The organism is Algibacter lectus, from assembly GCF_900112395.1.
Taxonomy (GTDB): Bacteria; Bacteroidota; Bacteroidia; order Flavobacteriales; family Flavobacteriaceae; genus Algibacter; species Algibacter lectus.
Genome location: NZ_FOLN01000002.1, coordinates 115,344 through 230,686, shown reverse-complemented (window position 1 = coordinate 230,686; position 115,343 = coordinate 115,344). Strand labels below are relative to the sequence as shown.

Below are 115,343 nucleotides of genomic sequence, written 5' to 3'. Positions count from 1 at the left end.
TCAAGAAATTAGTCATTACAAACGCCTACAAAATGTTGAAGGCGTCGTTGATCAATATCTATACAATGCATCGCATTTAAAAGAAAAACTAGGCACTGTTTTTTTACAAATGCATAGTAATTTCACTCCTAAAGATTTTGATAAAGTGGTTGCTTTTGCTAAAAACTGGCCTAAAAACATTCCTTTAGCGATGGAATTTAGGCATAGCGATTGGTATAACGACAAAGTGATTGCGGATGCCTTGTATCAACTTTTAGAAGACTTTAATATTTCTAATGTTATTGTAGATACCGCTGGGCGTCGCGATTTAATGCACATGCGATTAACTAATTCTACAGCTTTTGTGCGCTATGTTGGAGCTAATCATCCTTCGGATTATGAACGATTAGACGATTGGATTGAGCGTTTAAAACTTTGGAAAGAACAAGGTGTTAAAGAAGTCGATTTTTTCATTCATCAAAACATTGAAGAAGAATCGCCTTTGCTTTCAGCATATTTTATAAAACAGGTTAACGAAAAGTTAGGATATGCTTTAAATATTCCGAATGAAGAAAAACAGCAATCCTTATTTTAAGTTAATAATAAAAACACATACTAGAATAAGTAAGAGTAATTAAAATGGTTGTTTTAATGCTGATTTTTAGAGTACCTTTATTTTATAAAAAGAACTAAAAATTAAAGATATAAAATATGAGATTTCATACTAGAAAATGGGTTAAACCCGAAGATTTAAATGCCAACGGTACATTGTTTGGCGGTCGTTTATTAGAGTGGATCGACGAGGAAGCTGCTATTTATTCTATTATTCAATTAGAGAACCAAAAAGTGGTAACAAAATTTATGAGTGAAATTGATTTTAAATCGTCGGCAAAGCAAGGTGATATTGTAGAAATTGGTATCGACGTTGTAAAATTTGGAAGGGCTTCATTGGTGTTAGGAGCAGAGGTTAGAAATAAAATGACGCGAGAAACTATTATAACAATTTCAAACATTGTAATGGTTAATATTGGGCCTGATGGTAAAGCATTACCACATGGTAAAACAGAAATTGAATATGTAGCCGATAGGTTATAAAATCTAGCCTTAATATTCTTTTAAAAATTATAATCATTTTTAAGATTTCATTGCATTAAATTCAAATTATATCGGTTCCGTTGGTGATTTTATAAAAATAAAGTAACTAAGGACTATAAAGTTTTGAAATACTGTAATAAACTCTAAATTTGTTACTCTTATAGCTTTAAAGCTATTTTAATACAAAAATTTAAATTTTTTATGAGTAGTACATTATTTGACAAAGTGTGGGATTCGCATGTTGTGCGAAACATTGCAGATGGACCAGATGTGTTTTATATAGACCGTCACTTAATTCACGAAGTTACAAGTCCTGTAGCTTTTGTAGGTTTAAAAAGTAGAGGCTTAAGTGTATTGTACCCAGACCGTACATTTGCTGTTGCCGATCACAATACACCAACAATTAATCAGCATTTACCTGTTGAAGATCCGTTATCTGCTAATCAGTTAAAAACTTTAGAAGATAATGCTAATCAATACGGTATTAGTCACTGGGGATTAGGTCACCAAAATAATGGTATTGTTCACGTTGTAGGACCAGAAAACGGTATTACACTTCCAGGAGCAACTATTGTTTGTGGAGATTCTCATACATCTACTCACGGTGCTTTTGGAGCTATTGCCTTTGGTATTGGTACTTCAGAAGTAGAAATGGTGCTTACTACACAATGTATAATGCAACCAAAACCTAAAAAAATGCGTATTAGCATTAATGGGCCACTCAGTAAAGGTGTTACGCCTAAAGATGTTGGTTTATACATTATTTCTCAATTAACAACTTCTGGTGCTACTGGATATTTTGTTGAGTATGCTGGGGATGTTTTTGAAAACATGACTATGGAAGGTCGTATGACGGTTTGTAACTTATCTATCGAGATGGGTGCACGTGGTGGTATGATTGCTCCAGATGAAAAAACATTTGAATATATTAAAGGTCGTGCCATGACTCCAAAAGGAGCCGATTGGGATAAAGCAATGACCTATTGGAAAACTTTAAAAACTGATGAAGATGCTACTTTCGATAAAGAATTAGTATTTAATGCAGCAGATATTGAGCCAATGATTACCTACGGAACAAATCCGGGAATGGGTATGGGAATTTCTAAAAATATACCATCTGCAGAATCTGTAGAAGGAGGAAAGTCTACTTATGATAAGTCTTTAGCTTATATGGGTTATGCAGAAAATGAATCTATGATCGGTAAGAAAATCGATTACGTATTTATTGGAAGTTGTACTAACGGACGTATTGAAGATTTCCGTGCATTTGCTTCTATTGTAAAAGGACGCAAAAAAGCAGATAATGTTACGGCATGGTTAGTACCAGGTTCTCACATTGTTGAAGCTAAAATTAAAGAAGAAGGTTTACTAGATATTTTTGAAACAGCTGGTTTTGTATTAAGAGAGCCAGGATGTTCTGCTTGTTTAGCAATGAATGATGATAAAGTTCCTGCTGGGAAATATGCGGTAAGTACATCAAACAGAAACTTTGAAGGTCGTCAAGGACCAGGATCTAGAACATTGTTAGCGAGCCCGTTAGTTGCAGCAGCTGCAGCAGTTACAGGCGTAGTTACAGACCCTAGAGATTTACTATAAGTTGGCAGTGTATAGTCAACAGTTGTTAAGTTAATAAACTGAACAATATGTTGATTTTATAAAAGAATAAAAAAATAATCGTCAGTTTATGGCAGCTTGCTGTCCACTGAATACTGGCAAACTGAATATTAAAAAAATGGCATACGATAAATTTACAACATTAACGAGTAGCGTAGTACCGTTACCAATAGAGAATGTAGATACTGATCAAATTATACCAGCTCGTTTTTTAAAAGCGACCACTCGTGACGGTTTTGGAGATAATTTATTCCGTGACTGGAGATATAATGGTGATAATACACCAAAAGAAGATTTTATATTAAATAACCCAATTTACACAGGAAAAATTTTATTAGGAGGAAAGAACTTTGGTTCTGGTTCTTCTCGTGAGCACGCTGCTTGGGCGGTTTACGATTATGGTTTTCGTTGTGTAGTATCTAGTTTCTTTGCAGATATCTTTAAAAATAACTGTTTAAATATTGGAGTATTACCTGTGCAAATTAGCCCAGAATTTTCTAATGAAATTTTTGAAGCTGTTTATGCAGATCCAAAAACGGAAGTTGAAATTGATTTAAAAGCACAAACTATTACATTACTTTCTTCTGGAACGAAAGAAAGTTTTGATATTAATGGTTATAAGAAAGACAATATGTTAAATGGTTTTGATGATATCGACTATTTACAAAACATGAAAAGCGAGATAGAGGCATTTACTGAATCTCGTCCTTTCTAGAAAATGGAAGTAAAAAGAATTGAAATAATGGATACGACATTGCGCGATGGTGAACAAACCTCGAGCGTGTCGTTTTCTGCTTCTGAAAAGCTCACTATAGCTAAACTTTTATTAGAAGAACTAAAAGTAGACCGTATTGAAATTGCCTCGGCACGTGTGTCGCAAGGTGAACTTCAGGCGGTTAAGGATGTTACAGCTTGGGCTAAGGAAAGCAACTATTTAAATGCTGTTGAAGTTTTAACTTTTGTTGATAAAGGGATCTCTATTAATTGGATGCTAGAAGCAGGAGCAAAGGTTCAAAACTTATTAACTAAAGGTTCGTTAAACCATTTAACACATCAGCTTAAAAAAACTCCAAATCAGCACTTTATAGAAATTAAAGAAAATATTATTCAAGCCACAGAACACGGTATTGAAACTAATATTTATTTAGAAGATTGGAGTAATGGTATGCGAAACTCTAAAGCTTATGTTTTTGAATTTTTAGAGTTTTTATCAACACAACCTGTAAAGCGCGTTATGCTTCCTGATACTTTAGGCGTATTAACACCAGAGGAATCTTTTAATTTTGTAAAAGAAATTAAAGATAAATACCCGAGTTTACATTTTGATTTTCACGCACATAACGATTACGATTTAGGTGTTGCCAATGTTATGGCTGGTTTAAAAGCCGGAGCAGATGGTTTGCATTTAACAATTAATGGTATGGGTGAGCGTGCAGGAAATGCGCCAATGGCTAGTACTGTTGCTGTTATTAACGATTTTATGCCCGATGTAGAAATTGGTGTAAATGAGAATTTTTTATATACCATTAGTAAGTTGATTGAAACCTTTTCTGGTTTTATGATTCCTGCTAATAAGCCTGTTGTTGGGGCTAATGTATTTACGCAAACTGCCGGAATACATGCAGATGGTGACAATAAAAACAATTTATATTTCAGTGATTTAATGCCTGAACGTTTTGGGAGAACCCGAAAATATGCCTTAGGGAAATCGTCTGGAAAGGCCAACATACAGAAGAATTTACAAGAATTAGGACTTCAGCTTGATGGTGAAGATCTTAAAAAAGTAACCCAACGTATTATTGAGTTGGGCGATAAAAAACAAGTAGTTACCAAGGAGGATTTACCTTATATTATTTCGGATGTTTTAGACAGAAGTTATGAGGAAAAAGTGAAAGTGAACGCATATGTGCTAACGCATGCTATGGGCTTAAAACCTACAACTACGGTTTCACTTACTATAAACGACGAAGTTTTTGAAGAAAGCGCTCATGGCGATGGCCAATTTGATGCGTTTATGAATGCTATTAAAAGTGTTTTTAAACAGAAACAATTAAAGTTACCTAAATTAGTGGATTATGCAGTACGTATACCACCTGGAAGTAACTCGGATGCACTTTGTGAAACCATTATTACATGGAAAAGTGCTGAAAAAGAATTTAAAACACGTGGTTTAGATTCCGATCAAACAGTTTCGGCAATTAAGGCTACTGAAAAGATGATGAATATAGTGGTGAGCTAAATGAGTTTATTGTAAACTGAAACTGTTAACGCTATACAGAAACATTGTAGACAGACCCGCGTTAAGGATTGAACGGTTTGTTTGAGCTCGCCGACGGTAGGAGGAAGTGAGTAGTGAAAGTCCGACTTTTTGCGATGCTGACAAGTGTACTTCAAAACTTATTTTGGTACTACACTTCACAGGGATGAGCAAAAAGAAACGCCAAAAAAATAAATAGAATTTAAAGTTTAAAATTAATAAAGATGAAATTTAATATTGCAGTTTTAGCAGGTGACGGTATTGGACCTGAAGTAATGGAGCAAGCACAAAAAGTTAGTGAAGCGGTTGCGCAAAAATTTGGACATGAAATAACTTGGAAGCCAGCATTAACAGGTGCTGCTGCTATTGATGCGGTTGGAGAACCTTACCCAGACAGTACGCACCAAGTTTGTTTGGCTTCGGATGCTGTTTTATTTGGAGCTATTGGTTTGCCTCGTTTTGATAATGATCCTTCGGCAAAAGTACGTCCAGAAAATGGTTTACTTCAAATGCGTAAGCAATTGGGCTTATTTGCTAATTTAAGACCAACGTTTACGTTTCCGTCTTTATTAGATAAATCACCTTTAAAACAAGAGCGTATTGAAGGAACAGATTTAGTGTTTTTACGTGAGTTAACTGGTGGAATCTATTTTGGAGAAAAAGGTAGAAGAGATGGTGGTGAAACGGCTTTTGATAACTGTGTTTATACACGTGTTGAAGTACAACGTTTGGCTAAAAAAGGTTTTGAATTAGCAATGACACGTTCTAAAAGATTATGTTGTGTTGATAAAGCTAACGTTATGGAGACATCTCGTTTGTGGAGAGAAACTGTTCAGGCTATGGAAAAAGATTATCCTGAAGTTGAAGTAAGTTACGAGTTGGTTGATGCAGTTGCTATGCGTTTAGTACAATGGCCAAATAGCTACGATGTTTTAATTACTGAAAACTTATTTGGTGATATTTTAACGGATGAGGCCTCAGTTATTTCTGGATCTATGGGATTAATGCCATCGGCATCTATGGGATCTGATATTGCTTTATTCGAACCTATTCACGGATCTTACCCACAGGCAACTGGATTAAATATTGCGAACCCAATGGCCATGGTTTTATCGGCAGCCATGATGTTTGAAATTGCCTTTAACTTACCAGAAGAAGGAAAAGTTATTAGAGATGCTGTAAACAAAGCGTTAGCTGAAGGTATTGTTACTGAAGATTTAGCCGATGGCGGAAAAGCTTACGGTACTAAAGAAGTTGGTGACTTTTTAGCTGCAAATATCTAGAGAGTTAATACCTCAATTATATAAAAAAAACCTGTTAAGAAATTTCTTAACAGGTTTTTTTTATATAATTATTTTAGGTTTTAAATATGTATCGCATATTTATTTTGGAACATCCAATCTTTATAATTTATTTTTAATATTTATAGATCGACTATATTCCTTGTAATTATAATCTATAATTATAGAGTCTATCTTTTTATCGTAATCATGGATGTATTCCTTTTTAGGTAAACTAATTTTACCCTTATACTTTTCTTGAGCTGCTATTTTATTAATGGCATATTTCTCTAAAAAATCTGGGTAAACCATATAGACAACCTTGGTTTGAATATTTTCAATTAGAACAAATTGATTTTCGAAAAGAAAGTATTCACTTGTTAAATTATTGCTTTTCGCGTTAGCAACAGAAATTAAGTCTCTCTCATTATAGCCATCTATACTTTTAGTAACATAAAATGAACCTAAATTTTTAAATGCACCTACAAAGATGTTTTCTGGTTTAAAAACACTTCTTCTTATTTTATATTTATTATACTTTCCAACAGAAACTTGGCTTGGTACAATTTCATATTTTTTTACTGACTTTAAGGTTCTTCGCGCTATTCTTAATCGATTGTTAACATCTGTGATTTCTTTTTTAACGGCAGGTGTAAGTTTTGATTCTTTATTTAGGTTAGCTATTCGTGTGCTATCAGCTTTGGCTTTGTTAGTAAATGCTAAAGCTTTTTTATAGAAAGTTGTTAAACGTTTAGTTGTTGGTTTTTCACCTACAGTTGTATAAACAACACTAATTATTTCAAAAGTATAAGGAGAACCGCCTTCTTTTTGAGTCATTAAAGTGTTTAACTCTTCGTTAAATAAAAAATCTACACCTTGTGCTTTTACCTGAAAACACAATATATAGGCTAAACCTACAAAGCAAATTGTTTTTATATTTAAATGTTTATTCATTCATCTTTAAATTTATAAAGTGTCTATAGTGTTGACTATAGCGTAAAATGCAAAGATATAAAATTGGGGGTGATAGAGAAGTAATCCTTATATAAAGTATTATAGAAATGAGAATTAGTAAGAAATTTATATTGTTTCTAACTTAATTTAATAACTTATTGGTTTTTAAAGTGATGACAGGTTATTTACTTGAATGATGTAATATGGAAATATGGAGAAGTTGCTGTGAGAAACTCGAAAATATTAGTCATGATAAACTAGTAAATGTTTTGCTTTTTAATATTAAATTCTAACTAAAAGCTTTTCAAAATAATAAATCCGTAATTGTAATATTAATTTGCCTTAAAATTTTGTGAAAAAAAAAGTGCTAATGGTATTAATTTTTTATTTTTAAAGATTATGTATCTAACTCTTTCCTTATGAAAAAAATAATACTTGTAACTTTATCATTAATAATGTGCTTGGCTTCTACAAGCAACTACGCTCAATCTAAACGGAAAAAGAATAAAAAAGATAAAAGTGAAATATCTAAACCTCCTGAAAAGAAAAAAGAGGGAAAAATAAAACCCTACAACGAGGTAATTACTAAAAGTGCCATTTCAGATGATGGTTTATTTAAAACACACCAAGTTGGAGAATCGTATTTTTTTGAAATTCCTATGGAACACTTAGGGAAAGATATGCTTCTAGTAAGTAGAATTTCGAAATTGCCAACCAATATGGGCGATGGCTATGTTAATGCGGGAACTAAAACCAATTCGCGTTTAGTAACATGGGAGCGCTTTCAAAATAAAATACTGATTAAAGAGAAATCTTATAGTTCGGTAGCTAATGAAGAGTTACCAATTAGCATTTCGGTTAAATCTAATAATTACGAACCTACATTATTTGCTTTTGACATTAGTGCGTTTAGCAAAGATTCTACAGCAATAGTTGTAGATGTTACTAAGTTTTATACTAGTGATGTTAAAGCCATAAGTGGTTTACCGTCTTATATGCGTAGTGAATATAAGGTAAAAAATTTAGACGCTTCTAGAAGTTTTATAAACAGTGTTAAGAGTTTTCCCGAGAATATTGAAGTGGTACAAGATATGACTTACAATGCATCTGCACCACCATCTTTTAGAAGTGGTGAGTCTATAAGCTTACAAATGAATCAATCTATGATTTTGTTACCAGAAAAACCTATGCAATCTCGTTTTTCAGATGACCGCGTGGGTTGGTTTACTCTAGATCACGTAGACTATGGCAGTGAAGCATTAAAGTCTGATACTAAAACTTTTATTCGTAAATGGCGTATGGAACCTAAAGATCCAGAAGCTTATGATCGTGGTGAATTAGTAGAACCTATTAAACCTATTGTGTATTATTTAGATCCGGCTACACCAGAAAACTTGCGTAAATATATTAAAGAAGGCGTAGAGCTGTGGCAAGGTCCTTTTGAGAAAGCTGGTTTTAAAAATGCCATCATAGCTAAAGATCCGCCAAGTAAAGAAGAAGATCCAGATTTTAGTCCAGAAGATATTCGTTATTCTGTAATACGTTATGTAGCGAGCACAACTAGAAACGCTATGGGACCAAGCGTATCGGACCCGAGGACAGGAGAAATTATTGAAAGTGACATTATTTGGTATCATAACCATTTACGATCGTATAGAAATCGATATTTAATTGAAACGGGCGCGGCTAATCCTGCGGCTAGAACTTTAAATACACCGAAAGAAGATATTGGTGAAATGATGAAAATGGTAATAGCTCACGAAGTAGGGCACACTTTAGGTTTACCGCATAATATGAGTGCAAGTAAAGCTTATGATGTTGAAAGCTATAGAAATGGAGATTTTACACAAAAGAACGGCATTGCTTCTACTATTATGGACTATGCGCGTTATAATTATATTGCCCAACCTGGTGATGAAAATATTAGATTTATTAGAAAATTAGGAGCTTATGATGATTATGCTATTAACTGGGGATACCGTGTTATTCCAGAGGCCAATACTCCAGAGGCAGAACTAATAACTCTAGATGGTTGGATTCTTGAAAAAGCTGGTGACCCAAAATATATCTTCGGAAAACAAAGAAGCCGTTTTGACCCTACATCACAAACAGAAGATATAGGAAACGATGCTATAAAAGCGAGTACTTATGCGCTTAAAAACTTAAAATATGTTTCTATTCATTTACCAGAATGGACTAGTGATGTTACTAATGATTACGATGATTTAGAGGAGTTATATGATGAGTTATTTGGAGCGTGGCGTCGTTATATCAGTCATGTATTAACCAATGTTGGAGGTGTACATGAGAATTTAATTAACCCGAACCAGTCTGGTATTCCGTTTGAAGCTGTACCTAAAGAAACTCAAAAAGCATCCGTACAATGGTTACATGAAAATGCATTTACAACACCGAGTTGGTTAGTTCAAAAAGAACTTTTAAGCCGAACAGATTATGAAGGTTACACAGCGCGTTTAGGTAAATACCAAAGTAGTTTTTTAAATAAATTATTGAGTCACGAGATTTTAGAACGTTTAATTGATCATGAAACTATAGACGCAAACAATTATTCTGCTTTAGAGTTACTACAAGATGTTCGTAAAGGACTTTGGATAGAAGCTAACGCGACAAAAAATGTAGATATCTATCGTCGTAATTTACAACGTGCATATATTGAGCGTATGGCTTTTTTAATGACAGAACCGTCAGATGTTAGAGCTTTGGCAAGAGGAGAATTATCTGTGTTAAAAAAGATTGTTATTAACGCATCTTATCGTTCTACTGACACTACAACAAAATACCACTATAAAGATTGTTTAGAGCGTATTAATACTATTTTAGATCCTAAGTAGGAGCGATGCTTTAATAAGCTTAACATTATTAAAAGAAAAAAGCGTGAATTCTAAACTAGAATTCACGCTTTTTTTATGCTTGTTTAAAATGTATATTAACTATTTTTTAATCATTAGCTTTTCAGAAGCGCCATCGGTGCCTTGCACAAAGTACATACCTTCGCTTAAGTCTCCAACATACACTGTAGTTTCAATGGTTGCTGTTGCATTGAATGATTTTACAGTTTGTCCTAATTGATTAATAATTTTAAATTGACCTCCTAAACTAGATTTAATTTTCACTTGGCTAGAACTAGGGTTTGGATACATTGAAAAATTAGATTTATTATCAGTAATCTCCGTTGTTCCTAGAGTAGATACGGTAATACATGTAGATTCTACTGAACAGCCTAAAACAGAAACCCATACTTTGTAATCTCCAGGTTCCGTAGCTGTAAAACTTTGACCTGTTTCACCATCTAAATATTCATCGCCTTCACCAGTACAAGCAAACCATTGGTATGATGCATTAGATTGTGTTGCTGTTATTACTCCCGCATTTAATGTTGCCTCATTATTAATTTCAGAGCCTACGGTTACTTCAATCACAGATCTATCACTTTCACAACCATTAATTGTTTTTGATATATAGTATTGATTTCCATTTATGACTAAGTCTGTTTCTGCTAGAGGAGTTTCTGTAGTAGCATCAACATAAATTTTTATATTATCTTCAGAGAAAAGCAATGATAAGTCTGCAATAGTACCTCCGTGGCAAACATATGCTCCTAGGTAGATATCCATCGTGCCGTCAAAACATTGAGTTGGAACCCATCCTGTTAGTGGAGGAGTTAACCCCGCAGGAACACTCGTGTTTTCAAATCCTGTATTTTCAATGTCCATAGCGAATAAAACCCATTTTGTGCCGTCAAAACCAACTGCAAGAGGAAAATTGTCTAAATTAGATATATAAACGTTTTTACCATTTAGAATATCTGTTTTAGTGAAACCAGTACTCAATTCAGCACAATCTCCTGTTAAACCAACAGTAATAATATCAACACTAGGGGCATCGGTATTAGTAACTTCAATATCGTCGCTAACAGCATTTGTACATCCATTAGCATTGGTTAACGTATATGTTATAGTATGAATTCCAACACCAGCGGCAGCTGGGTCAAAAGAATAAGTCATTCCATTACCATCGTCAGTAATACCAGTACCAGAATACACACCTCCAGTAGCTGTTCCACCACCTAAATCAGCTTGAATGCCAGCATCCAAACATAGGTCTTCAGGAGCTGTAAAGGTTACTGTTGGTAAAGTATTTATTGTAACAGAAGCAGTTTCTGATCCATCACATAAACCAGAAGTGCTATAAGTTACAGTATAGGCTCCAGGCGTGGAAGCTGATACATCAATAGAACCTGTAGTAGCATTTAATGATAATCCTCCTGAAGATGTAAAAGTACCTCCAGATACTCCAGTGATTGTAGGAGTAGGGTCAGAACTATCAGCACAATAAGCAGTAGCGCTATAACTAAAAGAAGCGTCTTCACGTGGCGTGGTTGTAATTGTTACACTACCGCATGAGCCTGCAGTAGCGCAGCCACCTTCTCCTCTAACATAATAGGTTGTACTTGGTGGGGTTGGTGTTACAATAATGCTTGAGCCTGTTGTTGTACCAACTAATGTGCCTCCACAAGAACCTGTATAGACATACCATGTTGTGGCATCATTTAAATCACCAGAAATATTTAGTAAAGCACTATTTCCATCACAAATAGTTCCCGGAGCATAACTAATGGTGGGTATATCTGGCTCTGTACAAGGCACTGTAACGTTAAATGTAGCTGAAGATACAGGAAAAGGCACATCATTATCAAACTCCCAATTTGAAAGATCCATTATAGAAGCTAGAATTGTAGCTTTATCACCTGTGTGCAATGATGTAGGCATATAACGTGCGTTATCAAATTCTGGTTGTGCACCTCCATTTGGAAAAAGACCTAAAGCGTCTGTACCATTAGTTAAACCGTTTGGCAAAAGTGAGTTTGAGCTACTAGTTGAAGTACTCCACGCATTTCCGGGAGATCCCATTACACCGCTATTTGCATTAATACCAGCCACGAAATCAGTCGCTGTAGGTATTCCTGTAGATTGATAAATAAAAAGATTATCACCTGCAGCTCCCAACATATTTCCATTAATTGGACTGTAAGCGCCTATACTTAAAAGTGAGGCTGTTCCGGAACCTGAAGAAGTAAAACTTAAGATATTTGTATCAATAGAAATTTCTTCTCCTGCTAAAAAATCTGATGTAGCTGTAAATTCAATCGAGGATTCAATAGCATCTAAAGAACTTCCGTTCCATGCTTCATCAGTTATTATAAATTTAGTTGAATTAGCTATTGGTACTAAAAGAACAAAGGAGAGTGTTTCATCATCTATATTGATACGTGTAAAAGCTATATCACCTTCAGTTAACACAGTTTGAGAAAACACAGGCAAACTTGTAAGTGACAGAGCAAAAAATAACAATGTTATTTTTAAAAACTTTAATGTGTAATTGTTTTTCATATTTTAAAGATTTGTGTTGATTTAATTAGCTGCGTGATGGGTATATGCCTTGAAGACAAATTATATAATTAATACCCAAATAAGGAGTTCTAATATCAAAAGGCTGTTGGTTTCCGTTATTAAGAATATTAACATTTCCTTCGACGTTAACATTTCCATTTGATAAGTTCGCATCAGGAGTATCACTACTATATATTTTGTTAGCTCCTCCAATACTAGGAATTGCTAGACTATTATTTGTAGGATCATCTGAGTTTGCTTCTTCCGCAACGGCAGGCGTAGTTGAAACACCGGATGTTTGGGTAAATGTAGCGGTATGATTGTGAGAAGGCATATTTGAAACAGTTAAAGTAATATTTTCTCTTCCTCCTTTAGATCCTTCTCTATAAGTAGACAATCCAGGACCATTACCAGGTCCCATAGCAACTCTACCACGCAAATCTGGTAAGCCAAAAGTAGTTCTGCCATCTCCGCCGTACGTAGTTCCTAAAATTGAGAATAATGCATCGTTTTGTGATATTGGTAATAACTGTCCTTGACAAAGTGCCCAACCTCGGGGAGCAAAATTACCTGCAAACATTTTTACTTCCCCAAGAAAAGTTTCCTGTTGGGCTAAACTGTTAAATGTAGATAGTAAGCAGATTAGGAATAATCCGGTAATTTTAATTTTTAATTTCATCATTTAAATTTGGTTATGGTTAATAAGCGACAAACATAGCGAAACAGATTGCGTTAAATCGTTTAAATTTGTACTTAATCGTGTTTATACGTAGATACACCTATTTAAAAGTGTATTTCGTCGATGAAAATATGTTTGTGTCGATTTTTGATAAAAAGATTATTTATATTGCAGGGAAAGGTTTTAACTAATAATAAAGGAAGCATTTATAGACTACTTATTAAAAACAATAAACTCTGCGAAAACAGAAATGAAGTTCAATTAAATTTAAAGCAGTAAATTTGTTTTCTACCGAAAAATAACTAACCCCCAAAACTTAAAAATGAGTGAACATATTGACGACTTATTACGAGAAAATCAACGCCTAAAGGCACGTCTCGAAAAACTAGATTCTAAAAAAAAACGATCTAATAAGCGCGGTATTTTTAAGTTTGTTGGTACTCTAATTGCTGGTAAAAATCTTAAAAAGAGTATTTATAATTCTATTAACGAATTTAATCAGCAACATAAAATATCAATAGAAACCACATCTAACCTTGTAGCGAGTTTAATTAGGCGTATTACCCGAATTGGCGTTATTGGCTTATTGTTGGCTATTTTGCCAACAACTTTAATGTTTTACCAAAACAATTTATTAAAAATTCAGAATAGTAAAATAGAAACTCAAACACATTTAGCTGAGGCGTCTCGTCGTTCTACTCAAATGTTTATTATGGGCGAGGTTCTAAGTGATGTAAATAGCGAATTAAAAAATAGCAGTTCTTCTAGGCTTTCTAATACTTTGGCAGGACGAATTATTGGCTTAAGCCGCGCCATGAAACCGTATAGATACATGGTAGGCGATAAGCTTATTGATGAGCCTATTAGTCCAGAGCGTGGACAGTTACTTATTTCGTTGTGTAAAAGTAAAATTTCGTCATCGTTTTTTGTAGATGAAATTTTACAGGAAAGTGATTTTACTAAATCGGAATTAATGAATGCTAAGTTAAGAGGCGCTACTTTAAGGGATATTAATTTGAATGAAGCCAACTTATCTGGATCTGATTTAATGAATGTTGATTTACAAAATGCCAGCTTAAAAAACACCAATTTATCGCATGTAGATATGGACGATGTAAATTTAATTAATGCCAATTTAGAAGGTGCTAACTTAACAGGAGCCTTTTTAATTAGAGCAAATTTAAAAGGAGCAAACCTAACCAATGTGGTTTTAGATAGCGTAAAAGTAGATCGCGCCGATTGGTTATTACATATAAGAGATAAGCTTAAAATTAGAGGTGCAGCAGAACTGTTTGAAACCTATAAAATTGATAGCGTTTTTTATTATCAAGCTTCTAAGCTTAAAAAACCAATGATTTTAAGACGATAAAAAGGTGTATCTCTATTAAAAAACAAGTTGTTTTTTAAGTAATTATAGACTAACAACTAGTTTTTGTCCTATTCTTAAGAGGCTCGTTTTTCTTATGGAATTCGTTTTACAAAGTCTAGATACAGAAATTCTATATTTATCAGAAATACCAGATAGTGTTTCACCACTCCTAACCACGTGTATTTTTTTTCTGTTATCTTCTTTATGGCTAGCCTCTGCTAAAGATTTAGTGGTTAGAAGTTCTAATTCAGTTTGTCGTTTAGAACCATGATATTGAGCCGTTACCCATTTTTTAGTCACCCATAAATTTTCGTTTCTAACGGCGTTACTTTCCGAGAAATCGAATAAATATTCTGGGTTTATGTAATTGCCTTTATAACTTGTAATTAAATGTAAATGGCTCCCTCTTGCATTTCCTGATTTACCACCAATACCTATAATATCTCCGGCAGAAACGGTATCATTGGCTTTTACTTGATATTCCGATAAATGGGCATAACCTGTTTCTAAGCCATTATAATGACGTACAATTACAATACGTCCATGTCCAGAGCTATATCTTGCAAACCTCACAATACCATCAAACATAGTGCGAACAGAATCTCCGGTAACTAAATCAATATCTATACCTTGGTGGGCACGACCTCTGCGCCAACCATAACGCGATGTAATGACTTTTTTACCATCGATAGGTGAGGTGTAGGTACTATCTGAAAATGTAATTTCGAAAGGTTGAATTTTAATGTCATTTCTATAAGGATCGAAATTGATACTATCCCATTTTTCTGAAGTAATTGTGGCTTCAAATCGTTTTTTTTGTAACTGATTATTTAGTCTGTATTCCTTGTAAACGTTGGCTAAAGAGTCTAGTTTTTGTTTTATTTCGGTTTTATTTTGAGCGGTTAAAGATTGAAAAACACCAAGTAAGTATATGAGAGAAATAACTTTTTTCATGAAATAATAATAACTTTTAAAACGCTATTAAATTTTTTAAAATCTAATAGCGTTTTTTTACTTTTTTTAAGTGAAATTACTGGTTACGCAGCAATATATAGTTTATAAAATATAGTCTTTGTTAGTCTAAGCTTTAAAACTGCCATGACTTGGCAACTCAAAAATTTCTAAATCGAAATAGGGTAGAGCTGCTATAAGATGATCGAAAATATCCGACATAATATACTCGTAGTTTTCCCAACGTTTATCGCTACTAAAAGCGTAAATTTCTAATGGAATACCTTGAGTAGTTGGTGCCAATTGGCGAGCCATAATCATCATATCTTTATTTACCGCAGAGTGCTGCTTTAAATAAGTGTCTATATATTTTCTAAAAACACCTAAATTACTAAGGTTACGTCCGTTTAATAGTAGGTTTTTATCAACGTTATTCGCGTTGTTGTAAGTTTTGATATCTGCTTGTCTGCCTTCTAAATAAGACGTTATTAAATGGATACCTTTTAGTTTTTCAACATCAGCATCGGTTAAATATTTAACACCAGTTTGCTTAATATAAAGCGCTCGTTTAATACGTCTCCCTTCAGAATTCGTCATCCCACGCCAGTTTTTAAACGAATCGGAAATTAAAGCATAAGTTGGTATCGTAGTTATCGTTTTATCAAAGTTTTGCACTTTTACAGTGGCTAAATTAATTTCGATAACATCACCATCGGCTCCGTATTTTTCAAAAGTAATCCAATCGCCAATGCGCACCATATCGTTAATAGATACTTGAATACTAGCAACAAAGCCCATAATAGTATCTTTAAAAACAAGTATAATTACTGCAGAAATAGCGCCTAAACCGGTAACAAATTTTATAAATTCAATACCTGTTAAAATGGCAATAGCCGACATTATACCACCTAGCCAAGAGAAAATCATGAAAACCTGTATGTAACTATCAATAGGTTTGTCTTTAAAACGTGGTAAGGTTTTTAGGTAGTCTTTTAAAGCATTAAGTGAGCTTCTAACAATCCAAAGGATTAAAATAATGGCAAAAACTTCTAAGCCACGCTCAAAAACATCTTCAAAAGTTGGAAAATCTCCAAATACTTCAGGCACAAATCTAATAGCCACAAGTAGCGGAATGATGTGCGCTATATTGCGAGGCACCTTATTGGCAACCAATAAATCGTCAAAATTAGATTTAGATACCGAAGCAAACTGAGCAAAGGTTTTTACTAGTATTTTTCGTGTTACATAATCTATAATAAACACGGCTATTAATAGCGCAATTAATAGCGCAAGCATATTTAGATACTTGGCAGAGTTTTCGGTAAAACCACTTAAAATTAAATAGTCATAAAGTTTATGTTTTAAACCACTCATTAAACCGTTGGTTTTAAAAGTTTACTTTCAACATAAAAAGTTCCAAAAGGAATAACAGAAGCTACAAGCACAATTAAAAATGTTTTGCTAGTCCATTTCATGTCACTTTTAATTAAAAAAGCTAAAATAATGTAGACAATAAAAAGCATTCCGTGAGGCATTCCTAAAAGTTTTACGTATTCAGGATTACCGGAGATGTATTTAATTGGAGTAGCAATAAATAATAAAAGAAGATAAGATACACCTTCTAAAAAGGCTACAATTCTGAAAATATTTAATAATGAAAACATACTGTAAATTTTCAGCAAAAATAAGGTTCTAAAGTTGTAATCCCTTCATAATAATCGTTAAAAATAAGATAAATAGAAGGTGAAATTCGTTAAAGCAAAACCCTATTAAAGCGCACTAAAAATAAGAATGCCATAAAGCGCAAAACGGATAAATCTAAGCGAACCAAAAAGCATGACATTTTTAAACGGAAATTCGATAATTCCGGCTGCCAAACAAGCAATAGAAAAGGGTAGAGGCAATACAGCTCCAACCATAATTAAAAAGCCACCCCATTTTTTTGAGTTTTTAAGTTGCTTTTCCATTTTTACTTCAATGTAATTATGTACCGATGGAATTTTAGTAATAGTACGTCCCATCCAATAAGAGACTAAACCGCCACCGTAAGATAAAACAGCTAAAACACCTAAATAAAACCACGGACTATACATTTTACCTGCCCAGGCAATAAAAATTTCTGGTGGTACCAAGCCTAAAAGTGTTTCTGAAACAAAAAAGAAACTTAAAACACCGTAAGCCGGAAGTATTTCTGTTAAATGCGTTAGTGTTTTGTTGATATCAAAAAAATGATTCACCACATATACCAAAATAACAATACCAATAATATACGGTAAAGCCTTCTTTACTGCTTGCCAAACAAAGCTGTAAAACCCTGTGTAAGAGTAGTATTGATGTAAAAGCTTGAATTTAGATTTCTTCGCTTTTGATTTTGGATCCGGTTTCATTTTTGATAAAATTTTGGGCTAGCAAATATAAGATTATTTTTTTAGTCGTAGACTAAAGCTAAACGTTACATAACAGTACTTTAACATTTATAATTTCAACAATTATGCCAATAATGATGAGAAAAACGGATGAAATGTGTTAAATAATTAATAAGCGTACAAAAACCGATAATTAATTGGTTCGTAAGATAATATGTCGGTATTTTGCATTTCATAAATTATATCGATACCTTAACCAAGGAAATTAAATAAATTTAGCTTGAATAGAACTTTATTTGTCATCTTATTAATGCTTAGCTTTATATTTAGCTATGGTCAACCTCAAAATGAAACAAAAAAGGTGGGCGATAGCATAAGTGTATTGATAGATTTGGCTCGTAAAGAAAATTTTGGATCTAACTTCGAAAAAGCGTTAGAGTACTCTATTATTGCTGTAAAATTAGCAAACATTTCTAATACAACAGAAAAGCAAGCTCGGGCTTATAATAGTTTGGCAACTACATATCAAATGCTAAATGATGATGAAAGTGCTGAAAAATACTTTTTACTAACCCTTAAATTTGGTCGAGAATTAGAAAGCGATTACATTATTGCTTCGGCCTTAAACGGTTTAGGAAGCGTTTATTCTAAAGATGAAAGCACCTTAGATAAATCTATTAAACATTATAACGAGGCCTTTGTTTATGCTGAAAAACATGGTAACCCTGATAATATTGCTGCTTGGCATTTAAACATGGCGGGTTTGTTTTTAGATTTTAACAAAACTGACGACGCCTTACCTTATTTAGAGTCTGCTACTAAAACCTTAACTGATAATGATATTGACGATCCTGTTTATATAGCAACATTATATTACTTAGAAGGACTTTATAATAAACAGAAACTGGAATTTGATACCGCTAACACGTATTTAGAAAAAGTTATTCAAATTGCTAAAAAAGAAGATTTATATCCTGAATTGATAGATAGCTACAATTTACAATATGAAATATTTGAAGCCCAAAACAATTATACGGCGGCAATAGAGGCGTTAAAAAATAAGCAGTTTTATAAGGATTTAAGTTTTAACACCGAAAAACGATTAAAATTAGAAGATCTAAATGCGCAGTTTAAATTTAGTGAATATCAAAAAGAAATTACACAGGCGCAATTAGAAACCGAAACTTCTAATTCTAGAAATAATATTATTACGGCTATTGTAGTTTCATTTGTTTTATTTTTTCTGTTAATGCTTTTTCTTGTGCATTCTTTTAAAGATAAACAAAGACGAAAAGATCTTGAAGCTGTACGATCTAAAACCGAACATTTAACGAATTTAAAATCGGAATTACTGAGTAATATAAGTCATGAGTTACGTACACCTTTATACGGTGTTATGGGGATAACTTCAATGTTAGCCGATGATAAAACTTTAGGTGTAGAACACAAGAACTTAATTAATTCCTTACAGTTTTCTGGGAATAGATTACACGAATTGGTTAATAAAATATTACGAATTACCGAAATTGAATCGGATAGGGTAGCGGAGAAAAAAACAATTATTAATCTACAAGTTTTAATAAGCGACCTTATAAATTCACTTAATTATTCTGCTAAAGAAAAAGATAATGAGTTGGTTTTAAATATGCCGGCTGCTATAGATAATTTGTATTATTTAGACAGCTTAAAACTTACCGAAATTTTAGATAACTTAATTTCTAATGCTATAAAATTCACAAATCAAGGAAGAATAGATGTTAGCGTAGCCCTTGTAAATACAGATAGTGATATCGACTATTTAGAATTTAAAGTTGAAGATACTGGTATTGGTATTGCTAATGAAAACCATACGTTAATATTCGAAAATTTTAAACAAGCCATAGAAGAAAATACATCGTTTGGTTCTGGTCTTGGTTTATCTATTGTGAAAAGCCATGTAGAAACCTTAGGCGGCAAAATCAAATTAGATAGCGCACTTGGTTTGGGTAGTGTATTTTCGTTTGTAATTCCTTGTGAAATTGCTACGCCGGATGTTATTGCTAAAAGTACTTTACATAATAGAAAGAAGCCATTAAAGGTTTTAGTTGTAGAAGACAATAAAATAAACCAAATGATTACCAATAAACTTATTGTTTCTATTGGGCACATTTGCACTATATCACATAATGGATTAGAAGCTGTAGAACGCTGTAAAACGGACGATTTCGATTTAATACTTATGGATATCAATATGCCTTTAATGAATGGTTTTGAAGCCTCTAAAACTATAAAATCTTTTAAACCAGATTGTAATATTGTTGCGTTAACGGCTTTAGAAATTAGTGAAGTTAAGGAACAATGCATGGCCGTTGGCATGAATGGTATTGTTAATAAACCTATTGGTAAAGCTCAACTTAAAGATATTATACAAATGAATGTGGCTTAACAGGATTTCGTTATTCGTGTTTTCTATATTTTATGTGTAGTTTGAAAGATACTAGAGTATGGTTTAAAACATTCTATTTTACATAATATTAATTATAGTACAAATATATTATATGCTTGAAACGGCGAATAGAACTGTTTCTGTTCTATTTTACATAAATGCGGATATAGTGCCTTTAGGTCTATATCGTCAGCATTTATGTAACAGCTGTTTTACGTGATGATGTTTGTTAAAATTCGTAAGCTATAATTTTATACTATTGTATCTATAATTAGCCGTTATGTAAAATAGCCGCTACCAAGAGCTCGATTTATTAAAATAACAAATATCAGCGAATAATTATCCAAAGCTCGCCAAATCTAAAATTTCAGAAAATGCGCTTCCTTTCTAAAATCACATAGATTAATCCACCAAGAACAAATGAATCTATAAAATACGCATGTGTTAATTGAAAAACCTCTAAATACGTAAAAACAGTAATAATAGAGCTTAGTATCCAACTTATTAATGCTGGAAATTCCCATTTATTTATATCTTCTAGATTATACTTCTGCTTTTTAATCCAAAAGAAATGAATAAAATATATTGAAGATATTGATGGTGCTAGAATTCCTAAGAATTCAAGAAAATCAAAAAGATAGGTAGCAAAACCTAGCAATGCCAATATAGTTCCGAATAAACTAGATGCAATAGCTACCTTTTTGAACGTCCAATTTTTGTTGATTGTAGAAAACGTTAGGCTTGCGGAATATAAATTAGTAGCATTGGTGCTCCAAGTCGCTATAAACAATAATAAAAACGCAGGAATTACCAAGTTGTATTGTTCCATTATTTTAATAATATCGACTTCACCTGTTTGAATAGATGGTACAGCACTAAGCATATAGGCCAAAGGTGTACCAATGGTTAAACCCAATACTGAAAATAAACTTTGTTTATCTGTTTTTATAAATCTAGAAAAATCTGCCATTAATACAGGAAATAAAACCGCAGCACCTATTAAAATAGATATTGCTTCAAAAAGAGTCATTGAATTTTCTTTTGGAACATAGTCGAAAAGTTGCGATAGACTTTCTAAATCTGCAACAGAGCGGTAAAAAACATACCCTAAAAACGCTGTTAAAATTGGAATAGAAAAATTGGCAAGCTTTTCAATACTACGTAAGCCATAAACTGTTGTAATGGTTATAAATAGACTAGTTACGATAATGATAAGCGCCTTTGATACAACAAAGTTAAAAGTACTAATTGAAGTATCATAAATGGCAATTGCCAATAACTCTATGGCTACTGCAAACCAACCAATTAATGTAACACCGAAAATAAAATTGACAATTTTAGCTCCATATTCTCCAAAACTAAAATGTAGAATCATGTAAGTTGATAACCTAGATCGATTACCAATTAATGTGGTTGCCATACACATTATAGTTAACACAAATGTAGAAACACCAAATGCTATAAGCGCTTGCTTAAGGCCTAGATTGAGTGCAATTTCTGAACCTAAAAATAGTGTAGAAACTGATAATCCTGTACTCGCAATAATGAAACCAACAACCCAACCTGATACAAAGTCTTTTGGTTGAACTTTTGTGGTTGCGTATTGATTATTATTATCTTCCATTTAATTTTTTAAAAGATTAAGAGTATATGGTTTTAAATCTGGATGACAAACTACGCCATTATCAAATATCTGAATATCATCTAAAAAAACACTCACATTAGTTACCACACCATCAAAATGAGATTTTGCAACTTGCCCTAATGGCGGCATATCCATTGGACTTGTATGTCCAAAACCAAAATCAGCGCCTCCCCAAATACGTTCATCTTCCGCTACATCTCCACTTAATGTAGTTACTTTAGGATTCAAACCTAGCATATTATGAGATATTTTATACATATTTGGATCATTAAAAGAGCCTAAGTATGTTTTAAATTTTTCTGCTGCTTCCTTCTCCCCTTTTACATCAACAATCTCACTATGCTTCATAACAAATTCTAAGGGGCTTCCTTGTTCTCCGTTCTGTAAAAAGTCAAAAACAATAGTACCGTTCATACTTCCTATTTTAGGAACAATGTTTACAAAACCTGGAGCTGTTCCAAATTTTGGTTTAGAATAATCGCCATCATCAATATCAAAAGCATAATTTAAATCAATGTCATAGGACACATTAGTCCCATTTTTACTTGTAATTTTAACGGTGTTACAAGCTAATACTTTTTCTCGCGTTTTAGTAAGTAATTGTTTTAATGATTGAATATCAAAACCTGTAAATATGCGATCCAATGATTCTATAGAGCTATTTCCAATAATTAAATAGCGTAGTTTTTTGTTATCTCGCATGGCAGTTTCCCAAATGTCGGAATACAATAGCACCATAGAATTTGCTTCAATCCAAACATCGGCTTTACATAAAGCAGCTGTTAAAGCTTCTGAAGGCCAATAAGGCATTCCTGCCTGACTTTCTTGTTCTGCTCTTGGTACCAATATAATCATTGGTATTCCTCCGGCTACAGAAGTAGCTGCCGCGAAGGCATCTACAATAGCTCTATCAGACGGTAAATCTGCTGTAATAGCGACTGTTTCTCCGGGTTTTACTTGAAACATATCTTCTATTAATATTTTGGATACTCTTGCTATTTTTGATTGTAAATTTTCTATCATGATTTTTGTAAAAACAGAGGGAATAATGCATTCCCCCTTACTAATTCAACATAATTAATATTGTATAAAATAATATACTTAGCGGTTTTATTTCTTAGTTTAAAACCTCAAAGAAATTGCTGTTCCAATAGATAATGGTCTTCCTCTCCACGCCACATCATCCGGACTACCAACAAATTCTCCTGGTGAAAATTCTTGGTAATACTGCTTATCTGTTAAGTTTTTGCCCCAAATATCAAGCTTCCAGTTTTTATAAGAAAACCCTATTCTGGCATCTAATAAAGAATAAGCATCTGTTGTGTGCTTTGCTAAATTACTTTCATGATAGTATGTTTTTCCTGTTGTATCAAGGTTTATAAATCCATTAAACTTGACGCTATCGGTAATGTTAAATGAAGATTCTAAACCTATCCCAAAGGTACTTACAGGGACAAACGGTGTTTTGTTGCCATTATAATTTGAGTTGTCTGTTGTAGTTCCATCTGTTCCTCCAGTAGTTCCACCTTCCACAATTTCGGCATCAGAAGATCCAAAACTTGCAAAAACATCTAAGTAGTTTGTTAAGCGCGCACGCGTTTCGAACTCGAACCCAAAAACTTTGGTTTCATCATAATTATAGACTCCAGCAATAAAAGTATTTAGGTCTAAAATATATTGTTGCTGATTGGTTAATTTGGAAGAAAACACAGAGCCATTAAAGATTAAACGATCATTCCATGTGGTTGTTTTGAATCCAAATTCGTAGTTGTCTGATGTTTCATCGTCAAATTCTCTATTAAATAAATCGGTAAGGTCTGCATTGTAACCGCCATTTCTATAACCTCTACCATAATTTGCGTATAACAATACCTTTTTTGAAGCTTGGTAAGACAATGATACTTTAGGTTGAAATTCATTATTGTCTCTTTCAGAACTAGTAACAAATAAATCGTCTACTTGACTAAATTTATCTATGTCGTATCTAAAACCGGCAGAAATAGTAAACTTATCTGTAATTTTATAATCTCCAAATCCAAATAAGGCTACGGTATTCGTTTCATTAACGTAATCTGCAGTATCGTATGCATCCGGACCACCAAAATCAACTCCAGTAGTTCCGTTTTGATAGACATCTTTTTTAATATTCTGATAAAAACCACCTAAACTCCAATCGAATTTAGTGTCGGTATTTGTATTGCTTAACCTTAATTCCTGATTAAATGTTTTCGTAGTAATTTCTTCCCCTTGTGTTAATCCATCAAGTTCTAAAAAATCTAAATCGCCAATTGTAGAGCGGTCTACTTTATTAAAAGAGGTAATACTTTGCAGGTTTGCTCCTTTTAGATTGTAATCCATCTTAATATTTCCATAATTATTTTTCATATCAGAACGTCCTAAAACATCTGATACAATAACATTATCTCCTTCCGAAGGATTTGGATTAAGAACACCTCCTGTAAATTCTCCATCTGTACCAATTGGATTTACCGAATAATAAGTGGCACCGCCATCTATATTAAAATGTTGAAAGGTTGCTCCTATTGTAAAATTATTTGTAACCCTTGCTTTTATTTGACCTCTGATATTAAAATCTTCAGAGAAATCTACTTTTTTATCTAGGAATTCATTGGTTAATAGGCCATCAAAATTTTTGTATTGTGTAGAAAAACGATAGAAGACTTTATCTTCTTTAATAGCTCCCGAAGACACAAATTGTGCTTGGAGATTCCCACCATTACCAACGCCAAATTTAACGCGATTAGACATTTTATTTGTTGGCTCTTTTGTATAAATATTTATGGCGCCACCAATAGCGTTTTTTCCATATAATGCTCCTTGAGGTCCTTTAACGACTTCTACTAAAGCTAAATCGTACAACTCCTGACTTAACAAACTTGGATCTGGAATAGTTACACCATCTATAACAAAAGCTAAAGGTGCATCGCCTCCCCTAACCTGAGGAATTCCTCTCACTGTTATAAAGTTTAAACCTACCGCTTGTGCCGAATTAAATTTTAAATTGGGTACCAAAGCCGAAAATGAACTCACATCTGTAATACCTGCACTCTCAATACCTTCACTATTTAAAGCTGTTACAGATTCCGCTGTAGTTTGAATGTTTTCTGTACGTTTTCTAGATTTACCAATAACGCCGGAGAACCCTTGAATTGTCACCTCATTTAAAGATTCTAAAGATTCAATTAAGATAATATCTATTATACTTTTTCCATCCACTTTAACCTCTTGATTTTCAAATCCAAGAAATGAGAATTCCAAAATAGTATTGTTTGATGTTGTGCTAATTTGGAAGTTTCCATTGAAGTCTGAAATAACCCCTTTAGAAGTCCCTTTTACAATCACATTGGCTCCTGCTATCGGCTCTCCATTATTATCTGTCACATTACCTGATACGGTAATTTGCGAAAAGGATAACGTTGTTATCAAAAGAAATAACAATAATATAGTCTGTTTCATTTTATAAATTATTAGTTAAAAGCATTGTTTCGTTTCCATAAAAGTAATTTTCAAATATTAATTATTATTAATTTTAATTATTAAAAATATTTTTAATAATTTCAAAGAATAAATAGGAATTTATGAAAACGAGCCAATCATCACTAGTTTTAACCTCAGAATACTTCAAAATAATGCTTGATAAGGTTCATGAAACCTTTATGAATAAGCATCAACTGGTTAAACTTCCTAAAGCATTACAATTATACGGTTATGGTGCTTATAATGATACAAAACCGAACCTGAAGCAAGATTTTGAAGATATTGGATCGGAGTTTATTAACGGAAAATACCTCTATGATAAATCAAGGCAGTTTGAAAAAGGTAAGCTCTTAATTAAGCTTAACCAATATTACAAAGACATTATTTTACTTTATTTAGGTTATGAAGATTTTAAACTTTTTTTGGATGCGCATAAAACATCTGATATTGAATATGAAAAGCAATATGATTTAGTTTATAAGGATACCGAGGATATCACCTATTACTACGTTAACTACTATTTTGGTGAAGACGACACTATATTAAAAGGCCAAACCATCATATCTAATAACTGGAAAACCATTCAACATATTTTTATATATCCTTTAGATGATGGTACTTTTAGAGAACATTATAGTAATGGAAGTATAAAACGTCAGGGAGATACCATTACCATAAAAACCAATACACTTTCTGGAGAAAGGTATATTGATGGTGCCAGCGAGATTTATTATATAGGTCATAAATCACCTTCACACCTAAATTATCTTATAGGTACGTATTGTACTTTCGATATTTTCACTAATTCTGTTGCAGGACGTTCCATTCTTGAAAAATGTGAAAGCAAACAGATTATGGAATTAGAATCTAAATCGGCGTTTATTCCGCCATATATTGCTTTAGAAATTAGAAACAAGCGCATTGTTAATAATAGTATTGTTGCCAGAAACGCCTTAGAATTATCAAGTAAAAGCCCATACGCCTCTTTGTATGGCAAATTGGCTGGAACTTATGACTTAACTTTTAATTTTGACACTGGTTTTAAAGAGACTTTAAAGTTTAAAATTTTACCAACAAATTATCAGATTATTACTTTAACCGAAAATGTATACATTGAAAAAGACCGTTTTGAATTAATTAATAAAGGCTCTGTGATAAATTTCCGGTTTGGTTTTTCGGGTATTATAGCGCTGGAGCGTGTAAATATCTATATTAAAACCTATTTTTTGAAAGATGCAAGTGGTGCACAAGAAGGTGTTTTTAGTGGTATTGATAATGAAAACAGACTAATAAATGGAACTTTGGTTGTAAACTATACACAGAATTAAGTTATTCCATACGAGTTTCATTAACATCGTCGAGAAACATTTGTCAAGAAAAAAATAAAGAAAATGATATAATGTTAAAAACCCCTCACCTTAATAATACAATCTAAAATCAAGTAGTTTACAAAGTTTGTAATGTCTTTGATGTAATTCTTCCACAACATCTAGCATGTTATCATCTTCGTTAAATAGGTTAAAGAATGCAATATCCAGACTTGAGCTAGTAATTCCATTAGAGGCATTACCGTACCCTGAAATACCTCTTGCTCCAGTGATATCTATAAAGTATTGAGCTTCTTCTTCGTCTAAATCTAAAACTTTTGCGTTGGAAAAATGTAAAATCTTTCCATCTAATCGTCCTTCAAAAATTTCTGCAATTTCTTGTAAACTATAGTAATAGTCGTTTAAACAAATACTATTTGCTTCACCTGTAATAACCAAGTAAATTATTTCGTAGTCTTTAAAATTATGATCACCTAAAACCAAGGCGTTTAAGTTGTCTTCTAATCCTTCAATGGTGTCGCAAGTATTATAAATACTAGCTACACCATATTGCGTGGTTAATTGATCTAATTTTTTTTGAGCTTCAGTAACGGTATCGACTTCTACATCTTCAACCGCTTCTAAACAGTAAATGAAATAATCGGTATCTATTAATTGTTCTTGGGGTAATTGTTGTCTTTTTTCTAACAAATCTCAGAATTTATGAAGGTATTTAAAACACAAAATTAATATAAATCTTTTACTCTTTTTATTATAAAATTAAAATACCCTATTGTAGAATTTCTACAATAGGGTATCAATTTTGTAACGATTACTTTAAATTTAATAATTTAAAAAGCAGGTTCAGGTCTACCTTTCAAACGTTTTTCAATTTTTTTCTTCTTTTCAGTTAAGCGCTTCATGATATCCATTACGCTAGTATCTTTAGACTTCTTGTAAATTTCGTTTAAGGCGAGTATTAAACGCTTTGCTTCTCGCGATGCAACTACTCTGTCACTTGTAGACATGTTACTCATTTTCGCGTTTTCAAACTCAATTGCTTCGTTAATCAATTCCATAGTTTTGCATTTTGTTTATTTCTATATAAATATAATTAAACAAAAGATACATTAAGGATATATACAATTGATTATAATTATTTTAATATTGATTTAAGTTATAATAGAAATAAAATTTCATATTAAATGAGCGTTTTCAATGCTCAAAAATGTTTTTTTTACTAATTAATAGCGCAGGCTTTTCTTTTATAAGCCTCTTCCCTATTATAATTTTATTACTTTTTCAACAATACCTTGTATTCTAAAATCCGTAGTTAGAATTATAGGTTGATGTTTCGAATTTGTAGAATGTGGTTTTAATACAATAGTATCTCCATTATCTATAAACTCTTTTACGGTAGCATCATCATCAATTAAAGCAACCACCAGATCGCCATGGTTAGCAACTTGCTGTTGTTTTATTAACAGTAAATCTCCGCTAGTAATACCTTTTTTATTCATAGAATCACCAGAAGCTCTTAAAAGAAAATAATCACTTACATTTTTAACCAATGTCTTAGAGATGGAAATTTTTGCTTCAATATTTTCTTCAGCATAAATAGGTAAGCCACAAGCTACGGAACCAATCAACGGGATTTCTACAGTATCACTGCTGTTAGATTCTTTTGATACCAATGGGCTAGCGTCCAGTAATTCTTTGGCTTCAACTTGCAATAGATTTGCTATTTCAAATAGCATTTCTAGACTAGGCTGCCTTCTGTTCTGCACATAAGAATTCACCATATTGTAACTCTTATTGAGCTTTGTAGCGAGCCAAGTTTGCTTTATGCCTTTTATTTCTAATACTTCTTTAATACGATTCATAATTAAACCATTGGTTTCAGAGCACTAATTTAAACAATAAATATTTATATATCATATAATGAGATGTTAATTATAACTAATATGAGGTTTTTTATCAAAATTATTCATTTTATATTTGATTAGATTGTATCTTTGGGCTTCAAATTAAACACCTCCTAATGTCTTTTCAACGTGTACAAGAAAAACTAAATATCCTTGCAGATGCTGCAAAGTATGATGTTTCTTGCTCCTCTAGCGGGAGTAACAGAACTAATAAAAACAAAGGATTAGGTGATGCCTCGGCTTCCGGAATTTGTCATACGTATACAGAAGATGGTCGCTGTGTTTCCTTATTAAAAATTTTACTAACCAACCATTGTATTTTTGACTGTGCCTATTGCGTTACTCGTAAAAGTAACGACATTAAACGTGCTGCTTTTAAGGTTCAGGAAGTGGTGGATTTAACCATGAATTTTTACCGACGTAATTATATTGAAGGCTTGTTTCTAAGTTCTGGTATCTTTAAAAGTGCCGATTACACTATGGAACGCTTAGTGGCTGTGGCTAAAAAATTAAGATTAGAAGAGAATTTTAATGGCTACATTCATTTAAAATCCATTCCCGGAGCGAGCGATGAGTTAATGCGTGAAGCTGGTTTGTACGCCGATCGGTTAAGCGTTAATATTGAAATTCCAACCGAAAAAGGTCTTAAACTTTTAGCACCTGATAAAAATAGAGCCGATTTTATAAAACCCATGGAAAAGGTTAAAAATGAAATCATTCAATATAAAAGTGAAAAGAAAATAATAAGAAGCACACCCAAATATGCTCCTGCCGGACAAAGCACGCAAATGATTGTTGGAGCAAGTGGCGAGAATGATATGCAAATCATGTACACATCCAATTATTTTTATAAAAACTTTAATTTAAAACGGGTTTATTATTCGGGTTATGTCCCTATTAGTTACGATACGCGATTACCGCAAATTGGCACACCTGTCCCGATGTTGCGAGAAAATAGATTGTATCAAACCGATTGGCTTCTGCGTTTTTACGGCTTTAATATTGAAGAAATTTTAAACGAACAAAACCAAAGTCTAGATCTAGATATCGACCCTAAATTAGGTTGGGCACTGCGTAATATGCATGAATTTCCCGTAGATATCAATAAAGCCGATAAACGCATGCTTGCTAGAATTCCTGGTTTAGGCATGAAATCGGTTTTTAAAATTTTAAATGCAAGGCGCTACAGGCAACTTAACTGGGATCATTTAAAAGCTATTGGCGTTGCTTTCAATCGGGCGCAATATTTTATGGTCTGTGCTTCAAATCAATTTGAAAAGCGTGATCTCACTCCAGAAAAAATTAAAGGTTTAATACTTCAAAACTCTAAAAGCAAGTACACATCAATGCTTAGTAACCAATTAAACCTCTTTGGATAGCATTACTATGGAAACAACTTTAGTTTACGATGGCACATTCGATGGGTTTTTAACTTGCGTTTTTATGGCGTATGAGATGAAATTAAAAGCAGTCTCTATCGTTAAAGAAAAGCATTTCCAGGAGCCTATGTTCGGGAATTGGGATTTGGTTAATACTGAACCAGATAAAGCAAACCGGGTTTGGGCGGGTTTAAAAAAGAAAATGTCTGCCAATGAGTTGCAACGCTTTTACTATGCCTTTTTAAGCGAAAAACCAACCGTAGAAAACACTATATACCAAGCTATTTTATATGTATTTCAATCTAAAAACAACGTTGCCTCAGATTTTGGAAACGTTCATATTTTACAACTTTCAAAACTCACTAAAAATGTAAGTCGAGAAAAACATAGAATGGAAGCTTTTGTAAGGTTTAAACTCACCAAAGACGGTATTTATTTTGCAAATATAGAACCCGATTTCAATGTTTTACCTTTAATAAAAAGACATTTCGAAAAACGCTATGCAGATCAAAAATGGCTTATTTACGACTTAAGCCGAAAATATGGCATTTATTACAATTTAGAGTCCGTAGAACTTATTAGCCTCGAACTCGATCGTAATTTTGATCCTTCTAAAACATCAACAGAATTTTTCGCACCTATTGAATTAGAGTTTCAACAACTGTGGCAAGACTATTTTAAAAGCACAAACATCAAGTCGCGAAAAAACATGAAACTCCACATTCAACATGTACCCAAACGCTACTGGAAATATTTAAGCGAAAAGCAATAAAAACAATAGTTATTAGAAGCTATTTCCTGCTATTCGCTATATCTTTTTTGTAGATAACCTTAAGGTTGTTCTAAATCTAAAACCCTTTTCTTCAACCTACGTTTAGTCCTATTAAATAACACAAAAAAGGATGCCGCTGCTATCAGGGCTAAAACTATCTGTTAAAATTATTTTTAATCGAAAATAAGAGTGCACTTCATGATCTGCGTTAAGAAATAGCCTTCAAAACATCAATTTGCTATCAGTAACCGTCGACACTTTTCCGCCACTCACCACAATTAAAACTCAACTTAGCGAAACACAATTTTTAAGCTAGAATTAAATATTACTTTTATTTCAGATAAGAAATCCCTGTCACTTTTAATGTACAGTACATTAGAATGAAATAAACCAAATTAAAAGTAATTCTTAGCAAAATGGGATACTAAATATATATTTTGTATTCTACCGCTTCTCTCATATTGTTGCTTTGTAAAATGAGCACAATAATACGGCGGTAGTTTACTTTTATTAAAATTATACTTCCTTCCTCAACACCTCTAAAGGTGGACTTTTTAATACAGATTTTAAGTTACTTAATCCAACCAAAACAACTAAAAACGTAATACTTGGCAGAAAAACCAAAAACGGAATTACCGATGGTACAAACGGTTCTTTAAATAAAAACGTGGCTAATAATTGGCTACCAATAAAAGCCAATAAAATTCCTGTTAAGCTTCCTAAAACACCTAAATAAAAGTATTCTAGAGCCGTAATTTGTAAAATTTGCTTACTTTTTGCTCCTAAAGTTCTCAGTAACACACTTTCTTTTATACGTTGGTATTTGCTATTTCTAACAGAACCAATAAGTACAATAAAACCAGTAAGAATACTAAAAAAGGCCATAAAATTAATAATCCATGATATTTTATCTAGAATATCTTCAACAATGGTAAACACTTGTCGTAAATCTAAAATAGTAACATTCGGGAATTTCTGAACCAAATCGCTTTGCAAAGCAGCTGAACTTTCTTCATCTGGTACATGCGTCGTCATGACATTAAAAGTTGGTGCATTTTCTAAAACACCTACCGGAAATAAAACATTGAAATTTATTTTCATACTGCTCCAATCCACTTTACGAATACTACCAACAACGGTTTCCTTAAGCACACCCTGAATATTAAAAACAACGGCATCCCCTATTTTCAAATTAGCATCTTTGGCAATATTGTCTGTTATTGAGATATAGATGGGGTTTCCGGGTTCCATTTTACCTGTCCATTCACCTTCCAAAATTTCTTCGGTATCTACCAAAGCATTTCTATAAGTTACTCTAAGCTCTCGGTTTAAAATCCATTTACGCATTTTAATAGTGGTGTCTTGGCGAATTTCATTTACTGATTTACCACGAATACTATGCATGCGCATTGTAATAATCGGAATGTTATTAATCACCTCCAAGCCTTTACTTTTAAAAGTCTCTAAAAGCGCCGTTTCCTGTTCTTTTTGAACATCCATTAAAATGATATTGGCATCATTTTGCTTGTTTTCTATAGTGGTTTTAGCCAATAAAATATCTTTGGTAAAATACAACGTGCTTATTAAAAATGTCCCTAGTCCAATCGCTAATACCAGTACCATGGTTTGGTTGTTTGGTCGGAATAAATTCAATAAACTTTGACGTTTAGTATAACTCCAAGAACTCGGGAAATATTTTTTAATTAATTTAATAAATATCTGCGCTATCCCAGCCATAATAGCAACTGTGATAAAAATTCCGACGGTAAAAAATAATCCATTTAAGGCATCTTTTAGCATCCAAAACGCAAACAAAAAGATAAAAAGAGCAATGGCGAACATAACGGCAATTCTCGCTTTTTTAGGTTTTTGAAGATTATCTTCCGAGCCTCTTAAAACCTCTAAAGGCGATACATACCAAGTCCCTAATAAAGGTAATAAAGCAAATAAAACCGACATTAAAATCCCTAAAGTAACCCCCATAATTATAGGCTGCGCCGAAATAGAAATTTCAACACTAAAAGGTAAAAAGTCTTGTAAAATATAAGGAAATGCATATTGCAATGCCGTTCCTATTCCTGAGCCTATTAAACCTCCAATAAGTCCAATGCTAATAATTTGCAACAAATAAATTAAAAAGGTTTGTTTTCTAGAAGCTCCTAAACACTTTAGAACAGCAACACTTTTTAGCTTTTCTTTAATATAGATATGCACAGAACTTGCAATACCAATACAACCCAATAAAAGCGCTATAAAAGCGACTAAATTTAAAAATCGACTCACATTATCATAGCGTCTGCCTAAACGTTTGCTCGTGCTAATATGTGTGTCAATATCTGCGTTTTCCGCTTCAAGAACGGGTTCTAATGTTTTCTTTAAATCGTCTAAATTAGCTTTCGGATCTTTAAAAAAGTATTGATATTCTTTTCTACTTCCTATATTGCAATAATTCGGTTTCATCTAAAAAACGAAACGGAATTAAAACGGTTGGCGCCACAGAAGATGAAATAGCTGTACTACCCGGAATGGCTTTTAATTCACCAATAATAGGTAGGGTTAACTCTCCTATTTTAATAGAATCTCCAGGTATTATTTTATATTGTAAAAGTAATGTGGCATCAACTAATGCGCCACCTAAGTTCTGGTAAGTAGCACCTGCATCTTTTGGTGTGGTTGTGATATTTCCGTAAAAAGGAAATGCGCCTTCAATCGCTCTCACTTTTACTAATTTTGTGCCGTTATTTTTAGGGAAAGCGGCCATAGACACAAAGTTAACTTCAGATGCATCGGCACCTAAAGAATCTATAATGGCTTGTGTTTTTTCGGTAGGTTTTTGTTTGCTATCAATTACAAAATCGGCACCCATTAAGGCTTTCGATTGTAGCTTTATATTTTGCTTTAAATTATCGCTAAATAATTGGATGGAAACCACTGCAGCAATCCCCAATATTATGGAAGCCATAAAAAGCAATAACCTAGAAAGACTGGCTTTTCCATCTCTCCAAGCCATTTTTAAAAGCCATTGAAAATTCGGTTTTGAATAGATCTTACTCATTAAATTGCGCTTGTTTTTTCGTTTGAAATAATCTTACCGCCTTTCAATCTTAAAATTTGTTGGGTGCGGTTTGCTAAATCTAAATCGTGGGTAATAATCACCAAAGTCGTTCCGGCTTCTTTATTAAGTTCAAAGAGTAATTGAATCACCTTTTCACCAGTTTCTTCATCTAAATTCCCTGTAGGTTCATCGGCAAATAAAATAGACGGTTTGTTAGAGAAAGCACGCGCCAGAGCAACACGCTGTTGTTCTCCACCCGATAATTGCGATGGATAATGATGTAAACGATCTCCCAAACCTACTTTTTCTAATAAAGCAATACCAAATTTAGAAGCGTTTTTTTCGCCTTGCAATTCCAAAGGAACAATCACATTTTCTAATGCCGTTAAAGTGGGTAGTAATTGAAAATTCTGAAAAATAAAACCAACTTCTTTATTTCGTAAAGCGGCGCGTTCATCTTCATTTAAATCATGCAAAGCCGTACCGCATAATTCTATGCTTCCTGAGGTTGGATAATCTAAACCTGCACACAAACCTAAAAGCGTGGTTTTTCCACTTCCTGAAGGTCCTACAATAGAGAAAACACTCCCCTGTTCTACTTCAAAAGTGATATTGCTAATTACTGTTAATTTTTTAGAACCACTGGTATAAGTTTTCTCTAAATCATTAATCTTTAATATATTTGACATGACGCTTATTTAATGTTTTTACTAAAAAATCCCGATGTTGAAAAATAGACAATTGATAATAAATATCAACAATAGAACTCAAAAGGTTTTCTTAAAATTTTGTTGTTTTTACGTACTACTATTCTTATTGTCTTGTAAACAAGATGCTTCTAAAAATACTATGGATTCAGCTGAAACTGCGCCAGAAACTGAAGTTGAAACCACCAAAAGCACAAGCTCTAAAAAAATAGTATTTTTCGGAGATAGCTTAACAGCTGGTTATGGTTTGGAAGATGTTGATGATGCATTCCCAGGTATTATTCAAAATAAAATAGATGCTTTGGGTTTAGAGTATAGCATTGTAAACTCGGGTGTTAGCGGTGAAACCACTTCTGGCGGAAAAAATAGAATTGACTGGGTTTTAAATGAAGAACCTAGCATTTTTATTCTAGAATTGGGTGCTAATGATGGTTTACGTGGTGTGCCTTTAGACCAATCTAAAGCCAACTTACAAACTATTATAGATGCAGTAAAGACCAAATATCCAGAGACTATTATTGTTTTAGCTGGTATGCAAATTCCGCCTAATATGGGACAAGATTACACTACAGCGTTTAAAAACATGTTTCCCGATTTAGCTAAAGAAAACAACTTACATTTAGTGCCTTTTCTATTAGAAGATGTTGGCGGTATTCCAGATTTAAATCAATCGGACGGCATTCATCCTACAAAAGCAGGTCATAAAATATTGGCTAAGAATGTGTGGGAGGTTTTACAACCTATCCTTAAATAATAAACCGCTATTTTATTTATTAAACTAGTTTTTATCCTTTCGTTTCTTTCTCCAAAGTATATAAAAGAAAACCGCTAAAACGGGTAAAACAATAAACACAATCAACTCAAACGGATCAGATAAATCTAATGGTTGGTTATCGTCGGGGTTTGGTGTTCCCATGGGTAATTGTAAAATGAATGTATTAAATAGTGTTAGCATGTTTTTAAGGGTTTTACCCAAATTTAAGAATTTAAAAACGGCTAACCAATCTAAAAGCCAACTACCTTTATTTATCTGAAACGTTATAAAGTTCAGAAAACTTACATCTTACTCTATTTTGTAAGCTTCTTATTTTTGACTGTTCTTTAAAGTTTCTAGGTCTTTTTCAAGTTTTTCTGCTTTAGCTTTAAATGTTTTCATAGCTTTTTTTAATTGTCCTACTTTTTTCAAAACGTCTTCATCTTGAAGTGCTTGATAAGTGGTAACACCATTTGTTTCTTTTATTTTTGATTTGCCTCCACATGTTGGGCAATTTGATACTTGACTCATAATATATTTATTTTTTAACTGTTATTAATACTACTTTTTCTCCAAATAGAGACTGCAATTTATACGCTTTATTTTGACTAATCACTTCTAAAAAGGCTTTAGACTCGGCCATTTCTGCATTATCGACATAGATAAATGTACCGTTATGGAAATTAGGTTCCAGCATCTGGAAAAGTGGTAAATACAAGTCTTTCCAACCATCTAGCAATAATAGATCAATAGGTTCGTCATGGTTTTTTAAGGTTTCCATGGCGTCTCCAATTCTAACATCAATAAGGTTGTGTACACCTGCGCTTTTAAAATTACTAATGGCTTTTTTAGCTTTCGATTCGAGTAACTCTGTAGTGATAACGCGGCCGCCTGTTTCAAGTACACCTTGCGCTAAATACAGAGTAGAAATCCCGAAGGATGTTCCAAACTCAACAATGTTTTTAAGGTTATTATCTTCAATTAAGTTTATCAAGCCTTCACCTTGTGTTTTTGTAATAGACAAATAGGCATCTTTAAAATCCAAAGGTTGCATGGGTCTAAAAACGCTTTTTGCCACACCTTTCATAATGTTTACCACATCGAATTTAGAATCTTCAAAGAGCCCGTTTATGGTGGTGTTTATTTGATTTTGTTGTGAACTTATCATAATTTTTCTTTTAAAAAGAAGGAATACCAAAGCCAAGTTGATATCCCTTCATGCTACTTTCAGATGCTCTTTAATATTCAAGCTCTGGTTTAATTTTTTGATAGCGACCCATCCATATTGAAGATTGATCCATCATGCCCATAAATTCCTTAGAAATTTTGTTGTTCATAAAAGGTTGTAAAGCGGCATCAGAATGGCTTTTATTATCCCAATACACTACAACAATTTGTTCGCCATTTTCATTTACACCAGTAACACGTTGTAAAAATCCATCTTGTTTAGATGTGAATACGTTTTCTACGTTTTTATTGGTTTTATCGAAGGCCTTCATGTCGATATCTGCTTTAGTTTTAAAAGACATTACTTAAACAAAATTACTGTGAGCCGCATTAAAATCATCTTCAATATGATAGCGCGACATTTTCATGGAAACTCCATCAATCATAGAAGCATATTTGGCTACAGAGGGATCAGTCATAAATTTTTCCATAGACGCTTTAGCGTTTTCAAGAGATTCCCAATATACCAAAACCACATATTCTCCATTTTCATTTATTCCACTTTGGCGCTTAATAAAACCTGGTTGTTTTGCTGTAAAATTAGTCTCAACTTCAGCATCAAGCTTATTAAAAACAGATATGTTGTTTAGTGATTTTGTTTTAAAGGTTGTTACTTCTAAAACAGATTTTGTATTACTACAACTACTAACTAGTAAACCTATTATTGCAAATGCTATTAATTTAATATTCATAATTAATGTGTTTTAAATTTAATGTAGGGGTAATAAATTTGGTGTTTGGTATTAAAACCAATCTGCTCCTGTATCTCCAGGGAAGAACGCATCAGGTAACGATAAATAAAGACCACCATCTAAATAGTTAGGGTACAATACTTCCAGCTCGTCAATTACCTCTTGGTTTGTTGTCGCTGTGCCACCACCAGTAGTAGTTTGTGTACCTTTTATAAGGCCTTGTGCATTTTGTAAATAGTCGATGTTTTCGTCGATAGACGTTTCAACATCAGCACGAGAACCATTATGACCAACAAAAATATGGTTGTAATCTGCAAAGTTGGCTTTCAATACATTTAAACCAGCAATCCAGTTATCAATTTCATCATCACCACTATTTGGCGTGTATTCTCTTAAATATGGATGCGATAGATTGTAAATAAGGTCTCCAGCAAAAAGAACTTTATGCGCAGCATTATAAACATAACCGTTTTCTCCAGTTTCTGCGTTAGATACTTTATCAAAAACATAAGTTAAATCGCCTATTTCTTGAAAATCGCTCACCCCAATAACCGCATTAGGATGCAAGCTTGTAAAGTCTGCTGTACTGTTTAATTGTGTAGCCACAGTACTTTCAGCATAAAAATCTAAATCTGCAAAATTTCCAGCACCACCATAATGATCGCCGTGGTTGTGAGTAATTATTACAGCACCAGGTTTATTAATAGCATCTACATAAGCTTTTAGTTCGTCTGCAAAAACTGGTGCAGGTCCTAAATCTACTAAAACAACAGTATTTTCTGTTTCTACAATAGTTACTGTGTATGGAGCGGTATCAAAATTAAGCGTGTGGTATCTTACTGTGTTTTCTGTAATAACATCTACAGTGCCCAAAGTTATCATGGAGCTTGACGGTGCAGTTCCAAAATCAACTGTTTTTTGAGCATTAGAATCGTCATCATTATTACAAGAGACAATAGTGATAGCCAAAACAATAATGGCCATAAATTTTAATTTGAAAGATTTCATCATTTTATTTTTAGATTAATAATTATACTGCAAAGATGCATTAGCGCCGCAGTATTAAGCTAATCAAAATGATGATAAAAAAGGTAAAAGTGTAACCTTGTATTTATGTTTTATTCCGAAATTTAAGTGGTGTAAAGCCTGTGTTTTTTCTAAAAAACTTACCCATATTTGCAGGTTCTTCAAAGCCGGTTTTATAACTTATTTCTTTAATAGAAAGTGAGGTTGTAACTAGGTAGCGCTTAATTTCAATAATTACAAAATCGTCTATAAACGCTTTTACAGTCTTGCCAGTAAGCGTCTTAACAATATCGTTTAGAAACTTATAAGAAATAAATAATTTTGAAGCATAATATCTTGAACTTCTAGTATTTGCAAACTCATCTTCAAGTATATCTTTAAATGCGGTAAATTTCTCTAACCAATGCATATTAATGTCTTTAACAGATTGGTTTTCTTTGGTCCGTTCTGCCTTAAGTAGTAAAACATTAAGCAGGTTACTTAATATTTGCGACTTGCCAAAACCATTAGAGAACATATACTCATTACGCAAATTATGTGCTGTACTAATCAGGTTATCATGATCGGTTTTACTTTGGTGAATTACGGGTGTTTCAATATGGTAATTAAATAACCGATTTAAATTTAAAGTGCTTAATAAATAATGTGATTTATCTACAAACGAACTATTAAAAATAATACAATAGCCTTCCGCGTTTATCAGTTCTTTATTAAAATGATGGATTTGATTTTTAGAAATAAAGATAGAACTTCCCTCAACTAAGGTGTAAGATTTAAAATCGACAACATGCTCATAAGTGTTTTTGGTAACAATGATGATAAGATGAAATAAAATTCTATGTGATGAAAACGGATCATGACTTGTAGATAAACCTAACTTTTCAAAAGTTTCGGCAAAGGTCATGACTTCAATATCTAATTCAAAAGCTGATTTAAATTCTATTTTAGGTAAATCATGTGTCATATTACAAATGTATGAAAATAGTAAGTTTATTTCCGCGAGATACCAAATTCGAATTTTTTTCTCTTTTAGGAACTAAAAACAGCTATTTTTCATGTTTCGCATAAATTGAATATTCTGTACAAGGACTAAAGTTTTTTCAAATACGCGATTCTCAGCGAACGACGAAATTCGATGTTTTTACTGAAAAAATTAAATCTAGATATCTCTAATTCAAAATAAGCGTTCGTGCCATTTCTAAAAGTGACTTTTTTTCTTCAATCGATCTTTTTAAAGGCAATTGTGCCAAACCAATTAATCTACGCATAATTTCTATTCCGGCAACTTTGGCAAGCAAATTGGCGTTCAAGGTTTTTGGGTATCTATTTTTTATGCTTTCTAAACAATCGATGTTCATGGTGATCATAATAGTATGTGCTGCCATAACGCCAATATCAAATTCGGCAAAACCCATAAAACTAAATTCCGGATCAATCACATAGGTATGGTTTGCCTTCGTCATCCAACTTCCAGGATAATAATCGCCGTGCAAAAGCGTATCACCTTTAGATAAATATTGCTCGCCAACCTTTGCAATCTCTATTTTTAAAGCGGCATCATTTCTGTAAATTAAAGCCAATTCCTGAAGTCCGTTTTGAATGGTATCTAAATGAAAATCGCTATCCTTTAAAAAAGGCAAAACAAATATGTGTTGATGGTTAAGCAAACGCAAGTCCATATTTTGAGGATATGCCGTTGGTTTAGATTTATGAATTTCCGCGGCAATATCTATAAGTTCATGCAGTTGCGAGCTGGGCATTGTTCTATCTTCATAGAGATACGACATATCTTGGCAATCGCCTAAATCTTCCAGAATAAGCAAATAATTATCCGCATTATAAGCTAGTATTTTAGGAATATGTGGCGCAATAGCCTTATTGGTAATCGCTTTGTAAAACTGAAACTCCACATCGATACGCTCAATAGGTGCCGTAATATCTTGATATTTTTGAACAAACGGACGCGATTGTTTTACAATAAAAGACCGCGTATTGGTACGGATTCTAAGCACCACATTCATGTTGCCCTCACCAGGCTTTTCTATAGAAAGAATACGTTCTTGTTTTAGGTCTAAAAACCCCATGGTATTTAAAGACGTCTCAAAATCTAAAATGGAACTATTAATATCTAAATACATAGGTTATTTTTTATTTAAGCTTTGCCAGAAATCCGTTTTCATAAGGTCTATATCTATTTTGGTATGGATGTTTATTAAGCGAGGTGTGTTTTCTGGAGGTGTTAAAAAGGTCTCAATTTTCGATAATTCTGGATGTGCGAGCGCTTCAATAATAGCAACATCCCACATAATCCAGCTTTTCTTTTCCGGATCGTCTTTGGTCCACCAACGCTCGTAGGTGTCCCAACGGTTTATTAAATAATCGGCAATGCCACCTTTGTTTTTTAATTGCGCATCTACTTCTGCTTTAGTAAACACCAAGTGTTGGCTGGTTGTTGCCGTCATGATACTCAAATCTAGACCTTTGGTATTTAGTAGAATATCCACCGCTTTTGGGTCGTTGCCTGTATTGAATTCCTTTTTGTTATAAGTGTTGGTTTCCACGGTATGCCAAAAACCAAGATAATGCACTTTTAGTTTTTCTATAATCGATGGATCTTCTAAAATAGCACTCGCCACATTGGTGCTCGATCCTAAAACAACCACGTTTAGCTTTTCGCCAGCGGGCAATTTATGCGCCATTTTAACAATGAAGTTTGATGCCGGAGAACTCGCTGGTTCTGTATTATTGGTTATCGGTACATTGCTTCCTAGTGGTAGCGGAATGCTGTAATCCCCCATTAAGTTCAGTATCTTTTCGTTAATATCTTGGCTTTCTTGTACGGTGTTTTCGGTTGCCAATGGCGATGTATGAAACTGTGCCGAAGTAATCCCCAAAATATTAAAACTTGGTTCTTTAATGGCTCTCACTATAGCATAAAGATCGTCTACTTCATTAGCGGTATCGGCATCAATAATAATGGGTAAACGGTTGTCTTTTATCTGTGCGCCTGCTGTAACCTGAGTAAAAACGGAAACTAGAAGTATTAATTGAAACAAAGAAACGTAAATCCCTTTATTGAAATTTACGCTCTTAAATATATTGAGTTTATGATGTTGTTGTTGCATGTAGCTTTCTATAATTGCTGAAATAATTTGTATTTACAAAAGTACAAACTATACGATTGATGCAGCCTTTGGTCGTAGAAAGTGATGGAACATTACTTGGTTGGGGATTGGTGTTTGGATGTGAAAGTATTGAATAATAATATAATTTCTGACGTAAGTAATATTAGCATAAAAAAAAGTACTCAGATTGAGTACCTTTTTTATTTGAGTTACTTTTTTTATATAAATTACTCTACTATTAAAGCGCTAATGCATCTCCAACCTAAAGTTTTAGTATTTTCGATATTACCGCCTTTTGTGTTTTTTTCTATTTTTAAAACTTGGTTAGGTTTTAATATTTCGTAAATTTTCATATTCTCTGTATGAAGTAATGTTTTAGTTTTTGAATAATAAGAAAGCTGTATTACAAGATCTTTATAAGTTGTAAATTTAGCTTTGTTAATAATCTCAAAATTAATTTCATAACCAGAATGTAAAATTCTTTTTCTATAAGAGCCTTTGGCATCAATATTTGAACTTGGAAATTTTTGTTCAGACTCAATCTCGAATTGAATTTGTGCCGCTTCATCGTTTTTTCTTTGAGTTTCTTTATCTATACAGCTAAAAGATAAAGAGGTAAGAAACATTATAAGTAGGAACTTTTTCATGATATAATTAAGATTTTGGTTTCATTTGCAAATGTGTAAATTATATTAATTTATCCAAACTCTTAAATGAGAAAATATTTAATTTATAATCATTCCATGTACTTTACACTATAATATATTACTCTTCAAATTGAGCGATCGAGGTTCTTAATATTATCTCAGTTATGGTAGTAATTAGCACCTGATAAAACATATATTTATTTACTTAATATGGTTGAAATAGCTATAAGGAACTCCAAAATATAATTCTTCCATATATTTAGGTAAATCATCTACATCATTTGTTTCTATATCTAAATGTGAAATAATTCTTTTCAAGTATAGAATCTGCTGTTCTCTTCTTTTATCTAATTCTTTTAATTGCTTTAAAACAATTTTATTTTCATTCAGTAAATGAAAGCCATTAGTCCAACAAAGTCCTTGTTCTAGGTTTTTATTATAATTATATATAGTAACCCTTCCAACTGACATTGATATTAAACGTTGTTGTAAGCTAAAAACAATTTGATTAACTGTTTTTCTTGAATATTTATTAATATCAGGTAATTTCCTGTCTTTATCTAGACCTAAAGAAACTAAAATCTTTTGTGTTTCTTCAATTTGTTTACTAATTTCTTTTTTTATAGAACTTTTTCTAACTTTTAATTCTCCTTTATAATTTATTTGATAACCTACAAAAGAAAGCCAAGGAATATTTTTCTCATCTACATATTTATTTCCAAAAAAATATGGCTCTTTTGATTTAACTTTCCAAAAGTCATTTGCAGAATTTTTATAGTTTTTAAAACTTTTTGGTTCGTGATAAAGTAGATAATTCTCTTTAATTCCTTCTTTATAAACCTCTAAAGCTTTTTTACAAATATTAACATCTTTATGTGCTAAGACCATATCATCACAATACCTTACATATAAAATGTCTTTATCAACTTCTTTTACAGCTTTATCAATATTATTCAGTATCAAGTTTGCAATAAAGCAAGAAACAGCATTTCCTTGTGGTACACCTATTTTATAATCTTTAATATAATCTTTTGAATAATTAGCTACTAGTTCTTTTTCGACCCAGCCAAATTGACCAACGGGCACTCCACTCTTTTTAAAATATTTTGAAGTATTATTTTTAGTAAGCACATCATTATTAAAAGAATAGGAATCTAAAAACAATGAAAACAACTTAATTGCATTAGAAGATATTTTTATTCCTTTTAAAGATAATTCATTTATAGTTTCATTAAAAATTTTAATCAGATGTGTATGTTGAACTGTATCAAAAAACTTTTGTATATCACATTCTGAGACCCAAATTTTTTTATTCTTTTTTCGATACTTTAAAATTTCAATAATTGAATCGTGGTGATTTGGTACAGCACCATTTTTTCTAGCTCTAAAAGCATATGAACAATCTAAAAAAACACTATCAAAATTGATTGTAAGGTATTTAGAGAATAAAGAAGTAATTATTTTATCTTCTAAAGTGTATTTCGCAATTGGTCTATAAATATAGTTACCTTTTTCATTAGATTTAGGTAAAGGAAATATTGAAGGTTTATTAAGTATATATTTATCTTTTGAGATATCATTTACTTTTTTTCTAATTTCATCACAATACTTCAATAATTTTATATACCAATCTTCAGGCGTTTTATTTTTAAAATTAACAAGATATTTTTCTAATTTATATGACTTCCATAGCCTCATTTGATTTTTCTCTAAACTATTAGTTAGTCTATTTGGGTCTAATCTTTCTTTTTGGCTTAATTTTTTCCAATTTCTACGTGTAGGAAATAAAGGTTGAATAGTTTTAAAATCTAAATCTTTATTTGAAATAATAATTTTATTAGTTCTATTATGAAGACTAATATCTCTAGACATATGTTTCTTATGTCTTTTATGAGATATTCCTGCTCTATGTTTACAGAGCATTTTAATTATCGCAGAATTAGTATAATAATTTTCTAACTTTTTCATCTTAAAATAAGGCGTAAGCGTAGTATTCAATTTGATTGAGATACATTGCCAATATACAAATTAGCAGAGACCATAAGCATCAGGATTATTAGGCTCGTAAATTGTTTCAGTGACTTCGATTATAACTAAAAATAGTTAATGCTACTAACACCTAAAGAATAAATTCTTATACCTGTTCAATATAATGAAGTAAACTTCACTCTTGCCTACGCCTTAATATCAAATATACTATATTTATAACTTAATAATTATCATTAAATATGAAAGTTTCTAGATTACAAAACTTCTATACAAAATCTATAGTCCAAACAAATTTATTGGATGAACTCATTGATATAAAAGAAGGTAAATACAAGAATATTATAGAAAAATGTAGATACTTTACTAGCATTAAAGATTATGATTCTTATAAAACATTAAAAATAAAATTACCAATAGTTACTTTTTGTGGAACATTTAAAAATGGTAGAAAACTAGAGAATTTGGATGTTTACAACAATATTATGATTTTAGATATTGACCATATTGATTTATCTAACTTAAATAATATTAAAAATAAACTAACTAATGACAAATACATTTATTCAGTTTGGTTATCTCCATCTAACGAAGGGCTAAAGGCTTTAGTGAAAATAAATAGTAGCCCTAAAGATCATAAGTCAAGTTTTAACTCTCTCAAAGAATATTTTAAAATAGAATATGATATTGAATTAGACAATAGTGGTAGCGATGTAACAAGATTATGCTTTGTTTCTTGGGATGAAGATTTATATTTAAATACAAATTCTGAAATTTATGAAGATAAACTAATCGAAGAAACAGTTGAAAAAACTAAATCTAAAAAATCAACTTTAAATAAGTCTCTTAATAAAAGTGCTTATGCTACAGAAGGTTTAAATAAATCTGAACATAGGAAAATGATTAACCTCATAATTAAATATCTAAAAAGAAAAGAATTCTCAATAACAAATTCTTTTGATGAATGGTTAAGAGTTGCTTTAGCTATTGCAAGTACTTTTAGTTATGATTTAGGCGAAAAATATTTTTTAAGTCTATGTGAGTTAGATAAGGAAAAGCATAATGAACTCGAAAGTAAAAATATTCTTAAATATTGTTATAACAATAGAAATTTAGAAAAGGCTTCTTCTATATCACTTGGAACAATTGTTTTTTATGCTAAAGAAAAAGGCTTTATAACTAAAAAAGATAAATTCTTTAATTAATCAAATTTAGCAGAAACCCAACACTCCTCACCTATTTTCAAGCAAAAAAAAATATATCTGCCCGCGATTGAAATTAAAGGCAAAAACATCATTAAAAAAATTAACCATTCACCTATGCATCGTATCTAAAATCTCAATAATCTCTGTTTTCTTTCGAACAGAAACTGGTACATTTTCGCCATTTTTCAGCATTAAATAACCGCCATCAGATTTTATGTATTCACTCACATAATCTAAATTAACCAAGTGACTTTGGTGAATTCTGATAAAACTGTAGCTTTTAAGCATATCTGCAAAATACTTCAATGTTTTAGTTACAAACACCTTTCGCTTGTCTTGAAGATGAAAAATGGTGTTATTACTATCAGATTCACAACGAATAATATCATCTAAACTCACAATAATAATTTTATCTAGTGTGTGTAACGATATTTTATCTGGCTTTTGTTCTGGAGCGGAAAGTGTTTCTTTTAAAATGGTTAATCGTTCCTTATTAGGTTGTATTTGCTTTTTAGCACGATCTACAGCCAAATCCAATTCCTCGTAAGCGTACGGCTTTAAAACATAATCTATAGCCGCAAATTTAAAGGCTCTAATAGCAAACTCATCACTGGCGGTTACAAAGATAATTTTCGATTTTAAATCTGGAAAAATCTCTAAAATATCAAAACCAGTTCCATCGCCTAACATAATATCTAAAAATAGAATATCGGGTTGTTTTTTACGTAAAACCTTTGCTGCTTCTACAACACTTTGTGCGGTGGCTATAATTTCAACTTCGGGATGCCTGGTTTCTAAATCGCTTTTTAAAAGTTGTAAAGCATCAATCATGTCTTCTACAATAATGGCTGTAAGCATAGGTTCTCTAATAATCTGTTAATAAAGGAATTTTAAAGGTAATATTTGTTCCGCCAATAGTACCGTCATCATTTTTTATTTCGGTAATCTGTAGTGCATTTTCGCCCGAAATGGATGTTAAACGCTCTTTTGTAACGGTAAGCGCCATAGATTGGTGGTCTGTTTTTATTTTTGTTTCCTGAGATTTAAAAATACCAATACCATTATCGATCACTGTACAATGCAAATAATGTTCGGTAGTATTAAATTCAATTTGAAGCACTCCTGCTTTGTTTCCTTTTAAAATACCGTGGCGAATGGCATTCTCTACAAAGGGCTGAATTAACATAGGAGGAACAAGAATTTCTTCTGGATCGAGTTCGCAGTTACTAGTAATTGTAAACGTAAACGGTTTTGCTGCCATTAACTGCTCTACAGTAATATAATGGCGTATGGTTTTAATTTCTTGCCCTAAAGTAATCTGGTCTTTTCTGGAGTTATTTAGCGTTTCTCTAAGTAAGGTTGCAAAACTATTTATTGTGGCATTCATTTTATCTGGTTTGTTGATTGCCATAGCTTTTATACCATTCAAAACATTGAAGATAAAATGCGGATTCATTTGCAATTGCAACGCCTTATGTTCTAGAGTAAGCAGGTCGTTTTTTATTTGTAATTGCGCTTTATCGGCTTTGTTTTTTAATCTTATTCTTCTAATGTATAGCCAACCTAGAATTAATAAAAGTAGGATTGCGAAGCCTATTACAGCCCATTGGAACGCTGCTTTTTTGTATAACGGACTATCGATAAAAAAGTTGAATTTTATGGGTGTGCTTTCCTCCCATCTGTAATTTCTAGATTGTACAGAAAATTGATGCGCGCCATAAGCTAAACCTGCAAAGTTTTGTTTGTTTTCTTTAGACCACGGGCTCCACTCGTTTTGGTTTAATTTAGACCGATATTCTATTTGATTGGGATGATCGATATCCACACTTCTATAGGCAAAACTTAATTGGGTTTGGTTGGGGTTTAACTTTAGGACTTTGTTTGTATTGGTCCAAGCTTTTAAGTTTATAGAATCGACACTTTTATATGCAACTTGCACATCTTTAAAATAGATTTCGGGTTTTAAAGTACTTTTGCTAGCAGCACTTGGTATATATTCGGTTAAGCCATAAAGCGCACCAAACCAAAGGTGACCTTTTTCATCTTTATCTACGGCATTTAAACAAGTTTCTATACCTAGAAAACCATCGTTTCTTCCAAAATGATAGATGTCTTCAATATCGCTATCTTGGTTTAATTGAATTTTATCTACACCGCGTTCTGTTCCTGCCCATAAATAACCTTGATTATCAAATATTAATTGATATATATTTTCTGAAGACATTTTTTTAGCTCCTTTTAAAGGCTTAAAAACTGGAGTGTTATCGCTAATTTCTGAAACCCAAATACCTTTTCCAGCTGTTCCTAGAAACAATTTATCTTGATGAAATAATAAGGTTCTTATTGTGGTTTGCTGATTTAATACAGCACCGAGTGTCGTGTTTTTGTCGTTTTGAATATAACCTAAAAGACCTGTTTGTGTGGCGTACCATAATCTGTTTTGATTATCTAATGCGATGTCTTTTATGTATAAATCGGTGATGCCAGATTTTTTACCATATCGCTTTTTGATAACTAAACTATCCCTTTCATTATCGTAATTAAACTGTATAATACCACTAGAATAAGTTGCTGCCCACATGGTGCTTTGTCCGTTAACAAGCTTACGAATCCAATCGAAAGGGAAACCGTTTTCGGTATTTAGAACCTTGTTTTTAATTACTGTTTTGGTATATACTTTTGTGACAACATTTGAAGAATCGCTATAATCGGGAACTAAACTATCTACTGTTTTCGTGGTTCTTAAAAGCATCCCATTACCATCGGATCCGGCCCAAATATTTCCATGATCGTCACTTGTTATGGTTTTAATTTTTATATTCGAAAACCCTTTAATTTGAGGTATATGATGAATACCTAACGTATCTATTTCTGTTAAACCAGCTTCGGAACTCGATATCCAAAGGCTATTTTTTGCATGATGCACAGCATAAATACGATTGCCTTTTAAGCCCGACGATGCATCGAAATGTTGAAAATTGTTTTGGAAATATTTATAGAAACCACCACCAGATGTGGCAATCCAAATATTAGATTGTCTATCGGTAAACGTTTTTCTAATATGAGAAACCGAAAGCCCTTTGGATTTGTTTATGTTTCTTTTTTCGGAGTAATTTTGGGTGTCTATAATGGTTATGCCATCGTTATCTGTTGCCACCCATAATTCATTTTTATTATGAATTTCCATGGAATTAATGCCGAGTGGTTCTCGTAATAAAATAGGTGCTTCATTATCTTTTGGATCTAATATTAAAATACCATCTCTATAGGTTCCGGCAAATATTTTATGATTATTGTAAGCTAGGGATTTGAAATTATTTTCTTCAATTTTTTCTATTTGAAGCGTTGTGCCCTCTAGCTTATTTGTTTTCCAAAGTCCGGTGTTCGTTGCTATCCAATAAAATGTGCCGTCGAAAACAATAGCATTTACGATACTAGAATCGATGTCTGTGTGTATGCTTAGTTTTTTAAGTTTTTCAGTGTTAGAATAACTGTAAACCCCTTGTTTTGTTCCTAGATAAAGTCCTTTTTCTAATTTATAAAAATGATTGACTTGCGGACATTTAAAGTTTGAAAAGTTGTTTTTTATTTTAATAGATAACCCGAGATTTGTTCCAATATATAGGCTATCATTACTCGTGTATAAAGCATGGATATAATTGGAAAGCAGTCCATCATTCTCATTCCAAATAGAAAAATTGGTGCCATCAAAATTACAAAGTCCGCCACCTTGTGTGCCTAACCATAAATAACCTATTTCATCTTGAACAATATCGTATACTTGAGATTGTGGTAAACCATCTTCTATAGAATACGATCGTAATTGACTGTTTTGAGCACCGATAAAAGGGCTTATAAAAAGCAGAAATAATAGGACGTATGTTGTGTGTTTATTCAAATAGGGATATTGTTATAAAGGATATTTTACTTGCTATAAGCGCTTAAAATTTATATTTGTCGATGACTAGATTTTCGGTTAAATATAAACTTTTTTTATGTTTACTTCCTTCCATTTAGATATTAAACCCTTATTCATTTTTAATTGAATTGGTGAAATTTTTCTAGTATCTCGTTTTATTCAATTTAATAATTTCGTTTTGGTTGAAAAGTAAACGGACTTCTAATATATGCCGCAAATATGGTAGCCATAACCATTAAAATAGCAACTTCGTATGGTTTTCCTTTGTACATGTGAATAAAAACTATGAGCGTCATGTAAATCGCTAATAGCATGGTTCCGATTACAATCGTTTTATTGTACAAAAATAAAGCTGTCGCTATTAATAGAAAAATGCCCGTTATGACAAGTATAATGCTGTTTGTGATAATTTTGTTCATTTCACTAGAATGCAATATTTTATCTAAAGCGTTGGGTATAAAGAATAATGTTATTATTACTGATGGTAACCATACTAATATGGTTTTAAATATTTTTTTTAGATCCATTTTTTATCTAATTTTTAAGAGTGAATTTGATTGTGTTTTATAGCATTTGGTATAAACTAGTATCGTTTATTGCTGTGTTTCTATATTCTGTTACATCATCTTTCTGTAAAATGGGCTGTAACACACAAAGCACTGTTGTTTTTCCTTTAATAAGAAGTTTGTTGCCACGGATTTCACTTTTCCAACGGTATTTTTCTATAGGAATATTTAGGTTGTATAAAATAGTTGCCATTTCTGAAGACTCGGAAACCCAATCCATAATAGCGTCTCTATCGCTAAGCTTTGGGATTTCTGATTTATTATTAAAAGTAAACTCCCATTCTACAGGAATATTAAACTTGTAACTATAAATGCCACCTAAACCTGTTTCTTTTCTTGTTTTTAATGCTGTAAACCAATCTATTTTAGTTTCTGGATAACTCGCTTTAAAATCTTTTGAAAGTGCTGCTGGACCTGGAGATTCGGCTGTTGGGTAATATCCGTAATAAGGTTTAGCTAAATAGTGTCCCGCATATTTACCTCCAAATACATTAAAATATGAAGACGCAATTATTTTTGGTGATTCTACTGTTGTAAAAACTTGTTTTAACGCCTGTAAAAGTGCTTTATTCTCTCCTAAACCACAGGAATGAAAAACAATTTGCGTGATATTATTAATACCGTATTTTAAAACGGGTATATTATTTTTGGATTGAGATAAGGTTTCTACTGTAATACGTTCACCTTTTCTTGTTGTTTTTAAAGACATGCCTAACCAAGGATTACTATGGCTTACAATGTGAATTTTATCGTATGTTTTACCAGCAGTTTTATTAAGAAAGCTGATGATTTCTTCTATTGAAAATAAATGATCTACAACCTGTATATCTTGTGCTTCAAAATAGTGTTTTGCATTGGTGTAATAGGTGTTGTCACCTTCATCAAAGCCAGTAATAAAAACAATAGATTCTGTCTGTTCTGTAAATTCTATAGGCAAAGCAAGTGCCGTTTCCGGTGTTTGCGAAAACGGCTTCTTGCAGCCTAATATTAGAATTAAAAAGATTAATATTGAATATAGTTTCATTATTACTTTTTTAGAAATTATTAGGGTTTAAATGCTCACTAGCTACTAAATCTCCCGTGCTTTCTGGCGTATCCTCAACTTTAACTAATTTGTATCCATTCCATTTGTATTCACTAATAATTAGTTTTTTATCCTCTTTGGCGTTATCATTATTAGCTATCGTTTTATGATCGGTAATAAAGGTTTCTAAAACCAATCTACTTTTTACGCCTTCCATATCCGATGGAAAAACAAAAGATTCGGTTTTACTATAAGATGTATCGCTGTGATCAATTAAACTTGCTACGTTTGTAAATTTTCCGTTATTCCAAAAAATGTACATTTTGCCTTTATTTTGATTTCCTTCAGTAGCAGGAATATCAAGAGCGATAATATCTTCAACATTAAACAACCCTTTGTTTCCAATATTTTTTATTTCTAAAGCCTTAGATTGATGTCCGTTGAAAACAATTTTATCTATTTGAACACCGTTTTTAAAAGCTCGTAATTGATGTTTTTGTTCAATTTCACCTGCTTCATTTACGGTAGCACTTTCAAAGCCATAAGCAAATTTAACGTTGTGGCTTGCTTCACTACCAAAGGTTTTTTGAGCTATTAAACCGCCCCAAACCCAGCCAGAGTCGTTACCAATACTTACGCGATACCAGTTGCTTTTAATACCATCTAAGGTATCTTCACGTTCACTTTTTTCTTGTATAACCATTTTGGTTCCAATAGGTAATAATGCTACTGCCTTTCCCTTTATAGATGGATTTTCACGTAAGTAAACGTGATCTGCAAGTAAGTATTCATAAGTTACTTTGCTTACCGTGGTACTTGGTGTTGCTGTTGCAAAATTTACTTGTGGTTCTGTTTGGCCAAACATGGTTGACATTGCTGCTAGGCATAATCCTAGGATACTGTTTTTTACATTTTTCATTTTGAATAAATTTAAAGATTAATATTAATTATTGTCAATGCCTGAATAGGCTACTGATTCGTTGTCATTAAAGTCATCATCATTCCACGCAAAACTTTGTAGAATTTTAAGATCTTTAATAGTGTGTTTTTCTGTAAAGCTGACCTCTGATTTAAGTATTATGGCTTCTTTACCAAGTTTTTGTACTGGGAATATATATTGAACTTCTGTTGTTGTATTCTCGCAAAATTCGTTTTCTATATATGGTAATGAAATAGAATCGTTAGTATCTGTTATCATGTAATAATGAGTTTCGGCATGGTAGCAACATGTGCTATAATTGATGTCTACTTTTATAATTTCATTAATGTTATCTAGGTTAGGATTGGTTAATAATGTAATAGTAACATCTTCAAAAAGATCAAGATCTAGAATGCTTAAAGTGGCTACTTTCACAGAAGCATCTTCTGTTGCTACAATATCGAACAGTGCTGTAGCATATTCTTGTTGCTTAGTATCCATTCTATTTGCAACTTTATATTTACTGGTTACTGTAAATTCTTGTGCATTTGTAAACTGAAAACTGATTACTGTGATTAAAAGAATAATTAGATTTTTCATGGTATATATATTAGGTTTTTATGTTTCTATACCTCAAAATTAAGGGAGAACTAAGGGTTTATTTGGTCGCTTCTAGTATCCGTTAGCTATAAACTAGAATTCGTTGTTATTTGATGATTTATACTTATTTCGATCGTTATTTTATCATCATTTAACTAGGTCTATAAAAAGAAAACCTGTAAAGTTTTTAAGCCTTACAGGTTCTTCTAATTTTTGAAATTATAGGGTGATAATTGTTTTATTTTCTATCCAGAATAACAACTTCAATTAAAAAAAAATCAATCGTTAAACTATTATTCCACAAATTCCTCATATTGATATTCTAAATCAAGGTTACCATCCGCTTTTGTGTTTTGTTGTTTAAAATTACACACACTATCTCGGGTTTGTACTGATTTAGTATTTAAATAAAAATCAATGTAGTGACATCTCACTAAAATCATATAAATATTTAACGCGATACATGATACAACTGCTATTTTTAAAACGGTTTTTATCATCTTTTTAAGGTTAAAGTTATACTTCTATTCACATCTAATGTTTTCACAGATAAGCCTGTAAACTCTTTAAGAACAGATGATGCATAAACCCAAGTACCATGGTCTAGAACTTCAATTTCTGTAATTTCACCTTCGGCATTAAATTTAATACGCAGGCTATCATATTGTTTTAAGTATTTGGTTACTAAAGTTGTGTATAATGCTTTAAATTCCATCTTAATTTTTCTTTTATCGATTTTCAATAGGTTTTCATTCATTGTTATAGAAAAAGACCTTTTGAATGTTGTTTTTTTAGAAACTTCTGCCTCTGCTCCAACAGCCGAATTATTTACATTTTTAGGCATAGGAAGTGGTTGCTTTATCGTTTTTAATGTACCGTCTTCATTAACAATGGTTTCATCGACAGCTACAAAAGAAGTGTAATTGGTTACCAGGTTGTATTTTATTCCTAAGTATATAACATCTTGCTTTACATCATCAGAAAATAATTTATTGTAATCGTCTAGTTCCTCTATTCGTTTTCTTGCCCATAAATAACGTAAGGCTTTGTTTTTAGAGCTTAAATTACTTCGAGACACCTGGAATTCTTGTTTAATTTTTTTTTTGCCCTGGTAACCGGTAATTATAATACTCCCTTCTGCTTTACCATGGTATTTTCCATAAACAAGAACTGGTCTAGCTGCAAAAACATCTGGAATACTACTTGGAGCCATATCATAGATTTCAAAACCTTTTGCTTTAAGCTTTACTTGTGTTAATAAAGGCGTTTCTATATAATTTTTAAAAGCTTTTGCTGTTTCTAAAGCTTCCGTTTTAGAGGTTGCTATAAAAGATTCGCTATTAGATACTTTTGCCATACCTTCTATTAAATATCGATTTACACTAGAACCTATACCAAAAGTGAACACATTGGCTTGGTCTAAATTGTTTTTAATAAGCTCGAAAGCTTCTTTTTCTACACTCACATAGCCATCTGTTATTACAACCATAGAACGCGCACTGCCTGAGTCTTTTCTTGGTAATTTGTAAGCTAATTTTAAAGCGTTGAGTAATTCTGTACCGCCTCCGCCTTGTCCTTCAGAAAGAAAAAGAATAGCAGCTTCTATATTTTTTTCATTGACTTCAACTGAATTTGTACTGAAAACAGTAGAGCTAGAAGCAAATAGCTGAACGTTAAAAGTATCTGTAGCTCTAAGATCGCAAAGTAAATTACGCATGAGTTCTTTTGAAACCTCTAAAGGATAACCATTCATAGATCCCGAAACATCAACAATAAAAAGGTATTCTCTAGATGGAATATCTTTAAAATTAATTTTGTTTGTTGGTTCCATTTGTAGCGCAAAGAAGTTCTCATCGCCATGTTCATATAACAATAAACCAGATTGTATACTGTTGCCACGAAGATTATAGTTTAATATAAAATCTCTATTTCCAGAGTTTTTATTACTTTTTGACAAAAATACTTCTGCTGTTTTTAGATCTGGATAATTAATGTTTACTTGGTGGCTGCTGCTATTTATATTTTGAATAATCATTCCAGCATTAAGTGATACTTTAACATCATAATTAAAAGTACTTGCAGATCCTTTTGGTGTATATGGTGTGTTAAAGGTATCTTCTGATTGTTTATTTTCTCCTGTAAACCTTGGACCAACTACTGCTGGAGCAACAAATTGATAGGTGCCATTAATAGGAACTAATAATTCGGTGTAATAGATAGCAATAGTAATTTCATCGCTGGGCATTATATTCCCCACATCCATTTGAAAAACATTAGGTCTGTGTTGGTCTAGTTTAGCTGCTCGCTTACCTTGTTTTACAGCCGTTTCATAAACTTTTTGAGCTTCTTGCTTTTCAAATATTTTAGCATTTATAATACGATTGCCTATCGTCATCTGCATTTTATGAACTGCGGCTTGAGTAGATAACGGAAAAACATATTTAGCTTCTATGGGCGATTCTCCTTTATTTTGATACACTTGTATAAGCTTAACGTGCGCAATAGTTCCCGAAATTTCGACTTCTGTTTTAGATGATTTTAAAGGAATTACAGCATTTTTAGTTGAAACTGATAAATATGGACTATCGTTATTTTGTGCGAAACCTAAAGAGATGGAACAAAAAAGTAAGAGTGTAACTAAGTATTTCATGGTTTTATTTTTTAGATTGTTGTTATTTATACATCAAATCTAAAAGAGAAGCCATGCTAATCTAAGTGGGTTTTAGAATTCGTTGGGGTTAATCTAGAATTCGTAACATCGCTATATATTGAAAAAATGATTTATCAAAGTGTTTAATATTATACTCATAATAGAAGGTGAGTAAAATGTAAATATTAAATAATTAAGAAAGCGATTTAATTGCTATCTAACAGAGCATAATTGTTCTAATATTATTATCTGCTTATTAAAGTAATCCTTCACTTATTAACTTATTATATAGCTATTAACAAATGGATTAGTGTTATTTTATTTCAACAAAAAAAAACTATAGCCTCTTTTTTTTATACTTTATTAAAGTAAAACTTTTAATAAAACACATTTATTATGCTTTTTTGAATAACCGTTTATCTATTAAACTTTATTTTACAACCGTTCAACTAATTTTAAAAGCACTTCTCAATAATTTAAAATATTTTTGTACCAGTTAATAATAAATATAAAATAAAAATTGTGACTTATTAAATTTAAAGGTGTCTTATAAATAGAACAACTTTAAATATCTCTCTAATTATTACGCTTAAAAATTTTATCATTAGGCCCTCAAATCATGATAAAGTTGTTTTCTAGATTAATTCTGAATTTGGTATTAATCTTGATTATGTTGTAATGAATAAATAAAAACTATGAAAAACTTAACCCAAAAAACATTAATACTTATAACTATGTTATTCGTAGGCTGTATCTATGCGCAGCAAGAAAAAGGAATAATCGGTAATGATAACTGGCTTAGTTATTGGACAGATTTCAAACCTAAAACAAATGATTATGGTCAACCTAGTCAAATTTTAACTGGTAACATTACTGAAGATACTAAGTTAACTAAAAGAGAAATCTATTTATTAGTAGGAAATGTTTTTGTAACAGGAAACGCAACACTTACTATAGAACCAGGTACTATTATAATGGGAGATTCTAAATCTAATGGTTCTCTAATTATTAGTAAAGGATCAACTTTAATTGCTGAAGGTCTAGAAACAGATCCTATTGTTTTTACGTCAAGTAAAGATATTAAGAAAAGTGGTGATTGGGGTGGATTATTTATTCTTGGTGATGCTCCTATTAATCAAGTGGGTGGTGTATCTAATGTAAAATATGGTTTTCAACAAGTATCCAATCAAAATGCTCTTTATGGAGGAGAAAATGCTAGAAGTAATTCAGGTGTTTTGAAATATGTAAGAATAGAGTACGCAGGAAAAAGAACTAAAGATAATGGTTATTTTAGCGGTATTACTTTGGCTGGTGTAGGAAGCGAAACTGTCTTGGAAAACGTTATGGTGACTTACTGTAAAGGAAATTCTTTTAATGTTATTGGAGGAGTCGTTAATTTGGATAAAATGGTTTCTTATAGAAGTAATGGTAATGATTTTGATTTTAATTATGGTACTCAATGTAACATAACAAACTCATTAGCTATACGCTCTCCTTATGTTTCAGGTTCAGAAGAATCTAGATCTATGTCTATTTCATCTTATAACAGAAAAGAAGAAGTAGATTATTCAAAAAAATCCACATTGGTTACTGCTAAGAACATATCGATAATTAATTTAAGTAACGATTTAGCTTCAGCTATTGAAATAGGCTTAGTAAAAGAAGGTATCTATGTATCTAAAGATGCATCTTTAAATATGAGTAAAAGTGTTATATCTGGATTCAATCCAGCTGTAATATTAGATAATGAAATTGAGTTATCTACTGAAAACTTGAATAAGCTAAAGTTTAGTGAAATGTATTTCAATAACAGTAACGGAAATATTTTTATAAAAAACAAACCTAACAATGAAGATTTAGAGAATTGGTACGGTAACAGCTTATTCTTTAATGTGTATTCTAAAGGTTCAGATTCTGAAACATTTATTAATTCTCAAGACGCAAAAAATCTTGATTTTAGATTGAAAATTGATGAAATTATAGCTTCAAATTAATATTGGGTTTATAGTTTGAAGATTGGTTCTCTTCTTAAATAAAAAAAGTGATATTTCTATTAATGGAAGTATCACTTTTTTTATACGCCAAAATTAGTAATATTCTATTTAAGCCTTCCCTCCTACTCAACCACATAAAAAACACGCCATTATTTATGTAGAATAAACTTTAATTCCCTAACTAAAGTATACTCCAGAATACTTTGTTAATCGGTTATCTTAGTTTTAAAGTTATATATCGGTATAATAGTATAAAGATATTCTAAATTACTCATTACTAAGCTATACTAATTCAGAGAAGAATAGTTAATAAAATTAACAGAATGAATTATCTATTTGGCTCAATAATCTTTATATTTAATACGCCTAACTAATCTTATAAAAAAAGTATATTTGTAAGCGATTGTAAATTATGACATCATTTTATAACTTTTAAGTATTTATATAAATAAGTGCTTTTTAGATTAATGTTTAAGTCATAATCTTCAATCATTTTTTTGTGAATTTTTAATCTAAATTATACATTATGAAACATTCAATCATAGCACTTACAGCTATTGTAATGAGCGGTTTGGCTTATGCCCAAGTTCAGGTTTCGGTGAGTACAGGTTACGCCTTTTCGAGTGCAGGGATGAAATTAGGAGAAACGGTAAACGTTTCGGAAACAGGAAACTCTTACGGGAGTTATGGCGAGGGAGCCAATGTTCAGATAAGAGGAACTTACTTTTTTAATGAGTCTTTTGGTGCCGATTTAAGTTTTGGGTATTTACAAGGTACAGACCAAACGGTATCGGAGGTTAATACGCCAAATACAGATGTAAATGCGGTGGCTAGAGCGCGTGCTTTTGGAGCATCAACGTCTGTGGTGTATAAATTCACCAATAACATTTACGGTCGTTTTGGAGCCTTATTAAAATTAGGCGGAAAAACGGAAGCTGTGGTGTATAGAAAAGCGGTGTTTTCGGAAGCTGAAGCAGATGCATTTGGTGTGCCAGAGGGATCGTATTCTGAAACGAATTACACTGAGGATTTCCACGGGCATTTTCCGTTAGGTTTTGTTGGTGCTTTGGGATATAAATTCGATTTAGATTCTAATTTCAGTTTGTTTGTAGAGGCCGAATATTACGGTATTAGTTTAAAGCGTAAAGACTCAGAACTTGCTGAGTTTAATACCAATATTGTACTGCCTGATGGAACGGTTGCTGTAGAGAGTTTTTACTCGCTAGATAACTTGCCAGATGGCACAGTTAGAAAAACAACCTATGTCGATAATTTATCGAATACCAATACCGATGATTCTAAAAAGCTATCTCAAAAGGTGCCATATTCTTCTTTCGGAATTAACTTTGGTATTACTTATAAGTTTAAAAAACGTGCCGATAAATAGTAGTCTGCACTTTTAAAACATCATAAAAAAACCTTGTTCTTTAATTAGAACAAGGTTTTTTTTGTGGACAGATTTTAGTTAGGGTTTTGTTGATTTTCGTTCTCTTGTTTAAGATAGTGATTTTTTAACACTTAAAACATTGTAATAAATTGATTTTAATATACTTGACTTAATAGATATAAACTATTAATTTATATAGATCTATCATGGTTTTCTACCATGTCTTTCCGTTGAAACTATAGCTTTAATACTGCTATTTTACTTCATATACATACATCTTATAAAAAAACGAACATGGATTATCCTTTTTAAATGAGGTAAAAATGAAATTGTACGAGGCAATCTGTATCTCGAACTTCGGTTACTTTGCACCTTATAATCAATGCTTTAATAAAAGAGCCTGTTCGGTTTCGTCTTTAGCTTCACTCAAAACGCAGCATTCAATATTAAAATTACATTGAAGAAAGAATCATAAATTTTTAAAATTAGAATTACAATGAATAAAACTATTTCAAAATCAGTATTCGCAGGTATTATAGCAACGGCAGTCATGACTATTATTATGCTTATGGCAGCAAATATAGGAATGCCCGAAATGGCACCTTGGAAAATACTATCGAGCGCATTGGTTGTTTCCGTGATAGAAGGTTGGATTTTACACTTTGTAATGGGTATACTCTTAGCTTTTGGTTATAGCTATGTTTTTGCACCGAGTGTTAATATACAAAACACTTTGATAAAAGGTGTTGTATTTGGTATTGCTGCTGTGGTGGTTGCCCAAATTGGTATGAAATTAATGGGGATGGTTTTCGAAATGCCACCTATGGATGGCAGCATACCTATGCGATTAATAGCTATGCTTATTGGCCATATTGTGTTTGGTATTGTAACCGTAAAAATAATAGGGAAATAACCCCAATTTGGAATTGTATAACAATCTGGTTTACGAATGCCAAAGTGGTATTGGTAAATAAAATATAAACTTAAAAACATTAAATTATGTCTAAAAATGTATCAGAACAATTACTTGATATTTTATTGAGTGTTGGCGTAAAGAAAGTATACGGAGTTACTGGCGATGCCCTTAACTTTTTTGTAAAAGCAATAGAACAGCGCGATGGCGTAGATTGGATAGGAATGAAACATGAAGGTAATGCATCTTTCGCTGCCTTTGGTCATAGCCAAACCTCAAATAATTTAGCGGTTTGTGCAGGAACTGTTGGTCCTGGTGCGTTGCACTTAATTAACGGACTTTATAATGCTAAAAAAGAACGCACACCTGTTATTGCTATTACCGGACAAATAAACCAAAAACAACAAGGGACGAGCTTTTTTCAAGAGGTAGATTTAAAAAAGGTTTTTGATGATGTTTGCGATTATCAGGCTATTATTGAAACGCCCGAGCAAGCGCCTATGGTAATACAACGTGCTATTAAAATTGCTATGGCTAACAATTCGGTTTGTAGAATTGAATTGGCGGCTAACATTGCTGAAATGAAAGCTGAAAACGATCAATTTATACACCCAATACTAAAATATAAATCGAATTTAGTTCCCGATGAAGCTGTGATTTTAGAAGCGGTACATTTAATAAATAATGCCAAAACAGTTGGTATTTTGGCTGGTGATGGTTGCCGTGAAAGTCGTGAGGCAGTAATTACTTTATCTAAGCGGCTAAACGCGCCCATTACCCACAGTTTGCGTTCTAGTGATGTATTTGATCATGATACCGAAAATGTGGTGGGACTTACAGGTCTAATTGGAAATCCATCGGGTTATAATGCCGTGATGAAGTGTGATTTACTATTGATGTTGGGAACGGATTTTCCGTATATCGATTTTCTTCCGCATGATACGAAAACCATTCAGGTTGATATTAGACAAGAAAATATAGGAAATAGAACAGCCGTTACTTTGGGTGTTTGGAGTGATATTTCATCATTTTTAGAGCTGCTTAATCCGAAGATAAATCAAAAGGAAGATTCTCAATTTATGGATAAACTAAAAGAGAGTTTTAATAATTGGAGACATAATATGAAGGAACAGGCCTCGCCTACTCGTGAAAATGAACCTTTGCACCCACAAATATTTGCCGATTTAGTAAATGAACATGCTTCTAGCGATGCTATTTTTACCGTGGAAACTGGAACTTCGGCTATTTGGGCAACGCATCATATTTCGTTTAATAAACAGAGACGTTTAATTGGTTCTTTTAATCATGGTTCTATGGCAGTTGGTTTGCCTTCGGCTATTGGAGCACAAATGGCAAATCCGGATAAAGAGATTTGGTGTTTAAGTGGTGATGGCGCTTTTAATATGGCGATGCAAGATTTTATTACGGCTGTTCGATATGAACTCCCTATAAAAGTATTGATTTTTAATAACTCCGAACTTAGTTTTGTAAAGCTAGAAATGGAACAAGTTGGTCTTGCTGCCAGTTTAGATGCTTTGCATGAAACGAATATGAATTTTGCTGAATATGCCAAACTTTGTGGTGGTGATGGTGTGCGCGTAGAACATGCCAAAGATATTGATGCGGCTATAATACAAGCAAAACATAGTAAAAAACCATTTATTATTGATGCTGTAGTTAGTAGTGGCGCGCTGTCTTTACCACCACATATAGGTGTTAAAGAAGCTATTGGTTTTGGAACATCTAAGTTAAAAGAAGTCGGACAAGTAATTACTGGAGATAAAGACCAATGGCAAAACTTAAAAAAGGAATTGCAGTCTTATTTCGATTAAACTTTAAATAGAATAGATTTAACTGCTAAAAAGTGGTTGTTTGGCACAAGATATATTAAAAAGAAAAAACCTATTAAAACATGAGCTTTAATAGGTTTTTTAATATGAAATAAATTAAGGTTCTGTATTATTTTAGAACTCTAATTCTGTGATTATCATAATCTGCAATATAAATAGTACCATCTGCGGTTACTAACATACCTGCAGGATTGTAAAATGTTGCTTGAGAAGCAACACCATCATTACTACCTGATGAACGTGTACCCGCAATAGTTGTTACTTCTGCATTTGGAGTTATTTTTCTAATGTTATGTTCCGATCTATCCGAAACTAATAAATTACCATCATTATCGATAGTAATTCCGTTTGGCACACCAAAACTGCTACTTGTTCCAACACCATCGCTAGAACCAGAAACACCATTACCAGCAAAAACAGTTACAACACCAGCTAAAGTTACTTTTCTAACAGTACGACCAAATTGATCGGTAACCATTAATTCGTTATTATTACTTAATACAATGGCTCTTGGATCTTTAAATTGAGCGCTGCTACCTGTACCATTGTTATAACCTTCGGTTCCTCCTGCTAGCGTACTCACTACACCTGCTGTTGTAATTTTTCTGATACTTTGGTTTTCTAGATCGGCTACATAAATGTTACCGTCAGCATCTGTAGTTAAACCAGATGGCTTGTTGAATTTAGCAGCGTTACCCATACCATCTACAAAGCCAGAAGAGCCACCAGCAAAAGTAGTAACTACTCCGGCTAAACTTACTTTACGTATTCTATTATTCCAGCTATCTGCAACGTATAGAAAACCATCTACACCCATAATAATATCTGTTGGACGGAATAATTTAGCATCGGTTCCTGTGCCATCTGCAAAACCATTAAAACCACCTACTAAAGTTGAAACTTGACCAGCTGGTGTAATTTTTCTAACGGTGTGGTTTCCGTATTCGGTAACATAAATATTTCCAGCAGCATCGGTAGCCATTCCTGTTGGTCTGTTAAAAGTTGCTATAGAGATATCTCCATCTACGTACCCTTCAGTAGAACCTGCAAACGTACTCGCTGTTAAAGCTTCTATAACATCGATTAAACCAATTGTTATTTCTTGAGCAAAGATAATATCTGTATTTTCTAAGGTTACTACAATAGTGGTTATTATTTCCGGTAAGGTTTCAAAATCTAACAAACTACTATCAACAACTCTAATTTCTCCTGTAGAAGAATCGATTTCGATAGCACCATCTACGGTTACACTTTCCATACTAAAGACTAATGCCTCATTACTATCTGTTGTTGCAGTTACTACTGCGATAACTGTACCAGAAGCAGCGTTTTCTTCAATAGTAAAAGCTGAATCGGAAGTAATGACTAAGCTAGAATCTAAAACATCATTTATCGTGATAGTGAAGTTAATATCTTCGGTTTCTGTATTTACTTTAGCTTCTATAACTCCAGTAATTTCAGTATTTGCTTCATAATCGAATGCCGTGTTATCTGCAATTAAAAGTTCGCCAGTAGTAGGGTTAATACTTACTGCGCCATCTGGTGTTTGAGATTTAATACTGAAAGTTATATCACCTTCGTTTGCACTTGCTGTTACGGTACCTAAACTGGTTTCGTTTTCTTCGTTTTCGTCTATGGCAGTTGCAAAATCTTCAACAATAATAACAATTTCAGTGTCTGGAGCTTCTTCTTCTTTTTCTGTTTCATCTTTAGTACATCCAAAAAGGACGAATACTACAGAGACTAATAGTAGGTTTGAAATTAAGTGTTTCTTCATGTCTTGGGGTTTCATAATTTAGTTAAAATTAATATTCATTTTCATTATTTTAATCGATTAAATACGAATATTAACGATTAAAAGTTGTGAATATAAGACTATTTATAAGAAACTAGTTAAATTACTAGAAGATTTTTGAAATTGGGGCAAGTAATTAATGCCATGAATTTGAAACAAATTGGCATCGTGTTATTGATTTATCTTAATTATTGAAAAAGACAAATTTAAGGTATATGATTATTGATAACCTTGAAGGAACTATTTAAAACACTGATAATAAACTAATACGATTAACTTTTAGGCAGAGTAAAGAAAAACGTAGAACCAATTCCCTCTTCACTTTCTAGCCAAATAGAACCATTGTAATATGTGATAATCTTTTTAACAATAGAAAGGCCAATACCAGATGATGCACCTGTACTTTCTAGTTTGGTAAAGACTTTGAAAATTTTATCGAAATAATCTGCTTTAATTCCCATACCATTATCTTTTACATAAAACTCGTAATGCTCTGGTTTTTCCGAGAATCCAACATCAATAATGCCGTGGTCCTTATCGCTATATTTAATAGCATTTTGAATTAAGTTTTGGAAAACTTGCTTATATCTCCATGTGTTTCCAAACAAAGTTGGTAGATTTTCTTGAACCGTAATGGTAGTATCACTTGGTGTTAAAACGGTTTGAAGTACCTCGTCGATCATTTCATTGAAATCAACATGTTTATCTTCAGAGCCTAAACGTTCTACTGTAGAATAATCTAAAATTCCTTTAATTAAAAAGTCCATTTTTTCCACATTAAACAGGGCTTGCTCTAGTGGTTTCATGTCTTCTTTGGATACTTTATCTTTATGGTCGTACATAAACCACCCCACCAAGGTGTGTATGTTTATTAATGGCGCCTTTAAATCGTGAGATACCACGTGAGCATACTCATTTAACTCCACATTTTGTTGCGATAAACTTTTAAGTAACTCTTCTTTTTTTCTTTCTTGCTCTTTTATTTGGTCTTCATACTCTTTTCGCTGCTTAACATTTACCAACATGTTTGCAAAAACAAATAGAATTTCCTTTTCCTTATCGTTGTATTTATTAATCTTTTTAACCGAATCGAAACCAATAAAGCCGATAAGCTCGTTGTTTTTGATTTTGGGAATAGTAATTAAACTTTTGATCCCCTGTGGTTCTAAAATGGCTCTTAAACCATACTCGCCATCATCGGGCAATAAACTTACATCTTCAACAAAGAAAGCTTCCCCTTTTTTATGAGCCTCTAGCCATTGTGTAATATGATCTAAAGGTATATTTTGTAAGTGCTCTATTTCCGGCTCTATGCCTTCTGCGCACCATTCATAGGTGTTGGAGGTGGTATTGTTTACAAAATCGTAAGAGAATATGTAACTTCTATCCGATTCTACAAACTCGCAAATTTGCTTGAGTGATTTTCTTAAAAGCTGATCAATATCCGATAAATCTGAATTGATATATGTAGTAGAAATATTAATTAATAAGTCTTGAAAACGCAGTTGACGTTCTATAATTTTATCTTTTTCTTCTTGATTAAAACCTGTTTCTGAAATTGATTTTGCGTGATCCTGGTGTTCTGCTTTCATTCGACTTATTAAGATTTAAAATAAAACATAGTCTATATTACTTGACTAAGATAATATTTAGAATCTTCTTATTAAAATATAAGTTTAAGTGAAATGAAATAAAATACTACGCAGACATCTTAATAAGCTTAGAATGCAGATACGAGTTGGCATTTCATCAGAATAATTAAGATTAATTATTCTCATTTTAAAACAGGTTTTGTACGTATTAAGCAAAAAAAAAGTAAACCCATAGAATTTTCATTCCACAAATTTACTTTCTTAAAAGAAACATTTTTTAATTAGCTCTGTTTCTTATTTAAATCTTTTATTAAGCTAGAAGCGTAGATGGCAATAAATAATCCGGCTACACCAATGCAGCACCACATAAACCAAGGCTGTTGCCAAAAAGAGGTTTCTTTTACCATTTCTTTAGTTGGTTTTACAGTCTTTATAGATGTAATCGTTGCTATTGGTAACGTCTTTCGAGAAGTATTTGCGACTTCCGAAATATCATAATCTGGAAAATTTAGGGCTTTGTTTCCGGCTCTAACTTTATATGTGGTTTGAGACTTTAAGGCAGCAACCATATACACAGGTTTTTGCATAAACTCAATGTTACTAATTTGAAGTTTAGGATTGTCTTTATTTTCAATTTCTAAATATAATTCACCTTCAACCATTGGCGGAATATCGAAAACAAGGTCTTTATCTGAACGTAATGAAAACGAGCTAATAACTTTTCTATATGTTTCGATGTTGCGTTTTTCTTCACGAGATCTTAAAGCATACAACGTGGCATTACGACTATAAAGTGCTGGCCCTGTAATATTCAGTTTCATTTGGTGGATTACTTCTGGTCTTTCAAAAGTAATATGCACTTGTGTTTTTTTGTTTTCCTCTGAAAAAGAAATTGTTTTTACAGGAATATCATCCATTTTTATTGGCGATATAGTTTCTTTCTCTGCACTCACCTTCCCTATTTTTAAAAGGTTTATTGGTAACGAATGTTTATCATTAAAAACCACTTTTAAATAACGATAAGCCCCTAAAGGAAAATTAATAACCTTATAAACTTGGGTATCTTCTGGATGACTTAAATTATCCAATTGACCGTTGTTTACAATACCAAACCATTTTGTTTTATTGTTACTTCCTTCTAGTTTGTAATTTTTAGAACCTTGATAATTTGCAATTAAAAACACGGCTTGTTTGATAGATTTATCTGGATTTTCAAATATATACGTAGTGCTACTATCGGTTTCTTGTGATGTTGAAACCATTGCAAATTCTGTAAAATCTGAAACTTGAGTTGTTTTAAAAGCCGTTACCGATTTTAAAAAATAAGGCACTTGATTCCCTTTAGCATCTAAAATTCTAAGGTCACGTAAATTGGCTGTAGCATGCGTGCGAAAATTATAAGGCACAGGGATGTGATGTAATCCAGCTTCTGTTACAGGTTTTATTTCTCCTTCTACGGTGTGTTTTTGACCAAAAGCCATAGTGACACATAACATAAAAAGTAGTTTAATCGATGTTTTCATTTTCTGTTGTTTTCTCATCATCAATAACCAAAACTTTAATTTTTTGATATATGAATGAAATAATTAAAATAAGAATTCCTAATAGTATAAACGCGATAATTTTTCCTGTTTCAGATACGTTACTAATGTCATAAGCAAAAAGCTTAACAATGGTGAGTCCTAAAAGGGTTAGCGCAATAATTCGTAAAGGTTTTAATTGTTTTTTAATACCCCAAAGTAATAATACAAAGGCTAAAACACCCCATAATATGGGAAGTCCTGTTTTTATTATTTTATTTTGGCCAGTTGAAAATATAGTATACTTATTAACTTGTGGGTCTTGCATTGCAGAGAAATCCATAAGGTGAAGTCCTTGTAAAATCACTTCGTTACTTGCTAAAAGTACTAAAGCAAATACGGCAATCCAAATGGTGAATTTTCCATTGAAAATGGTAAACACTTTTTGTGTTTTATTACTGTTGTAAACCAAATACCAGAAATACATAATAAAAGCTAAACCAACAAAATGCATATAATAAGATATCCTGTAAGTATCGCCATAAAGTATATATTCTTCAATTTCTTGCATTGGTAATGTTGCCATACCAAAACTAAATATGACTATATTAAAAATAGCTAAAACATTAATTATTTTATCATTAACGGTTGTTCTGTTTCGGTATAAAACAAAGCATAACACAGCAGTAAATAGAAAGTGATACTGTAAACAAATTGATAATAAGCCATTAAACATATAGTGTTGATCTGCTTGATAGACCACTTCCGTCAATCCAACAAAGTAAGCCATAACTACGGCAACAATTCGGATTAGTTTTTTATAAATAACCGGATTGAAAACTAAACCAAATTTTTCTAGTTTCTCTGTCTCTTTGCGTAATAATAAGTGCACCGCAACAAGAGATAATACCACTAATAGCCCTGCAATAAATACAGGATTAAGAACAATATTGAAATCTTCTGCATTAGTGTAAACTTCCCAGTCCATAGCCAAACTACCTATCATTAAAGCTTGTACAATAACAGATGCAAAACGGTAACTTTTAATTTGAGATTTTTGAGCCAACCACATTAACATAACCGCTTCAATTGCCCAGAACATGGTAATGTTGTTTCCTGAAAATTGAATAGGAATTGCTAAAGTTATAAAGGTTAAACTTAAACCTATTAATAGATAAATGCCTTTTTTGTCTAAACCGAATTTTTTGAATAACAATAGCGAATAGCCCATGTTCATTATAGCTAAAAAGGCTGTAAATAAACCTCTTAACTCTGGTTTATATTGAGATAAAATAAACATACCAATACCGTAAAACACAAAGTTATTACTTGCTAACATCCCCAATTGAATACCACTAAAACTCCCCTTATTGCGTAGGTTATTTATAGTAGTCATTATTAAGAATATTAAGTAGAAAATGAAACCAAAAACTAAACCACCAAAATAATGTGGCTCTAAGCTCAGTGAATCTTTAGTGACCCAACCAACAAATAATAATATGGTGAATATAAACGCCAGAATGTGTAATAGATTCCATTTTTTAAAATAGGCCAATGTTAATATACCAATATCTAAAATGGCGATATAAGTAAACAATACAACATAATTTCCGCTACCTGTACTAATCATGAACGGGACAGCAAAACCACCAATAAGTGATAATACAGCCAATTCCATTCTATTATATGATAATGAAATAAGACAACTAAAAGCAGTTATCACTACCATGATAGCAAACGCAACTTCTTGTCCAAATAATTTATATTCATGAAACGCAATGGCAATAGTGAAGTAGAAAATAGCAATGGCACCTGCAACAAGCACAGAACTAAATGGTGCGTACTTTTTACGTAATTTATGTGCAATAAAGAGCACTAAACTACCAGCCAGAATACCAATACCAACACGAGCGGGTTCGTTAATCCAATCTTTATCTATGGCGTATTTTACAAAATAGCTTATCCCTAAAACTAGAATTAGAATACCAATTTTGTTGATTAGGTTTTCGCCAATAAACTTTTCTAAATCTGGATTTTTCTGTTTAAAACGATCCCAAAGTGGCAGAGCAGGCTCGCTTTCTTCCTTTTGAATAGGAGCGGCAGATGCCACATAAGTAGTGTCTTGATTTACGAAAGAGGTTTCAGTGTTGGCGTTTTCTAAAGTTTCAACGGCTTCATGATCTATAATTTCGTTGTTGTAAAACTTGTAATCATTTAACAACGTATTAATAAACTCCAAATCACTAGCTTCCTTAACCTCATTAATGCCAAGAACATCAACCATTTTATTTCTTAATCTATGTAACGTTTCAGAGTCTTGAGACACTTTTGCAGTAGCTAAAATGTTCTTAATAATATCAACATCTTTAGTGTTCAATTTAGTAACACTAGCATAAGTTGGCAAGTATTCTTCTTCCGTTGCATTTTCAACAACTTCAGGGAATTCTACAGGTGTTTCAATTGGTGGAATAACGGTTTCAGGAACATCCTCCTCAACATATTCTTCTTTAGCATATTGCTCAAAAGCATTATCATGAATAGGTTCTTCTTGAGTGGAATGCTCAAAACGCTCTCTTGATAATAGCTTTTGAATTCCGCTTAATTTATCCCTTAAATCATTTATATCTCCCTTTAACCGTTCTCTTTCTCTACTATATTTAGTATTCTGAAAGATTAATAAAAGTATAATTATAACTGAAAGAGTATATTCCATACGGGTTGGATGTATTAAGTGCTACAAATAATAGTACGCAATGTAATACTTATCTTTAAGATTATATATTTTAGATAAAAAGAAGAATAAAATATATAGATTTAATATGCAAAAAGCGTCTTTTAACGAAAATGTGATCTAAAATATAGATTCATATTTCAATTAAAAGACGCTCTGCTATTATTTTACTTTATAACGTGCTTATTCCTAAAGTTGAAAACACATTAATTTTAGTTTTAATTCAATTCCTTCATAATTTCAGAAAACAACTCATAAGATCGTATTCTATCTTTCACATCATAAATGTTAGTGACAGCAATAATTTCGTCTGCTTGAGTTTGCTCCATAAAGATTTTAACTTGAGCTTTTACAGTAGCTTTACTTCCTACAAAAGAATACTTCAACATTTGATGAACCTGCGGATTTTTAATAATCTCCTCTAAATCTGGCGTCATTTCTGTTGGTGGTTGTACAAAGTCTCGTTTTCCGGTAAAGATCCCGACAATCATACGAATTAATGATGTAAATAAGCGTTGTGCTTCTTCATCGGTATCTGTAATTATAATATTGACACCCGCCATAACGTAAGGTTTTTCTAAATCTTTAGAAGGTTTAAACTCCTTACGGTAAATGTCTATGGCATTCCATAAATGTGTAGTTGCAAAATGACTCGCAAAAGCATAAGGCAATCCGTTTTTAGCAGCCAAATGTGCGCTATCTGTGCTAGAACCCAAAATATAAATGGGCACTTCTACGCCTTCGGCAACTGTAGCTCGCACTTTAGACGTCGCATTTTCTTTAGAGAAATAAGTCTGTATTTTGTCTAATTCGTTTGGGAAAGCATGTGCAGCATCCATAAAATCCGAACGAATGGCTTGCGCCGTTTCTCTATCGGTTCCAGGTGCTCTACCTAAGCCTAAATCGATACGGTTTGGGTATAAAGATCCCAAGGTTCCAAATTGTTCAGCTATAATTAGAGGTGAATGGTTTGGTAACATAACGCCTCCAGAACCCACTTTAATCGTGTTGGTACCTTGAGCGACATAGCCTATTAAAACCGATGTGGCACTACTACCAATATTGTGTGCGTTATGGTGTTCTGCCAACCAATAGCGTGTATATCCAAAAGTTTCGGCATGTTGAGCTAAACTTAAAACGTCGTTGTATGTTTGTTTAAGTGTATGCCCTTGAGAAACTAATGCAAGATCTAAAATGGAATACTTTGTATGTTGTGTTTTCATGTGCTAATAATCTATTGAAGTAAGTGTTCTTTGAGGAAAATTCAATAGCACAAAAGTACTTCTTTAAATAAAAAACTTATCCTAAGAAATTCCTAAATTTGTGAAACCTTAATCTGGAATTTAAAGATGAATACAGAAATAGAAAGCATACATGTTTTAGACCTAGATGGTGTGGCCACAGACCTAATGGAGCTGTATAAAAACAAGGTTTTACTAATCATTATTTATAACAATTATTGTTTGGGTTGCACGGGCCGTGCTATACCTTTGGCTTATGAGTTTCAACAGAAATACCCATCGATTCAGGTTGCTGGTATACATGCCGATTTTGTAAATAGAGAAGGCACAAAAGCGTCTATTAAAAGTATATTTACAAGTGGTGAAAATCCATTTCCTATTTATATAGATAAGCATCATCAGGTTTACGATCAATTCAAATCTGAAGGCACACCACAATGGTTGCTTATTTCGGAAAAAGGCGAACTGTTTCGTTCTATTTTTGGATCGCAAGATAATGCCAAGAATCGCTTATTCTATGCTTTAGAAAGTCTTTCTTTGTGAAGATTGAAATTATTGAGGCATTTGTTATTATTCGATGCTTCTAATTAAACCAATATTATAACGTTCTAAATCGCTTAAAAAATTATTTACATTTTTGTGTTCTGGTTTGTACCAATCTTGATTTCTAAAGTAAAGATCCATTTTCCCGTTCTTAATAAAGATATAGCCATAGCGTGCATATATTTCATTTCTCATAATCTGCAAGTCGTCAGGATGCATAGCATGTAATTCAGCAGGTTGTAATTTTTTATACGAAGCTTCTATGTATTTTCCAGAATAAGACTCTTTTAAAATTAATTCAGATTTTGTTCCTATTTCAAACTTGCTGTCTTCAATCCAACTAGACCAAGGATTATCAATTTTTAAACTTTTATAAAGCGCTCCGTTTTCAGTTTTATAATGAACAAATTGCCCAGTATGCTGATCGCTAGAAAACTTGCCTGTTTTATCAATTTTGATATTTGTGAGATTGATGTAGTTACTTTTCCATTGGTTTGTATCATCTACCCAAGAGCCATTTTCTACTTGGCCAATTATGAAGCCTCCAGAAAAAAATAAATTTAAATTCGTTTCCATTTCGCTTTCACCAAAATGATATGAGCCTTGATACTCCATTTCAAATTTAGGAACCCAAGGCATTAAATTAGATTCAGAAATCTCTTGTCCTCCCCAATATTGGGCAAAAGTAGAATTAGAAATCAGCAGTACAATTATTAAGAATCTCATATTATTTGTTCATAAACGCATCTAACCTTTTGTTAGTGGTTTGTTGAATTTTACTTTTCATATAAGATGTCCAACCTAATAAATATCCCGGAGTTCCCATGGCTTGTTTGGTCCACTTCCATAAATCAAAAGTATCAAAATGTTCTATAATTTTACCATCTTTAAATTTAAAGGCAGTACTAACTTCATTTATAACTTTTCTTTTTTTCTCTCCATAAAAATATTCTGCAACCCAATTTGCTTTTCCGGTTTCAGCATTAGCTTCTATATTGTTAAAGCTAATTTTAGTATCTCCTTTTTTTTGTGAAAGCAACATTTCCCACATTTTAAAAGCGCTTTCTCCTTCTAGCCTTCCAAATACAGCATCTTCGAATACAACATCTTTATGATAACATTCTAGCATGCCTTCAAAATTCCCATTAGAAAATGATGTGTAAAACTTCTCTATTATTTCCTTATTATCCATTTTAATATCCGTTTTTTAAATTGTAGTGAAGTTCCTGTTTTTTAAAATTATATCTTATGAAACAACCACCAGTTCATATCGCGAGTTAATTCATATCCTAATTTTTGATAAAGCGGAATCGCTAAGTTACCTTTATTTGTGTGTAAAATAGGTTGTTTATTTACTTTCAGAATTTCTTTTGTATTGTGCGCTATAAGTTGTTTAGCAAATCCTTTTCTTGTGTAGTTAGGGTGTGTTACTACAGCACTAACTTCTATAAAAAGATCGGTTTGCATACGTTGGCCAGCTATTGCTACTAATTTATCATCCTTGATTATGCCATAATAATTCCCCATTTCAAAGGTTCGCTTTTTATAATAACCAGGCATAACTAACCAAACTAAATTGTAAATTTCTTCGATATAACTTTCATCTAGCAATACAATATCTTCTGTTATTTCAACATCTGATAGTTGATTTAATACCATTTGACAGCCGTCGATTTTTCTATCTAAGACCACGTTGTTTTTGTCTATTATTGGGGTCTGATTTTCTGAAACAAAGAAAAATGAATCTGATTTTTTTACATACTCACTTGAAGCTTCGGCCGTTTTTGTTTCATCGAAAAAAGCCCCAAACGGGCAAACCTCGTGGTGATAAAATTGTACCCCATCAGAAACCACGGCAAGTTTCTTATGTGTTTCTTTTAATGAATACCAAACTGGATTTTTTAATTGATCTTCTAAATTTACCATTAGAAATACTTAAATTAATTTTTCAACGGAATTGTAATTCCCTCAAACTTATCTAATACTCCGTTTTATCCATTTTTTTAGTCCACTCATTAAATGGCTCTAAAGCGATTTCACGAGCTAATTGCTCAAAAGGAATACTTCTTTTTTCGTATGGTAACGGAATTTCCTTGTAGATAAACTCATCGTCAAAACCAATATTAGCCGCGTCTACTTGATTACTTCCGTAGTAAACCTTATCTGGTCTCGCCCAATAAATAGCGCCTAAGCACATAGGGCAAGGCTCGCAAGAGGTATATATTTCGCAACCATCTAGTTGAAAAGAGTCTAAGTTTTTACATGCATCTCTAATGGCCGTAACTTCGGCATGTGCTGTAGGGTCGTTGGTAGAGGTTACTTTATTATTGCCACGACCAACTATTTTTCCGTCTTTAACAACTACACAGCCAAATGGGCCACCTTCATTGTTGTTCATTCCTTTTAAAGCTGCATTTACAGCTTCCTGCATAAATTTTTCTTTGCACATCGTTCTTCTAATTTTTCCGAAAAGTACAGATTATTTGCTGTTTTATTGATGGAGATTTAAGATTATTTTAATGGATTAAAGAATTTAATGTTCTTAATGAGTTTTCAAAATTTTAAACAAAAAAAGCCCATCAAAATAAATTGATGGGCCTTTTTAAAAACTTTAAGTATATATTTAGATAACTTTTACGTTAACTGCATTTAGTCCTTTGTTTCCTTCTTGTAAATCAAATTCAACAACATCGCCTTCACGAATCTCGTCTACTAAACCTGAAATGTGTACAAAATGATCTTTGTCTACACCTTCTTCTGTAATAAATCCGAATCCTTTAGCGTCGTTGAAAAACTTTACTGTTCCTTTACTCATAATAATATAGTATTGTATTTATAATTACTTGTGTAAAGGTAGTGCCAATTTATAGATAAGGACTACCAATCTATAGGAAAATAATCTTTTAAAAATTTACCTGACCAATGTTTTCCGGTATTAATGCCGTCAATAAGCGGATCCATTACCCTCGCGGCACCATCAACAATATCTAGCGGAGGCTGAAAATCGTGAACTTCTACCTTTTTCTTAGACAATTCGGCCGGATCTTCATCGGTTACCCACCCAGTATCGACTGCATTCATGTAAATTCCCGACTTTGCAAAGGTAGCTGCCGAGGTATGTGTAAGCATATTTAAAGCTGCTTTTGCCATGTTTGTATGCGGATGTCTGTCTTGTTTTTTAAACCTATGGAACTTCCCTTCCATGGCCGAAACATTTATAATGTGTTTTTTTCCTGTGTTTTCCTTCATCATTAAATTTGATAAACGGTTACACAACACAAAAGGTGCTACGGCATTTACAAGTTGTACTTCTACCATTTCGGTAGTTTCTATTTCACCTAATTTTAAACGCCAACTGTTGGTTTTACGTAAATCTACTTGCTGCAAATCGGCATCTAATTTTCCTTCTGGAAATACCTCTGAGGTTTGTAACGAATTATCAAAACTGTAAGGTATTTGAGAAAGTTCGGCCGAATTACGCAAACCAATACCTGGTTCCGGACCGTGCCATGTTACTGGCAATACATTATTTTTACTCGTTTTAGCTGTGTTTACACTTAAATCTGTAAGTTCTTGCAAACAGCTTACGTGATCGTTTAATAAGGTTTGTGCTAATTTTGGTAATTGGTCTACAGGTAGTTTTTCGTTTTCCATTAAATGGAAATAAAACCCAGACGGACGACGCACTGTTTGTGCGGCGTTGTTTATTAAAATATCTAAGCGATCGTATTTCTGCTCTATATAGTTACAGAAAATTTCAACACTTGGTATGTGGCGTAAATCTAAGCCATGTATATGTAAACGGTCGCTCCATTGTTTATAGTCGTCTTCTTTAGAAAAACGAATAGCAGAATCTGCCGGAAAACGTGTAGTAGCTACAACCGTTGCACCAGAGCGCAATAACATTAATGTAATATGATAACCAATTTTTAAACGCGAACCTGTAATTACAGCTACTTGACCTTTTAAGTCGGTAGTTTGAAAACGTTTGGCATAGTTTAAATCACCACATTCCGTACACATGGTATCGTAAAAGTGATGCAATTTGGTAAATACCGTTTTACAAACGTAACAGTTTCTAGGCGATTCTAATTCTGGAGTATCTTCAGAAATGGCTGCTGCAGCTAATAACTTAGGCGCTACAAATAAAGCTGATTCTCTTGCCGAACGAATACCTGTAGATTTTCGCGCATGCTTATCTTTAGCAATCATTTTACGCTTTGCCGCTTTTTTAGCATCTTTTCTACGACGCTGGAACTCATCGCGATTTGGACGAGATAACAAGCCGGAAGCTTTAAACAGCGCGTTACGTTGCGCTTCTGGAAGCTCAAACATTTGGTTAGTATCTGCATTTAGTTGCTCTAAAATGGCAATGCATTGATCTATTTCTTCTGGAGAAACAATCTTGTGGTTAGCCGTCTGGCCTTGTTTATCTTCTTCTGGCATATATAAAAGTGATATATCGCAATAGGGTTGATATAAAAAATAATTCGTGCAAAGATAACGATACCTAAGTCTAGATTTACTGAAATGATTTGTTAATATTTTAAGTGATTTATTGGAGATTTTCAGAACTTATTTACACCCAAAAAAGCCTGTTTCTTGACATATTATTTATAGTTTTGAAAAAAAATCATACAAATGAGTTTGTTTTCTGCATCAAATTTAAACCTAAAAGGTATTAAGAGTATATTATTGTTTTGTTTTCTATATAGTTACGTATCATGGAGCCAATCAGAAGAACCTAGTATGTATCATAATCATGCCATAGATATGATGCGAGAAAACATTAAATTTTTAGCAACTACCGAAGAATATGCCAATAATACCACTTTTTTAGAAATAGCAGAAAAGTTACCTAAAACATTTGATCGCTATAACATTAAAAACTACGAAACCACTTTAAAATATATAGCCGATGAGCTCGAATTAAGCGAAGCAACCATCAAGAAATATTATTCACCATTTCACTTCACAAAAGAGATGGGCAATATGCATCACGTAGCTACACATGCTTTGGCAGATATTTATTTTACAGCAGAAAACTACAAACAGGCTATTGCTTTTTACGATAAAGCTATGTTTAAACATGCGCCTACAGGAACGAGTGGAACTACTATAAATAAAGACTTTTTAAGAATGGAGTTCGATGTATCGGAAGCTTATTTTGAGCTCAAAAATTACGATATGGCTGTGCTTCACCTTTTACATAACCTGATGAACCAGCAAAGTTTTGGCGACCACGTAACCAAAACTTTAAAAGAATACGAACCCTATATTGATGCTATCGTGTTTTTACCAAAATTAGAAGCTATGCTTAAAACCATACAGAAAGGTGAAGGATATAATTTGAAGTATAATTTTAGCGGAAAAACAATCCAGTTTTCGCCCTTTGTAGAATCTCCTAGTTCTTGCCGAGCTACTATTTTAAGTTCTGATTTTTACAAAAGTTTAATGAAAAATGCCGTTTCTAAAAAAACAGCCTCTGGCCTATCTTCTAAAACAATTAAGCCCAATAAGAAATTAGCTAGTTTTAAAATTGATGATAATATATTTCATCATGCCAATGCTATAAATGATTTTATAAAAGCAGTATTAATTATTGGTAATACCGAGGCTTTTTCTAAAGATGACACTTACCAAACTACAGCAATCAGCCTTATTACGCATCTTGAAAATGATACGTTTAATGAGGCTCTTAAAGAGTTAGAGTACATTGTAAACGAAGCTTTTTCTATTAAAGCGAGCATTAAAACTTTAGATGAAAAACAAAAGAAAGCTGTAGAAAATATTCGCCATTTTGCTTTGCATTACAAGCTGGATATTATTATGGCCAATAAGGAATATCCTATGGCCCTTGGAGCCATACAATATGTGAAATCTGTGGAAGGTTTTGCTTTTGTATCGGATAACAAAAAAGATATAGAAACCGATAAAGAAGATTTATTATTTACTGAAGCTTATGCTTATAATGGTTTTGCAACTAGCGAGTTTGGTTTAATTAATATGCTTGGTGCTTTAGTTAATTGTGATAATTATGAAGCTGAAATAAACACCATGATGATGGATGTTGCAAGCGCATTAGGCCAAGAGCGTGTCGTGAAGTTTTTAACGCAACTTGAAACTAATGTTGCAGATAATCAGGCTGATGAAATTACTTTAACTTCTACGCCTTTCAATGTTAAGGTGCCAAATATAAAAGAGCTTAGTAAAGGCCAAATCAAAAGCAAAATACAGACTAGTACTATTTGGAAGGGGTTTATGGAGTAGTACAAATAATGAATAAACGTATTTTAAAACTCAGCTTATAGCCTTTAAAATACTATCCATTTTGTCAATAGTTTGTTTGTAGCCAATATCGAACAATTCCTGCGATTTACTAATAGAAAACATGTTATAATTTAAATGTTTATCAATACGTATTGAAACATCGCATTTGTCTATGCGCTCTTGCATATTACTCCAAATGGCCAACTGCAAACAGCGCTGGGTAATTTGTAAGGTGCCTTTAATTTGATCTTTATGTTCGTGTTCATTAACGCTTACACCTATTATTTTTTCTGAGGTTTGTAACAAGGGCTCTACAGGTAAATTATTTAGTAATCCGCCATCTACATACAACTGATTATTAATTTTGATAGGTTTAAATAATAACGGAATGGCACAAGATGCAGCAATGAACTCTATTAACTTTCCAGACGAGCGAATTTCGTAAGCTCCTACATTTATATTAGACGCACAAATGGATAAAGGTGTTTTTAAGCTATTAAAATCATCGGTTAAATATTGATTTAGAAAAGATTTTAAACGTGTCATTTCCGTTAACTCCTTGTTGACCAATCCTATTTTGAAAATTTGTAAAAACTCGTGGCTTTTAGCTAATTCTAATATTTTTAAAGGCGTGTAGCCATTACAATACAAAGCACCAACCATAGCTCCGCCACTAGAACCAGATACATGTGTTGGGTAAATTCCTTGTTCATTTAAGGCGTGTAATACACCAATGTGTGCGTAAGCTCTTGCTCCTCCACCAGAAAGCACAAGTCCTATTTTTTTATTAGTTGAAGTTACTTTTTGCGCCATTAATGATTTCTTTTTTATCGTCTACCTTTTAACCATTTGTCTAATGGTTCTATGGTTAAATTAATAAAGAGAATTAGTGTTGTGCAAATCGCGGTTTCCTTATAAAAACCTGTGGCGGCAATACAGCCAATAGCTGCACTACACCAAATAGTTGCGGCAGAACCTAAACCATGTACATTGGCGCCTTCTCTAAATATAACTCCTGCACCTAAAAATCCAACACCTGTAATAACCTGAGCAATTATTCGAGTAACATCTACGGTAGCATCTTCATTTTTAATCATGTATGATAGTAAAACAAATATAGCTGCTCCAGAAGCGACTAACATATTGGTTTTTAATCCAGCTGTTTTTTGACGTAATTGTCTTTCGAAACCAATCGCTAAACCTGCTAAAGCAGCCACGGCAAGGCGTAATGTGAAATCTGTAACTGTCATGTTGTGTTTGTATATGAAAGGTTGCGGTTTTATTAGAATCTAAAATAGGAATTATTTTTAGATAGCATTAAAACTATCCTTAATTATATATTAATATAAGCACAATTATTCTTCCATTTAATTTGTCTTTTAAGACAACATTTTCAATTAATATCACATCGGCTAACATTGGAAACAAAAAACCACTAGAACACTTTTTTTAATAAAATTCTTTATAAAAATAACTATTACTTCTTATAGCTTTTAAGGCTTACAAGTATTTTCTAGGGTAACGTCTGCAGTTAAATATAACAATAAATTTCACCCTAAACTTTCATGCAAAAAGCTTAATCTCTAACAATAATAAGCACAGCATCTTGCACAGGCACAGGAATATGTTTTTTCCTTTTTATTTTCTTAATTAGAAACACCATTAAGGCGGTCAAAAATAGACCTAGTAATATTTTAGTTGATAAAAAAGAAGCTTGATTATCGATTTGTTTTACAAAGGTGTTTCCTTCGGTTTTCAACTTTATTGAAAAATTATTCGATTTATTTAAAACAAAATGCTCTTTATTAAACCCAGATTTTAATAATACCAAAGCGCTTTGGCTTCGGTTAATATCGCTAAAAGCAGTATTGCTTACTTCTATTTGTTTTATATCATCTGGAACGCCCATTACTAGGAAAACCACTTTAGTTTCGTGACCTAGTTTTACAACACCGTGAGTTAATTTTACTTCAGCATTCAGATTATTAATGGTAATATTTATATTGTTTTTTATGTGTTCCAACACCATTTCTTGAAATTCTTCTGGCGTTTTGTAAGGTGTATTGGCAAATTGTTTACGGACTTCGGTTTGGAATGCTGTTAACGATGCGCTAATTTGTAATACCCAAGTTTGATTATCTTGTTCTACCAACATAGTGGTCGATATATCGGGCTGATGGGCTTGCATTAAATTAGATGAGCTCAAGAAAAGTATAATTAAGGCTAATTTTTTCATAATAAGTAAGTGTTGCAATATTAATTTCCGCGAAAGCGATTTAAATACGTGCCATTTACAAAACAGCACGTATTAATTAATGGGTTTAAATGGCGTAAGCACCGTATAAACAATCTATAAAATTGTTGTTTCCAGCTGCATCTACGTGGTAATGGTAACCTCTTGTTTCATCACTATGGCCTCTACAAGCATCTAAATCTGTAGGTTCGTTTCCGTCGGTATCTAGTTGTGCATATATACCATGACCATCTAAGGCATAACCAATCATGGCGGCGTGCGCATCCTCTTGTGCTATTTGAGTACTAACACCAGTTGCCGCGTGATAATGATATCCTGCAGCCAGGTTAATGTGTCCGCCAGCATCATCAAAAGGCGCTAAAGTGTAAGCACCTAAAATAGCATCGGTTGGTGCTGGAGCATCGAAAACAACGCCATTAAAAGCAACACCTCGTTGTGATGGACCTGATGCACCAGGACCAAAACCACCGCTAAAATTAACCGGTGCGGTTTGTTTTATAGGAGTAATAGGTATTAAGTACGTTTGCGTAATATCGGTAACGTAAGAAGGTAAACACTCCACACAAAAATTCTCATATGCTTCACCTACATTAGGGTTTGCAGCATTTGCGCAATCATCTTCGGTTTCGGTTGTGTAAATATCACCGTTTTCGTCGTACATATGCCATGTGGTATCGTTATAGAAATCGGCCATATTTTTTATAAAATCGCCATCAACATCATACACTTCACCACTTTCTAACCAAATTCCGCCTGCAGAAGCATCATCGGAAATATTACCTGGACACCACGGCCCCATTTCGTGATCAGATGGTGCACTGGTTGCAACTATTTCGTAACAATTGGTACTCGTACCATCTGATAAAGTACAAGGTACAGTAATGATTGTTACTGCCGATGTGTTTGTTAAAAATAGTGATGCATCAACGTCTAAAACTAAATCATCACTTTCTTCTGTTGTTTCGGAATCTGTCGTGCTACTGTCATCGGAATTGCACGCTGTAAATGATAAAATAATCATGCAAAAAAGGATAAAACTTTTTAATACTATTTTGTTTGTTTTCATGAGCGTAAGATTTTTATTATTGATTGTTATATGTTATTTTAGATTGACTTTTCTGTTTTAACTTGTGCTTAAATACTCGTTTTATGAAAACTTTGTGAAATTTAACATTAACTTAATATTAGATGTGTTTTAGTTAAAAAAGCTATTAAGTATTGATTTTGCTCATTTAACACGGCTTTATTTATGCTTAAATAGTAAATCTCTATGGTGTCATTAGTAATTAGAATTTGCAAAAATGATAGTATTACTATTATATTTGCGTAAATAAGTTTTAATTATGAAAGATTTACTGTTGAAATTTAAAATTGAACTGCCAGAAGGTATTTATTTAAAAGACCCAGAATCTTCTACTTTAGGAAAAAAAATTATTGAACATAGCATTATTCTTATTGAAGATATTGGCTTTGAACATTTTAATTTTAAAAAATTAGGAAAAGAAATAGGTTCTAACGAAAGTTCTATATATCGCTATTTTGAAAGTAAACACAAAGTCTTACTTTATTTAACGTCGTGGTATTGGAGTTGGTTGGAATATCAATTAGTTTTGGAAACCTACAGCATGACTAATATTGAAGAGAAATTAAAAAAGGCCATTGAGATTGTTACCAAAACCACTGAGCAGGATGATAAATACACGCATATTAACGAAGTATTACTTAATCAAATTGTGATAGAAGAAAATTCAAAATCGTATCTTACTAAAGATGTAGATACAGAAAATGAAGAAGGTCTTTTTCTTCCTTTTAAACGTGTGGTGCATCGCTTATCAGATATTATAATAACTTACAACTCTGCGTATGACTATCCATTAAGTCTTTCCTCTACTATCATAGTTGGCTCGTTAAAACAACATTTTATAAAAAAACATTTTAAATCCATTTCTAATTATGATGGAGATAAAAACCAAACTGATTTTTTCACAGATTTAGCCCTAAAAACATTAATAAAAAATGGATAATACTACTTTATCACCTTGGAAACGCTTTATAGGTTTACTACGTTTAGAGCGTAAAGATATTTACCAAATTGCATATTATGCTGTATTCGATGGTTTGGTAGCTTTATCGCTTCCGTTAGGAATTCAAGCTATTATTAACTTACTACAAGGTGCCCAAATCTCAACATCTTGGGTGGTTTTAGTCATGTTGGTAACCTCTGGTGTAGCCTTTTCTGGTGTGCTTAAACTCATGCAAATGCGTATTATCGAAACAATACAGCAACGTATTTTTACACGTGCATCCATAGAATTAAGTTATCGTTTTCCGAAGATTAAAATGAGGGAATTACGCCAATATTATCTTCCGGAATTGGCTAATCGATTTTTTGATACGTTAACGATTCAAAAAGGATTATCAAAAATTTTAGTAGATATTCCTTCGGCGTTATTACAAATTATATTCGCCTTGCTTCTACTTTCATTTTACCATCCGTTTTTTATAATTTTTGGTTTACTATTATTAGTTCTTATCTATGTTGTTTTTAAATATACGGCTAGACGCGGTTTAGAAACGAGTTTAAAAGAATCTAAAGCCAAATACAAAGTAGCGCATTGGTTGCAAGAAATTTCTAGAACGGTTATAAGTTTTAAACTTTCAGGAAAAACAAGTTTAGCTATAGATAAAAGTGACGACTTAGTAGCTGGTTACTTAGACTCTAGAGAGAAACACTTTAAGGTTTTGGTCCTCCAGTTTATACAATTAATAGGCTTTAAAGTATTAGTAACACTAGGTTTATTATTAATTGGTGGCTTCTTAGTTTTAGACCAACGTATGAACATCGGGCAATTTGTAGCCGCAGAAATTATTATCATCTTAATTATAAATTCGGTTGAAAAACTAATTAGAGGTTTAGAATCTTTTTACGATGTTTTAACGTCTATTGAGAAACTAGGCCAAGTGGTTGATATGTCTTTAGAGGCTCAAAAAGGTGAAGCTGTTAAAAAAGATACCGATTTAACCATTGAGTTTCAAAATGTATCTTATCAAGTTGAAGACCGCTACAAACCTATTTTAAGCGATGTATCTTTCACCATTGCACCTAAAGATAAAATTTTAATTAAAGGTGAAAGTGGTTCTGGAAAATCTAGTTTATTACAGCTTATTGCGGGACTAATTTCTCCATCTTCTGGGTATGTTTATGTAAACAACCTATCTCTACAGAGTTTGGTTAAAAATGAATATCGTTCTAATTTAGGGTTATCATTATCTGAAGAATCTCCCTTTGAAGGCACTTTAAGAGAAAATATCACTTTTGGAAATAAAGATATTAGTGATGATACTATTTACCAGGTTTTAGAGCGTTTAAATTTAACATCTTTTTTACAACAGCAAACTAAAGGATTAAACACTATTTTAAAACCAGAAGGTAAGCAAATGGCTTACACAATTTCTAAAAAAATAATACTTGCTAGAGCATTAGTTAAACAGCCAAAGTTATTAATTCTAGAAAATCCGCTAGATCACTTCGATCAAGATGAAGCTAAAATACTTATCGATTTATTAGCGAGTCCTAAGTGTCCTTGGAGTTTGGTTGTAGTAAGTAACAACGGCTTTTGGGAAGAAAAATGTAATAAGCAAATTGTGCTTAAAAATGGAGTTATCATCAATAAACAGTAAGCTATGTTAAATATAACAAACAATAAAGTTTCAGAATATATAGACATAAAAAGCTTTAAATCTGGAAAAGAAATTTTTACCGTACAATACCATAAACGATTTAAAAAGTTTCTAAAGGTATTTTCAATACTAATTGTAGTGATTGTCTTTTTACCATGGACTCAAAATATATCGAGTACCGGTTTAGTAACCACTTTAAAACCTAATCAACGTCCTCAATCTATACAGTCTCAAATACCAGGACGTGTTGAAGAATGGTTTGTACAAGAAGGGGATTTTGTAAAAAAAGGAGATACTATTATTCGTATTTCCGAAGTAAAAAGTGATTATTTCGATTCTCGTTTAGCAGAACGAACTGGTGATCAACTTAGTGTAAAATCATCTTCTGTTGAAGCCTATAAAAACAAGGTAGTTGCTTTAGGTAATCAAATTTCTGCTTTACAGCAAGAACGTCGATTAAAGCTAGAATCTGCCAAAAACAAATTGTTGCAATCTCGTTTAAAAGTCACCACAGATAGTATGGATTTCGAGGCGACAAAAATTAAAGCCGATATTGCAAAAATTCAATACGAGCGTACTATTTCCTTACAAGAAGAAGGCTTGAAAGCGGTTAAAGATGTCGAAGAAAAACGAGCAAAACTGCAAGAAGCAGATGCTAAACTTATCTCACAACAAAACAAGTATTTAAGCACTAAAAATGAATTGATTAATGCGCAAATTGCAATCTCGACTATTAGCGCAACTTATGGTGATAAGTTGGCCAAAGCTCAAAGTGGTTTGTATACTGCGCAATCTAGCGGATATGATACAGAAGCCGAAGTTTCTAAATTAGAAACAAGTTTAGCAAATTATACCAAACGTACTAGTTTATTATTTGTTACGGCTCCACAAGATGGTTACATTAACAAGGCCATTAAAGCTGGTATTGGTGAAACCTTTAAAGAAGGAGAGCAATTGGTGAGTATTATGCCGGCAGATTACGATTTAGCTGTTGAAATGTATGTACGCCCAATTGATTTACCTTTAATACACACTGGTGAAAATGTACGTGTACAGTTTGATGGTTGGCCTGCTATCGTTTTTAGCGGATGGCCAAATGTATCTTACGGTACTTATGGCGCAAAAATTGTAGCTATCGAAAATTATATTAGTAGCAATGGTAAATACCGTGTATTACTAAAACCAGATGCTGATGATGTAGCTTGGCCAGAAGCCATTCGTGTAGGTTCTGGAGCAAAAAGTATAGCACTACTTAATGATGTACCAATTTGGTTTGAACTTTGGAGACAGATAAATAGCTTCCCTCCTGATTTCTATAAGCCAGATAGTAAAACTGAATACTCTAAAGATAAAAAATAAACTGAATGCATAAACTTGTAATTATTGTACTGTTTTTAATGTCTTCCGTAGGTTTTTCGCAAGAAAACGATACTGTGCTATCATTAGAAGAATATTTAGGGTATGTAAAAAAATACCATCCTATAGTGAAGCAGGCTCAACTAATCACTACGGAAAGTGAGGCTAAGTTATTGAAATCTAGAGGTGCTTTTGATCCAAAATTAGAAGTTGATTATAATCGTAAAAAGTTTAAATCCACGACTTATTATGATAAGCTAAATAGCACCTTTAAAATTCCAACATGGTATGGCGTTGAGCTTAAAGCTAATTATGAAAACAATGATGGTACGTATTTAAACCCGGAATACAATACGCCAGACGATGGTTTATATAGCGCAGGTGTATCTGTTTCATTAGCAAAAGGCTTATTAACCAATGAGCGTATGGCAACTTTAAAACAGTCTAAATTGTATTTAAAATACGCTCAAGCGGAACAAAAACTTGTTATTAACGACATTTTGTATAATGCTATTACTACTTATTTTAATTGGTTAAAAAACTACCAAGCAAAATTGGTTTACAGCGATTATTTGGTAAATGCAGATACCCGGTTAAAGAATGTTAAAAGCAGTTTTTTTGCGGGCGATAAACCTGCCATTGATACGCTAGAGGCTAATATTAATTTTAAAAGTAGAAAGCTAGATTATGAAAAAGCTAAAATTGGTTATATAAAATCAGCTTTAGAACTTTCTAATTATTTGTGGTTAGAAAACAACATTCCTTTAGAGTTAGAAGAAGGCATTTCTCCTGATACAACTACCATTGATAAAATTGATGTAGTACTGAATAGTTCGGTTTTAAATAGTACTGATGAATTAATTGCAAATCATCCAAAACTACAAAGTCTTCAGATAAAACAAGAAATTTTAACGGTTGATAAGCGTTTAAAAACAAACAACTTATTGCCAAAAATAGATTTGCAATATAACTTTCTGTCGAGCGATTATGAGAATATAAATAGTTTTAATACCGCTAACTACAAAAGCGGGTTAAACATTAGTTTCCCTCTGTTTTTAAGAAAAGAACGTGCCGATTTAAGACTCGCTAAATTGAAACTTCAGGATATAGGTTTTGATATTTCCGCAACCAAAGTGAGCTTAAAAAATAAAGTAAATGCCACCATACAAGAAATAGATTCGTATAACACGCAATACGATTTATTGCAAGATATTGTAGTAGATTACAAGGCGTTTGTTAAGAGTGAAGAACGTAAATTTAGTTTAGGTGAAGGTTCTCTATTTTTAGTAAATTATAGAGAAGTTAAACTCATTGAAAGCCAACTAAAAGCTATCGATGTGGAGTATCAATTATTTATCAGTAAATCGAATTTATTACGAGTTTTAAATAATTTAGAATAGTTTTAATAATGCTTTAATCACACAACTCCTCCACCAACCAAAGTGGTTTTTTATTAAATGATACCCAGTCGGCTTTTAAAGCATCATACAACTTATCTATTTCAGTAAAATCGGCTATGTTGCTATCAGGATCTGCTCTAAGTTCTAAAATATATTCCATGAGTTCGTAGCACACAGTAAATTGCCCACAAGCAATTAATGTTTGCATTCTGTTTTTCACAATATCTTTTTTATCCCACCATAATGTAGTTGGCGTTTCAGAAGCTGTTAGGCAAACACTTTCTAAGTTTTTACTTGGTGCTTTTATACCTTTATTATAAGCTGGCGTTTTCATGTATGGCGATTTTTTACCACTCAATTTATAAACCGTTGCTGTAATACGTTTGTTTTTTAATTCGTTTTTAGAATAGAATAAATCGTAATTAACGCGACGCATTTGTTTTAAAAACACATCGTTTATCATGGTCATAGCAGATGTTACGCGGTTAGATAGCATCACTTGTATTAAGCTAATGTCCAGTTTTTCAAAGGTTAGAATATCATCAAGCAAAGCTTCGGGAATATTTTTATTAAATAGATGTTTCAACCTAGAAAGTACAGCTATTTTTACTGATGATGCTACAAGGCCAAAAATAGTTAAAAGCAACCCCATACCCAAAAGTGCACTTCCTAAAATATAACAACCCACATAATCTGTTGGCCCAAAAATCTTCATATTATTCAAAAGTAAAATTGCTAAACCAACCAATAGAATAGTCCAATAAATAGGTTTAATGGAAAAATATTGCAATACCTTATTTATAACTCGTTTGGCGGTCGATTTCTTTTCAATTTTAGTAGCATCTTGTTTCCAAGGTTTCATTTTAAAGCTACCTACATCGTTCACGATAATTAAGTCTAGTTTGTCTTTCATTCTATCGTTAATAAGCATCATACTACCAATACCTTGGTTGTCGGCTATACCACCATCCATAATACCTACACCTTCGATAAATGTATCTAAACCTTTTAAGTTTTTATATGAAGAACTGCTGTGATCTTTAAAATAATCGTCAGGGAACACTAACGGCTCAAACCCAACAGGAAAGCATGATGACGAGGCAATAACATCTCCTAATTCAATCTCATTTCGTAAAGCGTTAATTTCTTTTTGATTGTTTCTGTAAAGCGGGTTATTTCCAAAATACCCACGGTTTTGAAAACGATAAGTTAATCCAAACGAAAAATCGGTAGCATTGAAACATACTTGTTCTAGTTGTTTTATTTTGCTTTTTTCAAACTTACCAAATGCGCCTTCAAAAACAGGCATTTCTGAATATGTTAGAGCAAAAGCATTTATTAGCGATCTGTTTTTATACGGATTAGCTTTCCAAACTGTATCATTTTCTAACTTAGCAATAGCGCTTTCTAATAACACATCGTTTTCTGGTGTAAACGTATTGTAAAACTGCTTAAAAAAAGCTTTAAAATTATAATTAGGCATTTGTACTGCTTTAGCATAACCAACACCTGTAAGCGTGCCTCCACTCACTGTGCTTAGCGCTTTAACCGATTTTAATAAAGATTTATTTTTATAAGAAACATGATCGAGATAAGCCAACACACCTAAAGCAAAAAAAGTAGCACGATAACCGCCGCCACTAAAGCAAAGCCCTATGTTTTCAAAAGGAGTGAATTCTGATTTTTTATCTAATTCTTGTGCCATGATCTGTTTTGTGTCTTTCCGCTTTAAAGATAGTTATAGATTTAAAACTATTTGTAAGTAAAATCACTTGATTGTGTTTTATTTCTGAATTATCTAAATTTTACGCTTATAAATTCTTTCATGTTTAATAATATAAAAGCAAAAACCTCTCAGAAAAATTGAATAATATCAATAGTTATGAAAGGTTTACTATTCTATATTGCAAAAGCAAAATAGATAATTTTATAATGTGCGTTTTATTTTAAAAGCGCTAATAATCCTGTTAATTCCGATAGGTCTAAACTAGAATCGTTATCGACATCTAATGTGTTAAAGTTCTCTGAAACAGAGCCGATTGCTTCTGTAGAGCTAATGGCTTCATCTTTATTGGCATCCAATAAGGTAAACAAGCTAGATATTTGTTGCACTGTAGAGTTTGAACTTAAAGAACTTAATAAAGTTGCTGCACTAGCAATGCTAGATGTATCCATATTTTTTACACTGTTACAACTTGTTAAACTTGCAACAACGGCTAGCGATAGTATTACTTTTTTCATAATAGGTTTTAATTTATTTTGAACAAATATATTACTACACACGGCTTTTGAGAAAAGGAATATACCAACACCGCATTTTCATCTTTTAAACAAGTAGATTTTTAGACGAAATAGTTTTAGCTACTAATTTCGTTTTCTTTATCACTTATCTAAAAACACTAGCCGTTCCTTCACAAGTCCAATTCGTGTCATTTTCATCTTCATCGTAAGAAATAAATGAATTAGTACCTGTAAAATTACCATCAATTTCAGAATATAGATAGTTGCCTGTAAATTTACGTTTGCTACCAGAAGGTAATGTGTATATGGTTTCGATAATTAATGCATCACCATTCAACTCATAATAAGAACTTGTTAAGTAACCAGGGTCTGTAAACTCTATAGTTTGATCTGCTAAAAATTTAAATTCAAACAAAGAAAATTCCCAATAAAGAGAATAGTATATTTAAAACAACTGATTATCTATTTGTTAGAAATAAAAAAAAAAACATGCTCCTGATCAACTTATCAGAACATAGAAATGATAGACTTTAGAAGAAATTATTCTAGTTCCTCTTTTAACTTGGTGATTAATATTTTAGTTTTACCACGTAGCATTTTAGCATTGTTGAGCTGTATTTGCGTTTGTAATAAGCGATCTATTATACTGTTTTGATACTCTTTATTATTGAGCAGAGTAATATAATCTGATTTGCTACCAAATTCTTTAATATGCCGATAATTTGCATTTTCTTTAGGGAGCAAATCAATAAGAGAAATGTGCTTTTCTAAAACAGGTTTTAACCTATCGCTAATTATCGCTTTAATTTTATCGTCTTGATCCTTAAATCCGTTTATTTTACTTGGGTAAACAGCTATTAAATCTTTAAGATCGTCACTTTCAATAATCTCAAATTTAGTAGTATTTACAATAGAATTTACAGAGTTGTCAAGCAAACTAACATCTTTGTGCTGTATATTAATTATGGTATCTTTTGCGCCTTGAGTTATTTCATTTGGAGCTTTGCCAACATATTTTAAGGTGTTTTCTAAATAAATTATTGTTTTAGGATACTCGTCTATTAAACCTTTTAGTAGATGTAAATTAGTGTTTAACTCCTCATTTAAGTTCTGGTAAATTTTCTGTTCTACAATATTATTTTTTCTAATATCATTAAGATCGTTTATTTTCCAAGCAATTGAAATACCAATTACAATTAGTATAATTTCGCCAATAGCATATACCAAATAAGATTTGAACTTACCGAAGGCTATTAGGTTTCTTCTTAATTTACGGAATAGTTTCATGGATGATTATTTGGAAATATATAGGTGAAATTTGCCCTATAAATTATAAAGAATTACTATTTACGAATTCTAAAAAAGCAGACTTATATTGCTCAGAAACCGTTATGCGCTGGTTGTTAATAATAATTTGACTACGCTCAATAACTTCAATGTTTTTTAAAGACACAATAAAAGAACGGTGCACGCGTAAAAATTGAGATTCTGGTAATTCTTCTTGCAAAGATTTTAAGCTCATTAAGGTTAAAATAGGCTTCGGATTATCCTTTAACCAAATTTTAATGTAATCCTTTAACCCTTCAAAATATAGGACATCCGAAAGCTTAATTCGTAATTGTTTGTATTCCGATTTTACAAAAAGAAATTCTTTTACTTCGGAAACTTCGTTTTGCGGTGTTCCTTTTAACAACGAGAAATAATGATTTGCTTTATTTGCTGCAGCTAAAAATTCAGCATAATCAAAAGGTTTCAATAAATAATCCAAAGCCTCCACTTTAAAACCTTCCAAAGCATATTGATCGAATGCAGTTGTAAAAACCACACGTGTCTCTTTTGGTAACATTTTTGAAAATTCAATACCTGTTAAATCTGGCATTTGTATATCTAAAAACAATAAATCTACAGGTTGCTCTTTTATAAACTCCATAGCTTCAATAGCACTACTACATTTTTGTTTTAGTTCTAAAAAAGGCGTTTTTTGCACATAAGTTTCAACTAAATTAAGTGCCATAGGCTCATCGTCTACAATAACACAAGTGATTTTTATATTGCTCATACGTTTAGTTGGTTTTAATTTCTAAGGTAACCAAAAAGCGATCATCTTTTAAAATAGTTTTAAAATTGAATTTATCTGAATACAATAACTCTAAACGCTTCTCTAAATTCTGAAGCCCTATACCAGAGCCACTTTTATCGTCTGTTTTCTTCGGGAAATTATGGTTTTCAACAGAAAATAAAACGGTATTATTATCACAAGTCATGCTAATATCAATAGTACTTGGTTTAGTCGCCGAAACACCATGTTTAAAGGCATTTTCGATCAATGAAATAAATAACAAAGGTGCAATTTGTATACCTGTTTCTTTAACAGGAAAGCTATAGCTAACACTTGTTTTATCCGATACTCTTAACTTCATTAAATCGATATACTTTTTAAGAAAATCTATTTCTTTACTAAGCGGAACCACTTCTAAGTTAGTTTCATACAACATATAACGCATCAACTTGCTCAAACTGTGTATGGAAGACTTTGCTTGATCGGGAGAAATATCAACTAAAGAATAAATGTTATTCAACGAATTAAAAAAGAAATGTGGTTGCAATTGATAATGCAAATGCTGTAACTCCGACTTTAATTTGAAATTAGCAGCTTCCTTGCGTTCGGCTTCAGTTTTAACCCAACGTCTAGTAGATTTTAGTGCTACTGAAAAGAACAAAGGTGCTAAATACGATAACAATTGTATGTAAATAGCCATTTTAAAAGGAGGTTCGGTTCTCTCGGTATTTGCGAGACGCTTTTTTAAAATATCCTGAAAATAATTATCTTCTATGTATTCTTTTAAAAATAAAAAGAATGCTATAATTAGGATATTTAGCAGAATAAACTCCACTGTTTTTTTGGGGAACAAGTAACGATCTACTAAAACAAAAAAGTTTAAGTAAAATATAATGGCAGAAAAAAATAAAGGAATCCAAAAATGGGCAATTACCCTATTCATTTCTTGTTCCTCACCAGATGATAGCAAATAAGGCAAACAAAATAATGTTAACCAAACTAGCACATGTGATATTACCGTTATTGTTTTGTTCTTATACATTAACTCTTTCTTTACTTTTATTATTCTACTTTTTACTGAAACAAATTGTTACTCCTGAACATGAACGCTACCAGGAACACCATGTAAACATTTTATAATTTCGTTACCTCCGGGTTCTCCTGCATGATAATGATAACCACGTGTTTCATCTACATGACCGCCACAATCATCTAAATCTGTTGGCTGATTCTTGTTTTCATCTAAAAGCGCATAAATACCAAATCCATCAATTGCGTAACCTATCATTGACGAATGCACATCTGCTTGTTTAACTTCTTTTGTAGATCCAGTTGCTGCATGATAATGATAACCTCCATGAGGGTTTACATGACCACCATGGTCATCTAAGGGAGCAATAGTATGCGCTGCTAATATTGCATGTGTTGGTGCTGGCGGATCAAAGTTAACACCATTAAAAGCAACCCCAAGACCACCTCTTCCTAATCGTTGCTCTCTATCTGTATATACTGGAGTAACAGGAATAGTAAAGGTTGTTATTTGATCTTTATAATATTTAGGGAGGCATTCTACACAGTAATTCTGGTAGGCTTCTTCTACATCAGGTTTGGCTGCGCCTTCGCATTCTTCTTGTGTTGCTGTATATTTTACGCTACCATCTTCTCTAAAGACTTTCCATTGATCATCTTCATAAAAATCAGCTAGCTCCGCAATAAAATGGCCATCCACATCATACACGTTTCCATCTTTAAACCAAATACCACCTTTTTCTTTAGCATCATCGATATGTCTTGGACACCATGGCCCCATTTGATGTTCCGATGGTCTTGAGTTGGTTTTAAACACATAACACAACGTTGGTGTTCCGTTTAAGTCCACTGTTTTCTGAGTAATTTCACCTATAATATTATCTGCAATAAAATAATCTGGATTTACAGAAACTACTTTAACTCCATCTATTTGCTCTGCTTTTTTATTGGTTTTACAGGAAGCCAACACAGCAATAGATGCTAAAAGTAAGAAAGGTTTTAAACGTTTATTGGTTTTCATCTTTATCAGTTTTATTTATTAGAATTCCGAGTCTTTATTCATAACGCAAAGCAGTGATTGGGTCTAAAGCCGATGCTTTTCTAGCTGGATACCATCCGAAAAAGATACCTGTTACAGCACAAACGGCAAAAGAAATCACAATAGAATACATAGCCACGCTTGTAGGCCAATTTAAGAATTTTTCTATGAACACCGTTGCTCCAAGTCCTAATAATACACCTAGAACTCCACCTGTAATACTTATTAAAATAGCTTCTATTAAAAATTGCATTAAAATATCAGAGCCCTTTCCTCCTACAGCCATACGCAAACCTATCTCTTTGGTACGCTCTTTTACGGAAACATACATAATATTCATAATCCCAATTCCTCCAATTAATAATGAGATACTTGCCACTGCAACCAATAGGATAGTTAGCATTTCACTAGTAGAACTAAAGGTGGAAATTAGTTCTTCCATAGAACGTACGTGAAAATCATCATCTTCACTATCTGCCAATTTATGTTGCTCGCGTAAAATACTAGAGAGCTCTATTACCGCATTTGGCGCTTCTTCTTCACTAATCGCAGATGCCATAATCTGATTTAAATGATCGATTGCTAAAATACGTTTTTGTACAGTGGTGTAAGGCGCAATAACCACATCGTCTTGATCTTGCCCAAAGGTGTTTTCTCCTTTTTCTTCCAGAACACCAATCACTTTAAACGGAATATTATTAAAACGAATCATTTGTCCTACTGGTTCTTGACCATCAGGAAAGATATTATCTACTACAGTTTGCCCAATTAAGGCGACTTTAGCAGCGGTTTGTACTTCTGCATCTGTAAACATACTTCCGCTTTGTAAATCGACTACTTTAATGCTTAAATATTCTGGATTTACTCCGTAAATTGAAGATGGCCAGTTGTTAGAACCATTAATAACTTGCCCCTTTCCTTCTACTACAGGTGTACTGTAACTAAGTAAATTGGATTGTGCTTTTATTGCTTTATAATCACTTAAAGTAAGCGATTCCATAACACTAGCTTCTTGTCTCACGCCTCCTCTTGTGTCGGCTCCTGCTTTTATAGTAATCATATTGGAACCCATAGCAGAAATAGTAGTACGAATACTTTCTTTTGAACCTTCTCCAATGGCTAACATAGCGATTACAGATGCCACACCAATAATAATTCCAAGCATGGTTAACAAGGTTCTTGTTTTGTTAAGGATGATGGCTTTTGTAGCGATTTTAAATAAATTTAATAGTCTCATAATTAATCGTCTTGTTTAGGTAATTTGGCCAATTCATTTGCTGCAGATTGAATGTTTTCATTCTTATAATCTTTCATAACCGCACCATCTTTTAATACAATAGTTCTACTACTGAACGTAGCAATATCCGGCTCGTGCGTAACAAATGTGATGGTAATACCTTGTTTGTTTAACTCTTGAAATAAGGACATGATTTCGTAAGATGTACGTGTATCTAGGTTCCCTGTTGCTTCATCAGCTAAAATCATTACTGGATTATTAACTAACGATCTTGCAATAGCCACACGTTGTTGTTGTCCTCCGGAAAGTTGTGCTGGTGTATGATGTAAACGTTCGCCTAATCCTACTTTCTCTAAAGCTTCAATAGCACGTTTTCTGCGTTCTTCTGTAGATACTTTACTGTTGTATAACAGTGGTAATTCTACGTTTTCAACAGCCGATGTTCTTGCTAATAAATTATAAGATTGAAAAATGAAACCTATTTTTTCATTTCGAATAGTTGCCAATTCATTTCTAGATAAGTCTTTTACTCTTACACCATCAATTTCATAAGTTCCTGAAGTTGGTTGATCTAAACATCCCAAAATGTTTAACATCGTACTTTTTCCAGAACCACTTGATCCCATTATAGTGACAAATTCTCCTTCTTTAATATCAAACGAAATACCTCTTAATGCATGAACCGTTTCGGTTCCCATGGTAAACTCTCGTTTTAAATCTTCTATTTTTATGATTGCTTTACTCATGATTATCTATTTTTTTCTGTTACCTCCTGGTTTTTGTGGCATAAATGGACTTTCGTTTTTAGCGGAAACACTAGCCTCCGATTTTGAAACCCCTTTTAAACTATACACAAGTTTTTCTCCTTCAGAAACTCCATTTAACACTTGTACATTTACACCATCGCTTGCACCAAGCGTTACTGCTTTAGGAGTAATTTCTCCGTTGTTTCCTAATACCCAAAGTGTCGTTCCTTCTTTAGTTCTTTCAGTGTTATTAGTTTCTAATTGGTGTTGTAAATTATAGCTTGCAAAGACTTCTTTTTCTGGTTTAAAGTTGATGGCTTTAGCTTCCGCAGTTAATACATCATTTAATTCTAATGTGTAAATTGAAATAGTTGCTGTTAATCCTGGCTTTAGTTTTAAATCTGGGTTATCTGCTTTAATTACAACTGTATACGTTACTACATTTGAAGTAACAGTTGGGTCTAATCTTACTTGTGTGACTTCACCTTCAAAGGTTTCTCCTAAGTAAGCATCCACTGTAAAAGTGACGCGTTGCCCTTCTTTTACTTGTCCTATATCTGCCTCATCCACATCTGCCTCTACTTGCATTTCTTTTAAATCTTGTGCAATAGTAAATAGCGTTGGTGTGCTTAAACTTGCTGCTACCGTTTGCCCTTCGTCAATCGCTCTAGATAAAACCACACCATCGATAGGCGAATAAATATTAGCATAACCTAAATTAGTTCTGGCTTGTTGTAAATCTGAATAACGTTGCGTCACCGTTCCTTTTGCTGTTTGATAGTTGAAAGTAGCATCATCAAAATCAGATTTGCTTATCACTTGATTATCAAATAACGTTTTCTGTCTGTCGTAAATCGTTTGCGTGTAGTTTCTTTGGCTAACCGCATTATCATACGCTGCTTGTGCTTGCGTTTTTGCTGCGTTTAAATTAGTTTTATCCAATTCAGCAATCAACTGTCCTTCCGTAACCACACTGTTATAATCCACATATATTTTTTCAACTACACCAGAGACTTGTGTACCAACCTCAACTTGTGTAATTGGTTCCATTGTACCTGTTGCAGTAACCATGGTAGTGACGTTTGCTTTTTTTACTGCTATTGTTTTAGCTTCAATGATAATAGCGTCGTCAGCTTTTATAAATGAATATCCTACAATAGCGAGTACTACAATGACAATGCTACTTATTATAATGTTTTTTTTATTTTTCATGATCCTTTAGATTAAAGTTTGATATCGTTTCCTTGATAAAATTGTAATAATTGGTGATATAAAATATTTAGGTATTTTGCTTGCAAATAGTTTTGCTGTGCATTAGTGTACGTGTTTTGGCTAATTACTAAATCGGTTGTGCTTAAATCGCCTAATTCATATTTCTTCTGAGCTAGTTTGTAACTTTGTTCTGATGCTTCTTTGGAAGCTTCCGCAGCTATAATCTGTTCTTGTGCAGATAATGCGTTTTGGTAAGCCGTTTCTACTTTCTTGTAAAGAATTTTTTCAGTAATTTGTTTCTGAATTTCAGCCTTTTCAATATTTATGGTAGCCGATTGTACTGCTGATTTTGTTGCGTTTCTATTAAAAATAGGAATGGTTAATGATAAGCCTAACTTCTGATTAAAGTTAACATCAAACTGATCGGAAAATGTATTATCGTTTATACTTGTATAACCAGAACCTACACTTCCGGAAAGTGATAATGTTGGCGAATATCCTCCTTTAGCAATATCGAGTTCTTTCTCTTTTGCTGCTACATTTAACTTACTAGCTTCTATTTCTGGCAAGTAATTTAAGGCGTTGTTATATATGGAAATTCTATCTAATTCTAAGTTTATTAGATTCATATTTTCGTCAATAGACTCAATTTCTAAATCGTCCATTGGTGTTAGCTCTAATAGTTGTTTCAAATCAATAATATACTGTTGATAATTGTTCTTAGCTGCAATTAAATTGTATTGATTAGTAGCTACTTGACTCTGTGATTCTGTATAATCACTTAAAGCAATAGTTCCTGCATCTAAACGTGCTTTTGCTCGCAATACTTCTGTTTTAGAGGCTTCTAAATTAGATTCGGCAATAGCAATATCTTCTTTACTGAAAAGTGCTTGCAAGTAGTTTTCTAAAAGGCTAATAACAATGCTGTTTTTTGCTTCTTCTTCTAAAAAAATACTTTGTTCTAAAAGAATTTTATTCTGCTTAATTTGATTACTTATTTGGTTGCCTTTAAACAGCGTTACAGAACTATTTATACCCACATTAGTACTGTGTATTTGATCGGTAACATAACTACTTGTAATAGGGTCAATAGTATTTCCGTTAGAAAAACTTTGAGACGCACTACCAAATAAGTCTGGTAATCTAGACGATTTTGCTTTACTATAATCTACTTCGGCAAGATTTGTATTTAAAGAAGCATCTTTTACGCTAATATTATGTGCTATAGCATAATTGATACAATCTTCTAAAGACCACACATTCGAGCTAACATCTTTAGGTGTTTCTTGCCCTATTGAAATCTGTGCAAATAGAAAGCTTGCGATAATAATATATAATTTCATTTGTTAAGGTGTTTTTGTTTTACACTTCAAAAATGAAACTAAATACATCCTTATAAAATAGTAATAGAAGTTTGATGGAATTGACTATACCAAAACCCCTATTCTATCGACGAGATTTTTATAACTATTGCAGATAATTGAAATATAGATAAAAGCCTTTGAACTTTTGATAAAACTTGATTTAAGGGCTTTATTTAACGGATATTATACCAAGGAAACAATCCGTAATCGTTAACTTTGTTTGTAGTAAATTTAATTGATGAATTAACGATTTTATATTTTTTACTGAAACTTTTATCTGTAACAAAAGTTACCGTGCTTTATATTAAAATCGAATAATTTCGTCGGCAACACATACAAATTATTGCTTTTATGGAAGACATGCTTTTTTATGATAGAATGCAGTTTGCTTTTACCATTACCTTTCACTACTTATTTCCGCAATTAACTATGGGCTTATCGCTTATAGTGGTTTACTTTAAAGGGAAATATCTTTATTCAGAAATTGAAAAATATAACGACGCTGCCAAGTTTTGGATGAAAATTTTCGCGCTAAACTTTGCTATGGGTGTGGTTACCGGAATCCCGATGGAGTTTCAATTTGGAACGAATTGGGCGAAATTCTCGGAGCTTACCGGTGGTATTATTGGCCAAACTCTGGCTATGGAAGGCATGTTTTCGTTCTTTTTAGAATCTTCGTTTTTAGGACTTTTTATTTTTGGTGAAAAGCTTCTAGGGCATAAACTCCATTTTGTTACTGGGTTTTTAGTCTTTTTAGGTTCTTGGGCCAGCGGCTATTTAATTATTGCTACGCATTCCTGGATGCAACATCCCGTGGGTTATGAAATTTTGGAAAACGGCCGATTTGTTCTAAACAACTTCAGTGCCCTATTTTCAAATCCATGGTTATTACCATCCTATTTCCATAATCAATTAGCATCGGTAATTACGGCATCGTTTGTTGTGGCTGCCATTGGCGCATTCTATATTCTGAATAATAAACACAGCGAATTCGGAAAACTCTTTGTAAAAACTGGAGTTGGTTTCGGTTTAGTATCTAGTATTTTAGTGGCATTCCCAACAGGAGATTTAGTAGCTAAAAACGTTGTAAAACACCAACCGGTAACCTTTGCAGCTATGGAAGGAATTTTTGAAACCGAAGAAGGCGGATCGGAAATTGTTTTAATTGGACAACCTAATATGCTCGAGCAAAAACTAGATAATAAAATAGCCGTTCCAAATATTCTAAGCTTTTTAACCTATCAAGACTGGAATGCGGAGATTAAAGGTTTAAATGAATTTGATAAAAGCACACACCCAACAAACATACCTGGGCTTTATTATGCTTATCATATTATGGTTGGTTTAGGTACTATTTTTATAGGGTTAATGTTATTGGCGGCCGTACAGCTTTTCAGAAAAAAACTATATACTACAAAATGGATTCTGTGGGCACTTATGTTTATGCTTCCTTTTCCATATATCGCCAATACAACAGGTTGGTATACTGCAGAATTAGGCCGACAACCCTGGTTAGTGTATAACTTGCTGCGCACCGCAGATGGTGCATCACCAACCGTGTCGGCAGGAAATACGTTATTTACACTACTTGGTTTTATTGGTTTGTATTTGCTTTTAGGTTTGCTGTTTTTAATGCTAGCCGGAAAAATAATTAACAAAGGTCCACAACTTAACAACACACATTAATTATGGAATTATTTTGGTATATCGTTTTAATGACCATGTTGGCTGTTTATGTCATTTTGGATGGCTACGACTTTGGAGCAGGAATTATTCATTTGTTTTTTGCTAAAACAGAAAAAGATAAAAAAGCAATAACTAACGCTATAGGTCCTTTTTGGGATGCCAACGAGGTTTGGCTTATCGCCTCTGGTGGGATCTTGTTTTTTGCATTTCCAACGTTGTACGCCTCATCGTTTAGTGGCTTTTATTTACCCTTAATTATGATTTTATGGTTACTAATTTTTAGAGCTATTGGTTTAGAGTTACGCGGACAAATACACAACCGCATATGGGAAGCCATTTGGGATAAAGCTTTTGGAATATCTAGTTTGCTTTTAGCCTTGTTTTTTGGTGTTGCATTAGGTAATGTTGTTCGTGGTGTTAATTTAGGTAATGTTGTAAATGGTGTATCTACGCACGAAGCGCATTTTTTCTTTTTACCACTTTGGAACCCAACATTTAGTCCACATGCAGAAGCCTTAGGTGTTATCGATTGGTTTACACTTTTACTAGGTGTTATTGGTGTGATATCTTTAGCAATCCATGGTGCAAATTGGATTATTTTTAAAACCAATTCCGATTTAAACACCAAGCTTAGAAAGGTGATTTTCAACTTAAATATTGTACTATTAGTTTTAGTAATTATCTCAATTTTAATCTGGCATTTAATAGAACCAAAACCATTTCACAACTTTTTTAAATACCCTTGGTTATGGTTATTCCCTATTATAACATTAACAGGGTTATTGGGTTTGTTCAAAATTAAATCATTTAAGAAAGATGGCTATGGCTTTATATTTTCATCTTTATTTTTATTTGGAGGTTTAACCACAACCGTATCGTCAATTTTCCCTAAAGTATTGCCTTCAACAAATGATATTAATCCAGATTTAACGCTTTATAACGTAGCAGCAGATGAGTATGGTTTATCTGTTGGTGTATATTGGTTTGCTATCGCTATTGTGTTAGTGGCTGTATATATGTTTATTCAATATAAAGTCTTTAGAGGAAAAATGGACGATGTTGGTTATGGAGAACATTAAATTTTAAAATATTTATAGATTATGTCAACCCCAATATATACATCTATTAAATTAGAAAAATTAATTAAAGAACTAATTAAAACAGAACCGATAAAAAACTTAGGTTTGTTAGGAAAATGGAATGCTACTATTTTTCATGTTAATAGAAAAAAGTGTTGGCTTGTGGCTAATGCAAAAACACAATACTCTATAATTTTAACAGATATAAAAGCGAAGGATTTAAAAAATATTTCAGACATTTTTAAGAACGCATTTTATACGCAGTTAATCTATGATGGTATTATTATAGATTTTGAAATAGTAAATTCACTTATTGGTGAAATAACCTTTTTTAGGACTGATAATGATAGAAAAACTACAGGCTTTCAAAACGATAGGCTTTCGCATTTAGAGTATTGGAAAGATGAATTTAATAGCTTAGAAGCTATGCCCATTAAAGATTTAACAAGCCGTATGAATAATATACCTATCCATATTGGAGAAAGTAAAAAAATGGCAGATTTCACTTATGCTAAAAGCGAAATGGAACAATGTATTGAATCTATACAATTATAAATTACTCCTTATTTTAAGTTTGTATTGCAATTAATAACGCCAAGATATCTTATATTTTTTATTGTAGAATTAGAGATTAAATTATCTTCGCGCGATGTGGATGTATTTAGGGCTTTTAGCCGCGTTATTTTTAGGATTACACAACTTATGTAAAAAGCATGCCGTTCAAGGCAATGAAGTGTTTCCGGTGCTTTTAGGTACGGTAGGTTCAAGTTTTATTTTTCTTTTGCCATTTTTCATTGGTTCAATTTATTATCCTGAATTCACTAAAGGGCTCGGCTTTTTTATAGAACCTATTCCGTGGCAAACACATGGGTTTATTTTTATAAAATCGGCTATTATGGCAAGCTCATGGGTTTTAGCATATCAAGCTCTAAAACATTTACCAATAACCATTGTTACTCCTATTCGGTCTGCAGGTCCGTTTTTCACGTTTATAGGCGCTATTCTTATTTATGATGAAAAACCTAACGGATTACAATGGGTAGGCTTTTTTCTTATTATATTTTCGGTTATGCTCTATTCCAAAATTGGAAAAAAAGAAGGTATTAACTTTAAACGAAACAAATGGATTTTTGCCATTATAGCAGCTACGTTTTTAGGAGCCTCTAGTGGATTGTACGATAAATTTTTAATACAAAGTTTATTTCTAGATCCACAAACCTTATTATTTTGGTTTAGCTTTTATGTTATTTTAATCCTTTTAGTGATACTATCGATAACTTGGTTTCCTTTTGCAGACAAAAGAAAAGCCTTTAAATGGAGATGGACTATACCGGCTGTTGGAATTCTTTTAACATCGGCAGATTATTTCTATTTTAAAGCACTGCAAGATCCTGAAGCTTTAATTATGCTACTTTCCGCTATTAAGCGAAGTCAGATTATAATTGCCGTGGTTGTTGGTGGTTTAATATTCAAAGAACAGAATAAACGCAAGAAATTAGTACCACTTGTTGGCATTATGCTAGGTGTTTTTCTTATTCTGTATTCATAGTATAAATATATTTCATATTTCTAAACATCTTATAACAATAGTTTTAGCGGTAAAATAACGTCACTCATCTTAATTTTCAACTATTGAATATAAACTTTTGTTAAAAAAAGAATGAACGTTCATTTTTTACATATATTTGTACTCACAAAACATAGAGATGAAACTTTTTTGGAACATTTTAAGAGTATTACTTGCCATATTTATGATATATGCAGGTGCTCAACATTTTGTTAATGTTGACTTTTTCAAAGCCTTTGTTCCAGATTTTCTGGTGTACAAAGCATTTATTATTTACGCATCGGGAGTTATAGAAGTAATGCTAGGTATATTATTACTTATACCACAATACAAACGCACAGCGGCTAGCGGTATTTTTGTATTAATGATATGTTTTTTACCAATACATGTTTGGGATGTGTTTTCTGCAAACCCTGCAATTGGTAGTCATGAAGCCGCATTAATTAGATTGCCATTGCAACTTGTATTAATTGCGTTGGCTTATAAATTTACAAAAAATCAATAAATTATGGCTAAGCTACAGAAAAGTATAGATAAACGTAATGCATTGGTAAAAGCAACCATAGAGTTGGTAAACAACGATGGTTTCCATGCAACACCTATGAGTAAAATAGCTAAAATGGCCAATGTTTCGCCTGCAACTATTTACTTATACTTTGAAAATAAACAAGATTTAGTAAATCAGACTTATATAGATGTAAAAGCGGAATACACAAAGTATGCTTTTGAAACTTATGATGAAAACATGAGTGTTGAAGCTGGCTTTGAATTAATATGGAAACGTATTGCCGATTTTAAACTAAAGGAATGTGAACACGCTATGTTTTTAGCACAGTGTGATAATTCGCCTATGATTGATGAAGCAAGTCGCCAACAAGGTATAAAACACTTGCAACCCCTACTCGATTTGTGGAAACGTGGTAAAAAGGAAGGCGTTATAAAACCATTATCAGATTATCTTTTATATGCTTATGCCATTAACCCATTATCGTTTTTAATGATGATACAAAAGCGTGGCGTGTTTCAATTAGATAAAGACCTTTTAGAAGAAGCTTATCAATCTGCCTGGAGCAGTATAAAAGTTTGTAAATAATATGAAAAAAACAGCTATTATACTTGGCGCAACCGGTTTAACAGGGAATATTATTCTTCATAAATTAATTGAAGATGATAGATATAAAACCATCAAACTGTTTTCTCGTTCTAAAATAGAAGGATTACCTGATAAGGTAGAACAATTTATAGGAGATCTATTAAACCTAGAAGATTTTAAACCCGATTTCAAAGCAGACGAAGTCTATTGTTGCATTGGTACAACTACCAAGAAAACACCAAATAAAGAACTCTATAAAAAAATAGATTATGGTATTCCGGTAACGGCAGCAAAGCTTTCAAAAGAAAACAACATACCTACGTTTTTAGTGATATCAGCTATGGGTGCTAATGAAAGCAGTAATGTGTTTTACAATAAAACAAAAGGCCAAATGGAGCACGATGTTTTAAAACGAAATATAAAAAACACTTTTGTGTTAAGACCATCTTTAATTGGTGGCGAAAGAAAAGAACATAGACTATTAGAAAAAATTGGACTGGCTGTTTTCCAAGTCATTGAACCCTTATTTATAGGGAAGTTAAAACAGTATAAAATTATAGATGCCGAAACCATTGCAACAGCGATGATAAAATTAGCAAATAACAGAAGTAATGCCGAAGTGATTATAACTTCAAACGATATAAAACAAATTTCAAAACAATAACTAAAAAATAAATTTAAGATATGGAATTATTAGATAAATTAAACTGGAGATACGCTGCAAAAGCGATGAATGGCGAGAAAATAGCTGAAGATAAAGTAGAACGTATTTTAGAAGCAGCTCGTTTAGCACCAACATCTAGCGGTTTACAACCTTTTGAAATTTTTGTAGTAAAAAACCAAGATGTTAAAGAGAAAATTAAGCCTGTAGCTTGGAATCAATCTGTTGTAACAGACTGCTCTCACCTACTTGTTTTTGCTGCTTGGGACACATATACTCCTGAAAGAATTAACTATATGTTCGATTTAACCAATGATATTCGTGGTTTTAAAAACGAAGGTTGGGAAGATTACCGTAAAATGCTTTTAAACTCTTACCCTCTAAAAGATGCGGAAGAAAACTTTAATCATGCCGCAAAACAAGCCTACATAGCTTTCGCAGAAGCGCTTACTGCTGCTGCTTTCGAAGGTGTAGACACTACCCCAATGGAAGGTTTTGATGCCGATGCTGTAGATCAAATTTTAGGTTTACGTGAAAAAGGTTTACGTAGTGCCGTTTTATTACCAATGGGTTATAGAAAAGATGATGCAGATTGGTTAGTAAATCTTGTAAAGGTTAGAAAACCTATGGAAGACTTAGTGACTGTAATTGAATAAAAAAAAGAAAAATGACAAAGACAATTTTATTAAACAATAGACCAAAAGGAAAACCGACAGTTTCAAATTTTGAATTTGTTAGTGACCATACTGAATTAAAAGTTGGCGAAGGAGAAATCTTGTTAGAAGCTGCTTATGTATCTGTTGATCCTTATTTAAGAGGACGTATGAGCGATGCAAAATCGTATGTACCTCCTTTTGAACTTAATAAACCCGTACAATCTGGAGTGGTTGCAAAAGTAGTTGCCTCTAAAAACAAAAACTTTGCTGAAGGTGATTATGTTTCTGGATTGTTAAGTTGGAAAACACAACAAATTTCTACAGGTGAAGGCCTTTTAAAAGTTGATGGCGATAAAGCACCATTAAGTACTTATTTAGGTGTTTTAGGAATGACGGGCTTAACGGCTTATTTAGGGTTAAACGAAATAGGAAAACCTAAAGCAGGAGAAACTATTGTGGTTTCTGGTGCTGCTGGAGCTGTAGGCTCTGTAGTTGGGCAAATAGCAAAAATACTAGGACTTCACGTTATAGGAATTGCTGGAACCGACGAGAAAATCGAGATGCTTAAAAGTAAATTTGGTTTCGATGCTGGTATTAATTATAATACAAGTAAAGATATTAATGCAGACATTAAAGCTTTAGCGCCAAATGGTGTCGATATTTATTTTGATAATGTTGGTGGGCCTATTTCGGATGCTGTTTTATTCAACATCAATCGTTTTGCACGTATGATTATATGTGGTGCTATTTCGGTTTATAATGAAACAGAATTACCAAAAAGCGTTAGTGTACAACCATTTTTAGTTAAAAATAGTGCCTTAATGCAAGGCTTTATTGTTTCTAATTATGCTGAAAAATTCCCAGAAGCTATGAAACATTTATCAGGATGGTTAGCAGAAGGTAAATTAACTTACACTGAAACTATTGTTGATGGTTTCGATAATATTCCTAATGCTTTTATCGATTTATTCGAAGGTAAAAACAAAGGAAAAATGATAGTGAAAATTTAAAAAATTAAAGAGAAAGAAGATGAACAATTTTGAATTTAAAAATCCGACCAAAATTATTTTTGGAAAAGATTCTATTGAAAAATTAGAAAATGAAATTCCAGAAAACGCTAAAGTATTATTGCTTTATGGTGGCGGAAGTATTAAGAAAAACGGTATTTACGACCAGGTTAAAACAGCTTTAACAAAGGTTGAAGTTATTGAGTTTGGAGGTATTCCTGCAAACCCTGAGTATGCTGTGTTAATGGATGCTTTAAAGGTTATTAAAGATGAAAACATTAGCTATTTACTAGCTGTTGGTGGTGGATCTGTAATAGATGGTACCAAATTTTTATCGGCTGCAGCATTATTTAAAGGTGATACACCTTGGGATATTTTAAGCCAAAATATTAGAACCGAAAAAGGTATGCCTTTTGGAACCGTTTTAACTTTGCCAGCTACAGGATCTGAAATGAATTCTGGTGCTGTAATTACTAGAAAAGAAACAAAGGAAAAATTAGCTATGGGTGGTCCTGGTTTATTTCCTGAATTTTCAATTTTAGATCCGCAAGTGATTACCTCTATTCCAAGACGCCAATTGGTAAACGGTTTAACCGATGCCTTTACACACGTTTTAGAGCAATACATGACGTATTCCGTTGGTGCTCTATTGCAAGATCGTTTTGCTGAAAGTATTTTACAAACCATTATAGAAGTTGCTCCAAAGGTTTTAAAAGATCCTACAGATTATCAAGCAGCCTCTAACTTTATGTGGAGTTGTACAATGGCCTTAAACGGATTAATACAAAAAGGAGTTCCTAACGATTGGGCAGTACACGCCATGGGGCACGAATTAACGGCTTTATTCGGTATCGATCATGCACGTACTTTAGCTGTAATTGCACCAAGCCATTACAAGTATAATTTTGAAGCTAAAAAAGAAAAATTAGCTCAATACGGTGAGCGCGTTTGGAATATTACTGAAGGTAACATGGACGATAAAGCATATGCTGCTATTGAAAGAACGGAAGCGTTTTTTAATGAATTAGGTATAGATACTAAATTATCCGATTACACTAAGGATTACGAAGGCACTGCCGAAGAAATCTCTAAACGTTTTACAGATCGTGGTTGGTTAGGCTTAGGTGAACACCAAAGTTTATCGCCAGATAAAGTTGAAAAAATTGTAAAAATGGCTTACTAATTTTATTGATGAAGACTTTAAAAACATTAGCCATAGCACTTACAATAATTACAGCTTCGAGTTGTAAAGACGTAGGACAAGAAACAACTTCTGAAAAAGTTTCAGAAGTAAAAACAGAATTAAAAAAACAAAACGACATGAAAATATTATTTGTATTAACATCTCACGACAAATTAGGAGATACAGGGAAAAAAACAGGATTTTGGGTAGAAGAATTTGCTAGCCCATATTACACATTATTAGATAAAGGTGCAAAAATTACTATTGCTACGCCAAAAGGTGGAGCGGCTCCAATAGACCCAAGTAGTGATTCTCCAGATGCTGCTACAGCTTCTACAGATCGCTATAATAAAGACGAAGATGCAAAAGCAAAAATTGCAAACACTGAGGTTTTAGCCAATATGAATTCTAACGATTTTGATGCGGTATTTTATCCAGGTGGTCACGGTCCTTTATGGGATTTAACTAACGATAAAACATCGGTTGCTTTAATTGAAGCCTTTGATCGTCAAGAAAAACCAATCGCTTTTGTATGTCACGCACCAGCTGTATTGAAAGATGTAAAAAATGAAGACGGAACAGCTTTAGTAAAAGGAAAACGTGTTACAGGGTTTTCTAACTCAGAAGAAGCAGCCGTTGGATTAACAGAGGTTGTACCATTATTATTAGAAGATATGCTTATTGAAAATGGAGCATTGTATTCTAATTTAGACCAATGGAAACCATACGCAGTACAAGATGGTAATTTAATTACGGGTCAAAACCCAGCATCTTCAGAATTAGTTGCAGAAAAATTATTAGAGAGTTTAAAATAATTTAGACCCATCATTATATATTATAAAGGTTGTCCATGGTTTGGACAACCTTTTTTGATTTAAATGTTTTACTCCTTTCAGTTAGAATGAGCTAAATTCTCCCACTTAGCCAGAAAGAGATAAACCGTTTGTAATCGATTAAAAATAGCACTTCATCTAAATAATATGCTTTTTAACTGTTTTAATATATAAAAAACCGTTAAAAGTACGTTTAATATTTTTTCTCGTTTATTTAGGTTTTATCTTGTATTAAAAACCAATTACCCTAATCTAAAAAAAGTATACCCATACCCATGCAAGCCTATTTTAATATACATCATTTCAAATTTTGCAGTATATTTTTGTGGGTTATTTTCACTGCTTCTGGTTTTAGTAATTCTGCCAGTGCGCAGGAAGACATCAAGAAAAGTCTTCAACAAAAAATAAGAAAACACAAGGAAAGTAATAAATCTCAACGAGATACTACTTATGTGAATCTACTGTATCAATTGGGTATGCAATATGCACAATACAATTTAGACAGCTTACTTGTTATTTCGAATGAATCTATTAAATTAAGTAAATCTATGCGCTACCCGAAAGGCGAAGCTCAAGGATATATAATTGAAGGTTTATACTACTCCAATATAGGGAAACAAGATCGTGCTATTTCGTATTTTAAAAAATCTGTTTCGCTCGCTATTATTAATTCTGAAACCAATTTGTTATTAGAGTCTAAAATTAAATTGGCAGCAGAATATAAGTATAAGGAAGATTATGCGAATGCCTTAAAGCATTACTTAGATGCCATAGAAATAGCCAAAATATATAATAATGAAGTATATTTATCTAAATGCTATTTAAATATATCGGCCATATATCGCGTTCAGAAAGAATATGAGCAAACCATTTCATTCTTATCTAAATCACTTGAAATAAACGAATTCAGCAACGATGAAGTACAAGTAGGCAAAACTTTAAACAATTTAACGGCCTGCTATATTGAAATGGGAGATTTAGATAGTGCCTCTACTTCTATTGATCGTGCCATTTCTATTTTTGAAAAAGTAAAATTAGATTCATGGCTTGCTTATGCTTATGAATTAAAAGGGTCTATTCACACTAAAAAAGGACAATATAATCAAGCTTTGCAATGGTTAAGTAAAAGTGAAAAAATTCACGCTAATATCGATAAAGGTCGATATAAAATTCCTTTGTACAATAATTTAGCAAAAACCTATTTAGGCCTTAAAGACTATGATACGGCAGAAGATTACGCTTTAATGGCGCTTCATCTTTCTAAGAAATTAAATACTTTAGAACAGCGAGATCTCACTTTAGAAGTACTTTACCAAATAAAAAAAGCAGATGACAACTTTGAAAACGCACTCGCCTATCTAGAAGAGTTAAAAGCGATATCGGACACGATAAACAAAAATAACAATATTAAAGAGTTAAGAATACTTAAATCTAATTTAGAATTTGAACAAGAAAAAGAACAATATATTTCAGAAAGTCAACAAAAGCATACCTTACAACTTAGTTATATATACTTCTCTATTTTCATTATTTTGGCCTTTGCAATTATCATATTTATCCTAAAAAAGAATAACAAAACTCAAAATAGGTTAAATGAAAAATTATTAGAAAATACAGAGGCACTTAAAAACAATCAAACGCATTTAAATGAAGCAAATAATACTAAAATTAGATTATTTTCTATTATTGCCCACGATTTAAAGGGGCCGATAAATTCATTTAAATCACTTTTAGATTTATTTAATAACAGAGAGTTGAGTAAAACAGAATTCATGGAATTTATGCCAGAAATTGGTAAAAACATAGACTCTATTGCATTTACTTTAAACAATCTATTAACTTGGGGACAAAGCCAGATGAATGGTTTATCTACCAAACCAGATTTTATTTCTATTAAAAAATTGGTTGATGAAAGTTTTAGCTTACTTTCTAAACAGGCCGAAGTAAAATCTATTGCAACCATAAATGATATTGACAACAATGTTATCACTTGGTCTGATAGAGATCAAATAGATGTCGTTATTCGTAACTTAATAAGTAATGCCGTTAAGTTTACACGTGAGCATGGTACAATAACAGTTTGCGCTGTTGAAGAAGATCTATTTTGGAAAATACAAGTTAAGGATAATGGTGTAGGTATGGATACAGATGCTGTAACTAGCGTTTTTACCGAAAAAGAAACAGAAATTGCTTACGGAACACTAAATGAAAAAGGAACAGGTTTGGGACTTCGTGTTTGTAAAGAGATGGTAGAAAACAATGGCGGACGTATTTGGGTAGAAAGTGAAATAAACCAAGGTTCTATATTTTCCTTTACACTTCCCAAAACCAAAAAAGTTTAACCTTCTTCTTTCTATGGTTCCGTTTCTTATATTCTAAATTATTCAAAATGTTATTTCTCTTTTAAAGATAAACAAACCTGTTTTCTATCAAAATAGACTTCTATATTTCATGTACATTTTTAACGTTTCAACTGAATAAAAAGACACTTAATCGATTAAATAAGTGTTTTATCGATAATTAATGTGTGAAAAATACATAAATATTATAATATCATTGGCGCGTTCTATTTTCCAAACTATATTGCAAAACAAACCCTAAAACCCTACAAAGAAGCTCATCAAATTTACCTATGCCAAATGTATTACACATAAAAAAACTTAACCTTCCGCATATATTCATATTCATAGCTGTGTTTACGTTGTTTAATGCTTTCTCTGCGTACTCAAAAGAGAGACTAAAAAAAGAAATACAAAGGGATATTAAAAAAATACAAGAAACACCTCATTTTGAAAAAGATACAACATATATAAATTTATTACATGAATTAATAAGAGAATACAACCAGTACAACTTAGATAGTTTACTAATTATCTCCAACCAAACCATTAAACTAAGTAAAGCCATTAAGTATGATAAAGGTGAAACTGAAGGCTATATTATTAAAGGTGGTTACTATTCAGACATAGGAGAACAAGATGATGCTATATTCTATTTTATAAAAGCTAATTTAAAGGCTAGAGCGATTAATGATACCGATCTAACCCTCTATTCTTACAGTGAATTGGCCAAAGAATATATGTACAAAGATGAATATGCCAAGTCTTTAAAAACATTTTTAACTGGTATTGAAATTGCTAAAGACAGCCAAAATGACAAATGGTTACCTATTCTTTATATAAATATATCTGTGCTATACAGTCTTCAAAAAGAATACGAACAAGCTGTGTCCTTTTTAAAAAAGGCTTTGGATGTTAATGAGCGAAATGATGATCAAAGATTAACAGGTATCATACTATCAAACTTAGCTTTTTCATATATTGAAATAGGAAATATAGAAAACGCAAAAGAACCTGTAAATAAAGCCATTACTATTTTTGAAGATCTTGAACAGAACAGTTGGTTAACCTATGTTTATGAAATAAAAGGCACAATATTCCTTAAAAAAAATGAATATGATCATGCTTTATTTTGGTTGAATAAAAGTGAAGTACTCCATAAAAACATCGATCAAACCAGATATAAAATACCACTTTACTTGCTTTTATCTAAAGCATACTATGGGCTTAGGAGTAACGAAATAGCAGCATCTTATGCGGTAAAAGCACTAGAAATATCTAAAGACCTTAATAATTTAGAGAACCGAGATGAAATTCTAAAAATTTTATATGAAATCAAAAAAGCAGACGAAGATTTTGGACAAGCTTTAACTTATCTAGAAGAATTTAAAGCAATCTCTGACACTATTAACAAAAAAAATAATATTAAGGAATTAAGCATCCTTAAATCGAACTTAGAATTTGAACAAGAAAAAGAAAAATATATCTCTGATAATGAACAAAAGAATCTCTTGCAACGCAGTTATATATACTTTTCAATATTAATTATATTAGCCTTTACTATTATCATCGTTATTCTTAAAAGGAATAATAAAATTCAAAATAGCTTAAACCAAAAGCTGATAGAAAATACGCATGCACTTAAAAAAAATGAAATACATTTAAATGGAGCTAATAATACTAAAATTAGACTATTCTCTATTATCGCTCACGATTTAAAAGGTCCTATAAATTCATTTAAATCACTTTTAGATTTATTTAATAATAGTAAAGTGAGCCAAACAGAATTTATGCATTTTATGCCGCAAATAGGCGAAAACATTGAATCTATTGCTTTTACTCTAAACAATTTATTAACTTGGGGACAAAGTCAAATGAATGGCTTATCTACCAAGCCAGACTTTATTAATGTAAACACATTAGTAGAAGATAGTTTACGATTACTTTCTAAACAGGCTGATGTAAAATCTATTTCAACCATAAATAAAGTTGAAGACCATGTAATTACTTGGTCTGATAGAGATCAAATAGATATCGTTATTCGTAACTTAATTAGTAATGCTGTAAAGTTTACGCGAGCGCATGGCACGATAACCGTTGCAGCCATCGAACAAAATGAGTTTTGGCAAATACAAATTAAAGATAATGGCGTTGGTATGAGTGAAGATGTGCTAACTAACATCTTTTCTGAGAAAGAAACATCTACAACCTATGGAACTCAAAACGAAAAAGGAACTGGTTTAGGTCTACGTGTTTGTAAAGAAATGGTTGAAAACAATGGCGGAACCATTTGGGTAGAAAGTGAAATAGAAAAAGGTTCTACATTTTATTTTACGCTTCCTAAAGGAGAAAAATTATAGGTGTATTTCTCGAGCATCATCTTTAAAAACATCGATATTAATAATCTTTTACAAAAAGTACATAACACTGCTCATCGATTTTAGTATCATCTAATGTTGTCCCATGGTGAGACCATGCAGAATGTACATCTGCCATATCTGCTGTCCATAATTTATATTTTAAAATATCTTGTTTAGTGAATGCCGTTAAAAAAGGAAATAATTTAGACTTTAAATTTGAACGTTCTTTAGCGTATAATTTGGACAAATCGTGATTTAACTCTTGTGAAATATTAAACTGAAGTGTATCGAGTTCTGCAGCTGTTGGTAAGCGCCAAGTATCATAACCAGCGAAAAACACTTTACAACTTCCTTTAGTATAGTTCTCTTTAAAGTTAGTTGGTCTTTGTGTTAACGTTAGCACTGGAAAAGGGTTTTTAATAAAAATACCTTTTCCGAATAAATCGCTTGCATCACGCCATTTTATGGCAATTGGATTTCCTACAAAATCAGTTCCATCCCAAATAGTTCCCCAAGGCGCCCTAATCCATGTTAGTTTATTTATGTTATCTGTTACCGTACCATTGGCATTTATAGCCCAAGATCCAAAATATTCGCTATTTACAATTGTAGATTCTGTTTCCTTAGCAACATTTCTATAGCTTCCATAATTGGTAGTTTTATGCCGTTTGGCATCTTGAATTAAGGAGGGTTTCTTTTTTAGAAAAAAGTGTTTAGAAATATACCACGACGCCAAAATTCCAATAAGAAGTGAAAAAACACTAAATGAGTCTAGCGATTGAAAATAATCTAAAACAGCCTGCATAAATTTATTAGTTTTCAATTAATTACCGCTAAATTTAATATTTTATTCTATACACTTCAACTTAAGACATTGTTTTTATGACGATTAAGTGTGCTTTTATTAGAAATAAGTTAAATTTTTAAACAAAAAAAAGACCAAGTTTACACTCAGTCTTTTCTCTCTAAAAAATTACTAACTTAAATATCAATCCTATTTATTGAGAAATTAATCTCTAATAAAGAAAACGATATACTATTAAAGCTTATGCCTCTCCTCTTGCAGGATAATCTGCTTTTAATATATAATCAATACCACCTAAAACATCATTAAAACTTGGTCTACCAAAAGGCATCGATTGTATAGATGCCCAGTAAACTATTTGCTCTGGTGTTACTAAAAACAATCCAGGCTCTGCAAAATGTTTTGGTTCTTGTTTAATGCCTTCTGAAATAAATAAGCCCCATTTTCTGGCATCTTCAATAGATATGCCATAACCTAAAGGTATATCTGCAATATCCCATGCTTCATGTGTTGCTTTTGCAACTTCTTCTGTATCTGTGCTTATAGCGATAACGTTAACGCCACGCTCTGTGAATTTATCCAATTTCTTTTGTAAATCTTCTAGCTGACTTTTACAAACAGGACAGTGTTTACCTCTGTAAAATAAAACTAATGTGAAGTTTTCTGGTGACTGTTCGCTTAATTTCCATGTGGTACCATTAACTAATTGTACTTCTAATTCTGGTGCTTTTTCTCTTGGTTTAATCATTGCGTTTTTTTGTTTTCATTAACTATAAGGTTTGTCGTTTTTAGACAACAACCTTTACAGATAATATTTATAAAATTATTTAATGTAAAGATACCGGCTATCTTAATCACGCTGTTACATAATTACAGGAATACCTTATAACATTTACGCATTTAGAAAAACAAAAAAAGCTGCATATAGCAGCTTTTTAATTATTAGAAGTAACATGTATTATTAAATAATATATGTACGTACTTTTCTTTTTTTCAACCTCATGTTATTAGTTTTATCAATAATACTTTCAGCTCTTGCTTTAGGTATCGCAACAAAGGCACAATCTTGCTTTAACTCAATAACACCAATTTCCGATTTATCTAAATGGCATTGTTTAAAAAGTAAACCAGCAATATCGCCTTTTGATATTTTATCTTTTCGACCACCAGAAATAAATAGTGTACTCCATGGATTTGTAATTCTAGCTGTTTTTCCTTTTGGTATTACGGTTTCGGTAGTTTCAATAAACTCAGGCGTGGTTTCTTTTTCCCATTGTAATACATAGGCTGTACCTTCTGTATTCATACGCGCGGTTCTACCATTTCTATGAGTGAATTCTTCAGCTTTTAAAGGAAGTTGATAATGAATAATATAGTTAAGCTCCGGAATATCTAATCCACGTGCAGCCAAGTCGGTAGCAATAATAATTTGATGAGTTCCGTTTCTAAATTTTATTAAAGCACGTTCTCTATCTATTTGCTCCATACCGCCATGAAAGCAGCCATGACCAATTTTATTATCATTTAAAAAATCGCTTACATATTGAATAGTATCTTTAAAATTACAGAAAATAATGCCTGGTTTATTTCCTATATGATTTAATAAATCGACTAAAGTTTGAAGCTTATTTTTATCTGGAGATATTACTTTTTTAATTTCTAGTTTAGAAACTTTCGTATCTAAATAATCAATCACCAATTCGTTTTCTAATCCAACAAATTTTGGGATTTCAATATCTTGAGTTGCCGAAGTTAAAATTCGTTTTTGAATATATGGTAGATTACTGATAATCTCACTCATCTCTTTCTCGAAACCAACTTCTAGAGATTTATCAAATTCATCTAAAACTAATGTTTTAATATCTTCAACTATAAACGTTTCACGACGTAAGTGATCGGCAACACGACCAGGTGTACCAATTAAAATAGCTGGCGTATGTGCTAAATCTATTCTATCTTTCGAGAAATTACGACCACCATAAACGGCATTCGCTTTAAAACCAGAACCCATGGTGCGAATCACTTGCTCAATTTGTATAGCTAACTCACGTGATGGCACTAAAATTAAGAGTTGTACGTTTTCGCAGGTCTTATCTAAAGCTGTAATGGTTGGTAATAAAAACGCAAGTGTTTTACCTGTTCCGGTAGGCGATAAAAGCACGGTGTTCTCAACATTGGTAATAGATAACAACGCCTCTTCCTGCATGGAATTAAGCGCTTTAATTTTTAGTTTATCTAAAATATGTTGTTTAGTTTTTCTAAAATTATCCATTACTTATTTTTTCTTTTTCTTCTTTACCACTGCTGGTTTTTCAACTATTGTATTGTTTTCGGCAATGTAATTCGCTAAAATTTTATCAACCAATTCTTCTTTTGTTAAATGATGAAAAATAGTTTTCACCTTGGCTTTAAAATCTTCTGGAATATCTCGGTTTGGCTTAGTTTTAAATATTTTTCTAGCCCAAATTAACCCGTTATTCTCTTCGATACTTTTAGCATCTGCTTTTTGGTAAGCTTTAAACTTAATTCCTAATTCTTCTTCAAATTCTGGAATATCTTGCACTTCATCTTCCTGAATAACACTTAATGATAAACCAGTAGCTCCTGCCCTAGCTGTACGTCCGCTACGGTGGACATAAGCATCATAAGTATCCGGTAAATGATAATTTACAACAAATGCCAAATCTTTAACATCAATACCACGAGCAGCTAAATCTGTAGCTACTAAAATATTGATGTGTCCTTCTCTAAACTGTCCCATTATACGATCACGAATACCTTGCGATAAACTACCGTGTATGGCTCCTGAAGAGAATTTATTTATAGCTAAATTTTTAGCAAGTTTATTTACTGCCGCTTTAGTTTTACAGAAAATGATACCACGTTGGCCTTCATTCGAATTTAAAAAATGCATTAAAACATTTAGTTTTTCAATAGGTTCAACAACCACATATTGGTGATCTATACCTTGATGGCCTGTAGTTTCCATATTAGCCTCAATAGTTACCACATGTTTTGATAAACTATTTTGCACTAATTGTTTAATAGTACCAGGCATAGTTGCTGTAAACAATAGGGTTCTTCTATTTTTAGGCAAAACCTTAATAATAGCATCTACACCTTCTTTATGAGCGCTTACCATTTCATCAGCTTCATCTAAAATAAAATAGCTAATCTCTTTAACGTTTATTGCGTTTCTTTCAATTAAATCGGCTAAACGTCCTGGTGTTGCGACTACAATATGTGTAGTTGCTTTAAGTTTTTCAATTTGAGGTTTTATAGGTATTCCTCCAAATAAACCCGCTATAGAGACTTTAAGTTCTTCTGAATTAAAAGACTCTAAATTGTTATAAATTTGTTGTCCTAATTCTCTAGTTGGGGCTAAAATAACCGCTTGTATATTGCTTTTATCACTATCTATTAATTGAAGCAATGGCAATCCAAAAGCTGCTGTTTTCCCTGTTCCTGTTTTCGCAATAGCAACAACATCGTCGGTTTTAGTTAAAATTACCGGAATGGCTTTTTCTTGAATATCGGTTGGTACAGTTATATTTAATGCTGCTAAACTGCTTTGCAATGCATCGTGAATACCTAAACTAGAAAATGATTGTG

The 115,343-nt window shown here is 32.5% G+C and carries 99 protein-coding genes and 2 pseudogenes (2 of these 101 cut by a window edge); 37 read left to right on the top strand and 64 right to left on the bottom strand.

The genetic code is table 11. The features are described from left to right. The 6 genes from BM246_RS04075 to leuB all read left to right on the top strand — a co-directional run. Positions 1 to 574, top strand: the 3' portion of a protein-coding gene (locus tag BM246_RS04075) for a DUF72 domain-containing protein (RefSeq protein WP_074935935.1). 314 nt of this gene lie to the left of the window's left edge; the window shows 574 of its 888 coding nt (coding positions 315-888); its start codon lies off the left edge, out of view; the stop codon is at positions 572 to 574. A gap of 116 nt (positions 575 to 690) precedes the next feature. Further along, a complete protein-coding gene (locus BM246_RS04070; RefSeq protein WP_042495043.1) occupies positions 691 to 1,074 on the top strand; it encodes an acyl-CoA thioesterase in 384 nt (127 codons plus the stop codon). A 201-nt stretch (positions 1,075 to 1,275) separates the two neighbouring features. Then, positions 1,276 to 2,670: a 3-isopropylmalate dehydratase large subunit gene (gene leuC / locus BM246_RS04065; protein WP_074935933.1), complete on the top strand. Its 1,395-nt coding sequence runs from the start codon at positions 1,276 to 1,278 to the stop codon at positions 2,668 to 2,670. A gap of 136 nt (positions 2,671 to 2,806) precedes the next feature. Further along, a complete protein-coding gene (leuD, locus tag BM246_RS04060; protein WP_042495047.1) occupies positions 2,807 to 3,403 on the top strand; it encodes a 3-isopropylmalate dehydratase small subunit in 597 nt (198 codons plus the stop codon). 3 nt (positions 3,404 to 3,406) lie between these two features. Continuing rightward, on the top strand, positions 3,407 to 4,927 hold the full coding sequence (locus BM246_RS04055; RefSeq protein WP_074935932.1) for an alpha-isopropylmalate synthase regulatory domain-containing protein: 1,521 nt from the start codon (positions 3,407 to 3,409) through the stop codon (positions 4,925 to 4,927). A 242-nt stretch (positions 4,928 to 5,169) separates the two neighbouring features. Beyond that, complete coding sequence (gene leuB / locus BM246_RS04050) at positions 5,170 to 6,228, top strand: 3-isopropylmalate dehydrogenase (protein ID WP_042495049.1); 1,059 nt, start codon at positions 5,170 to 5,172, stop codon at positions 6,226 to 6,228. A 120-nt stretch (positions 6,229 to 6,348) separates the two neighbouring features. Here leuB and BM246_RS04045 read toward each other — a convergent pair whose 3' ends face one another. Then, positions 6,349 to 7,179, bottom strand: a complete 831-nt coding sequence (locus tag BM246_RS04045) for a hypothetical protein (RefSeq protein ID WP_074935930.1) — start codon at positions 7,177 to 7,179, stop codon at positions 6,349 to 6,351. 419 nt (positions 7,180 to 7,598) lie between these two features. Here BM246_RS04045 and BM246_RS04040 point away from each other — a divergent pair, with 419 nt between their 5' ends. Continuing rightward, positions 7,599 to 10,031, top strand: a complete 2,433-nt coding sequence (locus BM246_RS04040; RefSeq protein WP_074935928.1) for a zinc-dependent metalloprotease — start codon at positions 7,599 to 7,601, stop codon at positions 10,029 to 10,031. Positions 10,032 to 10,130: 99 nt separating this feature from the next. Here BM246_RS04040 and BM246_RS04035 read toward each other — a convergent pair whose 3' ends face one another. Together BM246_RS04035 and BM246_RS04030 are read right to left on the bottom strand one after the other, a co-directional pair. Then, positions 10,131 to 12,590: a T9SS type A sorting domain-containing protein gene (locus BM246_RS04035; RefSeq protein WP_074935926.1), complete on the bottom strand. Its 2,460-nt coding sequence runs from the start codon at positions 12,588 to 12,590 to the stop codon at positions 10,131 to 10,133. Positions 12,591 to 12,615: 25 nt separating this feature from the next. Next, positions 12,616 to 13,272 (bottom strand): phage tail protein, encoded by a 657-nt coding sequence (locus BM246_RS04030; protein ID WP_083415711.1) that lies wholly within the window; start codon positions 13,270 to 13,272, stop codon positions 12,616 to 12,618. A gap of 319 nt (positions 13,273 to 13,591) precedes the next feature. Here BM246_RS04030 and BM246_RS04025 point away from each other — a divergent pair, with 319 nt between their 5' ends. Continuing rightward, entirely contained in the window at positions 13,592 to 14,638 is a 1,047-nt protein-coding gene (locus BM246_RS04025; protein WP_074935925.1) for a pentapeptide repeat-containing protein, read from the top strand. A 42-nt stretch (positions 14,639 to 14,680) separates the two neighbouring features. On the opposite strand, the gene BM246_RS04020 is transcribed toward BM246_RS04025, so the two are convergent. The 4 genes from BM246_RS04020 to BM246_RS04005 all read right to left on the bottom strand — a co-directional run bounded on the left by BM246_RS04020 (position 14,681) and on the right by BM246_RS04005 (position 17,976). After that, on the bottom strand, positions 14,681 to 15,592 hold the full coding sequence (locus BM246_RS04020) for a peptidoglycan DD-metalloendopeptidase family protein (RefSeq protein WP_074935923.1): 912 nt from the start codon (positions 15,590 to 15,592) through the stop codon (positions 14,681 to 14,683). 126 nt (positions 15,593 to 15,718) lie between these two features. Further along, positions 15,719 to 16,963 (bottom strand): mechanosensitive ion channel family protein, encoded by a 1,245-nt coding sequence (locus BM246_RS04015; protein WP_042503685.1) that lies wholly within the window; start codon positions 16,961 to 16,963, stop codon positions 15,719 to 15,721. Beyond that, a complete protein-coding gene (locus tag BM246_RS04010) occupies positions 16,963 to 17,253 on the bottom strand; it encodes a DUF3817 domain-containing protein (RefSeq protein ID WP_042495062.1) in 291 nt (96 codons plus the stop codon). Before BM246_RS04010 ends, BM246_RS04015 begins: the two co-directional genes overlap by 1 nt. A gap of 105 nt (positions 17,254 to 17,358) precedes the next feature. After that, complete coding sequence (locus BM246_RS04005) at positions 17,359 to 17,976, bottom strand: YqaA family protein (RefSeq protein ID WP_074935921.1); 618 nt, start codon at positions 17,974 to 17,976, stop codon at positions 17,359 to 17,361. 259 nt (positions 17,977 to 18,235) lie between these two features. Here BM246_RS04005 and BM246_RS04000 point away from each other — a divergent pair, with 259 nt between their 5' ends. After that, positions 18,236 to 20,380, top strand: a complete 2,145-nt coding sequence (locus BM246_RS04000) for a tetratricopeptide repeat-containing hybrid sensor histidine kinase/response regulator (protein WP_139221848.1) — start codon at positions 18,236 to 18,238, stop codon at positions 20,378 to 20,380. Positions 20,381 to 20,747: 367 nt separating this feature from the next. Here the strand turns inward: BM246_RS04000 and BM246_RS03995 are convergent, their stop codons facing one another. The 3 genes from BM246_RS03995 to BM246_RS03985 all read right to left on the bottom strand — a co-directional run bounded on the left by BM246_RS03995 (position 20,748) and on the right by BM246_RS03985 (position 25,502). Beyond that, complete coding sequence (locus tag BM246_RS03995) at positions 20,748 to 22,004, bottom strand: purine-cytosine permease family protein (protein ID WP_074935918.1); 1,257 nt, start codon at positions 22,002 to 22,004, stop codon at positions 20,748 to 20,750. Then, entirely contained in the window at positions 22,005 to 23,048 is a 1,044-nt protein-coding gene (locus BM246_RS03990) for a 2,5-dihydroxypyridine 5,6-dioxygenase NicX family protein (RefSeq protein WP_074935917.1), read from the bottom strand. A gap of 99 nt (positions 23,049 to 23,147) precedes the next feature. After that, positions 23,148 to 25,502: a TonB-dependent receptor gene (locus BM246_RS03985; protein WP_083415710.1), complete on the bottom strand. Its 2,355-nt coding sequence runs from the start codon at positions 25,500 to 25,502 to the stop codon at positions 23,148 to 23,150. 122 nt (positions 25,503 to 25,624) lie between these two features. Here BM246_RS03985 and BM246_RS03980 point away from each other — a divergent pair, with 122 nt between their 5' ends. Continuing rightward, positions 25,625 to 26,851, top strand: a complete 1,227-nt coding sequence (locus BM246_RS03980) for a hypothetical protein (protein ID WP_139221847.1) — start codon at positions 25,625 to 25,627, stop codon at positions 26,849 to 26,851. Positions 26,852 to 26,941: 90 nt separating this feature from the next. On the opposite strand, the gene BM246_RS03975 is transcribed toward BM246_RS03980, so the two are convergent. The 4 genes and pseudogenes from BM246_RS03975 to BM246_RS20085 form a co-directional block, all read right to left on the bottom strand. Beyond that, entirely contained in the window at positions 26,942 to 27,541 is a 600-nt protein-coding gene (locus BM246_RS03975) for a DUF6642 family protein (protein ID WP_074935911.1), read from the bottom strand. Between the two features lie 140 nt (positions 27,542 to 27,681). Then, a complete protein-coding gene (locus BM246_RS03970) occupies positions 27,682 to 27,909 on the bottom strand; it encodes a hypothetical protein (RefSeq protein ID WP_042495083.1) in 228 nt (75 codons plus the stop codon). Positions 27,910 to 28,113: 204 nt separating this feature from the next. Continuing rightward, positions 28,114 to 28,524 (bottom strand): transcriptional repressor LexA, encoded by a 411-nt coding sequence (gene lexA / locus BM246_RS20090; protein WP_262481199.1) that lies wholly within the window; start codon positions 28,522 to 28,524, stop codon positions 28,114 to 28,116. 12 nt (positions 28,525 to 28,536) lie between these two features. Beyond that, a pseudogene (locus BM246_RS20085) lies at positions 28,537 to 28,713 on the bottom strand (helix-turn-helix domain-containing protein); the annotation flags it as partial. A 158-nt stretch (positions 28,714 to 28,871) separates the two neighbouring features. Between BM246_RS20085 and BM246_RS03960 the strand changes: the two are divergent. Beyond that, entirely contained in the window at positions 28,872 to 30,134 is a 1,263-nt protein-coding gene (locus BM246_RS03960) for a putative DNA modification/repair radical SAM protein (RefSeq protein WP_074935907.1), read from the top strand. Between the two features lie 7 nt (positions 30,135 to 30,141). Next, complete coding sequence (locus BM246_RS03955; RefSeq protein WP_074935905.1) at positions 30,142 to 30,906, top strand: TIGR03915 family putative DNA repair protein; 765 nt, start codon at positions 30,142 to 30,144, stop codon at positions 30,904 to 30,906. A 516-nt stretch (positions 30,907 to 31,422) separates the two neighbouring features. Here the strand turns inward: BM246_RS03955 and BM246_RS03950 are convergent. Together BM246_RS03950 and BM246_RS03945 are read right to left on the bottom strand one after the other, a co-directional pair. After that, positions 31,423 to 33,916: pseudogene (locus BM246_RS03950) on the bottom strand (ABC transporter permease). Between the two features lie 44 nt (positions 33,917 to 33,960). Further along, positions 33,961 to 34,650 carry an ABC transporter ATP-binding protein gene (locus BM246_RS03945; RefSeq protein ID WP_074935902.1) on the bottom strand — a complete coding sequence of 230 codons (690 nt, stop codon included), beginning with the start codon at positions 34,648 to 34,650 and terminating at the stop codon, positions 33,961 to 33,963. Between the two features lie 160 nt (positions 34,651 to 34,810). Here BM246_RS03945 and BM246_RS03940 point away from each other — a divergent pair, with 160 nt between their 5' ends. After that, positions 34,811 to 35,422, top strand: a complete 612-nt coding sequence (locus tag BM246_RS03940) for an arylesterase (protein ID WP_231961816.1) — start codon at positions 34,811 to 34,813, stop codon at positions 35,420 to 35,422. A 24-nt stretch (positions 35,423 to 35,446) separates the two neighbouring features. On the opposite strand, the gene BM246_RS03935 is transcribed toward BM246_RS03940, so the two are convergent. The 11 genes from BM246_RS03935 to BM246_RS03885 all read right to left on the bottom strand — a co-directional run bounded on the left by BM246_RS03935 (position 35,447) and on the right by BM246_RS03885 (position 44,107). Beyond that, complete coding sequence (locus BM246_RS03935; protein ID WP_042495407.1) at positions 35,447 to 35,623, bottom strand: hypothetical protein; 177 nt, start codon at positions 35,621 to 35,623, stop codon at positions 35,447 to 35,449. 129 nt (positions 35,624 to 35,752) lie between these two features. After that, a complete protein-coding gene (locus tag BM246_RS03930; RefSeq protein WP_074935898.1) occupies positions 35,753 to 35,953 on the bottom strand; it encodes a hypothetical protein in 201 nt (66 codons plus the stop codon). A 7-nt stretch (positions 35,954 to 35,960) separates the two neighbouring features. Then, positions 35,961 to 36,590 carry an O-methyltransferase gene (locus BM246_RS03925; protein WP_042495105.1) on the bottom strand — a complete coding sequence of 210 codons (630 nt, stop codon included), beginning with the start codon at positions 36,588 to 36,590 and terminating at the stop codon, positions 35,961 to 35,963. Positions 36,591 to 36,660: 70 nt separating this feature from the next. Beyond that, positions 36,661 to 36,951: a hypothetical protein gene (locus BM246_RS03920; protein ID WP_074935896.1), complete on the bottom strand. Its 291-nt coding sequence runs from the start codon at positions 36,949 to 36,951 to the stop codon at positions 36,661 to 36,663. Between the two features lie 3 nt (positions 36,952 to 36,954). Further along, positions 36,955 to 37,341, bottom strand: coding sequence for an antibiotic biosynthesis monooxygenase family protein (locus BM246_RS03915; protein ID WP_074935894.1), 387 nt, complete (start codon positions 37,339 to 37,341; stop codon positions 36,955 to 36,957). Positions 37,342 to 37,392: 51 nt separating this feature from the next. Continuing rightward, positions 37,393 to 38,352, bottom strand: coding sequence for an MBL fold metallo-hydrolase (locus tag BM246_RS03910; RefSeq protein ID WP_083415709.1), 960 nt, complete (start codon positions 38,350 to 38,352; stop codon positions 37,393 to 37,395). A gap of 100 nt (positions 38,353 to 38,452) precedes the next feature. After that, positions 38,453 to 39,331: an AraC family transcriptional regulator gene (locus tag BM246_RS03905; protein ID WP_042503648.1), complete on the bottom strand. Its 879-nt coding sequence runs from the start codon at positions 39,329 to 39,331 to the stop codon at positions 38,453 to 38,455. A 205-nt stretch (positions 39,332 to 39,536) separates the two neighbouring features. Next, the gene (locus BM246_RS03900; protein WP_074935891.1) at positions 39,537 to 40,505 is read right to left on the bottom strand and encodes a phosphotransferase; all 969 of its coding nucleotides are present in this window, start codon (positions 40,503 to 40,505) and stop codon (positions 39,537 to 39,539) included. Positions 40,506 to 40,508: 3 nt separating this feature from the next. Further along, positions 40,509 to 41,492 carry a nucleoside hydrolase gene (locus BM246_RS03895; protein WP_042503646.1) on the bottom strand — a complete coding sequence of 328 codons (984 nt, stop codon included), beginning with the start codon at positions 41,490 to 41,492 and terminating at the stop codon, positions 40,509 to 40,511. A gap of 227 nt (positions 41,493 to 41,719) precedes the next feature. Then, positions 41,720 to 42,139, bottom strand: coding sequence for a hypothetical protein (locus BM246_RS03890; protein WP_074935889.1), 420 nt, complete (start codon positions 42,137 to 42,139; stop codon positions 41,720 to 41,722). Positions 42,140 to 42,340: 201 nt separating this feature from the next. Then, complete coding sequence (locus tag BM246_RS03885; RefSeq protein WP_074935888.1) at positions 42,341 to 44,107, bottom strand: reverse transcriptase domain-containing protein; 1,767 nt, start codon at positions 44,105 to 44,107, stop codon at positions 42,341 to 42,343. 260 nt (positions 44,108 to 44,367) lie between these two features. On the opposite strand from BM246_RS03885, the gene BM246_RS03880 reads away from it, so the two are divergent. Continuing rightward, positions 44,368 to 45,330: a BT4734/BF3469 family protein gene (locus tag BM246_RS03880; protein ID WP_074935886.1), complete on the top strand. Its 963-nt coding sequence runs from the start codon at positions 44,368 to 44,370 to the stop codon at positions 45,328 to 45,330. A gap of 108 nt (positions 45,331 to 45,438) precedes the next feature. Here the strand turns inward: BM246_RS03880 and BM246_RS03875 are convergent, their stop codons facing one another. The 7 genes from BM246_RS03875 to BM246_RS03840 all read right to left on the bottom strand — a co-directional run bounded on the left by BM246_RS03875 (position 45,439) and on the right by BM246_RS03840 (position 55,008). Beyond that, positions 45,439 to 46,188 carry a LytR/AlgR family response regulator transcription factor gene (locus tag BM246_RS03875; RefSeq protein ID WP_074935884.1) on the bottom strand — a complete coding sequence of 250 codons (750 nt, stop codon included), beginning with the start codon at positions 46,186 to 46,188 and terminating at the stop codon, positions 45,439 to 45,441. A 7-nt stretch (positions 46,189 to 46,195) separates the two neighbouring features. Further along, positions 46,196 to 49,228, bottom strand: coding sequence for a ligand-binding sensor domain-containing protein (locus BM246_RS03870; protein WP_074935882.1), 3,033 nt, complete (start codon positions 49,226 to 49,228; stop codon positions 46,196 to 46,198). A 185-nt stretch (positions 49,229 to 49,413) separates the two neighbouring features. Next, entirely contained in the window at positions 49,414 to 49,776 is a 363-nt protein-coding gene (locus BM246_RS03865; RefSeq protein ID WP_074935881.1) for a hypothetical protein, read from the bottom strand. Positions 49,777 to 49,813: 37 nt separating this feature from the next. Further along, entirely contained in the window at positions 49,814 to 50,839 is a 1,026-nt protein-coding gene (locus tag BM246_RS03860; RefSeq protein WP_074935880.1) for a hypothetical protein, read from the bottom strand. A gap of 10 nt (positions 50,840 to 50,849) precedes the next feature. Beyond that, complete coding sequence (locus BM246_RS03855; RefSeq protein WP_074935879.1) at positions 50,850 to 51,758, bottom strand: SH3 domain-containing protein; 909 nt, start codon at positions 51,756 to 51,758, stop codon at positions 50,850 to 50,852. A gap of 24 nt (positions 51,759 to 51,782) precedes the next feature. Then, positions 51,783 to 52,358: a hypothetical protein gene (locus BM246_RS03850; protein WP_074935878.1), complete on the bottom strand. Its 576-nt coding sequence runs from the start codon at positions 52,356 to 52,358 to the stop codon at positions 51,783 to 51,785. Between the two features lie 496 nt (positions 52,359 to 52,854). Next, positions 52,855 to 55,008, bottom strand: coding sequence for a VIT and vWA domain-containing protein (locus BM246_RS03840; RefSeq protein ID WP_074935876.1), 2,154 nt, complete (start codon positions 55,006 to 55,008; stop codon positions 52,855 to 52,857). A 695-nt stretch (positions 55,009 to 55,703) separates the two neighbouring features. Between BM246_RS03840 and BM246_RS03835 the strand changes: the two genes are divergently transcribed. From BM246_RS03835 to BM246_RS03820, 4 genes are all read left to right on the top strand, one after another. Next, a complete protein-coding gene (locus tag BM246_RS03835; RefSeq protein WP_042503631.1) occupies positions 55,704 to 57,002 on the top strand; it encodes a hypothetical protein in 1,299 nt (432 codons plus the stop codon). Between the two features lie 526 nt (positions 57,003 to 57,528). Then, on the top strand, positions 57,529 to 58,389 hold the full coding sequence (locus BM246_RS03830) for an outer membrane beta-barrel protein (protein ID WP_074935875.1): 861 nt from the start codon (positions 57,529 to 57,531) through the stop codon (positions 58,387 to 58,389). A gap of 496 nt (positions 58,390 to 58,885) precedes the next feature. Further along, entirely contained in the window at positions 58,886 to 59,302 is a 417-nt protein-coding gene (locus BM246_RS03825) for a DUF6789 family protein (protein WP_074935874.1), read from the top strand. 86 nt (positions 59,303 to 59,388) lie between these two features. Then, positions 59,389 to 61,134, top strand: a complete 1,746-nt coding sequence (locus tag BM246_RS03820; protein WP_074935873.1) for a thiamine pyrophosphate-dependent enzyme — start codon at positions 59,389 to 59,391, stop codon at positions 61,132 to 61,134. A 127-nt stretch (positions 61,135 to 61,261) separates the two neighbouring features. Here the strand turns inward: BM246_RS03820 and BM246_RS03815 are convergent, their stop codons facing one another. The 5 genes from BM246_RS03815 to BM246_RS03795 all read right to left on the bottom strand — a co-directional run bounded on the left by BM246_RS03815 (position 61,262) and on the right by BM246_RS03795 (position 70,013). Continuing rightward, positions 61,262 to 62,929 (bottom strand): NHL domain-containing protein, encoded by a 1,668-nt coding sequence (locus BM246_RS03815; RefSeq protein ID WP_074935872.1) that lies wholly within the window; start codon positions 62,927 to 62,929, stop codon positions 61,262 to 61,264. 290 nt (positions 62,930 to 63,219) lie between these two features. Then, entirely contained in the window at positions 63,220 to 64,539 is a 1,320-nt protein-coding gene (locus tag BM246_RS03810) for a GAF domain-containing sensor histidine kinase (protein WP_074935871.1), read from the bottom strand. Between the two features lie 281 nt (positions 64,540 to 64,820). Next, on the bottom strand, positions 64,821 to 66,062 hold the full coding sequence (locus BM246_RS03805; protein WP_139221846.1) for a DUF3999 domain-containing protein: 1,242 nt from the start codon (positions 66,060 to 66,062) through the stop codon (positions 64,821 to 64,823). Further along, a complete protein-coding gene (locus BM246_RS03800; RefSeq protein ID WP_074935869.1) occupies positions 66,046 to 68,772 on the bottom strand; it encodes a DUF2339 domain-containing protein in 2,727 nt (908 codons plus the stop codon). Before BM246_RS03800 ends, BM246_RS03805 begins: the two co-directional genes overlap by 17 nt. Before the next feature lie 236 nt (positions 68,773 to 69,008). After that, positions 69,009 to 70,013 (bottom strand): LLM class flavin-dependent oxidoreductase, encoded by a 1,005-nt coding sequence (locus tag BM246_RS03795; protein WP_074935868.1) that lies wholly within the window; start codon positions 70,011 to 70,013, stop codon positions 69,009 to 69,011. A gap of 126 nt (positions 70,014 to 70,139) precedes the next feature. Here BM246_RS03795 and BM246_RS03790 point away from each other — a divergent pair, with 126 nt between their 5' ends. Continuing rightward, the gene (locus BM246_RS03790) at positions 70,140 to 70,574 is read left to right on the top strand and encodes a TlpA family protein disulfide reductase (RefSeq protein WP_074935867.1); all 435 of its coding nucleotides are present in this window, start codon (positions 70,140 to 70,142) and stop codon (positions 70,572 to 70,574) included. Positions 70,575 to 70,601: 27 nt separating this feature from the next. Here the strand turns inward: BM246_RS03790 and BM246_RS03785 are convergent, their stop codons facing one another. From BM246_RS03785 to BM246_RS03760, 6 genes are all read right to left on the bottom strand, one after another. Further along, on the bottom strand, positions 70,602 to 71,300 hold the full coding sequence (locus BM246_RS03785) for a YARHG domain-containing protein (RefSeq protein WP_074935866.1): 699 nt from the start codon (positions 71,298 to 71,300) through the stop codon (positions 70,602 to 70,604). Between the two features lies 1 nt (position 71,301). Further along, positions 71,302 to 71,766 carry a nuclear transport factor 2 family protein gene (locus tag BM246_RS03780; RefSeq protein ID WP_074935865.1) on the bottom strand — a complete coding sequence of 155 codons (465 nt, stop codon included), beginning with the start codon at positions 71,764 to 71,766 and terminating at the stop codon, positions 71,302 to 71,304. 47 nt (positions 71,767 to 71,813) lie between these two features. Beyond that, a complete protein-coding gene (locus tag BM246_RS03775; protein ID WP_042503623.1) occupies positions 71,814 to 72,500 on the bottom strand; it encodes a GNAT family N-acetyltransferase in 687 nt (228 codons plus the stop codon). Between the two features lie 52 nt (positions 72,501 to 72,552). After that, positions 72,553 to 73,023 (bottom strand): nucleoside deaminase, encoded by a 471-nt coding sequence (locus BM246_RS03770; protein ID WP_042495148.1) that lies wholly within the window; start codon positions 73,021 to 73,023, stop codon positions 72,553 to 72,555. 174 nt (positions 73,024 to 73,197) lie between these two features. After that, entirely contained in the window at positions 73,198 to 73,389 is a 192-nt protein-coding gene (locus BM246_RS03765) for a cold-shock protein (protein WP_042495150.1), read from the bottom strand. A 62-nt stretch (positions 73,390 to 73,451) separates the two neighbouring features. Continuing rightward, entirely contained in the window at positions 73,452 to 75,020 is a 1,569-nt protein-coding gene (locus BM246_RS03760; protein ID WP_042503621.1) for an SDR family NAD(P)-dependent oxidoreductase, read from the bottom strand. A gap of 195 nt (positions 75,021 to 75,215) precedes the next feature. On the opposite strand from BM246_RS03760, the gene BM246_RS03755 reads away from it, so the two are divergent. Next, positions 75,216 to 76,844: a hypothetical protein gene (locus tag BM246_RS03755; RefSeq protein WP_074935864.1), complete on the top strand. Its 1,629-nt coding sequence runs from the start codon at positions 75,216 to 75,218 to the stop codon at positions 76,842 to 76,844. Between the two features lie 30 nt (positions 76,845 to 76,874). Here BM246_RS03755 and BM246_RS03750 read toward each other — a convergent pair whose 3' ends face one another. From BM246_RS03750 to BM246_RS03735, 4 genes are all read right to left on the bottom strand, one after another. Further along, on the bottom strand, positions 76,875 to 77,657 hold the full coding sequence (locus BM246_RS03750; protein WP_074935863.1) for a patatin-like phospholipase family protein: 783 nt from the start codon (positions 77,655 to 77,657) through the stop codon (positions 76,875 to 76,877). 14 nt (positions 77,658 to 77,671) lie between these two features. Beyond that, complete coding sequence (locus BM246_RS03745; protein ID WP_042503617.1) at positions 77,672 to 78,094, bottom strand: MgtC/SapB family protein; 423 nt, start codon at positions 78,092 to 78,094, stop codon at positions 77,672 to 77,674. Positions 78,095 to 78,420: 326 nt separating this feature from the next. Next, on the bottom strand, positions 78,421 to 79,080 hold the full coding sequence (locus BM246_RS03740) for a DUF6702 family protein (RefSeq protein WP_074935862.1): 660 nt from the start codon (positions 79,078 to 79,080) through the stop codon (positions 78,421 to 78,423). 85 nt (positions 79,081 to 79,165) lie between these two features. After that, a complete protein-coding gene (locus tag BM246_RS03735) occupies positions 79,166 to 80,164 on the bottom strand; it encodes a YHYH protein (protein WP_074935861.1) in 999 nt (332 codons plus the stop codon). A 277-nt stretch (positions 80,165 to 80,441) separates the two neighbouring features. Here BM246_RS03735 and BM246_RS03730 point away from each other — a divergent pair, with 277 nt between their 5' ends. From BM246_RS03730 to BM246_RS03715, 4 genes are read left to right on the top strand one after another with little or no spacing between them, the layout of a single operon-like run. Beyond that, entirely contained in the window at positions 80,442 to 81,122 is a 681-nt protein-coding gene (locus BM246_RS03730; RefSeq protein WP_042503613.1) for a TetR/AcrR family transcriptional regulator, read from the top strand. Beyond that, the gene (locus BM246_RS03725; protein ID WP_074935860.1) at positions 81,115 to 82,779 is read left to right on the top strand and encodes a peptidase domain-containing ABC transporter; all 1,665 of its coding nucleotides are present in this window, start codon (positions 81,115 to 81,117) and stop codon (positions 82,777 to 82,779) included. Before BM246_RS03730 ends, BM246_RS03725 begins: the two co-directional genes overlap by 8 nt. A gap of 3 nt (positions 82,780 to 82,782) precedes the next feature. Beyond that, entirely contained in the window at positions 82,783 to 84,138 is a 1,356-nt protein-coding gene (locus BM246_RS03720) for an HlyD family secretion protein (RefSeq protein ID WP_042503610.1), read from the top strand. A gap of 5 nt (positions 84,139 to 84,143) precedes the next feature. Then, positions 84,144 to 85,535, top strand: coding sequence for a TolC family protein (locus BM246_RS03715; RefSeq protein ID WP_083415707.1), 1,392 nt, complete (start codon positions 84,144 to 84,146; stop codon positions 85,533 to 85,535). Positions 85,536 to 85,548: 13 nt separating this feature from the next. On the opposite strand, the gene BM246_RS03710 is transcribed toward BM246_RS03715, so the two are convergent. From BM246_RS03710 to BM246_RS03660, 11 genes are all read right to left on the bottom strand, one after another. Then, positions 85,549 to 87,240, bottom strand: a complete 1,692-nt coding sequence (locus tag BM246_RS03710) for a patatin-like phospholipase family protein (protein WP_074935858.1) — start codon at positions 87,238 to 87,240, stop codon at positions 85,549 to 85,551. 236 nt (positions 87,241 to 87,476) lie between these two features. Further along, positions 87,477 to 87,776 carry a hypothetical protein gene (locus BM246_RS03705; RefSeq protein ID WP_074935857.1) on the bottom strand — a complete coding sequence of 100 codons (300 nt, stop codon included), beginning with the start codon at positions 87,774 to 87,776 and terminating at the stop codon, positions 87,477 to 87,479. A 145-nt stretch (positions 87,777 to 87,921) separates the two neighbouring features. Next, a complete protein-coding gene (locus tag BM246_RS03700; protein ID WP_042495171.1) occupies positions 87,922 to 88,191 on the bottom strand; it encodes a hypothetical protein in 270 nt (89 codons plus the stop codon). 125 nt (positions 88,192 to 88,316) lie between these two features. Next, positions 88,317 to 89,063: a hypothetical protein gene (locus tag BM246_RS03695; protein ID WP_074935856.1), complete on the bottom strand. Its 747-nt coding sequence runs from the start codon at positions 89,061 to 89,063 to the stop codon at positions 88,317 to 88,319. Positions 89,064 to 89,106: 43 nt separating this feature from the next. Further along, entirely contained in the window at positions 89,107 to 89,835 is a 729-nt protein-coding gene (locus BM246_RS03690) for a LytR/AlgR family response regulator transcription factor (RefSeq protein WP_227805344.1), read from the bottom strand. 4 nt (positions 89,836 to 89,839) lie between these two features. Then, positions 89,840 to 90,877 carry a sensor histidine kinase gene (locus BM246_RS03685; RefSeq protein WP_074935855.1) on the bottom strand — a complete coding sequence of 346 codons (1,038 nt, stop codon included), beginning with the start codon at positions 90,875 to 90,877 and terminating at the stop codon, positions 89,840 to 89,842. A 48-nt stretch (positions 90,878 to 90,925) separates the two neighbouring features. After that, positions 90,926 to 91,885 (bottom strand): YHYH protein, encoded by a 960-nt coding sequence (locus tag BM246_RS03680; RefSeq protein ID WP_074935854.1) that lies wholly within the window; start codon positions 91,883 to 91,885, stop codon positions 90,926 to 90,928. A 34-nt stretch (positions 91,886 to 91,919) separates the two neighbouring features. Next, positions 91,920 to 93,140, bottom strand: coding sequence for an ABC transporter permease (locus BM246_RS03675; protein ID WP_042495177.1), 1,221 nt, complete (start codon positions 93,138 to 93,140; stop codon positions 91,920 to 91,922). 2 nt (positions 93,141 to 93,142) lie between these two features. Further along, entirely contained in the window at positions 93,143 to 93,886 is a 744-nt protein-coding gene (locus BM246_RS03670) for an ABC transporter ATP-binding protein (RefSeq protein WP_074935853.1), read from the bottom strand. A gap of 6 nt (positions 93,887 to 93,892) precedes the next feature. Further along, positions 93,893 to 95,098 carry an efflux RND transporter periplasmic adaptor subunit gene (locus BM246_RS03665; RefSeq protein WP_074935852.1) on the bottom strand — a complete coding sequence of 402 codons (1,206 nt, stop codon included), beginning with the start codon at positions 95,096 to 95,098 and terminating at the stop codon, positions 93,893 to 93,895. Between the two features lie 11 nt (positions 95,099 to 95,109). Further along, positions 95,110 to 96,441, bottom strand: a complete 1,332-nt coding sequence (locus BM246_RS03660) for a TolC family protein (protein WP_074935851.1) — start codon at positions 96,439 to 96,441, stop codon at positions 95,110 to 95,112. Between the two features lie 372 nt (positions 96,442 to 96,813). On the opposite strand from BM246_RS03660, the gene BM246_RS03655 reads away from it, so the two are divergent. From BM246_RS03655 to BM246_RS03595, 13 genes are all read left to right on the top strand, one after another. Continuing rightward, positions 96,814 to 98,148, top strand: a complete 1,335-nt coding sequence (locus tag BM246_RS03655; protein ID WP_074935850.1) for a cytochrome ubiquinol oxidase subunit I — start codon at positions 96,814 to 96,816, stop codon at positions 98,146 to 98,148. Positions 98,149 to 98,150: 2 nt separating this feature from the next. Then, positions 98,151 to 99,227: a cytochrome d ubiquinol oxidase subunit II gene (gene cydB, locus BM246_RS03650; protein WP_074935849.1), complete on the top strand. Its 1,077-nt coding sequence runs from the start codon at positions 98,151 to 98,153 to the stop codon at positions 99,225 to 99,227. 21 nt (positions 99,228 to 99,248) lie between these two features. Then, the gene (locus tag BM246_RS03645) at positions 99,249 to 99,782 is read left to right on the top strand and encodes a DUF6933 domain-containing protein (protein WP_074935848.1); all 534 of its coding nucleotides are present in this window, start codon (positions 99,249 to 99,251) and stop codon (positions 99,780 to 99,782) included. Between the two features lie 94 nt (positions 99,783 to 99,876). Beyond that, positions 99,877 to 100,776 carry a DMT family transporter gene (locus BM246_RS03640; RefSeq protein WP_042495188.1) on the top strand — a complete coding sequence of 300 codons (900 nt, stop codon included), beginning with the start codon at positions 99,877 to 99,879 and terminating at the stop codon, positions 100,774 to 100,776. A gap of 157 nt (positions 100,777 to 100,933) precedes the next feature. After that, positions 100,934 to 101,299, top strand: a complete 366-nt coding sequence (locus BM246_RS03635; RefSeq protein ID WP_042495191.1) for a DoxX family protein — start codon at positions 100,934 to 100,936, stop codon at positions 101,297 to 101,299. Positions 101,300 to 101,302: 3 nt separating this feature from the next. Then, on the top strand, positions 101,303 to 101,887 hold the full coding sequence (locus BM246_RS03630; RefSeq protein ID WP_074935847.1) for a TetR/AcrR family transcriptional regulator: 585 nt from the start codon (positions 101,303 to 101,305) through the stop codon (positions 101,885 to 101,887). Position 101,888: 1 nt separating this feature from the next. Beyond that, positions 101,889 to 102,551: an NAD(P)H-binding protein gene (locus tag BM246_RS03625; RefSeq protein ID WP_074935846.1), complete on the top strand. Its 663-nt coding sequence runs from the start codon at positions 101,889 to 101,891 to the stop codon at positions 102,549 to 102,551. A gap of 20 nt (positions 102,552 to 102,571) precedes the next feature. Next, positions 102,572 to 103,204, top strand: coding sequence for a nitroreductase family protein (locus BM246_RS03620; protein WP_074935845.1), 633 nt, complete (start codon positions 102,572 to 102,574; stop codon positions 103,202 to 103,204). 11 nt (positions 103,205 to 103,215) lie between these two features. Then, on the top strand, positions 103,216 to 104,214 hold the full coding sequence (locus BM246_RS03615) for an NADP-dependent oxidoreductase (protein ID WP_074935844.1): 999 nt from the start codon (positions 103,216 to 103,218) through the stop codon (positions 104,212 to 104,214). Between the two features lie 19 nt (positions 104,215 to 104,233). After that, positions 104,234 to 105,394, top strand: coding sequence for an iron-containing alcohol dehydrogenase (locus tag BM246_RS03610; protein ID WP_074935843.1), 1,161 nt, complete (start codon positions 104,234 to 104,236; stop codon positions 105,392 to 105,394). Positions 105,395 to 105,402: 8 nt separating this feature from the next. Further along, complete coding sequence (locus BM246_RS03605; protein WP_175489773.1) at positions 105,403 to 106,209, top strand: type 1 glutamine amidotransferase domain-containing protein; 807 nt, start codon at positions 105,403 to 105,405, stop codon at positions 106,207 to 106,209. A 341-nt stretch (positions 106,210 to 106,550) separates the two neighbouring features. Next, complete coding sequence (locus BM246_RS03600; RefSeq protein WP_175489772.1) at positions 106,551 to 108,569, top strand: tetratricopeptide repeat-containing sensor histidine kinase; 2,019 nt, start codon at positions 106,551 to 106,553, stop codon at positions 108,567 to 108,569. A 290-nt stretch (positions 108,570 to 108,859) separates the two neighbouring features. Next, on the top strand, positions 108,860 to 110,926 hold the full coding sequence (locus BM246_RS03595; RefSeq protein WP_081959092.1) for a tetratricopeptide repeat-containing sensor histidine kinase: 2,067 nt from the start codon (positions 108,860 to 108,862) through the stop codon (positions 110,924 to 110,926). 37 nt (positions 110,927 to 110,963) lie between these two features. Here BM246_RS03595 and BM246_RS03590 read toward each other — a convergent pair whose 3' ends face one another. The 4 genes from BM246_RS03590 to BM246_RS03575 form a co-directional block, all read right to left on the bottom strand. Further along, positions 110,964 to 111,749 (bottom strand): Lcl C-terminal domain-containing protein, encoded by a 786-nt coding sequence (locus tag BM246_RS03590; protein WP_139221845.1) that lies wholly within the window; start codon positions 111,747 to 111,749, stop codon positions 110,964 to 110,966. A gap of 223 nt (positions 111,750 to 111,972) precedes the next feature. After that, positions 111,973 to 112,479: a peroxiredoxin-like family protein gene (locus BM246_RS03585; RefSeq protein WP_074935841.1), complete on the bottom strand. Its 507-nt coding sequence runs from the start codon at positions 112,477 to 112,479 to the stop codon at positions 111,973 to 111,975. Between the two features lie 213 nt (positions 112,480 to 112,692). Beyond that, a complete protein-coding gene (locus tag BM246_RS03580) occupies positions 112,693 to 114,003 on the bottom strand; it encodes a DEAD/DEAH box helicase (RefSeq protein ID WP_074935840.1) in 1,311 nt (436 codons plus the stop codon). A gap of 3 nt (positions 114,004 to 114,006) precedes the next feature. Further along, positions 114,007 to 115,343, bottom strand: partial view of a DEAD/DEAH box helicase gene (locus BM246_RS03575; protein ID WP_074935839.1) — the 3' portion only. The gene runs 4 nt beyond the window's last position; the window shows 1,337 of its 1,341 coding nt (coding positions 5-1,341); its start codon lies off the right edge, out of view; it ends in the stop codon at positions 114,007 to 114,009.

What these genes read in the sequence shown, in the direction of transcription:
- BM246_RS03730 (WP_042503613.1), top strand. Translation starts at nt 80,442, where the DNA reads ATGAAAGATTTACTGTTGAAATTTAAAATTGAACTGCCAGAAGGTATT.
- BM246_RS03685 (WP_074935855.1), bottom strand. Translation starts at nt 90,877, where the DNA reads ATGTATAAGAACAAAACAATAACGGTAATATCACATGTGCTAGTTTGG.
- BM246_RS03800 (WP_074935869.1), bottom strand. Translation starts at nt 68,772, where the DNA reads ATGGAATATACTCTTTCAGTTATAATTATACTTTTATTAATCTTTCAG.
- BM246_RS03615 (WP_074935844.1), top strand. Translation starts at nt 103,216, where the DNA reads ATGACAAAGACAATTTTATTAAACAATAGACCAAAAGGAAAACCGACA.
- BM246_RS03785 (WP_074935866.1), bottom strand. Translation starts at nt 71,300, where the DNA reads ATGAGATTCTTAATAATTGTACTGCTGATTTCTAATTCTACTTTTGCC.
- BM246_RS03880 (WP_074935886.1), top strand. Translation starts at nt 44,368, where the DNA reads ATGAAAGTTTCTAGATTACAAAACTTCTATACAAAATCTATAGTCCAA.
- BM246_RS03605 (WP_175489773.1), top strand. Translation starts at nt 105,403, where the DNA reads ATGAAGACTTTAAAAACATTAGCCATAGCACTTACAATAATTACAGCT.
- BM246_RS03760 (WP_042503621.1), bottom strand. Translation starts at nt 75,020, where the DNA reads ATGCCAGAAGAAGATAAACAAGGCCAGACGGCTAACCACAAGATTGTT.
- BM246_RS03775 (WP_042503623.1), bottom strand. Translation starts at nt 72,500, where the DNA reads ATGGTAAATTTAGAAGATCAATTAAAAAATCCAGTTTGGTATTCATTA.
- BM246_RS04025 (WP_074935925.1), top strand. Translation starts at nt 13,592, where the DNA reads ATGAGTGAACATATTGACGACTTATTACGAGAAAATCAACGCCTAAAG.
- BM246_RS03905 (WP_042503648.1), bottom strand. Translation starts at nt 39,331, where the DNA reads ATGACACATGATTTACCTAAAATAGAATTTAAATCAGCTTTTGAATTA.
- BM246_RS03715 (WP_083415707.1), top strand. Translation starts at nt 84,144, where the DNA reads ATGCATAAACTTGTAATTATTGTACTGTTTTTAATGTCTTCCGTAGGT.
- BM246_RS04010 (WP_042495062.1), bottom strand. Translation starts at nt 17,253, where the DNA reads ATGTTTTCATTATTAAATATTTTCAGAATTGTAGCCTTTTTAGAAGGT.
- BM246_RS03790 (WP_074935867.1), top strand. Translation starts at nt 70,140, where the DNA reads ATGAATACAGAAATAGAAAGCATACATGTTTTAGACCTAGATGGTGTG.
- BM246_RS03810 (WP_074935871.1), bottom strand. Translation starts at nt 64,539, where the DNA reads ATGAAAGCAGAACACCAGGATCACGCAAAATCAATTTCAGAAACAGGT.
- BM246_RS03750 (WP_074935863.1), bottom strand. Translation starts at nt 77,657, where the DNA reads ATGGCGCAAAAAGTAACTTCAACTAATAAAAAAATAGGACTTGTGCTT.
- BM246_RS03780 (WP_074935865.1), bottom strand. Translation starts at nt 71,766, where the DNA reads ATGGATAATAAGGAAATAATAGAGAAGTTTTACACATCATTTTCTAAT.
- BM246_RS03725 (WP_074935860.1), top strand. Translation starts at nt 81,115, where the DNA reads ATGGATAATACTACTTTATCACCTTGGAAACGCTTTATAGGTTTACTA.
- BM246_RS03920 (WP_074935896.1), bottom strand. Translation starts at nt 36,951, where the DNA reads ATGTCTTTTAAAACTAAAGCAGATATCGACATGAAGGCCTTCGATAAA.
- BM246_RS03610 (WP_074935843.1), top strand. Translation starts at nt 104,234, where the DNA reads ATGAACAATTTTGAATTTAAAAATCCGACCAAAATTATTTTTGGAAAA.
- BM246_RS03670 (WP_074935853.1), bottom strand. Translation starts at nt 93,886, where the DNA reads ATGAGTAAAGCAATCATAAAAATAGAAGATTTAAAACGAGAGTTTACC.
- BM246_RS04005 (WP_074935921.1), bottom strand. Translation starts at nt 17,976, where the DNA reads ATGAAACCGGATCCAAAATCAAAAGCGAAGAAATCTAAATTCAAGCTT.
- BM246_RS03825 (WP_074935874.1), top strand. Translation starts at nt 58,886, where the DNA reads ATGAATAAAACTATTTCAAAATCAGTATTCGCAGGTATTATAGCAACG.
- BM246_RS03665 (WP_074935852.1), bottom strand. Translation starts at nt 95,098, where the DNA reads ATGAAAAATAAAAAAAACATTATAATAAGTAGCATTGTCATTGTAGTA.
- BM246_RS03625 (WP_074935846.1), top strand. Translation starts at nt 101,889, where the DNA reads ATGAAAAAAACAGCTATTATACTTGGCGCAACCGGTTTAACAGGGAAT.
- BM246_RS03885 (WP_074935888.1), bottom strand. Translation starts at nt 44,107, where the DNA reads ATGAAAAAGTTAGAAAATTATTATACTAATTCTGCGATAATTAAAATG.
- BM246_RS03860 (WP_074935880.1), bottom strand. Translation starts at nt 50,839, where the DNA reads ATGAAACTATATTCAATATTAATCTTTTTAATTCTAATATTAGGCTGC.
- BM246_RS04040 (WP_074935928.1), top strand. Translation starts at nt 7,599, where the DNA reads ATGAAAAAAATAATACTTGTAACTTTATCATTAATAATGTGCTTGGCT.
- BM246_RS04015 (WP_042503685.1), bottom strand. Translation starts at nt 16,963, where the DNA reads ATGAGTGGTTTAAAACATAAACTTTATGACTATTTAATTTTAAGTGGT.
- BM246_RS03635 (WP_042495191.1), top strand. Translation starts at nt 100,934, where the DNA reads ATGAAACTTTTTTGGAACATTTTAAGAGTATTACTTGCCATATTTATG.
- BM246_RS03755 (WP_074935864.1), top strand. Translation starts at nt 75,216, where the DNA reads ATGAGTTTGTTTTCTGCATCAAATTTAAACCTAAAAGGTATTAAGAGT.
- BM246_RS04070 (WP_042495043.1), top strand. Translation starts at nt 691, where the DNA reads ATGAGATTTCATACTAGAAAATGGGTTAAACCCGAAGATTTAAATGCC.
- BM246_RS03935 (WP_042495407.1), bottom strand. Translation starts at nt 35,623, where the DNA reads ATGCTAACACTATTTAATACATTCATTTTACAATTACCCATGGGAACA.
- BM246_RS03875 (WP_074935884.1), bottom strand. Translation starts at nt 46,188, where the DNA reads ATGCTTACAGCCATTATTGTAGAAGACATGATTGATGCTTTACAACTT.
- BM246_RS03940 (WP_231961816.1), top strand. Translation starts at nt 34,811, where the DNA reads ATGGATTCAGCTGAAACTGCGCCAGAAACTGAAGTTGAAACCACCAAA.
- BM246_RS04055 (WP_074935932.1), top strand. Translation starts at nt 3,407, where the DNA reads ATGGAAGTAAAAAGAATTGAAATAATGGATACGACATTGCGCGATGGT.
- BM246_RS03930 (WP_074935898.1), bottom strand. Translation starts at nt 35,953, where the DNA reads ATGAGTCAAGTATCAAATTGCCCAACATGTGGAGGCAAATCAAAAATA.
- BM246_RS03660 (WP_074935851.1), bottom strand. Translation starts at nt 96,441, where the DNA reads ATGAAATTATATATTATTATCGCAAGCTTTCTATTTGCACAGATTTCA.
- BM246_RS03830 (WP_074935875.1), top strand. Translation starts at nt 57,529, where the DNA reads ATGAAACATTCAATCATAGCACTTACAGCTATTGTAATGAGCGGTTTG.
- BM246_RS03655 (WP_074935850.1), top strand. Translation starts at nt 96,814, where the DNA reads ATGGAAGACATGCTTTTTTATGATAGAATGCAGTTTGCTTTTACCATT.
- BM246_RS03745 (WP_042503617.1), bottom strand. Translation starts at nt 78,094, where the DNA reads ATGACAGTTACAGATTTCACATTACGCCTTGCCGTGGCTGCTTTAGCA.
- BM246_RS03840 (WP_074935876.1), bottom strand. Translation starts at nt 55,008, where the DNA reads ATGAAATACTTAGTTACACTCTTACTTTTTTGTTCCATCTCTTTAGGT.
- BM246_RS03890 (WP_074935889.1), bottom strand. Translation starts at nt 42,139, where the DNA reads ATGAAAAAGTTCCTACTTATAATGTTTCTTACCTCTTTATCTTTTAGC.
- BM246_RS03945 (WP_074935902.1), bottom strand. Translation starts at nt 34,650, where the DNA reads ATGTCAAATATATTAAAGATTAATGATTTAGAGAAAACTTATACCAGT.
- BM246_RS03580 (WP_074935840.1), bottom strand. Translation starts at nt 114,003, where the DNA reads ATGGATAATTTTAGAAAAACTAAACAACATATTTTAGATAAACTAAAA.
- BM246_RS03910 (WP_083415709.1), bottom strand. Translation starts at nt 38,352, where the DNA reads ATGATGAAATCTTTCAAATTAAAATTTATGGCCATTATTGTTTTGGCT.
- leuD (WP_042495047.1), top strand. Translation starts at nt 2,807, where the DNA reads ATGGCATACGATAAATTTACAACATTAACGAGTAGCGTAGTACCGTTA.
- BM246_RS03915 (WP_074935894.1), bottom strand. Translation starts at nt 37,341, where the DNA reads ATGAATATTAAATTAATAGCATTTGCAATAATAGGTTTACTAGTTAGT.
- BM246_RS03995 (WP_074935918.1), bottom strand. Translation starts at nt 22,004, where the DNA reads ATGGAAGATAATAATAATCAATACGCAACCACAAAAGTTCAACCAAAA.
- BM246_RS03690 (WP_227805344.1), bottom strand. Translation starts at nt 89,835, where the DNA reads ATGAGCAATATAAAAATCACTTGTGTTATTGTAGACGATGAGCCTATG.
- BM246_RS04030 (WP_083415711.1), bottom strand. Translation starts at nt 13,272, where the DNA reads ATGATGAAATTAAAAATTAAAATTACCGGATTATTCCTAATCTGCTTA.
- BM246_RS03770 (WP_042495148.1), bottom strand. Translation starts at nt 73,023, where the DNA reads ATGTGCAAAGAAAAATTTATGCAGGAAGCTGTAAATGCAGCTTTAAAA.
- BM246_RS04035 (WP_074935926.1), bottom strand. Translation starts at nt 12,590, where the DNA reads ATGAAAAACAATTACACATTAAAGTTTTTAAAAATAACATTGTTATTT.
- BM246_RS03675 (WP_042495177.1), bottom strand. Translation starts at nt 93,140, where the DNA reads ATGAGACTATTAAATTTATTTAAAATCGCTACAAAAGCCATCATCCTT.
- leuC (WP_074935933.1), top strand. Translation starts at nt 1,276, where the DNA reads ATGAGTAGTACATTATTTGACAAAGTGTGGGATTCGCATGTTGTGCGA.
- BM246_RS03955 (WP_074935905.1), top strand. Translation starts at nt 30,142, where the DNA reads ATGGAAACAACTTTAGTTTACGATGGCACATTCGATGGGTTTTTAACT.
- BM246_RS03865 (WP_074935881.1), bottom strand. Translation starts at nt 49,776, where the DNA reads ATGGATCTAAAAAAAATATTTAAAACCATATTAGTATGGTTACCATCA.
- cydB (WP_074935849.1), top strand. Translation starts at nt 98,151, where the DNA reads ATGGAATTATTTTGGTATATCGTTTTAATGACCATGTTGGCTGTTTAT.
- BM246_RS03925 (WP_042495105.1), bottom strand. Translation starts at nt 36,590, where the DNA reads ATGATAAGTTCACAACAAAATCAAATAAACACCACCATAAACGGGCTC.
- BM246_RS03850 (WP_074935878.1), bottom strand. Translation starts at nt 52,358, where the DNA reads ATGAAAAATCTAATTATTCTTTTAATCACAGTAATCAGTTTTCAGTTT.
- BM246_RS04020 (WP_074935923.1), bottom strand. Translation starts at nt 15,592, where the DNA reads ATGAAAAAAGTTATTTCTCTCATATACTTACTTGGTGTTTTTCAATCT.
- BM246_RS03595 (WP_081959092.1), top strand. Translation starts at nt 108,860, where the DNA reads ATGCCAAATGTATTACACATAAAAAAACTTAACCTTCCGCATATATTC.
- BM246_RS03895 (WP_042503646.1), bottom strand. Translation starts at nt 41,492, where the DNA reads ATGCAACAACAACATCATAAACTCAATATATTTAAGAGCGTAAATTTC.
- BM246_RS03820 (WP_074935873.1), top strand. Translation starts at nt 59,389, where the DNA reads ATGTCTAAAAATGTATCAGAACAATTACTTGATATTTTATTGAGTGTT.
- BM246_RS03855 (WP_074935879.1), bottom strand. Translation starts at nt 51,758, where the DNA reads ATGAAAAATGTAAAAAACAGTATCCTAGGATTATGCCTAGCAGCAATG.
- BM246_RS03630 (WP_074935847.1), top strand. Translation starts at nt 101,303, where the DNA reads ATGGCTAAGCTACAGAAAAGTATAGATAAACGTAATGCATTGGTAAAA.
- BM246_RS03720 (WP_042503610.1), top strand. Translation starts at nt 82,783, where the DNA reads ATGTTAAATATAACAAACAATAAAGTTTCAGAATATATAGACATAAAA.
- BM246_RS04045 (WP_074935930.1), bottom strand. Translation starts at nt 7,179, where the DNA reads ATGAATAAACATTTAAATATAAAAACAATTTGCTTTGTAGGTTTAGCC.
- BM246_RS03815 (WP_074935872.1), bottom strand. Translation starts at nt 62,929, where the DNA reads ATGAAGAAACACTTAATTTCAAACCTACTATTAGTCTCTGTAGTATTC.
- BM246_RS03960 (WP_074935907.1), top strand. Translation starts at nt 28,872, where the DNA reads ATGTCTTTTCAACGTGTACAAGAAAAACTAAATATCCTTGCAGATGCT.
- BM246_RS03835 (WP_042503631.1), top strand. Translation starts at nt 55,704, where the DNA reads ATGAAAAACTTAACCCAAAAAACATTAATACTTATAACTATGTTATTC.
- BM246_RS03740 (WP_074935862.1), bottom strand. Translation starts at nt 79,080, where the DNA reads ATGAAAAAATTAGCCTTAATTATACTTTTCTTGAGCTCATCTAATTTA.
- BM246_RS03585 (WP_074935841.1), bottom strand. Translation starts at nt 112,479, where the DNA reads ATGATTAAACCAAGAGAAAAAGCACCAGAATTAGAAGTACAATTAGTT.
- BM246_RS03710 (WP_074935858.1), bottom strand. Translation starts at nt 87,240, where the DNA reads ATGGCACAAGAATTAGATAAAAAATCAGAATTCACTCCTTTTGAAAAC.
- BM246_RS03620 (WP_074935845.1), top strand. Translation starts at nt 102,572, where the DNA reads ATGGAATTATTAGATAAATTAAACTGGAGATACGCTGCAAAAGCGATG.
- BM246_RS03795 (WP_074935868.1), bottom strand. Translation starts at nt 70,013, where the DNA reads ATGAAAACACAACATACAAAGTATTCCATTTTAGATCTTGCATTAGTT.
- BM246_RS03985 (WP_083415710.1), bottom strand. Translation starts at nt 25,502, where the DNA reads ATGAAACAGACTATATTATTGTTATTTCTTTTGATAACAACGTTATCC.
- BM246_RS03765 (WP_042495150.1), bottom strand. Translation starts at nt 73,389, where the DNA reads ATGAGTAAAGGAACAGTAAAGTTTTTCAACGACGCTAAAGGATTCGGA.
- BM246_RS03645 (WP_074935848.1), top strand. Translation starts at nt 99,249, where the DNA reads ATGTCAACCCCAATATATACATCTATTAAATTAGAAAAATTAATTAAA.
- BM246_RS03990 (WP_074935917.1), bottom strand. Translation starts at nt 23,048, where the DNA reads ATGATAGAAAATTTACAATCAAAAATAGCAAGAGTATCCAAAATATTA.
- BM246_RS03980 (WP_139221847.1), top strand. Translation starts at nt 25,625, where the DNA reads ATGAAAACGAGCCAATCATCACTAGTTTTAACCTCAGAATACTTCAAA.
- BM246_RS03705 (WP_074935857.1), bottom strand. Translation starts at nt 87,776, where the DNA reads ATGAAAAAAGTAATACTATCGCTAGCCGTTGTTGCAAGTTTAACAAGT.
- BM246_RS03735 (WP_074935861.1), bottom strand. Translation starts at nt 80,164, where the DNA reads ATGAAAACAAACAAAATAGTATTAAAAAGTTTTATCCTTTTTTGCATG.
- BM246_RS03970 (WP_042495083.1), bottom strand. Translation starts at nt 27,909, where the DNA reads ATGGAATTGATTAACGAAGCAATTGAGTTTGAAAACGCGAAAATGAGT.
- BM246_RS03900 (WP_074935891.1), bottom strand. Translation starts at nt 40,505, where the DNA reads ATGTATTTAGATATTAATAGTTCCATTTTAGATTTTGAGACGTCTTTA.
- BM246_RS03680 (WP_074935854.1), bottom strand. Translation starts at nt 91,885, where the DNA reads ATGAAAACCAATAAACGTTTAAAACCTTTCTTACTTTTAGCATCTATT.
- BM246_RS03805 (WP_139221846.1), bottom strand. Translation starts at nt 66,062, where the DNA reads ATGAAAACATCGATTAAACTACTTTTTATGTTATGTGTCACTATGGCT.
- BM246_RS03695 (WP_074935856.1), bottom strand. Translation starts at nt 89,063, where the DNA reads ATGAAACTATTCCGTAAATTAAGAAGAAACCTAATAGCCTTCGGTAAG.
- leuB (WP_042495049.1), top strand. Translation starts at nt 5,170, where the DNA reads ATGAAATTTAATATTGCAGTTTTAGCAGGTGACGGTATTGGACCTGAA.
- BM246_RS03640 (WP_042495188.1), top strand. Translation starts at nt 99,877, where the DNA reads ATGTGGATGTATTTAGGGCTTTTAGCCGCGTTATTTTTAGGATTACAC.